This is a genomic window from Pandoraea sp., from assembly GCF_041919235.1.
Lineage (GTDB): Bacteria > Pseudomonadota > Gammaproteobacteria > Burkholderiales > Burkholderiaceae > Pandoraea.
This window is the reverse complement of the sequence record NZ_JAYRUC010000012.1, coordinates 1-115,007: the sequence shown is the minus strand read 5'-3', so window position 1 is coordinate 115,007 and position 115,007 is coordinate 1. Positions and strand designations below refer to the sequence as shown.

The 115,007-nt window shown below is 62.9% G+C and carries 99 protein-coding genes, 3 tRNA genes and 1 other RNA gene (1 of these 103 running past the window's edge); 74 read left to right on the top strand and 29 right to left on the bottom strand.

Annotation, left to right across the window (positions count from 1 at the left end; genetic code table 11):
* On the top strand, positions 1–768 hold the 3' portion of the coding sequence (gene hisC / locus ACE3UG_RS11840; RefSeq protein WP_374623980.1) for a histidinol-phosphate transaminase. It extends 303 nt beyond the left edge of the window; the window shows 768 of its 1,071 coding nt (coding positions 304–1,071); the start codon falls outside the window, past its left edge; the stop codon is at positions 766–768.
* A 217-nt stretch (positions 769–985) separates the two neighbouring features.
* Complete coding sequence (locus tag ACE3UG_RS11835; RefSeq protein WP_374623977.1) at positions 986–2,419, top strand: NAD-dependent succinate-semialdehyde dehydrogenase; 1,434 nt, start codon at positions 986–988, stop codon at positions 2,417–2,419.
* A gap of 130 nt (positions 2,420–2,549) precedes the next feature.
* On the opposite strand, the gene ACE3UG_RS11830 is transcribed toward ACE3UG_RS11835, so the two are convergent.
* Both ACE3UG_RS11830 and ACE3UG_RS11825 read right to left on the bottom strand, forming a co-directional pair.
* A complete protein-coding gene (locus ACE3UG_RS11830; RefSeq protein WP_374623975.1) occupies positions 2,550–4,160 on the bottom strand; it encodes a phosphoethanolamine transferase in 1,611 nt (536 codons plus the stop codon).
* Between the two features lie 398 nt (positions 4,161–4,558).
* Positions 4,559–5,335: a helix-turn-helix domain-containing protein gene (locus ACE3UG_RS11825; protein WP_374623971.1), complete on the bottom strand. Its 777-nt coding sequence runs from the start codon at positions 5,333–5,335 to the stop codon at positions 4,559–4,561.
* Between the two features lie 266 nt (positions 5,336–5,601).
* Between ACE3UG_RS11825 and gltX the strand changes: the two genes are divergently transcribed.
* Positions 5,602–6,993 carry a glutamate--tRNA ligase gene (gene gltX, locus ACE3UG_RS11820; protein ID WP_374623968.1) on the top strand — a complete coding sequence of 464 codons (1,392 nt, stop codon included), beginning with the start codon at positions 5,602–5,604 and terminating at the stop codon, positions 6,991–6,993.
* Between the two features lie 154 nt (positions 6,994–7,147).
* Here gltX and ACE3UG_RS11815 read toward each other — a convergent pair whose 3' ends face one another.
* A complete protein-coding gene (locus tag ACE3UG_RS11815) occupies positions 7,148–8,011 on the bottom strand; it encodes an inositol monophosphatase family protein (RefSeq protein WP_374623965.1) in 864 nt (287 codons plus the stop codon).
* A gap of 368 nt (positions 8,012–8,379) precedes the next feature.
* Between ACE3UG_RS11815 and ACE3UG_RS11810 the strand changes: the two genes are divergently transcribed.
* Both ACE3UG_RS11810 and cysE read left to right on the top strand, forming a co-directional pair.
* Positions 8,380–9,210: an RNA methyltransferase gene (locus ACE3UG_RS11810; protein WP_374623962.1), complete on the top strand. Its 831-nt coding sequence runs from the start codon at positions 8,380–8,382 to the stop codon at positions 9,208–9,210.
* Between the two features lie 110 nt (positions 9,211–9,320).
* A complete protein-coding gene (gene cysE / locus ACE3UG_RS11805) occupies positions 9,321–10,100 on the top strand; it encodes a serine O-acetyltransferase (RefSeq protein WP_374623959.1) in 780 nt (259 codons plus the stop codon).
* A 134-nt stretch (positions 10,101–10,234) separates the two neighbouring features.
* Here the strand turns inward: cysE and ACE3UG_RS11800 are convergent, their stop codons facing one another.
* From ACE3UG_RS11800 to ACE3UG_RS11785, 4 genes are all read right to left on the bottom strand, one after another.
* Positions 10,235–11,089, bottom strand: coding sequence for a UDP-2,3-diacylglucosamine diphosphatase (locus tag ACE3UG_RS11800; RefSeq protein WP_374623955.1), 855 nt, complete (start codon positions 11,087–11,089; stop codon positions 10,235–10,237).
* A 28-nt stretch (positions 11,090–11,117) separates the two neighbouring features.
* Positions 11,118–11,612 carry a peptidylprolyl isomerase gene (locus ACE3UG_RS11795; RefSeq protein WP_374623952.1) on the bottom strand — a complete coding sequence of 165 codons (495 nt, stop codon included), beginning with the start codon at positions 11,610–11,612 and terminating at the stop codon, positions 11,118–11,120.
* A gap of 44 nt (positions 11,613–11,656) precedes the next feature.
* A complete protein-coding gene (locus ACE3UG_RS11790) occupies positions 11,657–12,235 on the bottom strand; it encodes a peptidylprolyl isomerase (RefSeq protein ID WP_374624092.1) in 579 nt (192 codons plus the stop codon).
* Between the two features lie 79 nt (positions 12,236–12,314).
* Positions 12,315–13,010: a tetratricopeptide repeat protein gene (locus ACE3UG_RS11785; protein ID WP_374623949.1), complete on the bottom strand. Its 696-nt coding sequence runs from the start codon at positions 13,008–13,010 to the stop codon at positions 12,315–12,317.
* A 270-nt stretch (positions 13,011–13,280) separates the two neighbouring features.
* Between ACE3UG_RS11785 and cysS the strand changes: the two genes are divergently transcribed.
* The 8 genes from cysS (at position 13,281) to ACE3UG_RS11745 (ending at position 22,320) form a co-directional block, all read left to right on the top strand.
* On the top strand, positions 13,281–14,684 hold the full coding sequence (gene cysS / locus ACE3UG_RS11780; protein WP_374623946.1) for a cysteine--tRNA ligase: 1,404 nt from the start codon (positions 13,281–13,283) through the stop codon (positions 14,682–14,684).
* 23 nt (positions 14,685–14,707) lie between these two features.
* Positions 14,708–15,874 carry a hypothetical protein gene (locus tag ACE3UG_RS11775; protein ID WP_374623943.1) on the top strand — a complete coding sequence of 389 codons (1,167 nt, stop codon included), beginning with the start codon at positions 14,708–14,710 and terminating at the stop codon, positions 15,872–15,874.
* 153 nt (positions 15,875–16,027) lie between these two features.
* Positions 16,028–16,996, top strand: a complete 969-nt coding sequence (locus ACE3UG_RS11770; protein WP_374623940.1) for an acetyl-CoA carboxylase carboxyltransferase subunit alpha — start codon at positions 16,028–16,030, stop codon at positions 16,994–16,996.
* Between the two features lie 124 nt (positions 16,997–17,120).
* A complete protein-coding gene (tilS, locus tag ACE3UG_RS11765) occupies positions 17,121–18,536 on the top strand; it encodes a tRNA lysidine(34) synthetase TilS (RefSeq protein ID WP_374623937.1) in 1,416 nt (471 codons plus the stop codon).
* 380 nt (positions 18,537–18,916) lie between these two features.
* Positions 18,917–20,167: an aspartate kinase gene (locus ACE3UG_RS11760; RefSeq protein ID WP_374623934.1), complete on the top strand. Its 1,251-nt coding sequence runs from the start codon at positions 18,917–18,919 to the stop codon at positions 20,165–20,167.
* Positions 20,168–20,398: 231 nt separating this feature from the next.
* Positions 20,399–20,492: transfer RNA gene (locus ACE3UG_RS11755), tRNA-Ser, on the top strand.
* A 121-nt stretch (positions 20,493–20,613) separates the two neighbouring features.
* Positions 20,614–20,955 (top strand): FKBP-type peptidyl-prolyl cis-trans isomerase, encoded by a 342-nt coding sequence (locus ACE3UG_RS11750; protein ID WP_150589653.1) that lies wholly within the window; start codon positions 20,614–20,616, stop codon positions 20,953–20,955.
* A gap of 153 nt (positions 20,956–21,108) precedes the next feature.
* On the top strand, positions 21,109–22,320 hold the full coding sequence (locus ACE3UG_RS11745; protein WP_374623931.1) for an MFS transporter: 1,212 nt from the start codon (positions 21,109–21,111) through the stop codon (positions 22,318–22,320).
* Positions 22,321–22,422: 102 nt separating this feature from the next.
* On the opposite strand, the gene ACE3UG_RS11740 is transcribed toward ACE3UG_RS11745, so the two are convergent.
* Positions 22,423–23,313 (bottom strand): aspartyl/asparaginyl beta-hydroxylase domain-containing protein, encoded by an 891-nt coding sequence (locus tag ACE3UG_RS11740; RefSeq protein WP_374623928.1) that lies wholly within the window; start codon positions 23,311–23,313, stop codon positions 22,423–22,425.
* Between the two features lie 328 nt (positions 23,314–23,641).
* Here ACE3UG_RS11740 and ACE3UG_RS11735 point away from each other — a divergent pair, with 328 nt between their 5' ends.
* From ACE3UG_RS11735 to ACE3UG_RS11715, 5 genes are all read left to right on the top strand, one after another.
* A complete protein-coding gene (locus tag ACE3UG_RS11735; RefSeq protein WP_374624089.1) occupies positions 23,642–25,660 on the top strand; it encodes an extracellular solute-binding protein in 2,019 nt (672 codons plus the stop codon).
* A gap of 49 nt (positions 25,661–25,709) precedes the next feature.
* Positions 25,710–26,765 carry a microcin C ABC transporter permease YejB gene (locus ACE3UG_RS11730; RefSeq protein ID WP_374623925.1) on the top strand — a complete coding sequence of 352 codons (1,056 nt, stop codon included), beginning with the start codon at positions 25,710–25,712 and terminating at the stop codon, positions 26,763–26,765.
* 70 nt (positions 26,766–26,835) lie between these two features.
* Positions 26,836–27,891 (top strand): ABC transporter permease, encoded by a 1,056-nt coding sequence (locus ACE3UG_RS11725; protein ID WP_374623922.1) that lies wholly within the window; start codon positions 26,836–26,838, stop codon positions 27,889–27,891.
* Complete coding sequence (locus ACE3UG_RS11720) at positions 27,888–29,486, top strand: ABC transporter ATP-binding protein (RefSeq protein WP_374623919.1); 1,599 nt, start codon at positions 27,888–27,890, stop codon at positions 29,484–29,486. The genes ACE3UG_RS11725 and ACE3UG_RS11720 overlap by 4 nt, the downstream gene beginning before the upstream one ends.
* Positions 29,487–29,804: 318 nt before the next feature.
* Positions 29,805–30,542 carry a C40 family peptidase gene (locus ACE3UG_RS11715; RefSeq protein ID WP_374623917.1) on the top strand — a complete coding sequence of 246 codons (738 nt, stop codon included), beginning with the start codon at positions 29,805–29,807 and terminating at the stop codon, positions 30,540–30,542.
* A gap of 129 nt (positions 30,543–30,671) precedes the next feature.
* Here the strand turns inward: ACE3UG_RS11715 and ACE3UG_RS11710 are convergent, their stop codons facing one another.
* The gene (locus ACE3UG_RS11710; protein WP_374624086.1) at positions 30,672–31,772 is read right to left on the bottom strand and encodes a patatin-like phospholipase family protein; all 1,101 of its coding nucleotides are present in this window, start codon (positions 31,770–31,772) and stop codon (positions 30,672–30,674) included.
* A gap of 919 nt (positions 31,773–32,691) precedes the next feature.
* Here ACE3UG_RS11710 and ACE3UG_RS11705 point away from each other — a divergent pair.
* Positions 32,692–33,747 carry an extracellular solute-binding protein gene (locus tag ACE3UG_RS11705; protein ID WP_374623914.1) on the top strand — a complete coding sequence of 352 codons (1,056 nt, stop codon included), beginning with the start codon at positions 32,692–32,694 and terminating at the stop codon, positions 33,745–33,747.
* 260 nt (positions 33,748–34,007) lie between these two features.
* On the opposite strand, the gene ACE3UG_RS11700 is transcribed toward ACE3UG_RS11705, so the two are convergent.
* From ACE3UG_RS11700 to trxA, 3 genes are all read right to left on the bottom strand, one after another.
* Positions 34,008–35,015, bottom strand: a complete 1,008-nt coding sequence (locus ACE3UG_RS11700) for a tetratricopeptide repeat protein (protein WP_374623911.1) — start codon at positions 35,013–35,015, stop codon at positions 34,008–34,010.
* Between the two features lie 220 nt (positions 35,016–35,235).
* Complete coding sequence (rho, locus tag ACE3UG_RS11695) at positions 35,236–36,498, bottom strand: transcription termination factor Rho (protein WP_374623908.1); 1,263 nt, start codon at positions 36,496–36,498, stop codon at positions 35,236–35,238.
* 193 nt (positions 36,499–36,691) lie between these two features.
* A complete protein-coding gene (gene trxA, locus ACE3UG_RS11690; RefSeq protein WP_374623905.1) occupies positions 36,692–37,018 on the bottom strand; it encodes a thioredoxin TrxA in 327 nt (108 codons plus the stop codon).
* A gap of 291 nt (positions 37,019–37,309) precedes the next feature.
* Here trxA and ffs point away from each other — a divergent pair.
* From ffs to ACE3UG_RS11630, 12 genes are all read left to right on the top strand, one after another.
* Positions 37,310–37,408: signal recognition particle sRNA small type (gene ffs / locus ACE3UG_RS11685), an RNA gene on the top strand.
* 332 nt (positions 37,409–37,740) lie between these two features.
* A complete protein-coding gene (gene dnaX, locus ACE3UG_RS11680; protein WP_374623902.1) occupies positions 37,741–39,690 on the top strand; it encodes a DNA polymerase III subunit gamma/tau in 1,950 nt (649 codons plus the stop codon).
* 102 nt (positions 39,691–39,792) lie between these two features.
* Positions 39,793–40,119: a YbaB/EbfC family nucleoid-associated protein gene (locus ACE3UG_RS11675; protein ID WP_010807314.1), complete on the top strand. Its 327-nt coding sequence runs from the start codon at positions 39,793–39,795 to the stop codon at positions 40,117–40,119.
* A 34-nt stretch (positions 40,120–40,153) separates the two neighbouring features.
* Complete coding sequence (gene recR, locus ACE3UG_RS11670; protein WP_374623898.1) at positions 40,154–40,750, top strand: recombination mediator RecR; 597 nt, start codon at positions 40,154–40,156, stop codon at positions 40,748–40,750.
* A gap of 248 nt (positions 40,751–40,998) precedes the next feature.
* Positions 40,999–42,357 (top strand): sigma 54-interacting transcriptional regulator, encoded by a 1,359-nt coding sequence (locus tag ACE3UG_RS11665; protein WP_374623895.1) that lies wholly within the window; start codon positions 40,999–41,001, stop codon positions 42,355–42,357.
* 797 nt (positions 42,358–43,154) lie between these two features.
* Entirely contained in the window at positions 43,155–43,727 is a 573-nt protein-coding gene (locus tag ACE3UG_RS11660; RefSeq protein ID WP_374623891.1) for a hypothetical protein, read from the top strand.
* 5 nt (positions 43,728–43,732) lie between these two features.
* A complete protein-coding gene (locus ACE3UG_RS11655; RefSeq protein WP_374623888.1) occupies positions 43,733–44,245 on the top strand; it encodes a hypothetical protein in 513 nt (170 codons plus the stop codon).
* Complete coding sequence (locus tag ACE3UG_RS11650) at positions 44,242–44,871, top strand: hypothetical protein (protein ID WP_374623885.1); 630 nt, start codon at positions 44,242–44,244, stop codon at positions 44,869–44,871. Before ACE3UG_RS11655 ends, ACE3UG_RS11650 begins: the two co-directional genes overlap by 4 nt.
* A 30-nt stretch (positions 44,872–44,901) precedes the next feature.
* On the top strand, positions 44,902–46,281 hold the full coding sequence (locus ACE3UG_RS11645) for a hypothetical protein (protein ID WP_374623882.1): 1,380 nt from the start codon (positions 44,902–44,904) through the stop codon (positions 46,279–46,281).
* Between the two features lie 52 nt (positions 46,282–46,333).
* Complete coding sequence (locus ACE3UG_RS11640) at positions 46,334–47,044, top strand: C39 family peptidase (protein WP_374623879.1); 711 nt, start codon at positions 46,334–46,336, stop codon at positions 47,042–47,044.
* Between the two features lie 12 nt (positions 47,045–47,056).
* A complete protein-coding gene (locus ACE3UG_RS11635) occupies positions 47,057–47,818 on the top strand; it encodes a hypothetical protein (RefSeq protein ID WP_374623877.1) in 762 nt (253 codons plus the stop codon).
* A gap of 307 nt (positions 47,819–48,125) precedes the next feature.
* Positions 48,126–49,457 (top strand): hypothetical protein, encoded by a 1,332-nt coding sequence (locus ACE3UG_RS11630; protein ID WP_374623874.1) that lies wholly within the window; start codon positions 48,126–48,128, stop codon positions 49,455–49,457.
* 144 nt (positions 49,458–49,601) lie between these two features.
* Here the strand turns inward: ACE3UG_RS11630 and ACE3UG_RS11625 are convergent, their stop codons facing one another.
* Positions 49,602–50,039 (bottom strand): hypothetical protein, encoded by a 438-nt coding sequence (locus ACE3UG_RS11625; RefSeq protein ID WP_374623871.1) that lies wholly within the window; start codon positions 50,037–50,039, stop codon positions 49,602–49,604.
* Between the two features lie 381 nt (positions 50,040–50,420).
* Here ACE3UG_RS11625 and ACE3UG_RS11620 point away from each other — a divergent pair, with 381 nt between their 5' ends.
* The 12 genes from ACE3UG_RS11620 to rlmD all read left to right on the top strand — a co-directional run bounded on the left by ACE3UG_RS11620 (position 50,421) and on the right by rlmD (position 62,358).
* Positions 50,421–51,161, top strand: coding sequence for a response regulator transcription factor (locus tag ACE3UG_RS11620; protein ID WP_374623868.1), 741 nt, complete (start codon positions 50,421–50,423; stop codon positions 51,159–51,161).
* Between the two features lie 336 nt (positions 51,162–51,497).
* The gene (locus tag ACE3UG_RS11615; RefSeq protein ID WP_374624083.1) at positions 51,498–52,700 is read left to right on the top strand and encodes a CaiB/BaiF CoA transferase family protein; all 1,203 of its coding nucleotides are present in this window, start codon (positions 51,498–51,500) and stop codon (positions 52,698–52,700) included.
* Positions 52,701–52,805: 105 nt separating this feature from the next.
* Positions 52,806–53,837 (top strand): ABC transporter substrate-binding protein, encoded by a 1,032-nt coding sequence (locus ACE3UG_RS11610; RefSeq protein ID WP_374623865.1) that lies wholly within the window; start codon positions 52,806–52,808, stop codon positions 53,835–53,837.
* Positions 53,837–54,649 (top strand): ABC transporter ATP-binding protein, encoded by an 813-nt coding sequence (locus ACE3UG_RS11605; protein ID WP_374624080.1) that lies wholly within the window; start codon positions 53,837–53,839, stop codon positions 54,647–54,649. The genes ACE3UG_RS11610 and ACE3UG_RS11605 overlap by 1 nt, the downstream gene beginning before the upstream one ends.
* 6 nt (positions 54,650–54,655) lie before the next feature.
* Positions 54,656–54,832 (top strand): hypothetical protein, encoded by a 177-nt coding sequence (locus ACE3UG_RS11600; RefSeq protein ID WP_374623862.1) that lies wholly within the window; start codon positions 54,656–54,658, stop codon positions 54,830–54,832.
* Between the two features lie 33 nt (positions 54,833–54,865).
* On the top strand, positions 54,866–55,684 hold the full coding sequence (locus tag ACE3UG_RS11595; protein ID WP_374623859.1) for an ABC transporter permease: 819 nt from the start codon (positions 54,866–54,868) through the stop codon (positions 55,682–55,684).
* 175 nt (positions 55,685–55,859) lie between these two features.
* Positions 55,860–56,621, top strand: a complete 762-nt coding sequence (surE, locus tag ACE3UG_RS11590) for a 5'/3'-nucleotidase SurE (RefSeq protein WP_374623856.1) — start codon at positions 55,860–55,862, stop codon at positions 56,619–56,621.
* Positions 56,618–57,823 (top strand): protein-L-isoaspartate(D-aspartate) O-methyltransferase, encoded by a 1,206-nt coding sequence (locus ACE3UG_RS11585; RefSeq protein WP_374623853.1) that lies wholly within the window; start codon positions 56,618–56,620, stop codon positions 57,821–57,823. Before surE ends, ACE3UG_RS11585 begins: the two co-directional genes overlap by 4 nt.
* 85 nt (positions 57,824–57,908) lie before the next feature.
* Positions 57,909–58,691 (top strand): peptidoglycan DD-metalloendopeptidase family protein, encoded by a 783-nt coding sequence (locus ACE3UG_RS11580; protein ID WP_374624077.1) that lies wholly within the window; start codon positions 57,909–57,911, stop codon positions 58,689–58,691.
* A 15-nt stretch (positions 58,692–58,706) separates the two neighbouring features.
* Positions 58,707–59,795, top strand: coding sequence for an RNA polymerase sigma factor RpoS (gene rpoS, locus ACE3UG_RS11575; protein ID WP_374623850.1), 1,089 nt, complete (start codon positions 58,707–58,709; stop codon positions 59,793–59,795).
* 118 nt (positions 59,796–59,913) lie between these two features.
* Complete coding sequence (locus ACE3UG_RS11570) at positions 59,914–60,690, top strand: 3'-5' exonuclease (RefSeq protein ID WP_374623847.1); 777 nt, start codon at positions 59,914–59,916, stop codon at positions 60,688–60,690.
* A gap of 111 nt (positions 60,691–60,801) precedes the next feature.
* A complete protein-coding gene (gene rlmD / locus ACE3UG_RS11565) occupies positions 60,802–62,358 on the top strand; it encodes a 23S rRNA (uracil(1939)-C(5))-methyltransferase RlmD (RefSeq protein ID WP_374623844.1) in 1,557 nt (518 codons plus the stop codon).
* A 220-nt stretch (positions 62,359–62,578) separates the two neighbouring features.
* On the opposite strand, the gene ACE3UG_RS11560 is transcribed toward rlmD, so the two are convergent.
* Positions 62,579–63,244, bottom strand: a complete 666-nt coding sequence (locus ACE3UG_RS11560) for a Bax inhibitor-1/YccA family protein (RefSeq protein WP_374624074.1) — start codon at positions 63,242–63,244, stop codon at positions 62,579–62,581.
* Positions 63,245–63,689: 445 nt separating this feature from the next.
* Between ACE3UG_RS11560 and ndk the strand changes: the two genes are divergently transcribed.
* The 16 genes from ndk to ACE3UG_RS11480 all read left to right on the top strand — a co-directional run bounded on the left by ndk (position 63,690) and on the right by ACE3UG_RS11480 (position 80,277).
* Entirely contained in the window at positions 63,690–64,115 is a 426-nt protein-coding gene (gene ndk / locus ACE3UG_RS11555) for a nucleoside-diphosphate kinase (RefSeq protein WP_374623841.1), read from the top strand.
* Between the two features lie 58 nt (positions 64,116–64,173).
* Positions 64,174–65,295: a 23S rRNA (adenine(2503)-C(2))-methyltransferase RlmN gene (gene rlmN, locus ACE3UG_RS11550; protein WP_374623838.1), complete on the top strand. Its 1,122-nt coding sequence runs from the start codon at positions 64,174–64,176 to the stop codon at positions 65,293–65,295.
* 261 nt (positions 65,296–65,556) lie between these two features.
* Positions 65,557–66,645: a helix-turn-helix domain-containing protein gene (locus ACE3UG_RS11545; protein ID WP_374623835.1), complete on the top strand. Its 1,089-nt coding sequence runs from the start codon at positions 65,557–65,559 to the stop codon at positions 66,643–66,645.
* Between the two features lie 18 nt (positions 66,646–66,663).
* Positions 66,664–67,944: a flavodoxin-dependent (E)-4-hydroxy-3-methylbut-2-enyl-diphosphate synthase gene (gene ispG, locus ACE3UG_RS11540; RefSeq protein WP_374623832.1), complete on the top strand. Its 1,281-nt coding sequence runs from the start codon at positions 66,664–66,666 to the stop codon at positions 67,942–67,944.
* A gap of 21 nt (positions 67,945–67,965) precedes the next feature.
* Entirely contained in the window at positions 67,966–69,342 is a 1,377-nt protein-coding gene (hisS, locus tag ACE3UG_RS11535) for a histidine--tRNA ligase (protein WP_374623829.1), read from the top strand.
* Between the two features lie 32 nt (positions 69,343–69,374).
* On the top strand, positions 69,375–70,004 hold the full coding sequence (locus ACE3UG_RS11530) for a YfgM family protein (RefSeq protein WP_374623826.1): 630 nt from the start codon (positions 69,375–69,377) through the stop codon (positions 70,002–70,004).
* Between the two features lie 105 nt (positions 70,005–70,109).
* A complete protein-coding gene (gene bamB / locus ACE3UG_RS11525; RefSeq protein ID WP_374623823.1) occupies positions 70,110–71,288 on the top strand; it encodes an outer membrane protein assembly factor BamB in 1,179 nt (392 codons plus the stop codon).
* A gap of 78 nt (positions 71,289–71,366) precedes the next feature.
* Positions 71,367–72,704, top strand: coding sequence for a ribosome biogenesis GTPase Der (der, locus tag ACE3UG_RS11520; protein WP_374623820.1), 1,338 nt, complete (start codon positions 71,367–71,369; stop codon positions 72,702–72,704).
* 126 nt (positions 72,705–72,830) lie between these two features.
* Positions 72,831–73,067 carry an RNA chaperone Hfq gene (gene hfq / locus ACE3UG_RS11515; protein WP_010807283.1) on the top strand — a complete coding sequence of 79 codons (237 nt, stop codon included), beginning with the start codon at positions 72,831–72,833 and terminating at the stop codon, positions 73,065–73,067.
* 99 nt (positions 73,068–73,166) lie between these two features.
* Positions 73,167–74,333, top strand: coding sequence for a GTPase HflX (gene hflX / locus ACE3UG_RS11510; protein ID WP_374623815.1), 1,167 nt, complete (start codon positions 73,167–73,169; stop codon positions 74,331–74,333).
* A gap of 223 nt (positions 74,334–74,556) precedes the next feature.
* Entirely contained in the window at positions 74,557–75,918 is a 1,362-nt protein-coding gene (gene hflK / locus ACE3UG_RS11505; RefSeq protein WP_374623812.1) for an FtsH protease activity modulator HflK, read from the top strand.
* A 12-nt stretch (positions 75,919–75,930) separates the two neighbouring features.
* Positions 75,931–76,830, top strand: a complete 900-nt coding sequence (gene hflC / locus ACE3UG_RS11500; RefSeq protein ID WP_374623809.1) for a protease modulator HflC — start codon at positions 75,931–75,933, stop codon at positions 76,828–76,830.
* A gap of 73 nt (positions 76,831–76,903) precedes the next feature.
* Positions 76,904–77,095, top strand: coding sequence for a DUF2065 domain-containing protein (locus ACE3UG_RS11495; RefSeq protein ID WP_374623806.1), 192 nt, complete (start codon positions 76,904–76,906; stop codon positions 77,093–77,095).
* 38 nt (positions 77,096–77,133) lie between these two features.
* Entirely contained in the window at positions 77,134–78,297 is a 1,164-nt protein-coding gene (locus tag ACE3UG_RS11490; protein WP_374623803.1) for an ATP phosphoribosyltransferase regulatory subunit, read from the top strand.
* A gap of 74 nt (positions 78,298–78,371) precedes the next feature.
* Entirely contained in the window at positions 78,372–79,712 is a 1,341-nt protein-coding gene (locus tag ACE3UG_RS11485) for an adenylosuccinate synthase (RefSeq protein ID WP_374623800.1), read from the top strand.
* Positions 79,713–79,740: 28 nt separating this feature from the next.
* On the top strand, positions 79,741–80,277 hold the full coding sequence (locus tag ACE3UG_RS11480; protein WP_374623797.1) for a phosphoribosyltransferase: 537 nt from the start codon (positions 79,741–79,743) through the stop codon (positions 80,275–80,277).
* 311 nt (positions 80,278–80,588) lie between these two features.
* Here ACE3UG_RS11480 and ACE3UG_RS11475 read toward each other — a convergent pair whose 3' ends face one another.
* The 4 genes from ACE3UG_RS11475 to ACE3UG_RS11460 all read right to left on the bottom strand — a co-directional run bounded on the left by ACE3UG_RS11475 (position 80,589) and on the right by ACE3UG_RS11460 (position 87,426).
* Positions 80,589–82,667 (bottom strand): M3 family metallopeptidase, encoded by a 2,079-nt coding sequence (locus tag ACE3UG_RS11475; protein WP_374623794.1) that lies wholly within the window; start codon positions 82,665–82,667, stop codon positions 80,589–80,591.
* 404 nt (positions 82,668–83,071) lie between these two features.
* Positions 83,072–83,926 (bottom strand): bifunctional methylenetetrahydrofolate dehydrogenase/methenyltetrahydrofolate cyclohydrolase FolD, encoded by an 855-nt coding sequence (gene folD, locus ACE3UG_RS11470; RefSeq protein WP_374623791.1) that lies wholly within the window; start codon positions 83,924–83,926, stop codon positions 83,072–83,074.
* A gap of 375 nt (positions 83,927–84,301) precedes the next feature.
* Complete coding sequence (locus ACE3UG_RS11465) at positions 84,302–84,946, bottom strand: response regulator transcription factor (RefSeq protein WP_374624071.1); 645 nt, start codon at positions 84,944–84,946, stop codon at positions 84,302–84,304.
* Positions 84,943–87,426, bottom strand: a complete 2,484-nt coding sequence (locus tag ACE3UG_RS11460) for a PAS domain S-box protein (RefSeq protein ID WP_374623788.1) — start codon at positions 87,424–87,426, stop codon at positions 84,943–84,945. Before ACE3UG_RS11460 ends, ACE3UG_RS11465 begins: the two co-directional genes overlap by 4 nt.
* A gap of 341 nt (positions 87,427–87,767) precedes the next feature.
* On the opposite strand from ACE3UG_RS11460, the gene aceE reads away from it, so the two are divergent.
* The 4 genes from aceE (at position 87,768) to lpdA (ending at position 94,712) form a co-directional block, all read left to right on the top strand.
* The gene (gene aceE, locus ACE3UG_RS11455) at positions 87,768–90,455 is read left to right on the top strand and encodes a pyruvate dehydrogenase (acetyl-transferring), homodimeric type (protein WP_374623785.1); all 2,688 of its coding nucleotides are present in this window, start codon (positions 87,768–87,770) and stop codon (positions 90,453–90,455) included.
* 100 nt (positions 90,456–90,555) lie between these two features.
* Positions 90,556–92,253, top strand: a complete 1,698-nt coding sequence (aceF, locus tag ACE3UG_RS11450) for a dihydrolipoyllysine-residue acetyltransferase (RefSeq protein ID WP_374623782.1) — start codon at positions 90,556–90,558, stop codon at positions 92,251–92,253.
* A gap of 81 nt (positions 92,254–92,334) precedes the next feature.
* Complete coding sequence (locus ACE3UG_RS11445) at positions 92,335–92,916, top strand: MFS transporter (RefSeq protein WP_374623779.1); 582 nt, start codon at positions 92,335–92,337, stop codon at positions 92,914–92,916.
* A 20-nt stretch (positions 92,917–92,936) separates the two neighbouring features.
* Entirely contained in the window at positions 92,937–94,712 is a 1,776-nt protein-coding gene (gene lpdA / locus ACE3UG_RS11440; protein WP_374623776.1) for a dihydrolipoyl dehydrogenase, read from the top strand.
* Positions 94,713–95,012: 300 nt separating this feature from the next.
* Here lpdA and ACE3UG_RS11435 read toward each other — a convergent pair whose 3' ends face one another.
* Positions 95,013–95,573, bottom strand: a complete 561-nt coding sequence (locus ACE3UG_RS11435) for a phasin family protein (RefSeq protein WP_374623773.1) — start codon at positions 95,571–95,573, stop codon at positions 95,013–95,015.
* A 199-nt stretch (positions 95,574–95,772) separates the two neighbouring features.
* Complete coding sequence (locus ACE3UG_RS11430; RefSeq protein ID WP_374623770.1) at positions 95,773–96,078, bottom strand: hypothetical protein; 306 nt, start codon at positions 96,076–96,078, stop codon at positions 95,773–95,775.
* Here ACE3UG_RS11430 and ACE3UG_RS11425 point away from each other — a divergent pair.
* From ACE3UG_RS11425 to pbpG, 4 genes are all read left to right on the top strand, one after another.
* The gene (locus ACE3UG_RS11425; protein WP_374623767.1) at positions 96,055–96,996 is read left to right on the top strand and encodes a histone deacetylase; all 942 of its coding nucleotides are present in this window, start codon (positions 96,055–96,057) and stop codon (positions 96,994–96,996) included. The two genes, ACE3UG_RS11430 and ACE3UG_RS11425, sit on opposite strands and share 24 nt — an antisense overlap.
* A gap of 71 nt (positions 96,997–97,067) precedes the next feature.
* Positions 97,068–97,994 carry a DMT family transporter gene (locus tag ACE3UG_RS11420; protein WP_374624068.1) on the top strand — a complete coding sequence of 309 codons (927 nt, stop codon included), beginning with the start codon at positions 97,068–97,070 and terminating at the stop codon, positions 97,992–97,994.
* Between the two features lie 49 nt (positions 97,995–98,043).
* Complete coding sequence (locus ACE3UG_RS11415; RefSeq protein ID WP_374623764.1) at positions 98,044–98,856, top strand: nitroreductase; 813 nt, start codon at positions 98,044–98,046, stop codon at positions 98,854–98,856.
* Between the two features lie 187 nt (positions 98,857–99,043).
* Complete coding sequence (pbpG, locus tag ACE3UG_RS11410) at positions 99,044–100,312, top strand: D-alanyl-D-alanine endopeptidase (protein ID WP_374623761.1); 1,269 nt, start codon at positions 99,044–99,046, stop codon at positions 100,310–100,312.
* Positions 100,313–100,529: 217 nt separating this feature from the next.
* On the opposite strand, the gene ACE3UG_RS11405 is transcribed toward pbpG, so the two are convergent.
* Positions 100,530–101,357: an IclR family transcriptional regulator gene (locus ACE3UG_RS11405; protein ID WP_374623758.1), complete on the bottom strand. Its 828-nt coding sequence runs from the start codon at positions 101,355–101,357 to the stop codon at positions 100,530–100,532.
* A gap of 304 nt (positions 101,358–101,661) precedes the next feature.
* Here ACE3UG_RS11405 and ACE3UG_RS11400 point away from each other — a divergent pair, with 304 nt between their 5' ends.
* From ACE3UG_RS11400 to ACE3UG_RS11390, 3 genes are all read left to right on the top strand, one after another.
* Entirely contained in the window at positions 101,662–102,993 is a 1,332-nt protein-coding gene (locus ACE3UG_RS11400) for a hypothetical protein (protein ID WP_374623755.1), read from the top strand.
* A 110-nt stretch (positions 102,994–103,103) separates the two neighbouring features.
* Positions 103,104–103,829 (top strand): (Fe-S)-binding protein, encoded by a 726-nt coding sequence (locus ACE3UG_RS11395; protein WP_374623752.1) that lies wholly within the window; start codon positions 103,104–103,106, stop codon positions 103,827–103,829.
* A gap of 79 nt (positions 103,830–103,908) precedes the next feature.
* Entirely contained in the window at positions 103,909–105,318 is a 1,410-nt protein-coding gene (locus tag ACE3UG_RS11390) for a lactate utilization protein B (RefSeq protein WP_374623749.1), read from the top strand.
* Positions 105,319–105,453: 135 nt separating this feature from the next.
* On the opposite strand, the gene ACE3UG_RS11385 is transcribed toward ACE3UG_RS11390, so the two are convergent.
* The 6 genes from ACE3UG_RS11385 to ACE3UG_RS11360 all read right to left on the bottom strand — a co-directional run bounded on the left by ACE3UG_RS11385 (position 105,454) and on the right by ACE3UG_RS11360 (position 110,454).
* On the bottom strand, positions 105,454–106,113 hold the full coding sequence (locus tag ACE3UG_RS11385; protein ID WP_374623746.1) for an amino acid ABC transporter permease: 660 nt from the start codon (positions 106,111–106,113) through the stop codon (positions 105,454–105,456).
* A 113-nt stretch (positions 106,114–106,226) separates the two neighbouring features.
* Complete coding sequence (locus ACE3UG_RS11380) at positions 106,227–107,024, bottom strand: transporter substrate-binding domain-containing protein (protein ID WP_374623743.1); 798 nt, start codon at positions 107,022–107,024, stop codon at positions 106,227–106,229.
* Positions 107,025–107,073: 49 nt separating this feature from the next.
* Positions 107,074–108,102, bottom strand: coding sequence for a quinone-dependent dihydroorotate dehydrogenase (locus tag ACE3UG_RS11375; protein ID WP_374623740.1), 1,029 nt, complete (start codon positions 108,100–108,102; stop codon positions 107,074–107,076).
* A 137-nt stretch (positions 108,103–108,239) separates the two neighbouring features.
* Positions 108,240–109,016: an arginyltransferase gene (locus ACE3UG_RS11370; RefSeq protein ID WP_374623737.1), complete on the bottom strand. Its 777-nt coding sequence runs from the start codon at positions 109,014–109,016 to the stop codon at positions 108,240–108,242.
* Positions 109,013–109,777 (bottom strand): leucyl/phenylalanyl-tRNA--protein transferase, encoded by a 765-nt coding sequence (gene aat, locus ACE3UG_RS11365; protein WP_374623733.1) that lies wholly within the window; start codon positions 109,775–109,777, stop codon positions 109,013–109,015. Before aat ends, ACE3UG_RS11370 begins: the two co-directional genes overlap by 4 nt.
* A gap of 59 nt (positions 109,778–109,836) precedes the next feature.
* Complete coding sequence (locus ACE3UG_RS11360) at positions 109,837–110,454, bottom strand: NUDIX hydrolase (RefSeq protein ID WP_374624065.1); 618 nt, start codon at positions 110,452–110,454, stop codon at positions 109,837–109,839.
* Between the two features lie 200 nt (positions 110,455–110,654).
* Between ACE3UG_RS11360 and ACE3UG_RS11355 the strand changes: the two genes are divergently transcribed.
* Together ACE3UG_RS11355 and ACE3UG_RS11350 are read left to right on the top strand one after the other, a co-directional pair.
* A tRNA-Met gene (locus ACE3UG_RS11355) sits at positions 110,655–110,731 on the top strand.
* A gap of 176 nt (positions 110,732–110,907) precedes the next feature.
* Positions 110,908–111,330 carry a GNAT family N-acetyltransferase gene (locus ACE3UG_RS11350; protein ID WP_374623730.1) on the top strand — a complete coding sequence of 141 codons (423 nt, stop codon included), beginning with the start codon at positions 110,908–110,910 and terminating at the stop codon, positions 111,328–111,330.
* On the opposite strand, the gene ACE3UG_RS11345 is transcribed toward ACE3UG_RS11350, so the two are convergent.
* On the bottom strand, positions 111,299–112,183 hold the full coding sequence (locus tag ACE3UG_RS11345; RefSeq protein ID WP_374623727.1) for an EamA family transporter: 885 nt from the start codon (positions 112,181–112,183) through the stop codon (positions 111,299–111,301). The two genes, ACE3UG_RS11350 and ACE3UG_RS11345, sit on opposite strands and share 32 nt — an antisense overlap.
* 318 nt (positions 112,184–112,501) lie before the next feature.
* On the opposite strand from ACE3UG_RS11345, the gene dusA reads away from it, so the two are divergent.
* The gene (gene dusA / locus ACE3UG_RS11340) at positions 112,502–113,515 is read left to right on the top strand and encodes a tRNA dihydrouridine(20/20a) synthase DusA (protein ID WP_374623724.1); all 1,014 of its coding nucleotides are present in this window, start codon (positions 112,502–112,504) and stop codon (positions 113,513–113,515) included.
* Between the two features lie 188 nt (positions 113,516–113,703).
* A tRNA-His gene (locus ACE3UG_RS11335) sits at positions 113,704–113,779 on the top strand.
* Positions 113,780–114,383: 604 nt separating this feature from the next.
* Here ACE3UG_RS11335 and ACE3UG_RS11330 read toward each other — a convergent pair.
* On the bottom strand, positions 114,384–114,674 hold the full coding sequence (locus ACE3UG_RS11330) for a hypothetical protein (protein WP_374623721.1): 291 nt from the start codon (positions 114,672–114,674) through the stop codon (positions 114,384–114,386).
* Positions 114,675–115,007: the final 333 nt, after the last annotated feature.

Here is a 115,007-nt window from a genome sequence, read left to right as displayed (position 1 = left end):
AAGCACGACAAGCCGATTCTGTTTCCGGACATCACCTACAGCTTTTACCCGGTGTATTGCGGGCTGTACGGCGTGGCGTTCGAGAACGTGCCGCTCACGGACACCTTCGAGATTCGCGTCGACGACTACCTTAAGCCGAACGGCGGCATCATCTTCCCGAATCCCAACGCGCCGACGGGGCGTGTGCTGGCGTCCGGCGAGATCGAGCGTCTGCTGGCGGGGAACCCGGATTCGGTGGTCGTGCTCGACGAGGCCTATATCGACTTTGGCGGTCAGAGCGCCGCAGGACTGATCGCGACGTACCCGAATCTGCTCGTGGTGCAGACGCTGTCCAAATCGCGCTCGCTGGCCGGGCTGCGTCTGGGCTTTGCCATGGGGCATCCGGATCTGATCGAAGCGCTCGAGCGCGTGAAGAACAGCTTCAACTCGTATCCGCTCGACCGGCTGGCGCAGGCGGCGGGCGTGGCGGCCATCGAGGACGAGGCGTATTTCGACGCGACACGTCAGGCGGTGATCGCGAGCCGTGAAGCGCTGGCGTCGCGTCTGACGGCGCTTGGCTTCGAGGTGTTGCCATCGACAGCGAATTTCGTGTTCGCTCGCCATGCGCGGCACGACGCGGCGCAATTGGCTGCCGCGCTGCGCGAACGCGCGATCGTCGTGCGTCACTTCAAGCACGCGCGCGTGGCGCAGTTCCTGCGCATCACCGTGGGCACCGAGGCCGAGTGCGCCGCCTTCACGGACGCATTGAAGGAAATTCTGTCGGGTTGACGCGTCTTTGCGGCGTTGCGTCGCGCGGGCGCGGCCGTCGGGGCCGCCGGGGCCGGATGACCGCTCGCAATGGGGCCGAGCGCATGGAGGGCGTGAAACGTTCTCCAGGCGACCGGCCCTTTTGATTTCACGTGACGAGAGGGCGCTGGTGGGGCGGCAACAGGAATCTGCTGCCTGCGTTATGCTGTCGGGCGTGTTGCCAACCGGAGACTTCAGCATGTCGCACAACGTAGAGCTTTTCATCAATGGGCAGTGGAAGGGAGGCGCAGAAGGCCTCACGCTGCCGATTGAAAATCCGGCCACGGGCGAGACCATCGGCACGGTGGCGCGCGCTACCCAGCCGGATCTGGACGCCGCCCTGGCCGCCGCCGAAGCCGGCTTTGCCAAGTGGCGCGAAATTGCCCCGTTCGAGCGCGCCAAGCTCATGCGCAAGGCTGCCGGCCTGCTGCGCGAGCGCGTCGGCGATATCGCGCGTCAGATGACGATGGAACAGGGCAAGCCTATCGGCGAGGCCAAGGGCGAACTGCTCTCGGCGGCCGACATCATCGAGTTCTTCGCGGAAGAGGGCAAGCGCGCCGATGGCCGCCTGGTGCCGGCCCGCGTGCCGAACGTCTACCAGATGGTGATCCCGACGCCGGTCGGTCCGGTCGCGGCGTTCACGCCGTGGAATTTCCCGGTCAATCAAGTGGTGCGCAAGGTGTCGGCGGCGCTGGCGGCCGGTTGCTCGGTGATCGTCAAGGCGCCGGAAGAGACGCCGGCATCGCCGGCAGGTCTGATTCGCGCCTTCGCCGACGCCGGGCTGCCCGATGGCGTCGTCAATCTCGTGTATGGCGTGCCTGCCGAGATTTCGTCGTATCTGATTCCGCATCCGACGATCCGCAAGGTGTCGTTCACGGGCTCCACGCCGGTAGGCAAGCAACTGGCTGCGATGGCCGGTCTGCACATGAAGCGTGTGACCATGGAACTCGGCGGGCATGCGCCGGTACTGATATTCAACGACGCCGACATTGCGGCGGCCGTGCGAAACCTTGCCGCCGGCAAGTTCCGCAATGCCGGTCAGGTGTGCATCGCACCGACGCGTTTTCTCGTGCAGCGCGGTGTGTACGATCAGTTCGTCGACGCCTTCGTGAAGGCCGCCGAAGCGGTGCGCGTGGGCAACGGGCTGGATCCGGAAACGACGATGGGGCCGTTGGTCAACGGCAAACGCTTCGAGGCGATCAGCGCCCTTGTCGCGGACGCCGTGGCCAATGGCGCTCAGCTCAGGACCGGCGGTAAGCGCGCCGCCGAGGGAGGCTACTTCTACGCGCCGACGGTGCTGTGCAACGTACCGATGAGCGCCAAGATCATGCACGAAGAGCCGTTCGGCCCGGTGGCGATCGTCAATCCGTTCGATACCGAAGAGGAAGCCATCGCCGAGGCGAACCGTCTGCCGTATGGCCTGGCGGCCTACGCGTACACGACGTCGCAAGGCACGGCGCATCGTTTGGCCGCACGCGTCGAGAGCGGCATGCTGACGATCAACCATTCGGGTCTGGCGCTGCCAGAAGTGCCGTTCGGTGGCGTGAAGGACAGTGGCTACGGTTCGGAGGGTGGCCCGGAAGCCCTCGAAGCCTATCTGCAGCCGAAGTTCGTGACGCGTCTGGACGTCTGACGCTTTCAGGCGCTTTCAGGCGCTTTCCGGGCTTTCCGGGGCTTTCCGACCCGGGCAGGCAGCCGATGCGAGCAATCGCATCGGCTTTTTTGTTGCCCGGCCGGCGGGCGCCGCGGGCGTGGCGCTCGAATCAGTAGGCGCGACCGTTGATGCTGCGCGGCGCCGGTGCAAACGCGGTGCTCAGCACGTCGTGCGACGCGTTGTAGTACGTCGTGTCGATGTCGAGCAGGCCAAGCATCGTGTGTTCGAGCCAGTCGGTCTGATAGGGCCGCGATTCCAGCGCCGTGCGCGTGTGCGGATCGATCGCGTTTCGCGTCCAGACGAGCATCGGTATCTCATAGCCCGAAGCATCGGCGACGGACTGCCCCGTGTGATTGCGCGTGTGGCCGACTTCCTGCGCGTGGTCGGAAGTGAACAGCAGGCTGGCGTCGGATTGCGCGGTGGCCGACATCGTCTTGCGGATCACATTTGCAACGACGTAATCGTTGTACGCGATGGCATTGTCGTACTCGTTGCGCAACTGGCGTACCCACAGCGAGCGCCCTTGCTGCGCGAGCCCGGCCATGACTGCGTCGTCGGCGTCATCGAAGCGCGCGAATGCCTCCGGGTAGCGCATATCGTAGGTCGGATGCGCCCCCAGCAGATGGACAACGATGAGCTTGCGGGGGGCGTCGCTCGCGAGTGCGGCTTCGACGTCCGGCAAGAGATTGCCGTCGACATTGTTCTCGCCGCGCCCGAATCCCTTGTTGATGAAGACCCGCTCATCGGCGCGATTCGCGACGAGCCCCAGCCAGCCGTCGTTGGGTACCTGATTCGAAATCCAGTACGTGCGATATCCGGCTTCCTTGGCGAGCATGAGGAGATCGGGTTGGCGCGTCCAGGCGTCGGGGTCGGCGAGGCTCGCGGGGGTGAGCATCTTGATGAGCGAGGCCATCGTCGCGGGCTCGGAGGACACCACGTCGCGGAAAACGATGAGATCCTTGCGCAGTGCGTTGAGCATCGGCGTGGTGTTGCGTGCGTAGCCGTAGAGCGACATGTTGGTGCGGTTCAGGCTCTCGCCGATCACCCATACGACGGTCTTGCGCGCGGGCCCGCGATACTGCACACGCCACTCGCTGCGCTGCGCCATGTTGCGCTCGAGTTCGCGTTGGAGCTTGTCGATGTGCGCGAGCTGTCCCTGGTAGTCGAGATAGCGGATCGGCCAGTAGAGCAGTGGGTTTTCCTTGGCCATCGTCGGATTCAGATGCAGCGCGAGAAAGCCTGTGAGCAGGGTGAGCACGGCGATCTTGCTGCTGCGGCGCATCGGTGGCAGCGCGTGCGCGGCTTCGGTGCGCGACAGGCGGCGCTCCAGCACGGCAACCGCGATCATCAGCACTGCAAAGAAAGTGCTCGCCTGAGCGACGTCGCGCCAGTTGTGGCGGAAGAATTCACTTGCCTCGGAAGGGTTGGTGTTGAACACCGCCTGGAACACCAGCAGATGATTCGGGCGCAGGCCGAAGTAATCGCGCAGAAACCCTTTGGTTGCAGCGTCGAGAAAGAAGACGGCGATGATGCCGAGCGTGGTTGCGCTGAGCCAGACGGGCCGCGCGCGCAGCAACAGGCACAGCCCGACAAGGCCGGGCAGCGCGGTCGTCATGAGCGCCGCGCTCTTGCCGAATTCGTTGGCACTGATCATGCCGAACGCCCAGAACAGGGCTAGTCCGCCGAGTCCGAGAGACAAGCGGTAGAGCAGTGATTTCAAGATGGTCGTCCCCTGATGCTTCGCGCACGTCGATGCGTGCCTGTCGATGATGGGTGGGCCGCTGGGCCGCTGAGCCGCTGAGCCGCTGAGCCGCTGAGCCGCTGAGCCGCTGAGCCGGTACCGGGCAGATCTCGCATTGAAGACCGCTTAGCCCATGGTGCCGGCCAGCGATGCAATTGGACCAGAATTTGGGAGATTGGTGTCGTGGGTACGGCATTTTTAAGACGAACGATATTCGGTATTTGAAATTATCGGACGTTTCATCTGGGTTCATCTGGGGGCGGCGATCTTCCGAGCCAGGGATCAGCGCACGCGCGTGTCGCCGGCGAGGGGTTTGTTCGCATCGGTGGGCGCGCGCGAAATCGGGCAAAGGGACACTGCGTCAGTGCTTCAGTGCTTCAGTGCGTGGCGCTGCCGAGGGTGCGCTCGCGCCGCCACGCGGCGGGAGGCTTGCCGTAGTGTCGGCGGAACGCGTGCGTCAGCGCGCTTTGGTCATTGAAGCCGACCTCGAGTGCGATGTCCGCGAGCGTCGCGTCGTTCGTGCTCAGCAACGCGGCGGCGCGCGCTAGGCGAAGGCGCATCAGATACTGGTGCGGCGTCTCGCCGGTCATGGCTATAAAGCAGTCGTGAAAATGCCGCACACTCATGCCGGCTTCACGCGCCAGCGTGGCCGTATCCGGCGGTGTTGCGAGATCTGCCTGCAACCGCACGTCGACGTGCGCCAGATTCAATCGGACGGTGCGCAGTGCAGGCCGGGTCGGTGCGAGCCGGGCCGTGAGGGTCGCGAGCCACTCGCGCATGACAGGATCGTCTGCCCGCAGGGGGTGTCCGGCATCCACACGCGCGCCCACACGTCGGGCCAGCGCTTGCAGCGTCGCATCGAGCGCGAAAAAGGCCTCGTGCGCGAACGTGCGCGCCGTGCCCGTCGTCGCGGCAAGGTGCGACGGCACATCGAGTACGACCTGCTGGTTGGGGCCGTCGCCGCGATAGTCGTGCCGCACACCCGCCGGGATCACGACCCCATTGCGCGCGCCCACGCGGCCGTAACGCGTCGCGTCGCCTTCGAGCGAAATCGACATGCGTCCCGAGAGTCCGATCACGACCTGATGAAAGTCGTGCGTGTCGGTGCTGTCGGTCGGACGGTACTCGCGCAGTTCGAGAATCGGGGCGGACATGGGGGACGAAGAGAAACGGCGAATGCTCGGGAATCAGACGTTAGCACCATTCTGAGGCACGTGGGGTGAACGCGGCGAACGGTGTGCGCGGAGGGCGGCGGGGAGGTGAGCGATGGGAAATTCCGATCCCGGCTTCGGACTGCGCCGCGAATGCACGCGCTCGGCTGATATAATGGCGGCTTCCGAATGTTGGCGACCCGCCTGCGCGAGACCCTCCGCTGCGGGCGTTTTTGTTTGTTGCCGACGCGATGCACCGAAGCCAAAACATGACCACTGTCCGCACCCGCTTTGCGCCTAGCCCGACCGGATTCATCCACCTGGGCAATATCCGTTCCGCTCTCTATCCGTGGGCGTTCGCGCGTCACAATCACGGCGCGTTCGTGCTGCGCATCGAGGATACCGATCTCGAGCGTTCGACCCCGGAAGCCGTGCAGGTCATTCTCGAAGGCATGGAATGGCTCGGCCTCGATTACGACGAAGGTCCGTTCTATCAAATGCAGCGCATGGATCGCTACCGTGAAGTGCTCGAGCAACTGAAGCGCGACGGTCATGTCTATCCGTGCTACATGAGCGTGGAAGCGCTCGACGAGTTGCGCGAGCAGCAGCGCGCGCGCGGCGAAAAGCCACGTTACGACGGGCGCTGGCGCCCGGAGCCGGGCAAGGTGCTGCCCGCGCCGCCGGCGGGCGTGCAACCTGTGCTGCGCTTCAAGAATCCGCTTGCCGGCAGCGTGGTGTGGGACGATGCCGTCAAGGGCCGCATCGAGATCTCGAACGAAGAGCTCGACGATCTCGTGATTGCGCGCCCGGACGGCACGCCGACGTACAACTTCTGCGTGGTCGTCGACGACATCGACATGGACATCACGCACGTGATTCGTGGCGACGACCATGTGAACAACACGCCGCGTCAGATCAACATCTTCGCAGCGCTCGGCAAGCAACCGCCGATCTACGCCCATCTGCCCACGGTGCTCAACGACCAGGGCGAGAAGATGTCCAAGCGCAACGGCGCCATGAGTGTGGTCCAGTACCGCGAAGAGGGTTTTCTGCCCGAGGCAGTGGTGAACTACCTCGCGCGTCTGGGCTGGGCGCATGGCGACGCCGAAGTGTTCACGCGCGAGCAATTCGTCGCGTGGTTCGATCTCGATCACCTCGGCAAGTCACCGGCTCAGCACAACCCCGAAAAGCTGCTGTGGTTGAATAACCAGTATCTGAAGCAGGCGGACAACGAACGTCTGGCCGGTCTGACGGAACCGTTCCTGCAGAAGGCGGGGGTGTCGATCGAAGGCGGGGCCGCGCTCGCCGGCGTGGTCGCGCTGTTCAAGGACCGGGCGAACACGATCAAGGACATCGCGGCAAGCGCCGAAATGTTCTACCGCAAGCCGTCGCCGCCGCAAGCCGATCTGGCTCAGCACATGACGGACGCCGCGCGTGCGGCGGTGAAGGACCTCGCCACGGCGCTCGCGGCGTTGCCGGCGTGGACAAAGGAGGCAATCTCGCCCGCGTTCAAGGCGACGCTCGCCCAGCATGGCATGAAGATGCCGCAACTGGCGATGCCGGTGCGTCTGCTGGTGGTGGGCACAACGCATACGCCGTCCATCGACGCCGTGCTCGAATTGCTCGGCCGCGATGCCGTGCTGACGCGTCTGGGTGCGTGAGCACCCGGGCACGCGAGTACGTGAGCAAGTAAGGGCCGAGGTTTTCCGAGACTGTCCGGGACGGTGCTGGAAACAAAAAACCCCGGGGAAGCGCAGGCGTCGCCGGGGTTGATGACGAGGGACGCAACGTCCCTGCGTGCGCTTACGACTGCGCTTACGACTGCGCGTTGCCTTGCGTGGCGACGGCGCTGGCGCTGGCCCTGGCCGGTGACGCCGGGCGCTTGGCGCGCGAATAGCCTTCGAGCAGCTTGACCATTTGTGCGTAGATCTTCGGGTTGCCCGCGAGAACTTCGCCTTCGAACAGAAAGTCCGACTCGCCGGTGTAGTTGCCGACCAAGCCGCCGGCCTCGGTAATCAGCAGGCTGCCAGCCGCCATATCCCAGGCATTCAAACCCTGCTCGAAGAAGCCGTCCATGCGGCCGGCCGCGACGTTGGCCAGATCGAGCGCCGCAGCCCCCGGACGGCGGATGCCGGCACAATGCTCGGTCATCGTGCCGAACATCTTGAGGTAGTTCTCAACGCCTTGCAGATCGCGGAACGGGAAGCCGGTGCCGATCAGGCCGTCGGCCAGGCGATCGCGGCGCGACACGCGGATGCGCTTGCCGTCGAGGAAGGCGCCACGGCCACGCGACGCGGTGAAGAGCTCGTTGCGGGTCGGATCGTAGATCACGGCTTGCGACACGATGCCCTTGTGGGCGAGCGCCACCGACGTGCAATAGTAGGGCAGGCCGTGAATGAAGTTGGTGGTGCCGTCGAGCGGATCGATGATCCACTGGTAGTCCGAACCCGACTTGCCGTGCGCTTCGCCCGATTCTTCGGCGAGGATGGCGTGGTCCGGATAGGCTTGAAGCAGGGTGTCGATGATCGCTTGCTCAGCCGCTTTGTCTACTTCCGTCACGAAGTCGTTGTGCTGCTTCTTGGTGACCTTGACGGTGTCGATGTCGAGAGAGGCGCGGCTGATGATGTTGCCGGCGCGGCGCGCGGCCTTCACCGCGATATTGAGCATGGGATGCTGCATGACAGATTCCTGTTAAGGCCATCGCCGACGCGATGCACGACCCTCTCCGGGCCGGCTGGCAGGCATGGCAGACAAAGCGAACAAATTGAGCAAGAGCGACGCCCGGCAAGCGCCGCACACAGGGTGGCGGCTCGTTTGCGGAGGCGAAAACGCGTATTTTAGCAAAAACGCGGCCTTTGCGCCTCGATGTCTTTATCTTCCGACCCTTTTTCGGCCGGGGGATGTGGCGTCGCACGTTGGCATGACAGCCCGCAGCGTCGGCGATTCAGGGCAAAATAGCGACGTTTGCCGTTGGGCCGTCGTCGGGCCTGAGTTTCGTGCGGCGCCATTTCCGTTCATTTCGCTTCGTCTCTCATCTTCGCCGTCACATGTCCCAGTCTGCTGCTGCCCTCCCTGCGTTGCCGTTGTTCGATCAAGTGCGTTTCGTGCTCAACGAGACGAGCCACCCCGGGAACGTGGGCTCGGCCGCGCGCGCGATCAAGACGATGGGCTTTGGCCGGTTGGTGCTGGCCGCACCGCGTGCGGGCGCCGACGTGCTGCGTGATCCGGAGGCCGTGGCGCTGGCGAGCGGCGCCGACGATGTGCTCGCGAGTGCACGCGTTGTGCCCGATCTCGACGCGGCATTGCAGGGCGTGAGCTGGGCCGTTGCGCTCTCGGCCCGATCGCGCGAGTATGGGCCGCCGAATGCGGAGCCACGCGAAAGCGCAGCGATCGCCGTGCAACATGCAGGGCAGGGCGAGGCGGTGGCGTTCGTTTTCGGGAGCGAGCGCACCGGTTTGTCCAACGGCGATGTGGAGCGTTGCAATGCGCTGGTGCACATTCCGGCCAACCCCGTGTACAGTTCGCTCAATCTCTCGCAGGCGGTGCAGTTGATTGCCTATGAAGTGCGTCTGGCGTGCCTGACGCGCGAGCGGGGCGAGGTTCCCAATGGCGCGGCGGCAGCGGCGTTGCCCTTGGGGATCGCCTCGGGGATCGAGGCCGCTGCTCGCGAGGCGCTCGCGACACGCGATGACGTCGAAGGCATGCTCGTGCATCTGGAGCGCGCGCTTGTCGACCTCGATTATCTCGATCCCGAAAATCCGAAAAAGCTCATGACACGCCTGCGCAGGCTCTTCGCGAAGAGCCATCTGGAGCGTGAGGAGGTCAACATTCTTCGTGGTATCGCGAAGCATATTCTGGCGCGCAAGATCCGGCGGTGACGCCACACCATCTGCAACGCCCGCCGGCTGCGGCCGGCCCGCTCTCAGGCAACTACGCGACGATCGGTCCAGGACGGCCGGACGCGCCCTACAGGATCGACTTCAGACGCATGTTCACCCGCCTTCGTGAAGATATCGCCGCCATTCGGCAAAAGGACCCCGCTGCGCGCAGCAACTGGGAAGTCTTTACGTGCTATCCCGGCCTGCATGCCGTGATGCTGCATCGGGTCGCCCACGGCTGCTGGGCGTCCGGCTTCAAATGGCTTGGCCGCTTCGTGTCGCAATATGCGCGCTTTCTCACCGGCATCGAAATCCATCCGGGCGCGACGCTTGGCCGCCGCGTCTTCATCGATCATGGCATGGGCGTGGTGATCGGCGAGACGGCGGTGATTGGCGACGACTGCACGATTTATCAGGGCGTGACACTCGGCGGCACATCGCTTGCACGCGGCGCGAAGCGCCACCCGACGTTGGCGCCGGGCGTGATTGTCGGTGCCGGTGCGAAGGTGCTCGGTGGCTTTACGGTGGGCGAGGGGGCGAAGATCGGCTCGAACGCCGTGGTGGTGAAAGCGGTACCCGCCGGCGCCACGGCCGTGGGCAATCCGGCGCGCGTCATTCGTGCCGACACGCCGCGCGAAGGCGCGCAGGCCAAACCTGATGCGCCGGCGCGCAAGCCGGAATTTTCCGCCTACGGCATTGCGCCGAACGCCGACGACCCCGTCTCGCTCGCGATTCACGGCCTGATCGAGAACGCGACCGATCAGGCGCACAAGATCGATGTGATGGTGGCGGCGCTCAATCAGCTTGGCGCGCATCTTGAAGCGCTCGGCGCGAGCAAGATCGATACCGCCGAACTGCGCAAGCTGGGCAGGGAAATTCAGGACATGTGACGTGTGAAGTCGCGAGTTCACCCGGAGGCGTGCGGCCCGTCGTCCTGACGGGCCTCCCGACGGCTGGCATCGTGTCCGACGTCAACCGGGACCGTTCATTCCGCCGGGCCGATTTACCGGGCGGCGACGACGATTTACGCGTTCTCCGGCGCGGATTGCACGAGATCGACGGCGCGCAAGCCGTGGCTGTCCCATTGCAGATAGCCGCCGCGCGGCGAAGCGATATCGAATTCCCAGTCGGGCAACACCCAGCGTACCCGCCGTCCGTGCGCATGCCGTGCCGGACGATGCGTGTGTCCATGCACGAGCGTGCGCTCGCCGGCGGCGTCGAGCAGGGCGGCGATGGCGTTGGGGTTGGCGTCGGCGTAGGCCATACGGAGTTCACCCTTCGCGGCGCTCCCCTGCCGGATCCGATTCGCGATGGCCATGCGCCAGCGCAACGGCAGTCTCAGGAAAAGCGCCTTGCCCAGCGACGAATGTGCAACGCGGCGAAAGCGCTGATAGGCCACGTCGTCGGTGCACAACCGGTCGCCGTGGCTGAGCACCAGCGCCTGGCCGAGAAACGAGAAGACGCATGGGTCGTCGAGCATGCGCGCGCCGGCCTCGCGCGCGAAACGCTCGCCGAGCAGGAAGTCGCGATTGCCGCGCATCACGGCGATCGGTACCCCACTCGCGGACAGTTCCGCCATTGCCGCCGTCATGCGACGCGCAAACGCGCCCAAGGGTTCGGTGCCGGGCGATGTCGATTCGTCGCGTGCGCGTGTGCTCGGTTCGATATCGAGCATGTCGTCGCCGATCCAGTATTCGAACAGATCGCCGAGAATGAAAAGGATGGACGCTTCACGCGCGGGGCCGCGCAGGAAGTCCTCGAAGACTTGCACCGTGCGCGGCAGCGCCGGCGAGAGGTGAAGGTCGGAAATGAAAAGCGCGGGCCCGTCGCCCCGGGGTGTCACGGGGCATTGCGGGCACCGCGCAGTCGATACTGGCATCGATCGTCGCAGTCGGCTATGAACGCGCTTAGGCGACGATCACGGCCTTCTCGATGATGACGTCGTCAACCGGCACGTCCTGGTGGAAGCCCTTCGAGCCGGTCTTCACGCCCTTGATCTGGTCGACGATTTCCTGGCCTTCGATGACCTTGCCGAACACGGCGTAGCCCCAGCCTTGCGGCGTGGGCGCGCTGTGGTTCAGGAAGTCGTTGTCGCTCACGTTGATGAAGAACTGTGCCGTGGCCGAATGCGGGTCGTTCGTGCGCGCCATGGCCAGGGTGTACTTGTCGTTCTTCAGGCCGTTGTTGGCCTCGTTCTCGATCGGGGCCTCGGTGGGCTTTTGCTTCATGCCGGGCTCGAAGCCGCCGCCCTGAATCATGAAGCCATTGATCACGCGGTGGAACACGGTGTTGTCGTAGAAGCCGTTCTTGACGTAGTTCAGGAAGTTCTCGACCGACTTCGGTGCCTTGGCTGCGTCGAGTTCGATGCGAATGACGCCGTGATTGGTGTGCAGTTCAACCATGATGCTTTCCTTCTGATGAAATGGTCCCGTTGGGCCGGAGGATTTCAGCGCTTGACGACGCTGGCCGATTCGATCACGACCGGCGTGGCCGGCACGTCTTGATACACGCCCTTGCGGGTCGTGGCAACACCCTTGATCTTCTCGACGGTATCCATGCCGGATACCACTTTGCCGAATACCGTATAGCCGTAGCCATCCGGGTTGGGGTAATCCAGTGACGCATTATCCTTCACATTGATGAAGAATTGCGCGGTCGCGGAGTTCGGATTCGACGTCCGGGCCATGGCGATGGCACCCGTGACGTTCTTCAGGCCGTTCTGCGATTCGCTGGGAATTGGCGCCCGCGTGGTCTTTTCGTTCATCTCGGGCGTGAAGCCGCCCCCCTGAATCATGAAATTGTTGATCACGCGGTGGAAGATCGTGCCGTTGTAGAAGCCGCTGTTGACGTACTGGAGGAAGTTCTCGACGGTTTTCGGGGCCGCTTTCGGGTTGAGTTCGACCACGAAGTTGCCGGCCGACGTCTTGAACTGCACTTGCGGCTGCAGGGTTTGTGCGAATGCACACACGCTCGTGCCCGCCAGGGCGGCCGTAGCGATTACGCTGCCGAGCAGTGCGCGACGCAGGCGATTCGGAAAGGTCATGCGTGTCTCCGTAGACAGTGTAGGTTCGATTCGATGGGAAACGCGGGTGTCGAGCGATGTCTTAATTTCCCGACTTGCCGACGCTCTTGAGCGCGGCGGCGTCGCTGGCCTTGGCCGGTGACGGGGTCTGGCTCACGGGGGCGGCGCGCTGCGGGGCCAGCATATCGGACAGGATTTTTTCGCGGTTCGACACGCGGGCCGTCGGCGCGATCTTCAGTGCTTTCTGATAGGCCTGCTGCGCGAGCTTGGCGTAGACGTCGCCAAGGTTCGAGTAGGCCACGGCGAAACTCGGGTTGTTGCGAATCGCGCTCTCGAGCGCGGCGCGCGCGCGGTCGTACTCGCCAGCCTGCGCATAAAGCGCTGCGAGATTGTTGAACGGCTCGGGCAATTCAGGGAAGTCCTGCGTGAGCGCGGTGAAAGCGTCGATGGCTTCGGCGTTGCGCCCCATCTCCATGAGCACGCGGCCGCGCGTGAAGCGCACTTGCGCATCGCGCGGATACTGCTTGAGATGTTCGTCGCTCTTGGCGAGCGCGTCGTTGAGTTTGCCGGCGGCGACCAGCTTGTCGATGGCCGACTCGCTCGCTTGCTGCGGCGTTTGCAGCGGCGCGGGCGGTGGCGGATCGGTGATGACCTGCGCACTTGCAGGGAGCGCGAACAGCGTGCCCGCGAGGCCGAGGGCGGCGCCCGCAAGCGTCAGCGCACGGGCGCTGCCAGCGGCCGGACGGAGGCGGGAGAGAAGGCGCGTTGCAGAGGGCAAAAGTGACCGGCTTCGTTGCGTCATAGTGGGTGCTTGGGATACCTGAGAGGTGCACAAGAGATGCTATACTCGGCCGCATTCTAACAAAACACCTGCGCTCGGCCCCCGCCATTTCTTGTTGTGACGGCGGATGCGGTTCGCAGGTTCGTTTTTTCTACCGCACGGCGCGCAGCCCGCCTCGCGATGTCGCTCCCCTCACATAGTGTGTGATGTGGCCGAGGACATCGTCGCAGCGTCCGGCGCTGTTGCCGCCCGGTCAAGCGCTTATCTATGGATTCACTGCGTGTCTACAACTCGCTCGCGCGAGACAAACAGCCGTTCGTACCGCTCGTGCCCGGCGAAGTCCGCATGTACGTCTGCGGAATGACGGTCTACGACTACTGTCACGTTGGTCATGCGCGCGTGATGGTGGTGTTCGACATGGTGCAGCGTTGGCTGCGCACGCTTGGGTACCGCGTGACTTATGTGCGCAACATTACCGATATCGACGACAAGATCATCAAGCGCGCCGTCGAGAATGGCGAGACGATGCGTGAGCTGACGACGCGTTTCATTGCCGCCATGCACGAAGATGCCGACGCGCTCGGCGTCCAGCGTCCCGATCACGAGCCGCGTGCGACCGATTTCATCGGGCAGATGGTCGACATGATCGGCACGCTGCAACGTAACGGCTATGCCTATCAAGCCGACGACGGCGACGTGAACTATGCCGTGCGCAAATTCGCCGGTTACGGTCGGCTCTCGGGCAAGTCCATCGAAGATCTGCGCGCGGGCGAGCGCGTTGCCGCCAATGCCGCGAAGCAGGACCCGCTCGATTTCGTGCTCTGGAAGCGCGCCAAGGAGACGGAGCCTGAGGAATCGAAGTGGGCGTCGCCATGGGGCGCGGGCCGTCCGGGGTGGCACATCGAATGCTCGGCAATGAGTTGCCAACTGCTCGGCAATCACTTCGATATTCACGGTGGCGGGGCCGATCTGCAATTCCCTCATCACGAGAACGAGATCGCCCAGAGCGAAGGCGCCACGGGCGAGACGTTCGTGAACTATTGGATGCACAACGGCTTCGTGCGCGTGGACAACGAAAAGATGTCCAAGTCGCTCGGCAACTTCTTCACGATTCGCGAAGTGCTCGCGAAGTTCGACGCGGAAGTCGTGCGCTTTTTCATTTTGCGTGCGCATTACCGCAGCCCGCTCAATTACAGCGACGCGCATCTGGACGACGCGCGCGGCGGCCTGACGCGCCTGTACACCGCGATCAAGGACGCCACCGGTGACGGTGCGCCGCTCGACTGGAACGAATCGTTCGCGCAGCGCTTCTCGGCGGCGATGAGCGACGACTTCAACACGCCCGTGGCGCTCTCCGTGCTGTTCGAACTCGCGGGTGAAATCAACAAGCAGCGCGATCCCGCGCTCGTGCGGCAATTGCAGGGACTGGCCGGCACGCTCGGCCTGCTCGGCCGCGACCCGCAATCGTTCCTGCAAGGGGCGACGGGCGGTGACGCGGCGAATGACGGCGACGCATTGCGTGCGAGCGTCGAGGCGCGTATCGAGGCGCGTGCCCAGGCCAAGCGCGAACGTAATTTTGCGGAGGCCGATCGCATTCGTGCCGAATTGCTGGCCGAGGGGATCGTGCTGGAAGACCGTCCCGGAGGCGCCACCGAATGGCGTCGTGCCTGAGCGCGGCGCATCGAGAAAATCTCATGGTGACTCGTAAATCCGTGGCCGCGAAGGTCGCGACCAAGACTGCCGCAGCGAAGCCGACGACGAAGACCGCCAAAGCGGCGACGCCCGCCGACGCGAGCGTACGCCGCGCGCCTGCCAAGGGGGCCGCGGCCAAGTCCGGTCGCACGACTGCGTCAGGTAAAACGGCAGCGACGGCGACGAAAGCCGGCATCGCTCGCAAGGGCGCGCAGCCGGCGGCGGAAAAGGTTGCCCGAAAGGTTGCCCAAAAAGCCGCACAAAAGACCGCACAAAATACCGCACCAAAGGCCACACCAAAGATCCCAAAGCAGGTCGCCCAAAAGGTCGCCCAAAAGGCCGCGTCCAGGGCCGGAACGAAGGTTGCGCGCAAGACACCGGAAAAGTCCACGCCGTCGACCGTCGCGAACGCCGCCCCGAGCGCGCGCCGCGTCATCGCCAAGCGCGATGGCGAGACGCGCATCGTGACGCCCGAGATCGAACGCATCGAGCACGAACTCGTCGATCAGATCGTGAGCGGCGCGGTGCCGTTGCCGGTGGCGGCGGGGGCGACGCGCCCTGTCTTCTGGGATCAGGCCTGTAACGATCTGATGAAGCGCGACCGCATCCTCAAGAAGTTGATTCCCCAATTCGGTCCGGCGCATCTGACCGGGCGCGGCGAGCCGTTCGTCACGCTCGCGCGTTCGATCGTCGGCCAGCAGATCTCGGTGAAGGCTGCGCAGGCAGTGTGGGACCGCGTTCAGGCGACCTGTCCGAAACTCACGCCCGCCCAGTTCATCAAGGCAGGACACGATGCGCTTGCCGGGTGCGGGCTGTCGCGTCGCAAGGCCGAGTACATCCTCGACCTGGCAACGCACTTCAAATCGGGCGCACTGCATGTCGATGCCTGGGCGAGCATGGACGACGAGACCGTCGTCGCCGAGCTGACCGGCATTCGCGGCATCGGCCGCTGGACGGCCGAGATGTTCCTGATGTTCAATCTGCTGCGCCCCGACGTTCTGCCGCTCGACGATGTGGGGCTGATCAACGCAATCAGCGTCAACTATTTCAGCGGTGAGCCCGTTACACGCAGCGAAGCGCGGGACGTGGCTGCCAATTGGGAGCCGTGGCGCTCGGTCGCGACCTGGTATATGTGGCGAAGCCTCGAACCGGTGCCGGTCGAATACTGATTGCTTGGCCAAGGACGTATAATCCGCGTCCATCCGTCTCATCGAGTCATTATTGACGTCTATTGTGGATCGAATGGTAATGAAAGTTGCCTATCTCGGCCGGGTAGACGTTGCCGGCGGTACAATACGCTGCCGCATTTCCGGGGAAACCTGATGAAGAACACCTTTTTGGATTTTGAACAGCCGATCGCCGAGCTCGAAGCGAAGATTGAAGAGCTGCGCTTCGTGCAAGACGATTCAGCCGTCGACATTTCCGAAGAGATCGAGCGCCTCTCGAAAAAGAGCCAGCAGCTCACCAAGGACATCTACACGAACCTGTCCCCGTGGCAGGTTTCGCAAATTTCGCGTCATCCGCAGCGTCCTTACACGCTCGATTACGTGCGCGACATCTTTACCGACTTCCACGAGCTGCACGGCGATCGCAATTTCTCGGACGATCTCGCCATCGTGGGCGGCATGGCCCGCTTCAACGGCCAGGCCTGCATGGTGATCGGTCACCAGAAGGGCCGCGACACGAAGGAGCGTGCGCTGCGCAACTTCGGCATGCCGCGTCCCGAGGGCTATCGCAAGGCCATGCGCCTTATGCGGCTGGCCGAGAAATTCGGCCTGCCGATCTTCACGTTTGTCGATACGCCGGGCGCTTACCCAGGGATCGACGCCGAAGAGCGTGGTCAGTCCGAAGCCATCGGCCGCAATCTTTATGTGATGGCCGAGCTCAAGACGCCGATCATCACCACGATCATCGGTGAAGGGGGCTCGGGCGGCGCGCTGGCCGTGGCGGTCGCCGACACGGTCATGATGCTGCAGTTCTCGACGTACTCGGTGATTTCGCCGGAGGGTTGCGCGTCGATTCTGTGGAAGAGTGCGGCCAAGGCGCCCGAGGCGGCCGAAGCGCTGGGTCTGACGGCGCACCGCCTGAAGGCGCTGGGCCTGATCGACAAGATCATCAACGAGCCGCTGGGCGGCGCGCATCGCGACCCGCTCGGCATGGCCGGCATGCTCAAGCGGGCGCTGGCCGACTCGCTGCGCCAGTTCCAGGGCATGAGCCACAAGGAACTGCTCGAGCGCCGCTTCGAGCGCCTGATGAGCTATGGCAAGTTCAAGGAAGCCGGCGCGAAGTAAGGCGTTCGCCGTCGCGTCGTCGCCCATCGTGGCAATGACGCCGAATCCCATGCCTCATCATGACCTTTCTGCCGCGTCCGCATCGGCCCGATGCGACGCGGCAGTTGTCCATGTGGATGTCGCTTTGCGTGTCGCATTGGCGATGCATGTCACACCGCATGGCACGCCTGCCCGCCTTGCCCTTGCGCTGAGCGGCGGTCTCGACTCGATGGTGCTGCTCGATGCGCTCGCCCATTGGATTCAGGGGCGTCGCGAAGCGGGGGAGGCGATCGCACAACCGGTGGCGATCCACATTCATCACGGGCTTTCCGAACACGCAGACGACTGGCTTGCCGTGTGCGAGCGCGAGGCGCGTTTGCGCGGCTTTGCGTTCGAAGCGCGCCGTGTGAGCGTGCCGCGCGACGCCCGGCAGGGTGTCGAAGGTGCGGCGCGTGCGGCGCGCTATCACGCCCTTTCGGCGGTATGCAGTGCGCACGGCGTGGATTGGCTGTTGACCGCCCATCATGCGAACGATCAGGCCGAGACGGTGCTGTTGCAGATGCTGCGCGGCGCGGGCCTGCCTGGCGTGGCCGCGATGGCCGTGGAGGGCGTGATGCCGGACGCAGCAAGCGCGCCTGACACCGCGCGCTTGCTGCGTCCGCTGCTCGACGTCTCGCGCGAGACGATGCGCGCTTATGCGAGTGCGCGTTCGCTGTCATGGGTCGAGGATCCGTCCAACGACGATCGTCACTATCTTCGCAATGCGTTGCGTCACGATGTTCTTCCCGCCATTGCGGCACACGTACCCGCGTACCGGGAGACGTTGGCACGATTTGCGCGTCACGCGGCACAAGCGCAATCGCTGCTCGATCAACTCGCGCGAACGGATTTCGACGGCGCGTGTTCGCAGGAGGCGAATGGCGGTGAGCGCTTGCAACGTAGCCGTCTTCAGGCGCTTGACGCGCCACGGCTCGCGAACCTGTTGCGGTATTGGGTGGCGCGCCGCGGATTGACCCTGCCGCCGGAGGCGCGGCTGGACGAATGGGTGCGTCAGATTCAGGGTGCGCGCGCTGGCGCATCGCTTGCGCTGCCGCATGACGGTGCGGTCTTGCGTTTATATCGCGACGAACTGCAATGGACGGCGGTCTACGATTCTGCCGGCCCGGACGATCCTGCGCCGGACGTTGTGATGCGATGGTCGGGCGAGCGGGAATGGCATTTGCCGCAATGGCAGGGAAGCGTTGTGTTTGTGCCGGTCGCCGAGGGCGAGCCGGTCGAGGGCACCATCGACGAGCGCGTGCTGCGCGCGCAGCCGCTGGTGGCCAGGCAGCGCGTGGGCGCGGAGCGCTGGCGCGAGCGGCCGGACGGACATTCGCGCTCGCTCAAGCACTGGTACCAGAGCCGCGGCGTGGCGGCGTGGTTGCGGCATGTGCCGATCGTCTGGCAGGCGAACGAGATTGTTTTCGTGCCGCGATTGGGCATCGACGGCGCGGCACAGAAAGGTGGGCAAGGTGAGCGCGGAGGGGCGCGCTGGCGCATGATGTGGCGCGACGAGGCGTAAGGCCGGCATCGGTTGGACGCATGGTGGGCGAATGGCGCCAATAAATGAGAGGAAGCGAGTGGAATCGGCGTAAGCGACCATCAGAAACCCTCCGCGTCGACGTTCGGAATCGCCTTCGAAATCCCCTTCGGAATCCCCTTCGGAAATCCCCTCGGAAATCCCCTCGGAAATCCCCTCGGAAATCCCCTCGGAATCAGCACAATCTGCTGCCGAATGCGGCAAGTCGTCCTCGGCACAGTGCAATCTGCGCCAGACTGGCTCGGGCGCGGTACATTCGTGCGATAATCAAAAGTTCCGCGAATCGAAACGTTACCGACAGCCCTCGGCGGGTACCCGTGCGCGATTCATAAACGGTTTCAAATCAATGTGTTAGCAATGTTATGGCTCTGATCGTACACAAATACGGCGGCACGTCGATGGGCTCGGTGGAGCGCATCAAGAATGTCGCCAAGCGCGTGGCCAAGTGGCACAAGGCCGGTCACAAGATGGTCGTGGTGCCGTCGGCGATGTCCGGCGAGACCAATCGTCTGCTGGGTCTGGCCAAGGAAATTTCGGCCCAACCCGATCCGCGCGAACTGGACGCCATTGCCGCGACGGGCGAGCAAGTGAGCGTCGGCCTGCTGGCGATGGCCCTCAAGGAAGCGGGTGTCGACGCCGTGAGCTATGCCGGCTGGCAAGTGCCGATCAAGACGGACAGTGCTTTCACCAAAGCGCGTATTTCGGAAATCGACGACAGCCGCGTGATGGCCGATCTGGATGCCGGCCGCGTGGTCGTCATCACCGGTTTCCAGGGCATCGATCCGAACGGCAACGTGACCACGCTGGGGCGTGGCGGCTCGGACACGTCGGCCGTGGCGGTGGCCGCCGCCCTTCAGGCCGATGAGTGCCTGATCTACACCGACGTCGACGGTGTGTACACGACCGACCCGCGCGTGGTCGACGAAGCGCGCCGGCTCGACAAGGTCACTTTCGAAGAGATGCTGGAAATGGCCAGTCTCGGCTCGAAGGTGCTGCAAATCCGTTCGGTGGAATTCGCTGGCAAGTACCAGGTCAAGACTCGTGTGCTCTCGAGCCTGACCGATCCGATGATCGCGCTCGACGAAGAAGCGCGCTCGGGCACGCTGATTACTTTTGAGGAAGACGAACAAATGGAAAAGGCCATCATCTCGGGTATCGCATTCCAGCGCGACGAGGCCAAGATCACCGTGCGCGGCGTGCCCGATCGCCCGGGCATCGCGTATCAGATTCTCGGCCCGATTGCCGACGCGAACATCGATGTCGACATGATCATCCAGAACCAGAGCGTCGACGGCAAGACCGACTTCACGTTTACCGTGCCGCGCGGCGAATTCCAGCGTGCCATGACGCTGCTGCAAAACGAAGTGCAAGGTCACATCGGCGCCGCAGAAGTCTCGGGCGATCCGAAGGTCTCGAAGGTGTCGATCGTCGGCGTGGGCATGCGCTCGCACGTGGGTATCGCCAGCAAGGCATTCCGCACGCTGTCGGAAGAGGGCATCAATATCCAGATGATCTCCACGTCGGAAATCAAGATCTCTGTGCTGATCGACGAGAAGTACATGGAACTCGCGGTGCGCGCGCTGCACAAGGCGTTCGAGCTCGATCAGGCCTGACGCATCCGTATCGGGCGGTGCGCAATCGCGTGCCGCCTGCACGCGGAGTGCATGCGGTGCGATGCACGATTTTCGGGCCGCGATGCGGGGAAAAATCCCCGAACGTGTCGTACGCATGACACCTGCGCAAAAAATGTTGGATTTTGATGCCCATAATGTTTGACGGCATTGCGAACAGTAGGTAATATCACGCCTTCGTTACATCACCTCCCTGATGTGACGACAAGTTTGGGAGACGTGGCCGAGAGGTCGAAGGCACTCCCCTGCTAAGGGAGCATCTGGGCCAAAACCTGGATCGAGGGTTCGAATCCCTCCGTCTCCGCCAAGTCGCCTTGGCGGAACACCCCCGGCGCTTCGCGGAGCGCCGGGGGTTTTTTCTTTCCCGCGTTCGCGCGTTGGCGATATCTCGCGCGTCGATATCATCTCTTCTTCGAGCGAGGACAACCATGTCGATCATCACCACCGATTCCGGCCTGCAATACGACGATCTGCAAGTGGGCGATGGCGCTGAAGCCACGCCGGGCAAAACCGTCACGGTGCACTACACTGGCTGGCTGACGGACGGCAAGAAATTCGATTCCAGCAAAGACCGCAACGATCCGTTCGCCTTCGTACTCGGCGGCGGCATGGTCATTCGGGGATGGGACGAAGGCGTTGCCGGCATGAAGGTCGGCGGCAAGCGCAAGCTGGTGATTCCGCCCGAACTGGGCTACGGCGCACGCGGCGCCGGCGGCGTGATTCCGCCGAACGCGACGCTGGTCTTCGAGGTCGAACTGTTGGACGTCTGAACCGTCTGAAGCCGCTACCCAGCGGCAAAGCCGATGCAACAGACACCCCCGGTGCCTCGCAGGTACCGGGGGTGTTGTCTTTTACGTGGGCCATCGTTACGCGCGCTGGTCTTATCAAGGAGCCTTCAAGAGGTGTCTCACTCAGCAACGCCAGTGTCCAGATTCTGGTTTCCGTTCGCACTCGTGCTCTTCGAGTTTGCCGTCTACATCTCGAACGACATGATCATGCCCGGCATGCCGATGGTGACGCGCGAGTTCGGCGCGTCGGCGGACATGACCACACTGGCCCTCACCGCTGCCATGCTTGGTAACGCCAGCCTGCAATGGTTGCTCGGACCGCTCGCCGATCGCTTCGGGCGCCGTCGCGTGCTGCTCTCCGGTCTCGTGATGTTCATCGTGGCCTGTCTGGCGATGCACTTCGTGCAGTCGATGCCGCAATTCATCCTGCTGCGTTTCCTTCAGGGCATGGGGTGCTGTTTTGTGCTGACCGTGGGGTATCCGACGGTGCATGAAGCGTTCGAAGAGAAGACCGCCGTGCGGGTGATGGCGCTCATGGCGAACGTTTCGTTGCTCTCGCCGCTGTTCGGCCCGCTCGCGGGCGCTGCCGTGGTGTCGTTCTGGCCGTGGCGCAGCATCTTCTGGCTCATCGCCATCGTCGCTGCGGTCTCGTTCGTTGGGCTGTATCGCACCATGCCGGAACTGTCGCGCCATGACCGCACTGCACTGAACGCGAAGCAACTCTGGGCGGGTTACAAGCTGCCGCTCTCGAGCGCGCGGTTCTGGCGCGGCGCCGTGCTGACGGGGGTAGCCGTGGCGCCGCTGCTCACCTGGATCGCACTCGGTCCGGTGTTCCTGATCGAGCGCGCCGGGCTGTCGCAGATGCACTATGCGATGCTGCAAGTGCCGGTGTTCGCGGCGCTGATTCTCGGCAATGTGCTGCTCGCGCGTCAGGTGGGCCGCTGGTCCAATGGCCGTTTGCTGGCCACGGGCGTCACCGCCATGCTGATCGGTGCGGCGGTGTCGCTCGTCGGCACGGCGATTCTTGCGCCGGGTTATCCGGCGTTGCTCGTCGGCACGTCGTTGCACGCGTTCGGGATGGGCATGTGTTACGGCGTGGTGTATCGCCAGTCGTTATTTGCCGTTGACAGCCCCAATCGCGCGACGATTGCCGGCATGCTCAGCATGATCACCATCGTCGTGGCGGTGGCCGCGATCGAGGCGATGAAGATGGCTTATCTGCACTTCGGCGATGCGGCGCTCGGCATCGGTGCGATGACGGCGGCAGCACTCGTCGCGGTGCTCGCGGCGAACTTCGTCCCGCCGCCCGTGCAGGACGCGCTTGCGCAGCCCCCGCGGCAGTCGTAGGCCGAGCCTGCAACGAAGAACCCCGCAAGACGAAGACGTTTGAACTGCCCCCAACGCGTTGGACATAGCGCCAACCCTTGGGGGCTTTTCATGCGCGGCACGTCAGCCGTGTGCGCGTTCGTCGGCTGCGGGTTCCGAGTGATGCGTGTCGGTACGGGCCATCGGCGGTGCCGATCCGGTGGCCGAGGCGTCGGCTCCCGCCGTGACGGCGGTATCGGGCGCTGCCGGTGCAGGCGTGGCGTAGTAATCGCGCTCCCACTTCTCGTGATTCGTCTTGGCTTGCTGCAACTCTGGCGTGAGCGGCGCGAAGGCGAGCAGCAACTTGTTGAGCCACGACACCGGGGCTTTGCACGGGCGCTCGAAATCGACGAACAGCACCACGCGCGTCTCGTCGGTATCGTTATGGACTTCGTGCGCATAGGCGTCGTCGAAGATCACCGCGCGATGGGTCTCCCAAACGTAACGCTGGCCGCTGACTTCGATCCAGCACTTCTCACGCTCTCTCGGCACCTTCAAGGCAAGATGCAGACGCAGGACCCCGTTGTAGGGGCCGCGATGCAACGGGATCCGTTTGCCTGGCGAGAGAATGGAGAAGAAGGCGGTGCGCAACCCGGGAATTCCGTCGAGAGCGGTGGCCGTGGCCGGACAACGCGCGAGATTGCGCTCGGCACGCATGCCGTAGCCAAGAAACACGAAGGTCTGCCATTGATGGTCTTGCGTGATGGTGGCGACGTCGGGCGAGATTTCGTGAAACGCGGGCAAGCGTCCGGGCGTGGCGAGAACGGCGTCGAGTTCCCTGGCGATGGCCGGTGCCTGCGCTTCGATCGCGCTCACCCACGGGAACTGGGCATTGTCGAAGATGGGTTTGTCGCCAACGAGTGAGCCGCGAGCGATGCGACGTTGCGCCGCTTCGACACATTGAAAGAAAAAACTCGCGAGCCAGCGGGGCAGGGTACGGTTGGGGTTCTGCGCGGGCGATCGTGAAGCACTCAACGTCGGCCTCCAGGGCGGAAACTAAGGAACCGGCCAGCGGGCATGTGTCTTTCAGTGCGGTCACCGCCGGGCTTTTCGGTACAATTGTCGCGCGGTCCGGCCGTGTCGCCAAGCGTCATGCGGGAAATGTGCGTGACGGCGCGGTTGTGCAACGTGACGGAAGGCGACGAGACGTCGCGGCGGGCTGAAGGGCGAGGGCCGGATGCGACCGGGCCCGGGCAGGCCGGTGGCCGCCGACCAATACAGGAGATGCATGAACGCGCGCACAACACGGCAACCACACATGACGCGGGCCACGTTCGGTCGCTTCGCGTCTTCTATGGCTTTCATGGCGCTCCAGGCGCCTCGCGCTTGTCTCACCGCCGCCGCCGCCCGTTCCGCTCCGTTCCGTGATTTCCTCGCCAGGGCCCGCACACTGTCCCGCGCGCTGATGATCGTGTCGACTCTCTCGGCAGCCCTGCTACTGGCGCCGTCGGCGCATGCCAAGTACGCCATTGCGCAGTACGGCGAGCCGAAGTATCCGCAAGGGTTCACGCACTTCGATTACGTCAATCCCGATGCACCCCGTGGTGGCACGCTGACGCTGGCGAACCCCGATCGTCGCACCAGCTTCGACAAGTTCAACCCGTTCACACTGCGCGGCACGGCGCCGCCGGGCGTGCTCGGGCTGATGTTCGAGACGCTCGGTATCGGAAGCGCCGACGAACCCGCCACCGTCTATGGGCTGCTCGCCGACGACATCGCGGTCGCCCCGGACGGCGCTTCGGTCACGTTTCATCTCAACCCGGCCGCGCATTTCAACAATGGCGAACCGGTGATGGCGCGAGACGTCAAGTATTCGTTCGATACGCTGATGAGCCCGCAGGCGGCGCCGGGTTTCAAGGTCTTGCTCGCCGACGTAAAGAGGGTGACGGTGCTCGACCCCCGCCGCGTGCGCTTCGACTTCCGTCGTGTGAGTCCCGACCTGCCCCTGCTCGTGGCGTCGGTGCCGGTGTTCTCCTCCCAATGGGGTGTCGGCGCGGATGGAAAGCGCAAGGCGTTCGACGCGCTGACGTTCGAGACACCCATCGCCAGCGGCCCCTATCTGATCGAGTCGTACGACGGCGGCCGACGCATCACCTTCCGGCGCGACCCCAAGTATTGGGGCAACGACTTGCCGGTTCGGCGCGGCACATATAACTTCGAGCGCATCGTCTACAAGCTTTATTCCGACGACATCGTGCGGCTCGAAGGCTTCAAGGCGGGCGAGTTCGACGCCATCACCGAATACCGTGCCCGGAGCTGGGTGCGCAGCTATGTGGGCAAGCACTTTCGCGATGGCGAACTGATCAAGCGCGAGTTCGTCCATCACAACGCGGCGGGCATGCAGGGCTTCATTCTGAACCTGCGGCGCGGCCTGTTCCGCGATGTGCGCGTGCGGCAGGCCCTGGACCTTGCGCTCGACTTCCAGTGGCTCAATCGGCAACTGTTCTACAACCAATACCAGCGCATCTACAGCTACTTCACCAATAGCGATCTCGCCGCACGCGGCATGCCGAGCGCGGCGGAACTCAAGTTGCTCGAACCGCTGCGCAAGTCGCTCGATCCGGCGGTGTTCGGCCCCATGGTCGTGCAGCCGACGACCACGCCGCCTGCGAGTCTGCGCGAGAACCTGCGCAAGGCGCGCGAGCTGCTGGCGCAGGCGGGCTGGACGTACCGCGACGGGGCGTTGCGCAACGCCAAGGGCGAGCCGTTCGAGTTCGAATTTCTCGACGATGGCGGTGCCATGGGGCCGGTTGCCTCGGCGTATGCACGCAATCTCGCAAAGCTCGGCATTACGCTGAACTTCCGGACAAGCGATTACGCGTTGTATCAGAAGCGTCTGGAGGCGTTCGACTTCGACATGATCTCGCTGCGCTACCCCGATTCGCAGATACCCGGTACCGAATTGCTCGACCGCTTCGGCAGCCATTCGGCTGACGTGGAGGGCTCGGATAACGTCATCGGCCTGAAGGATCCGGCCGTCGATGCGCTCATGGCTGCGCTCGTGCGTGCGCAAACCTATGGCGATCTCGTGGCCGCCGCGCGTGCACTGGACCGGGTGTTGATGCACGGCTATTACATCGTGCCGCACTGGTTCTCGTCGACGCATCGCATGGCCTTCAAGCAATTTCTGCGTTTCCCGGCCACATTGCCTCAGTACTACACCGCAGACGGCTGGCTCGTGTCGACGTGGTGGGACTCGCGTGTGGGGCAGGGCAAGGGGGCGACGCGGGATCCGGCGGCGTCCTCGGCGGTGTCTGTGGTGTCTGCGGCGTCCGGGTCTGCCGTGTCTGCTGTGTCTGCCGTGTCTGCCGCACCCCGATAGATTCGTCCCGCGCCCGAGCGTCAGGTACCGACAGGAGCTGCCCCCAATCATGTGGTCCTACATCATCAAACGACTGCTGATCATGATCCCGACACTGCTCGGCGTGATCACACTGACCTTCGTGGTCGTTCAATTCGTGCCGGGCGGCCCGGTCGAGCAGATCATGCTCGAACTCAAGGGGCGCGGCGGCGGCGGGGAGGCGAGCGGCGGCGGTGGGGGGAGCGACTATCGCGGACGGCGTGGCATCGACGCGCAGCAACTCGCCCAGATCAAAGCCTTGTATGGCTTCGACAAGACACCGGCGCAGCGCTACTGGCTCATGCTCAAGCGTTTCGCGAGATTCGATCTCGGTCAGAGTTACTTTCATCATCAAAGCGTGTGGTCGCTGATCGTCTCGAAGTTGCCGGTGTCGATTTCTCTCGGACTCTGGACGTTTTTCCTCACTTATCTGATATCGGTGCCGTTGGGTATCGCCAAGGCGGTGCGCAACGGCTCCCGGTTCGACACACTCACGAGTCTGGTCGTGCTCGTTGGCTACGCGATCCCAGGCTTCGTGCTCGGGGTGCTGCTGCTGGTGCTGTTTGGCGGGGGCACGTTCTGGCAATTGTTCCCGCTGCGTGAGCTTGTCTCCGACAACTGGAGCGACCTGTCATGGCCGGCGAAGATCGTCGACTATCTGTGGCACATCACGCTGCCGGTGACGGCGTCTGTCGTTGGCAGTTTTGCGGTCGTCACCATGCTCACGAAGAACGCGTTCCTCGACGAGATTCGCCGTCAGTACGTGCTAACCGCGCGCGCCAAAGGTCTCTCGGAGCGCAAGGTGCTGTTCAAACACGTATTTCGCAACGCACTGATTCCGCTCATCACCGGTTTTCCGGCGGCTTTCATCGGTGCTTTTTTCGCGGGAAGTCTGCTGATCGAGACGCTGTTCTCGCTCGACGGACTCGGCCGCCTCTCCTACGAGTCGGTGCAGCGCCGCGATTATCCGGTCGTGCTCGGCTCGTTGTATCTGTTCACGCTCATCGGCTTGCTGACCAAGCTCATCTCCGACCTGTGCTACGTCCTGGTCGATCCGCGTATCCAATTCGATCGACTGGAGCACTGACGTGACCCGATCCGCCACGCCATCGCCACGCCCGCCGTCGCCCATGTCGCCAGCGTCGCCCATGTCGCCCATGTCGCCTTCGCGTTCGCCGCGCACACGGGTCTGGCGGCGCTTTCGCGGCCAGCGACTGGGTTATTGGAGTCTCGTCGCGTTCCTCGTGCTGTTCGGCATCAGCCTCTTCGCCGAGGTGATTGCCAACGACAGGCCGTGGGTCGTTCGCTACGAGGGGCACTGGTATTTCCCGCTCGTGAAGACATACCCGGAGTCGACCTTCGGCGGCGATTTTCCGACACCGACCGATTACCTCGATCCGTTCATCGAAGACCGCATCCGTGCCGGCGACAACTTCGCAATCTATCCGCCGGTGCACTACAGCTACGACACCATCAACTATTTTTCGACGGCGCCCAATCCTGCGCCGCCGTCGTCCGAGAACTGGCTGGGCACCGACGATCGTGGTCGCGATGTCTTCGCGCGGCTGCTGTACGGGTTCCGGCTGTCGGTGATCTTTGCGCTGGCCCTGACCGTCTCGGGCACGCTGCTCGGCGTGCTCGCCGGTGCCGTACAAGGCTTCTACGGTGGACGCATCGACCTGACGCTGCAACGCCTGATCGAGATCTGGGGGTCGTTGCCCGAGTTGTATCTGCTCATCATTTTCGCGTCGATCTTCGAGCCGCATCTCTGGCTGCTTTTCGTGCTGCTCTCGCTGTTCGGCTGGATCGGATTGTCCGACTACGTGCGCGCCGAGTTTCTGCGCAATCGTCAACTCGATTACGTCCGCGCGGCGCGGGCGATGGGCCTGTCGAACTGGCAGATCATCCGGCGTCACGTGTTGCCCAACAGCATGACGCCTGTCATCACGTTCCTGCCGTTTCGCATGAGCGGCGCGATTCTCGCGCTCACGAGTCTCGACTTCCTTGGACTGGGCGTGCCGCCGCCGACGCCCAGCCTCGGCGAGCTGCTCAATCAAGGCAAGGCGAACCTCGACGCATGGTGGATCTCGCTCGCCACGTTCACGGTGCTCGTGCTCACGCTGCTGCTGCTCACCTTCATGGGCGACGCCTTGCGCAACGCGCTCGACACGCGTGTCGCGGACAAGCAGGCGGCGGCCGGGGGGGCCATGTGAGCGCGCCGCTCCTGAGTATCGAAAACCTGTCGGTGCGCTTCGGCGACACCGACGCCGTGAGGGACGTGACGCTCGCCGTCGGACGCGGCGAGCGGGTCGCGCTGGTGGGGGAGTCGGGCTCCGGCAAGAGCGTGACGGCGCTGGCCATTCTGCGCCTGTTGCAGGACGCGCAGGTGCAGGGGCGCATCCTGCTCGACGGCGTTGACCTGGCCTCTTTGAGCGAACGTGAAATGCGTGGGATGCGCGGCAACGACATCGCCATGATTTTCCAGGAGCCGATGACCGCGCTCAACCCGCTCTATTCGATCGGCGAGCAGATTGCCGAGGCGCTTGAGTTGCATGAAGGGCTCAGCGCCAAGGACGCGAAGGCACGCGCCATCGAGCTGCTGCGCCGCACGGGCATTCCCGAGCCGGAGCGCCGGGTCTCGCATTTTCCGCATGAGTTGTCGGGCGGACAACGTCAGCGTGCCATGATTGCGATGGCGCTCGCGTGCCGCCCCAAGCTGCTGCTGGCCGACGAGCCGACCACGGCCCTCGACGTGACCATTCGTGCGCAGATCATCGAACTGCTGCTGGCGCTGCAACGCGACGAGGCCGAAAAGCGGGGCATGGCAGTGTTGCTCATCACGCACGATCTGAATCTGGTGCGGCGTTTCGCGCAGCGTGTCGCGGTCATGGAAAAGGGCGTGCTCGTGGAATGTGCCGACACCGAGACGCTTTTCACGAATCCGCAACATCCGTACACGCGAAAGCTCATCGACAGCCGTCCGCAGCGCGAAATTCACCCCGTTTTGCCGATTGCGCCGGTGTTGCTGGAAGCGCGCGGCGTTGCGGTCGACTATGCGACGTCGCAGCCCGGTATGCGTGGCTGGTTCCGGCGGGGGCGGTTCCGCGCGGTGTATCCGGTCGACCTGACGTTGCGGCAGGGGGAGACATTGGGCGTCGTAGGCGAGTCGGGCTCCGGCAAGTCGACGCTCGCGATGGCATTGCTCGGGCTTCAGCACGCGAGTGCGGGGCAGATCGAGTTTCAGGGCGCGCCGCTCTCCGATTATCGCGGCAAGGCACAGCAGCGCACGCTGCGCTCACGCATGCAGATCGTGTTTCAGGACCCCTACGGCTCGCTGTCGCCGCGCATGACGATCGAGGAGATCGTCGGCGAGGGGCTTGCGCTGCATCGTCCGCAATTGACGGAAGCCGAGCGGCGAGCTCGCGTGGCGGAAGCCTTGCGCGAGGTGGGGATCGATGCGCGTGTGATGTCGCGCTATCCGCATGAGTTTTCAGGCGGGCAACGGCAACGGATTGCGATTGCGCGCGCACTCGTGGTCGACCCGCAGGTGCTGGTGCTCGACGAACCGACCAGTGCGCTCGACGTATCCATCCAGCAGCAGGTGCTCCATCTGCTCGCCCAATTGCAGATCAAGCGCAACTTGAGTTACCTCTTCATCAGTCACGACTTGGCCGTGATGCGGGCAATGGCACACCGTGTACTGGTCTTCAAGGACGGGCATCTGGTGGAGCAGGGAGATACGGAATCGGTATTTCTCGATCCACAAAACGCTTACACGCGAGAGCTGATCGCGGCGACCCTGGGGTAGGCACAGGCGTTTGGCATTTCGGTGAAAACATCATGGAACGTCTTGGAACGTCGGCTAATTTTCCGAAGTGTGATTGCGGATTAAAATTTTTCCGATTGTGTTGATTGTTTTTTTCTATTACCTTTTGACATCATGTGACGTTCACATTACTATCGCGTACCAATTAAGTTGAATATTCAACGAGTTAATCGTCGCTTCCGGCGGCAAGTCCGGCGGTGAATCCGCCGGGCGTGACTCGAACGTGTTCGACACGGCAGCATCCTGTTGCAATTGACGAGCGACTCATCGGCCCATCCGAAACACTCAACCCGGCGACTAATGCAGACGATCCCTCCGCGCATCCGCAAGACTCTCCTTCTCGCGTTCACTGCCGCTGGCCTCGTTACCGCCTCGTTATCGGCGACGGCTGACGAATACAACAACGGTCCGACCGCCGCCGCACGAGCCGCTGCCGCCGCCGCTCAGGCCGGCAACGCCTCCAACCCCTCCACCCCCTCCAACCCCACCCAGACTGCCGCCGCGACGAATGCCGCGACGGCGGGCGCGTCCGATGCGCCGCAGCCGGTTGTCGAAGAGTCGCGGGTGCAGCGGGCCCAGAAGCTGCTCTCGAACGTGACCGACAAGGCGTCGGACGTGGTGCTTGGCGCGTTGAACTACATCGGCGTGCGCTACAAGTACGGCGGCAATACGCCGGACAGCGGTCTGGATTGCAGCGGCTTCGTGCGTTACGTCTTCCAGGACACGCTCAACTTCATGCTGCCGCGCCGCGCGGAAGAAATGAGCCGGGTGGGTGAGCGTATTGCCAAGACCGATCTGAAGCCGGGCGATCTGGTGTTCTTCAACACCATGCGCCGCAGCTTCTCGCACGTCGGTATCTATATTGGTGGCGACAAGTTCGTGCATGCGCCGGCCACGGGCGGCAAGATCCGCGTGGAAGACCTGCGCGAGTCGTATTGGTCGGCCCGTTACAATGGCGCCCGCCGTGTCGAAACGCTCAATGCCAGCGCTGAACTGACGCGCGTCGAGCAGCTCTTCAAGAACGACCATCCGATGTGAGGCATCGGTGTCCGCTGGGTTGGCGGATAGCGTTGCAAATGGAAATGCCGCCCAAATGGGCGGCATTTTCTTTTTCGGGAGGGGCGGGGTGCGCCGGGCCGCGCGGTTGGCGGGGCTTGGCGTCATGCCTCAGCGCGAGGCTTGAGGCATGCCGCGCGTGGCTTCGGTCTGGGCTTCGGCCAGCTTGCGTTGGATTTGCGGCCACATCTTCGCAACGGCCTCTTCGCCCGCCAGAATTGCCCGATTGCGGCCCTGGAAGTCCGATGCCCCCATCTTTGCAAGCGACGGGCGAATCACGACGTCCGCGTTCTTTTCCAACTCGTACTGCTTGATCGACTGGCCCATGATCGTAAACGTCTGCATGAGGATGTCGAACTGGCCCTGCGTTGCCTGCGCGGTCGGGTTGGCCGAAATGTCGACGGCAATCACGAAGTCGGCGCCCATCTGGCGAGCGTACTCGGCAGGTACCGGCGCGACCAGCCCGCCGTCGACGTAATCGCGCGTGCCGATATGCACGGGTTCGAACACGCCTGGCACGCTGCTCGACGCTCTGACGGCCTGTCCGGTATTGCCGCGACGGAACAGGATCGGCTCGCCGCTCTGCAAATCGGTGGCCACAATGCCCAACTGGCGGGGCATCTGCTCGATCGGACGGTCCTTGAGAATCTTGTTGATGTACGACTGTAGTGCTTCGCCGCGCAGCACCCCGCGTGAGCGCAATGGCATCGTCCAGTCGCTGATCGACGCTTCATCCATCGTCGAGGCGAGGCGATTGAGCTGGAAGCCGTTCAAGCCGGACGCGTACAGGGCGCCGACCACGCTGCCTGCGCTGGTGCCGACCACGATATCGGGGTGAATGCCGCGGGCTTCGAGGGCCTTGATCACGCCCACATGGGCGAAGCCACGGGCCGCGCCGCCGCCGAGTGCCAGGCCGATCTTGAGCGGCCGGACCACCTTGGGCGGCGCGATCGGGGTGGCGGGTGCCGACGGCGCTTGTGTGGCCGACGACGGGGTGGTGGTGGAGGTGTCCGGCGCGCCGCGCTGCGCGTCGATCGGCGGGGCGCTTGCGCACCCGGCCAGCACGGCAGCCACGGCAAGCGCGCTCAAGGCGGTGCGGGGTGATCCTGCGCGCCTGGTACGTTTTGCGCCAGGCGCGGGGGTGAGGGGACGCGCGGCGCGCGGCATGACGGGGGCGCGGTCGGCCGTCGGTGTGACAGCGCGGCGCAGCATTCGAATCAACGACAACAAGGGGGAAGCTCCGGCAGGGCAGGACAAACGTTCGCGGCGCCATCGCTCGTTGGAATGGGCGGCGATCGGCGTGCATCGATGCGCAATTTTACGGCGGTTGGAGCGGTGCGGGCACAAATCGGTTCACTTTTCGAGCGCATCATCGGCGTATGCGTATCGGCCAGGAACCTTCGATACGAAGGCTCGTCTTATTGGCCGCAACGCCGCAACGCCGCAACGCCGCAACGCCGCAACGCCGCAACGCCGCAACGCCGCAACGCCGCAACGCCGCAACGCCGCAACGCCGCAACGCCGCAACGCCGCAACGCCGCAACGCCGCAACGCCGCAACAGCGGCTGTGCTTTCCGGCTTTCCCTGTGCGTTGCGTTTCGAATGGCATGCCGTCGCCGCTTGCCGACGTTGTGCCTCGTGCTTCGGTGCCTCGTTAGTTGGGTAGTTGGGTGGAGCTGAGTCGCTCTATAGCTTCGTAGCGCCCCGGCTCCCGGCTCCCGGCTCCCGGCTCCCGGCTCCCGGCTCCCGGCTCCCGGCTCCCGGCTCCCGGCTCCCGGCTCCCGGCTCCCGGCTCCCGGCTCCCGGCTCCCGGCTCCCGGCTCCTGGCTCCCGGCTCCCGGCTCCTGGCTCCCGGCTCCCGGCTCCCGGCTCCTGGCTCCCGGCTCCCGGCTCCCGGCTCCCGGCTCCCGGCTCCCGGCTCCCGGCTCCCCGGCTCCCCGGCTCCCCGGCCCCCCGGCCCCCCCGGCCCCCCCGGCCCCCCCGGCCCCTTAGTTGCGCCGTCGCAGATTCCGTCTTCTGCGTTGTGGATCGTGAATATCTAAATTAATGCAAATAGCAATCATTTGCGTTAATAATGGATTTTCTTTATCCTGTTCCTCTCTACGAAACTACGACAGCGGGGCAATGGGTCATGACGGTGAACACAGTAGGCAAACTGGCGCGACTGGCGGTGCTCGGCACCACGATGGCTGCGGCCCTCGGCGCGCACGCGGACACCAACGGCGTGCTCAATCTCTATTCGGCGCGGCATTATCAAACCGACGAGCAGCTTTTCGGTGCCTTCACCCAACGGACTGGCATCAAGATCAACCGGATCGAAGCAGACGACGCCGCGCTGCTCGAACGTCTGAAAGGTGAGGGCGCGAAGAGCCCGGCTGACGTCATTCTGATGGTCGACGCCGCTCGTCTGGCCAAGGCCGACGAAGCCGGGCTGTTCCAACCGACCCGGTCGGCAACGCTCGATGTACGCATTCCGGCCAAGCTGCACGCGGCGAGCACGAAAGCGGGCACGGACTGGTACGGCTTTTCGACGCGGGCGCGTGTCATCGTCTACAACAAGGACAAAGTCGACCCGAAGACGGTGCAAACATACACCTCGCTCGCCGATCCGTCGCACAAGGGGCAAGTCTGCACGCGCTCGGGCTCGCACCCGTACATGCTCTCGCTGGTCGGCGCGCTGATTGCACGTGAAGGTGTGACGGCAACGCAGAAGTGGGCCGAAGGCATGGTGGCGAACTTCGCACGCGCGCCGCGCGGTGGCGACACCGACCAGATCAAGGCTGTGGCGACGGGGGAGTGCAGCGTGGCGCTTGCGAACTCGTACTACTACGTGCGCATGGCGCGCTCGGAGAAGCCGGAAGACAAGGCCCTGATGGCTAAGGTGGGCTTGATTTGGCCGGATCAGGCGGGTAAGGGCACGCATGTGAACGTCGCGGGTGCAGGCGTTGCGAAGCATGCGCCGAATCGCGCCAATGCCGTCAAGTTCCTGGAGTATCTGGCGAGCGACGATGCACAGCGATACTTCGCAAACGGCAACAACGAGTGGCCGGCCGTGCCGACAACCCAGGTCGACAACCCGGCGCTCGCGGCGCTCGGCGACTTCAAGGCGGAAGATGTGCCGATTGGCACCATCGCGAAGCATCTGCCCGAGGCACAGCGCATTCTTGATCGCGCTGGTTACAAGTAAAGCGGTGTGCGATCGCAGGGGCACGGAGTCCCCCTGATCGGTCGCGATGGCGCCGCGCTTTGAGCGAGGGCACCGGAGGGTTCCGGTGCCCTTTGGCGTTTACTGTGGCTCACGCGTTGCCTACGGCAACTATCGCGTTATCGCCGCTCGCCACCCCCCCCCCCCCCCCCCGCCACCCGCCACCCGCCGCCCGCCAACCGCCAACCGCCAACCGCCAACCGCCGCCGATCGGCTGGATCGGCTCAAACGGCTCTACAGGCTCAATCGATGTCGTCGCCGGGCTGATACATGTGGTAATCGCCCGTGGCGTAGACGCCCTTGTACGGGGTGGGTGATTCGTCTTCGTGATCGACCGGATGTGTCTCGACGACGCGCAGCGAGTCGCGTACCTGCGGTGGCTCGCATTCTGCGATCAGGCGCAGTGCTTCCGCCTCGTCCTCGGCTACCACATCGTAGGTGGTGACGAACTCGGGGGGCGGGCCATCGGGATCTTCGTCTTCCAGCGGCTCGTACCACTGACCTTCCACGATCAGATGCATCGTGCGCGCCGTGTCCGATTGGGCATCGCGTGCCGCACGCAGTGCCCACAGGGCGGCGTCGCTCCACTTATAGCGCTGCACGGCCTCCAGTGCCGACGCGAGCGCCTGGTCGTTGTTGCCCGATTGCTTGTGAGCGAGCGATAGCTCGGCAAGCACATCGGCCATCGACACGTTGCTGCCTTCGTCGTCGCGCTCGTGTTCGTGTTTGTGCAGCGCCTCGTAGGTGGCGATGGCGGCCTGCGGTTCGCCCTGTGCGTTGAACAGGTGCATGCGCAGTGCGATGGCGTTCTCCACGAAGGCGCGGCCGGCCTGGGCCAGGTGCGGGCTTTCCAGCACGCGATCGAGGCGCGTTTGCGCAGACGAGAAGTCGCCGTGGCGGGCGAGGGCGTTCGCATGATTGAAGTCGACGATCACCAGATCTTCGTCCGGCGCGCAGTTGCCTGCGGCCTCGTACGCCTCGATGGCGGCGGGGAAGCGTCCGAGATCGGAGCGGTAGTTGCCGAGCAGTTGCCACAACAGCCAGACGCCTGGCGCATGGGCCACTCCGGCTTCGAGTACGGCCACGGCCTGCTCGACTTCGTCCATGTCGGCGTAGGCCATGGCCTGCACCTCGTAGGCGCCCGAGTACTGCATCGACTCGAGTCGTTTGCCGATCTCCAGTGCCGACTCGGGGTCGCCGGCTTCGAGGTGGGCAAAGGCTTCCGCCATCAAATCGTCTTGCTCGGACATCGCAAATTCTCCTTCGGGAACAACTTTGGGGGAAGGCATGCCGGCGGCCAGCGCTCGGCACCGCCCCATCATATAACAGACATCGTGACAGTCCCGCGCCGCGGCAGCACGGCCCGGCGACGAGGCGACAAGCACGGGGAAAGGGGCGCAGCAGGGCGCCGCAATGAAAAAGCCGCGACACGGATGTCGCGGCTTTTTCGTGTGATGCGCGGGGGCGGAATCAGCCGCCGCGGCGCATCAGGTCGAAGAACTCGGCGTTGTTCTTCGTCTGCTTGATCTTGCCCAGCAGGAATTCCATTGCTTCGGCCTCGTCCATGTCGTAGATGAGCTTGCGCAGCACCCAGATCTTTTGCAGGATTTCCGGTTTGATGAGCAGCTCTTCGCGGCGTGTGCCCGACTTGTTCAGGTTGATCGCCGGGTAGACGCGCTTTTCCGCGAGGCGGCGCTCAAGGTGCACTTCCATGTTGCCGGTGCCCTTGAATTCTTCGTAGATCACGTCGTCCATGCGGCTGCCGGTTTCGATCAGCGCGGTGGCGATGATCGTAAGCGAGCCGCCTTCCTCGACGTTACGTGCGGCGCCGAAGAAACGCTTCGGGCGCTGCAGCGCGTTGGCATCCACACCGCCGGTGAGCACCTTGCCCGATGCCGGAATCACGGTATTGTAGGCGCGGGCCAGACGTGTGATCGAGTCCAGCAGAATGATCACGTCTTCTTTCATTTCGATCAGGCGCTTGGCCTTCTCGATCACCATTTCGGCGACTTGCACGTGGCGCGTGGCCGGTTCGTCGAACGTCGACGCGATCACTTCGCCGCGCACCGAGCGCTGCATTTCGGTCACTTCCTCGGGGCGCTCGTCGATGAGCAGCACGAAGAGTTTGGCTTCCGGATGGTTGGCCGTGATCGCGTGGGCGATGTGCTGCAACATCACGGTCTTGCCGGACTTCGGCGAGGCGACCAGCAGCCCGCGCTGGCCCTTGCCGATCGGGGCGATCATGTCGATGATGCGGCCCGTGACGTTTTCTTCGCCGCGAATGTCGCGCTCGAGCAGCAGCGGCTTGTTCGGATGCAGCGGCGTGAGGTTCTCGAACAGGATCTTGTGTTTCGAGGCCTCGGGCGGATGGCCGTTGACCTTGTCGACCTTGACCAACGCGAAATAACGCTCGCCATCCTTTGGCGTACGCACTTCCCCTTCGATCGTGTCGCCGGTATGCAGGTTGAAGCGGCGAATCTGCGACGGGCTGATATAGATATCGTCCGTGCTGGCCAGATACGACGTCTCCGGGGAGCGCAGGAAACCGAAGCCGTCCGGCAGCACCTCGAGCGTACCGTCGCCATAGATCGTTTCGCCGGTCTTTGCGCGCTTCTTCAGAATGGCGAACATCAGCTCCTGCTTGCGAAGGCGGTTGGCGTTCTCGATATCGAGACCGTTCGCCATTTCAAGCAGTTCGGAGACGTGCTGGGACTTTAGTTCGGATAAATGCATACGGAGGTGCCGTCCAAGGGACGACAAGTGAAGGATCAGGGAAAAGTGAGCGAACGCTCGAAGAACTTTGAGAAGCTTGTTGCCGGATTATATAGCAAGCAGCGTCGGGCGCAAGCTCTGCGCCGCTTGCCCGGTGCCGGGCTGTCGCACTGTGGCGACAAAGGCCCCGGCACCCGCCGTTATCGGCGTGGGATTACAGGTGCTGGTCGAGAAACGCGGTGAGCTGACCTTTCGCCAGTGCGCCGACCTTCTGGCCAGCGACGGCGCCGTTCTTGAACAGAATCAGCGTCGGGATGCCGCGAATGCCGAACTTGGCCGGCGTGGCCTGATTGTCGTCCACGTTGATCTTGGCGACCTGCACCTTGTCGCCATATTCTTTGGCCACGTCTTCCAGGATCGGGGCGATCATCTTGCACGGACCGCACCACTCCGCCCAGAAGTCGAGAAGCACCGGCTTGTCGGAATTCAAAACATCCGCCTCGAAGGTGGCGTCGGAGATGTGCTTGATATGTTCGCTCATGAGTATTGTTGCCTCGTCTGACTATTCGGAAACGTCCGGTGAAAACAGCGCGCTTTCATCGACGCCGGAGATGTCACCCAGCTTTCCCGGGCGTGCATTCTCCATATGGAGGCTGCACTTGCGGGCTTCAATAGCGTTCGCCAATGCAGTTTGTGCTCATCTTAGCGGAAATCGCAAACGCATGCGCGCGCCGCCTCCCCATGCGGCGACCCGCCCGCCGACGCACCGGCGCCCCACAAACTTGCACGGCGGGCTTCTGTTGACGCGTCGACTCTGGTAGAATCTATTCCTGACGGGCCTCCTCGCATGGTGGCGCGGCCAATCTGGTCAGGTCGGGAACGAAGCAGCCACAACCGTTTTCTGCCAGTGCCGAGGGTCAGGCTCGTCACCTACCTCTTTGTATTCTCGATGTTCTCCGCGCGTTCTGCGCATATTCCACTGCCGTCCGAACCTGCCTCGCGTCGTTCCCGTTATGGGTGCACAAGGTGCCGCTGACCTCGTTTGTCGCTGCCCATTCGCTTTGGACGCGACCGCCGTTTTGCTGCGTATCGCCGCGTTTCGCCGCGTTTCGCCGCGTATCGCGTGGGTCGGACGGGCTTGGTAGAATCGCCCAGCAATTTTTTCTATCGCACCGATAGCGCGCCGGATTTCGCTGGCGCAAGACGTCCGATCGGGTGTGGACTTCGGTGCGGGAGCGCACCGCCGAACTGTTACAATTTGGCATGACCTATCAAGTACTCGCGCGCAAATGGCGCCCCAAAGGCTTCTCGACCCTGGTGGGCCAGGAGCATGTCGTGCGTGCATTGACCCACGCGCTCGAGCAACAGCGTCTGCATCACGCCTACTTGTTTACCGGTACGCGGGGCGTCGGCAAGACAACGCTCTCGCGCATTCTGGCCAAAGCACTCAATTGCGAGACGGGGATTACCGCCGAGCCATGTGGCGTGTGCCGGGCCTGCCGGGCCATCGACGAAGGGCGCTTCGTCGATTACGTCGAAATGGATGCGGCGTCGAATCGCGGCGTCGACGAAATGACGTCGCTGCTCGAAAAGGCGGTCTACGCGCCGGCGGACGCCCGCTTCAAGGTCTACATGATCGACGAAGTGCATATGCTCACGGGCCACGCGTTCAACGCGATGCTCAAGACGCTGGAAGAGCCGCCCGCGCACGTCAAATTCATTCTGGCGACGACCGATCCACAGAAGATCCCGGTCACCGTGCTCTCGCGCTGCCTGCAATTCAATCTCAAGCAGATGCCGGCGGGACACATCGTGTCGCACCTCACGAATATTCTCGGCGAGGAAGGGATCGAGAACGAGCCGCAGGCGTTGCGCCTGCTCGCGAAAGCGGCGAGCGGCAGCATGCGCGACGCGTTGTCGCTCACCGATCAGGCCATTGCCTATGCTGCGGGCCCGCTGACCGAGACCGCCGTGCGCGGCATGCTCGGCGCGATCGATCAGAGCGTGCTCGTGCGGCTGCTGGATGCGCTCAAGGACGAATCGCGCATCGATCTGCTGGCCGTTGCCGACGAAATGGCCGAGCGCAGCTTCTCGTTCGCGGCAGGATTGCAGGATCTCGGCAGCTTGCTGCACAAGATCGCATTGGCGCAATACGCGCCCCAAGCGGTTTCCGACGAGTGGCCGGAAGCGGCGGACGTGCGGCGTCTGGCCGAAGCGTTGTCGCCCGAAGCCGTCCAGCTCTATTACCAGATCGCCACGCGTGCGCGCGGCGAACTCGGCCTGGCTCCTGACGAATACACCGGTTTTTCGATGGCATTGCTGCGTATGGCGGCGTTTACGCCATTGCTCGCGGGCGGCACGCTCGCCGAGCCGCCAACGCCGCAAGCGGCCACTGCGCGTGCTGCGACGCCCGCGGCTGCGTCGTTGCGCGCACCGTCGATGGAACCGGTTCGTGCGTCGTCGTCGGCGTCGGCGGTGGCCCCGTCGTCGACGCCGACGCCGAAGAGTTCGCCGTCTGCCGCGTCTGCCGCGTCTGCGGCGCAGCCCGAGGGGCGTCGCGCGCCGGCGGCCCGTAACAGCGCGTCGACCGACGGCTCACCGGGCGCACCAGTTTCGCCTGCCCGAGCGGCGCTCGCCGCGCTCAATGCGGGGCGCAAGGGCACCGCAGGGCGTGCCGGCGCGGGCGGAGCCAGCGCCAGTCGCGGCAGCACGTCGCGTGCATCGGAAGATACACCGGCTGGCGCCGATCCGGAGCCCGAGCCTGCGGCGTCTGCGGCGGCGGCCCCGGCAGCCCCGGCGCGCGCCTGCGTCTATCGCGACGCCGAGGGTACTGCGCCGGTCTTTACCGGCGAATGGCCGGCGCTGGCCGCATCACTCCCGGCACGCGGCCTCGCTCAACAACTGGCGTTTCAGAGCGAACTGACCGAAGTGGCCGGCCGCGCGCTGCATCTGCGGGTGCCGTTGCGTCAATTGGCCGATGCGGCCACGGTCGACAAGCTGCGTCAGACGCTGAGCGAGCAGTTCGGCACCGAGGTGCAATTGCAGGTCGAGCTAGGGCCGGTGGGCACGACGGCCGCGTCGCTCGCCGCTGAAGCCTCGGCGGCGCGGCAGCGCGCCGCGGAGCAGGCGATTGCCGGCGATCCGCTGGTGCGCGAACTGATCGACGAATTCGATGCCCAGATCCTGCCCGGCAGCATTCGCCCGGTACAATAAGCGCGTTCGCAGTCGCGATTCGGTGCCGGGTTTTCGATAAACTTCCCCAAACACGCGTTTCACACGCTGCACGCACCTCATACGATCTACTTAGGAGTCAAGATGCTGAAAGGAAACATCGCGGGTCTGATGAAACAGGCTCAGCAAATGCAGGAAAACATGAAGAAGGCGCAGGAGCAGCTTGCCCAGATCGAAGTCGAGGGGCAGTCGGGTGCCGGTCTGGTGAAGGTTGTAATGACGTGCAAGAACGACGTGCGTCGCGTCACCATCGATCCGAGCCTGCTGGCAGACGACAAGGACATGCTCGAAGATCTCGTGGCGGCCGCTTTCAACGACGCAGTGCGCAAGGCCGAAGCCACCGCGCAGGAAAAGATGGGCGGCCTCACCGCCGGTCTGCCGTTGCCGCCGGGCTTCAAGATGCCGTTCTGAGCATCGTTCGCCCGCTTCAAGAGAAAGACGACGCATGCCCCAGCTCTCGAGTCTGCAGGAACTTGTCGATGCCCTGCGCGCGTTGCCGGGCGTCGGTCCGAAGTCCGCGCAACGCATCGCTTACCACCTGCTGCAACGTGACCGTAAGGGCGCCGTGCGGCTGGGGGAAGCGCTGGTGCATGCGTCCGAGCAAATTCGCCACTGCGCGCGCTGCAACACATTTTCCGAAGTCGACATCTGCGAAACGTGTCTCGATTCCGAGCGCGACACAAGCCTGCTGTGCGTGGTGGAGACGCCTGCCGATCAGAACATGCTCGAGCAGACGATGACCTTCAAAGGGCTGTATTTCGTGCTCATGGGGCATCTCTCGCCGCTCGACGGCGTGGGCCCCGGCGAGATTCACTTCGAGCAGTTGATCCACCGCGCCACCGACGGCGTGGTCAAGGAAGTGGTGCTCGCCACCAACTTCACCAACGAAGGCGAAGCCACCGCGCACTATCTGGGGCAGATGCTCAAGGCGCGCGGTTTGCGTGTGAGCCGGCTGGCGCGAGGCGTGCCCGTCGGGGGCGAGCTCGAGTATGTAGACGCCGGCACCATCGCTCGTGCCGTGCTCGACCGTCATACGCTCTGAGCATGACGCGCCTGTGACGCGCTCCGCGTTTGCGCTTAGGTACTGCTCCTCTCATCCAATCGGATTAGCTGTTATTCGGTATTTGTACCCCCACCCCGGTCTTCTAGACTGAATCTGCCGAATCGAGGACCCAACAGCACGGGGAACACAACCACTCTCAAGCGGCGCGGGGCCGTATACCTGTCGTGTCGATCCGGTCAAAGACCAAAAAACGGCGCACAGGCACTGCTTAGGCAGGGAGTTAAGGTATGGCTAACGATACCGGGCGCACCCTGATTTATGCTTCCCGAAAGCACAACGACGGTTTGCTGTCGTTTCTCGGAGAGCAAGGCTGGCAAGTTGCGCCGGCCAAGAGCGCCAGCGACGTCAGTCGCATTTTGAATCCGGGGACCACCAGCGCAGCGCTCATCGATCTGGCAAGCGGTTACAGCGATCGCGAGATGGGCGCTTTCCAAGCCTGCATGCAGCCCGCCACGGTCGGCTGGGTTGCAGCGACGAATCCCGAGCAGCTCACGGCAACGTCGATCCGGCGGCTGATTCGCGACTACTGCTTCGATTACGTCAACGTTCCCTGCACCAACGATCAGCTCGCCCACACCATCGGTCATGCCTGGGGCATGGCGTCGCTCTCGGAAGTGCCGATCTTCACGCCGCAAGTCGGCGGCGATCAGGAGATGGTCGGGACGTGCGAGGCCATGCAGCAACTCTTTCGCACCATCCGCAAGGTAGCGGCGACCGATGCCCCCGTGTTCATCTTCGGTGAGTCGGGCACGGGCAAGGAATTGAGCGCGGTCGCCATTCACGAGCGCTCCATGTGCGCCAAGGGACCGTTCGTCGCAATCAATTGCGGGGCGATTCCGCCGCATCTCATGCAGTCCGAATTATTCGGCTACGAGCGTGGCGCCTTTACTGGCGCCAATGCGCGCAAGATCGGCCGGGTCGAGTCTGCCAATGGCGGCACGCTGTTTCTCGATGAAATCGGCGATCTGCCGATCGAGAGCCAGGCGAGCCTGTTGCGCTTCTTGCAGCAGGGCGCGATCGAGCGTCTGGGCGGTCACGAAGTCATTCCGGTCAACGTGCGCATCATTTCCGCGACGCACGTCGACCTGGAGACGGCCGTCAAGGAAGGGCGCTTCCGCATGGATCTGTTCCACCGCCTGTGCGTGCTGCGTGTCGACGAGCCGCCGCTGCGTGCGCGCGGGCAGGACATCGAGATTCTCGCGCATCACGTTCTGCAACGCTTCAAGGGCGACAACCATCGCAAGATCCGCGGTTTCACGCAGTGCGCGGTGCAGGCGATGTATGAATATCATTGGCCGGGCAACGTGCGGGAGCTGATCAACCGCGTGCGCCGCGCCATTGTCATGGCCGACAGTCGCATGATTTCGGCCAAGGATCTCGACCTGCTGCCGTGGGTGCCGACGCTGGTACGCACGCTTGAGGAAATTCGTGCCGAGGCCGAACGAACGGCCATCGAGCAGGCATTGCTGCGCCACTGTCACCGTCTGACCGACGTGGCCGCAGAGCTGGGCATTTCACGCATTACCCTGTATCGGCTCATGTGCCGATACGGAATGCGTGGTGACGAATCGGGCGTGCCGGCCTGATATCTTCTGGCGAAGAGAGGGCGGCCGTCCTGCGATGAGCAGGGCGGTCGTTTCTTTTTGGGCTCCTGAAGATCGTCACGTCGCTGCGTCCGGAAGGGCTGCAAGACCTTGATTTCTTCCCTGTCCTCGCGATCTGCGACTTCTGCCGTCGCTAATGACGACGAGCGATTCCGGCGATCCTCTCCGCTCTTGCCTTGACCGTTTGTCGTACGCATTGCGTTGCCCCGCCGATCGGCCGATCACGCTCTGCGCTGCCATTCAGGTCCGGATGTCAGGTCCCGATGTCAGGTCTGGATGCAATGCGTCGATACGCGCCTCGTGCCTCGCACATCACACGCCACGACGCCGCCTCGAAGCGAATCGCACGAGACGATGCCGTGCGCGTCGCCGCGAGCGGAAACGGGTGCCGAGGGTTGTCCCGCAGACACATCAAAGATGAAACATCCGAAGCCACGGACGGCGTCGTGCGAAGCGTGGGTACACGTGATGTCGCTGCGCCGTTCTGGCGAAACATGGCAAATCTGCCGCAATGCTGTCGCGCGAAACCCGCGTCGGCCGGGCCTCTTCGGCACGCGTCGCTGACCACGCCGATATCGTTCGCAGTTCGGAATGTTTGTCGAATACGTCGGTGCAGTGACACAGGCGTCTTTGCGGGGACCACGTATCAATGCTGAAACGTTTTCGCACACATGGTCGCGGAGGCCTGGGTGCTGGAATTATTTGCGTCAACGTTTTCAATGACTTAAGTGGGGTGGCACGGAAGTCGCTTTATTGTCCCGGGCAAGGAGGGCAAAGCGATGCGAATTCTCACCACCGAACTGAACTACCGCGTACGACAAAGTGCAGGCGCTCTGGGCGCCGCCATCGCCGTGACGCTGGGTCTGTGCGCCGCACCGGCGCAAGCCCAAGATTTCTCCCGCTCGCCGCTCCTGCATGTGGCGATGCTCACGGGCTCGATGGTGCCGGCATCGTTTGCAACGGCCTTGCCACCGACGCGGGTCTCGGACGCCGACGCCGCGATGGTAGTGCCGGTGGCGGATGTGACGTCGCTCGCGATTCAAGCGACGCTGGACGAAGCACCGGCCGTCGCCAGCCGTGATGTGACGGACAACGCCGCTGGACACAACGACTCCGTCGCGTCGGGAATGCCAATTGCGGCGGCCCGCATCGATGACGAACAACTCGGGAGCCAGCGCGGCCGCAATTTGCAGGGCGGCGCAATGGTCCGGTCACCCGGAATGGTGCTCGCCAACGGCGTTACGTTGTGGGACGAACTGCCTGGCGCCGTGGCGCCGACACCGCGTCCGCAACAACTGTCGAATGGCATGAACAACGTTCAGGTGATGCGTGTGACCTACACGACGCGGTGAACGACATGACCCAACACACCATCACGCACACCGCCAGCGCCTTCGTCACGATGATCGTGGCGCTGACCCCGGTGATGCTCCCCGGCCGCGCGCACGCAGAACCTGCGACGCCGGGTGACCTGGTGGTCGAGCGCAACATTGGCCCGCAAATCGCTTATCGCGGCCTGCCGCGCGAGCAGAACCCGATTGCCATCGCGGTGCCGACCTTCCCGACGGGGCCGTTCGATGCCGCCATGGGGGCGGTGAATCAGGTCACAGATAGCGAACTGACGGGCCGTGGCTCGGTCGGTCTCGTGACCGGCGCCGTGCAATCGGGCATCAACCCGGTAATGGGGGTGCTCGTGGGCAATGCCCGCGGCGGCAACGCGCTGAATACCTCCAACGGCGTGGGCGGCGGCTTTGGCGCCGGTGCAGGCGGAGGCGGCGGAATCGGCGGTATCGGCACGCTGGTGCCGTCGGTGATCAATTCGGCACTCGCGCCGCTCACGAGCATCGGTGCGGCAGGAGCGGCCAAATGAGCGCACATCGCGCCCTCCCTCTGGCGCTAGCGGCCGTGCTGAGCGCGCTCGCCGGGGTGTCGTCGGCACAAGACGTGTGGATCGTGAACGGCGAACTCGCCGGCACGCACGCCACCATCGAGAACGGTGTGGCAGTGGGCGTGACGGGTGCGCTGGGCGTGAATCAGGCCGCTGGTGTGAACAATGCCCAAGCCAACAGCGCGGTCATCGCGAACGGCGGCGGGCTCACGGCCGGCGCGTCGAGCACGAACCAACAAGCACTCGTCACTACGACGACCGGCGCGGCCAGCGCCGCAATTCAAGGCAACGCATTTTCAGGCACCTCGGGGCTGACGCAAGTCAACCAGGCGAGCGGTGCCGGCAATCTTCAACGCAACGCGACCGTCATTGTGACTGGCGATGCGTCTGGAGTGGCGAGCGTATCGGATACGGCACTGTCCGCTGCGATCTCCAAGGGTGGCCCGGCTGGGCGCGACAACCTCAACGATCAATTCCGCACGGCGTCGATTTCCGGTGACGCCTTCCGCGGGGCGAGCGGGGTGGTCCAAGTGAACCAGTCGGCTGGGATAGGCAATGTAACCGCAAATGTTTTTGTGCTCCGTCCCCCGGCGGGCACATCTTTTTAACTGGGTAACTCTCTCGTCAAGGAGATGGTCATGAAAACGAAAGCAATTGCAGCGGCCGCACTGCTGGTAGCAACGGGTAGCGCCATGGCGTCACCCGATCACCAGCAGTACAGCTTCTCGTTCATCGGCAACGAGACCAACGTTCTGAATCTGGTGGGCATTTTCGGTCTGATCGGCATTCGCGGTTGCGTCACGGTGGACAACACCGGCAACGCCGTCGTGCAAAGCAACCAGAGCGTCGATGTACACAATGTGAACCTCACGGGTCCGCTGCTTGGCAACTACACCACCGGTCATGTGACCTACGGCGTCGATTCGAAGACCACCACGGTCTCGAATCAGGGTAGCGCCTATCTGATCGGCGGCACGACCACGACCTCGTTCGACAACACGACATCGTGGGTGAATGCTTCGGCCAACGGTCACCTGAACACCAGCCAGGCCTTTCAGGCGGGTGCCGGGTATGTGGCCGGTCAGTCGAGCTCTGGCTCGGGCGGTTTCGTCGCTGGCGGCGGGTATCAGTACTCGAACATCGCGGGTGGCGGCGGCATCATCGGTGGCGGCGTGATTCCGCTGCCGGGCGGCCTCGCGCTGTATGGCGGCTACCTTGTCGGCAACTTCGGTGCGGGTCAGGGTTCGGCCTGGGGTGGCTATGCCTACGGCCAGCAGTCGCAGCAGGCAGCAGGCTTCCTCGCGTCTGGCTTCCTGAACACGCAGAAGAGCTTCGATGCGGCGTTCCACGGCGTGTTCAACGAAGGTCAGGCGTCGGTGTCGAGCGAGTCGATCGCCTCGGGAGCAATGTGGGGCTTCTCCGACACGTTCATGAAGTCGAGCACTTGGGTCAAGGGTGCGATGACGGTTCACTTCAACACAGCGCAATACCAGACGATGGGTGCAACGCTGGGCAACGGTGCGCTGGCTAACGCCAACGGCAACATCGGTGTGAACGTGGCTGCAGGCGCCGACAACGCCCAGGCCAACAACGTTGCGATCGCTTCGCTCAACGCTCAGCCGGTGTATGCCTCGGCGCAGGTGTTCGCGAACCAGTCGTCGAAGGGCTCGGCCAGCATCTCGCAGTTCTATGTGAACTCCAGCGTGGGTGACAACGCCCTCGCCGGTGCGACCGGCAACGTCGGCGTGAACGTGGCTGCGGGTGTGGGCAACGTGCAGCAAAACGGCCTGGCCGCTGCGGTTTCGCAAGGCGGGAACGGCTGGCACACGGGCGGTGCGGCTAACGCGACGGCACAAACCGACCAGAAGGCCAGGATGCACGCTTCGGGCGACTTCATCGCCACCGCTTCGCTGGGCAACGGCGCACTCGCCTGGGCTAGCGGCAACGTCGGCGTGAACGTGGCTTCGGGTATCGGCAACGTGCAGGCCAACAGCCTCGCCATCTCGGCAATCAAGTGATGTACCTAACCGGTCCGGGCAATCCCGGACCGGTTTTTTTGTGAGGTGTGTCATGAACGATGTGCGTCGTGCCGCAGTGAGGATCGCTACTGTTTGCGCTCTGGCGTGCGCAAGCGTGGCTGGGCACGCGCAGTATGCATCGGTGAACCTCGAGTCTTCGACCGGCGTACCGGCGGTCAAGAAGATTCGCTCGTTCAAGGCGATGCACTACGTGAATCTGGTCCAGCAGGAATACGACTTCAGTTGTGGATCCGCAGCCCTCGCAACGCTGCTGCGCTATGGCTACGGGATCAACATTCCCGAGCCCGAACTGATTCAGCGAATGATGGCGTTCTCCAACCCGGAAACGGTCATCAGGAATGGCTTCTCGATGCTCGACATGAAGAAATTCGTGGAGACGCTTGGGCTCGAGGGGCGAGGTTTCAAAGTCGACATCAACGCACTGTATGACCTGAAGATCCCGGTCATCGCGCTGATCGACGTCAACGGCTATCAGCACTTTGTGGTCATCAAGGCAGCGAAGGACGGACGCGTGTTCCTGTCCGATCCGGCGCTAGGCAATCGCATTATCGAGCAAGCCGATTTTGCCAAGCAGTGGAACGGCTTGGTGCTGGCGGTCATCGGCAAGCCGTTTCTGGAGGATTCACCGCTGCTCAAAGGAAACGAGTCCCTGGCGGTCAAGTTGCGCGACAGCGCCTTGGCGACCGGGACATCACCGACCCCGATGGTGGACTTTGGCCTCATCCGGGCGGATCTGTTTTGAGACCAGACCATCATGAACCGATATGTCCCGATGCTGGCTATCCCGCTGATTGCAAGTGCCGTGCCGGCCTTTGCATCGAGCGTGGTACCCGAGAGCTGGACGCCCGTGAGCGACGAAGTGCTCTCGCACGCGACCGGCAAGTACGCGCAACAGAACATGATCACGGGCTTCCAGCTCGTGATGCAGTCGCAATGGCAAATGCCGACCGGTGCGAGCCTGATGGCCACCGGTGTGCTGGGCGTGAATCAAAGCGGCGGTGGCTATCACGTACAGACCGGCGCCGCGACCGGCATCATCCCCGGTCTTGTGCCCGCAACGGCGCCCATCACGCAGGCAGTCGCGGGCGCGGCGAGCGTGCTCGTGAATGGTGTCGCACAGATTACGCAAGTTGCGGGAAACGCGAACAACGCACTGAATAAAGCCATCATTCAGTTTGCGCCTGGGGTAACGATCGCCACGTTGGTGCCGCTCAACGGGCAGGGCGCGAACGGATCGCATACCACGGTGGGCAATCTGAGCGCCAGCGTGGCCATCACGTCGGCGGGCATGCAGATCTCGCTCAACACGCCGAACGGCAACCTTGGCCAGAGCGTGGGCGGTGGCGCCGGCGCGGCGATGAACCAGATCATGCAGGTCGTGCAGGTCGCGGGTAACGCCCAGCAAGTCATGAACACGATGCAACTGAATCTGCAGACGAGCCCGCTCACCTCGGGTGCGCTACGTCAGGCCGGCATTCAGAACGCCATGGCGAACATGGTCGCCATTCGCCGATGAACTGAAGTGCAAGTGAAGTGACGGCGTCGCGCATCCGTGCATGGACAGGGCGACGCCGGCAGCAGTGCCTGGCAGGTCAAAGCGTCGCCGGACACCAAGACAATGAGAAGTGGGGCACCGCCGCAGAGCGATCGCGGCTTACAAGAAGGTGATGTCGGCAGAGCCCGGGCATTGCACGTCAATACGCATCGCAACGGGTTTCGTACGCATCGCCCCGCAGTCGAGCAGCAAGGACAGCCGTTGTTGGACATACGTGTTTGTTGGATTGCGCGCGGACGCCCGTCCGCATATTTACCCGGGGGGGATCATGAACACTCACCGCTTTTTTCCCGTTGCCGCTATTCCGTTGGGGGTACTGCTTTTCACGCTATCGGCCCAGGCTCAGGAGCATACGAACCCATCGCCGGACGACCGTCTACAAATGTTGATGGACATGGTCGACCGGCAGCAGCGGGAAATTTCTTCTCTGAAACAGCGCCTCACCGACATTGAGATGGCGCAACGCGGTCGCGGTTTGACCGCATGGGACACTGCGCAGATCGCGCAGGTCTCGCCCGGTGACGGCTCTGCCGCCGGCTCGGCCGGCGCGCCTGGCGGCGGCGCTGCCGGTGCGTCGGGGCCTTCCTCGGCCACGCCGATCGGCGAGACGCAGCAGATGCAAAAGAGCACGAGCGACGCGCAGCGCACCCCGGCCGAAGAGGCCGTCGTGCAGGCGCAACACGCGCCGCTGTTCGACCGAAAGCTCACCATCGACGCCGGCATCAGCTACAGCTACTACGACCGCCGTCAACTTGTGTTGAGCGGCTTTCTCGCGCTCGATGCCATCTTTCTCGGGCAGTTGAACCTCGGTCAAACGAAGGCCAATGTCTGGACGTTCGACGTCAACACGCGATACGGGATCAACGACCGGTTGAGTGTGGCGTTCGACGTGCCTTATCTCTATCGCAATTCGGACTTCATCTCGGGCGGGGTCGGCGGCGCGGCATCGTCGATCAGCGACATCAGCAAGAACTCGGCGAATATCGGCGACGTGAATGCGTCGCTGTACTACCAACTCGTCAAGGAAAATGCGAACTGGCCCGATATCGTGGCGTCGTTTCGCGTGACCGCGCCGACGGGTACGTCGCCATTCGGCATCAAGCTCGGCACGCCCGATCCGACCAACAACAACCTGACCACACCCGCGCGTCTGCCTACAGGTAACGGCATCTGGGCGTTCACTGCGGGCCTGTCGTTCCTGCGCACTTACGATCCGATCGTGCTGTTCGCGAACGTCGCGTACACGTACAACGTCGCTCGCACGTTCGACGACATCTCGACGATTGAGGGAACGACGCAAGCTGCGAAGGTCAAGCTCGGCGACATCATCCAGGTGGGGGCGGGGATGGCGCTCGCGCTCAACGATAAGACGGCGCTGTCGATCTCGTACTCAACGGCGATCTCGCGCGCGACGAAGACCGCTACGCCGGGGACCGCCTACACCACGGTGGCCGGCAGCTCAACGAACGCGGCGTCGCTCAACTTCGGCATCAACTACGCGATCAACAGGCACTGGACCGTGAATGGTTATGTCAACGCGGGCATGTCGCCGGATGCCCCGAACTACGTGATCGGCGTTCGCTTCCCGTACACGTTCTGACGACGCGCGGGTGGCAGGGCCGGGCATGGCGGCGGGCGTCCATCGGACTGCGCGTCGCCGATGTCGGAGACGCGCAGTGGCGCGGCGCGGCGTGTGAAGCGAATGAGGACGTTGATGGCAGGCGGCGCGTTAATGGCGCATCGGTCAGCGCGCCGCGCCGAAGGACATACGACCGAGGTTGACGTTGAACTTCAAACTCGTCTCCCGCATTCCCGAGGCCAGAACGGGGGGTGAAAAGTGCGACGCGGTGGCCGTCATGGGCAACGGGCCCGGTAACGACATCGACGCCTGAGTGGGCTTGGGCGACGGCGCGGGCGGGACGACTTCATCCCACAGGCGGACGTTGTTGGCTGCCGTCGTCGTTGCGTTGACCGGTGCGATGGCGGCAGGCGCCGCGCCGGGGATGTGGGCGACGATGTCGCGTGGCAGGTTTGCAGCGCGGGTGCTGGCGAGCAGGGCGTCGCTCACAGCGATAGGCATGGCGCCGACGCCGATCGTCTCGGCCCGAGCGGTGATGGCGAAACATGCCGCTGCCAAACAGCATAGGGCGCGGCGCGTCGTCTTGACGGAGATTCGATCCATGGCTTGCCCCCCGGCCTCAATCTGCTGTCGTCTAAGTAGTGCTTGTATTTTATGGCGCGATTCGAGAAAAGAAAGGGAAATAAGTAATAGCGGAATTTCTTGAAATTGAGTAAATAGATTACGCAGATTACGTTCTGTTGTGCAGAGGCAACGAGGGCGGGCGTTTCCGATGGGTGCGGTGCCCGGACGCGTACGCGGTGCGTAAACTGGACTGAAAGTGAGGTGACGCCTGATACCTCGATCCTGATGAAGGCTGGAGGACCGCTTCCGTTTTTGTCCTCGCCACGACATGTGTCGAACATGTAACGGGTGGGCAAACGACGAACGGGTCGGGCGTGAGAAAAAGCAGGGCGGCGGCTTGGGGGCGGGGAGCCGACCGGAATGACAGGGGAAACCATGCGCGTGCTGGTCGTGGGTGAGGCTGCCACCTGGCTGAGCGGCCTGCAGGTCGCGTTGCAAACCGAGGCGAACGCGGCACCGTCGGTTTTGCGTCACGTCGCGGATGTGACGACGCAAGACTGGGTCTGGTTGCGCGAGTTGCCGTCGCGGCGCGCGCTTGTGCTCGATGAAGCGGTCGCCCGCACGCCGGCCGTGGACAGGCTATGCGCGGTCGCCGCCGAATGTGTGCCGCCGGTGCCCGTGATCGTGATTGGGGATGCGGGTTTTCCCGATGAGATCATTCGCTGGCTGCAAGCCGGCGTCGCGGCGTGCCTGCCTTGGCCGAACTCGGTCGCGCGAACTCGCTCGGTCTTCGATCTGGCGTTCTCGGGCGGACGATTTGTGCCAGAGGAAGCCCTTTCGGCGTTGCTTGTGCTCTGGCGGCAGGAGGCAATGGGCGAAGCGCTGCCGCTCTCACGCATGCCGGTGTTCCCGCTGGGCGGCGACAAGGCAACGCAACTGGCCGAGTCGGCGCTGCTCGGCATCTCGCAGCGGCAGTATGAAATTCTCTCACTGCTCTCGCGCGGTTTATCCATCAAAACGATCTGCCAGCAACTGGTGATTTCCGAGGGAACCGCCAAGACGCATGTGTCTGCGTTATACCGGCGGCTCGGCGCACGCAACCGTGGCGAGGCGATCTACATCGCGGCGCAACGCGGCGCACGACACCTGTTCGAGACCTGAGGCATCGCTCGCGGGGCCGCCCGCTCGGACTCTGCGACCATTTGGCTCGGAACCTTCCGGGATTCGTCGCCGGAGGGTTGGCCGATCTCGGGCTGTCGAATTACTATACGAACTTCATTGGTTACCCATTTGCACAGGCGCCGCCTGCGGCAGCGTCTCGACGTCGACGGCGACACTTGTCGACGAGGCACAGGAGTCTACGCGTTGTCCAAGCCGTTCAAGCCGTCCAAGCCGTCCGAATCTGCATCGCCGCAAGATTGCGTTGCGCCCCCTACGGCACCTGCTGCCGGTACGTCCTCAGAAGCTTTCGTCCCGCACGCGGGCGGCGCGGCCGGTCTGCCGGCGCGCGGTGCGCTCGCGGGCGTGAAGGTACTCGAACTGGGCACCCTTATCGCCGGTCCGTTTGCCGCCCGCATGCTGGGCGAATTCGGTGCCGAAGTCATCAAGATCGAGGACCCACAGCACGGCGATCCGTTGCGCAAGTGGCGCAAGTTGCACCCCGATGCAGGAGGCACATCGCTCTGGTGGGCCGTACAGGCGCGCAACAAGAAATCGGTGACGATCAACCTCAAGTCGGTCGAAGGGCAGGCGATTGTACGCAAGCTCGCTGCACAGGCCGACATCGTGGTCGAGAATTTCCGACCGGGGCTGCTCGAGCGGTTCGGGTTGGGGTATGAGCAACTGTCGGCCGACAATCCGGGGCTGGTGATGGTGCGTCTGTCGGGGTACGGGCAGACGGGACCCTATCGCGACCGGCCCGGCTTCGGCGCGATTGCCGAGTCGATGGGGGGGCTGCGGCATATCACGGGGTATCCGGATCGGCCGCCGCCGCGCATCGGCATTTCGATTGGCGATTCCATCGCTGCGCTGCACGGTGTGATCGGCGCGATGATGGCGCTGCATCATCGCAACGTGAACGGTGGACGGGGGCAGGTGGTCGACGTCGCGCTGTATGAGGCTGTCTTCAATCTGATGGAGAGCGTCGTGCCGGAGTACAGCGTGGCCGGCATGGTGCGCGAGCGCACTGGCGCGTCGCTGCCCGGCATTGTGCCGTCGAACACTTATCCCTGCGCCGACGGCATGATCGTCGTCGGCGGCAACAGCGATCCGATCTTCAGGCGGCTGATGTCCGCCATCGGGCGCGCCGATCTGGCGGACGATCCCGCGCTCGCCCACAATGACGGGCGCGTGCCGCGCACACAGGAAATTGACGACGCGATCGGCCATTGGACGCGCGAGCGTTCCATCGACGAGGCCCTTGCGGTATTGCAGGGCGCCGATGTGCCGGCGAGCCGCATCTATACCGTTGCCGACATGTTCAAGGACCCGCAGTTCATCGCGCGCCAGATGATCCAGCGTCACACGTTTCCGGACGGCACCCCCATCGATCTGCCGAACGTGACCCCCAAGCTTTCCGAGACGCCTGGGCAGACGCAGTGGCTCGGCCCGGAACTGGGTGCACACACCGACGAGGTGCTCGGGCAACTGGGTTATGATGCCGGTCAAATCAAGGCATTGCGCGAGAACGGCGTCATTTGAGTTGACCCGATCTCGCACACGACAGCGGGTCGCGGCACCGGCTGCGGCGCGTGAAAAAAGCACGTCACACTAAGAAAAAACGTTGCAACCAAGGAGACACACCTCATGCAAAGACGTCAGTTCGTTACGGCCCTGGCCGCCACCGGCTTGATCGGCGCAGGCATCCGCCCCGGCTTCGCGCAGGGCAAACTCGAGAAAACCAAGGTCGCAATCGCCGTCGGCGGCAAGAACCTGTTTTACTACCTGCCGCTCACGATTGCCGAACGTCTGAATTACTTCAAGGACGAAGGTCTCGACGTCGAAATCTCGGATTTCGCTGGCGGCTCGAAGGCGCTGCAAGCGCTCGTGGGCGGTAGCGCAGACGTGGTCTCGGGCGCCTACGAACACACGATCCTGCTGCAGGCGAAAAATCAGTACATTCGCGCGTTCGTTCTGCAAGGCCGCGCGCCGCAGATCGTCTTCGGGGTGTCGAACAAGACGATGCCGAACTACAAGTCGCTGGCCGACTTGCGTGGCAAGAAGATCGGCGTGACGGCGCCGGGGTCGTCGACGAACATCATGGCGAACTTCGTCCTTGCCAAGGGCGGCGTCAAACCCAATGAGGTGGCATTCGTCGGTGTCGGCGCGTCGTCCGGCGCGCTTGCCGCGATTCGTTCCGGCAACATCGACGCCATCGTCAACCTCGATCCGGTCATCACGATGCTCGAACGCGACAAGGAGATTCGCGTGATCTCCGACACGCGCACGCTCAAGGAAACGATGTCGGTGTTCGGCGGCAATATGCCGGCAGGGTGCCTCTACACGAACGAATCGTTCATTCAGAAGAATCCGAATACGACGCAGGCGCTCACCAATGCCATGGTCCGTGCGCTGCGCTGGCTTCAGACGGCAGGGCCGGCAGACATCATCAAGACGGTGCCCGATGCCTACCTGCTGGGGGATCGCGCGCTGTACCTCGATGCGTGGAGCCGCGTGAAGGAGGCCATTTCGCCGGATGGTCTGATTCCTGCCGACGGCCCGGCCACCGCGCTGCGCACGTTGCAGGCGTTCGACGAGAGTGTCAAGGGCAAACCGATCGATCTCTCGAAGACGTTCACGAATGCGTTCACGAAGAAGGCCGACGCCAAGTACAAATGATGACTGCACCGGCGCTTAGTTTCGACAGCATTACGTGTACGTTCGTCGCGCGAGACGACCGTTCGAGGCGTTATACGGCCGTGGCCGATACGTCGCTCGACATTGCGCCGGGCGAGTTCGTGTCGGTCGTCGGCCCGACCGGTTGCGGCAAGTCGACATTGCTCAACGTCGCCGCCGGGCTGCTGGCGCCATCGTCCGGCACCGTCAAGGTGTTCGGCGAGGCGCTCAATGGCATCAACGCGCGCGCCGGCTACATGTTTCAGGCCGAAGCGTTGATGCCCTGGCGCAATGCCATCGACAACGTGACGGCGGGCCTCGAGTTTCGTGGCGTGCCACCCGAGGAAGCGAAGGCGCGCGGACACGAATGGCTCAAGCGCGTGGGGTTGGGCGGGTTCGGCGATCGCTACCCGCACCAGCTCTCTGGCGGCATGCGCAAGCGTGTCGCCATGGCGCAGACGCTGATTCTCGATCCGGACATCATTCTGATGGACGAGCCGTTCTCGGCGCTCGATATCCAGACGCGACAACTCATGGAAAACGAGTTGCTCGAGTTATGGGCTGCCAAGCGTCGGGCGGTGCTGTTCATTACGCACGATCTGGACGAGGCGATTGCACTGTCCGACCGTGTCGTGGTGCTTGCCGCAGGGCCGGGCACGCACCCGATCGGGGAATTCCGGATCGATCTGCCGCGTCCGCGCGACGTGGCGGAAATCCGCAGCCATTCGCGCTTCACCGAACTGCACGCCCAGATCTGGGACGTGCTGCGCGAGGAGGTGCTCAAGGGCTACGCTCAACAGTTAAAAGCCGTCTGAGCCGACATGTGGCAAATCGCAGCCCTTCTGGCGCTCGGGTGCGGCCGGGTGAATTGGCCGGACCGATCGGACTGGCCGGACTGGCCGGATTGGCCGGATTGGCCGGATTGGCTGGACTGGCTGGATTGGCTCGATGGGTTCGATCTGCCGGATGGCTTTGGCTTGTTCGATTGGCTTGTCTGATCGGTCGTCTGATATTTCCGGAATTCGTTCGTTATGCGTAATCGTTCGATCATGCGGCACTTGCGTTTATGGCAATGGCTGTTGCTGGTGGTGGCTTTTCTCGTCTGGTACGTCCTCACGAGCCCGACGCTGCTGCCGGCGTTTTATTTCGACAGCCCCGACAAGGCGGCTTTCTTCTTCGGTGAGCCGCAGAAGGTGCTGCTCCAGATCTGGCAGTGGTTCGCCGGTGGGGAGATCTATGTTCATCTCGGCGTCACACTGATCGAGACGGTGCTCGCTTTTGCCATTGGCACGGTGTTCGGGCTGGCCGTGGGGCTGTGGCTCGCGCTGTCGCCGAGCGCCGGGGCGCTGCTCGATCCGTACATCAAGGCAGCCAACTCGATGCCTCGCGTGATCCTCGCGCCGATCTTCGGAGTGTGGTTCGGCCTCGGTATCTGGTCGAAGGTCGCGCTGGGCGTGACGCTGGTGTTCTTCATCGTGTTCTTCAACGTCTATCAGGGCGTGAAGGAAGTGAGCCCGGTCGTGCTGGCCAATGCTCGCATGCTGGGGGCGAATCAGCGCCAGTTGCTGCGTCGCGTGTATCTGCCGAGCGCTACCAGTTGGGTGTTCTCCAGCCTGCACAACTCTGTGGGGCTTGCGTTCGTCGGGGCGGTGGTCGGAGAGTATTTGGGGTCGGCGCGCGGTGTCGGCTATCTGATCCTGCAGGCCGAAGGCACGTTCGATATCAACGCGGTCATTGCCGGTGTGCTGATCCTCACCGCATTTGCGCTCGTACTCGATGGGCTGGTCGGTGTGGTCGAGCGGCGTTTGCTTGTCTGGCAGCCGCAAGCGGGGGAGACCGAGAAGTTGTGATGGGGCGCGCGCCGGCAACCAATGGTTGGCGGCGCGTGTGACCGGACGATGGCGGCTTCGTGTCGGATCCGTAGCGGATCCGTGGCAACGTCGCCGCCGTCGAGCCGATGCAAAGACCGCGCCGATGCCGAGATGGCGTCATATCCGAGCACCTTTCCTCGGTTACAATTGGCCCATGCGAATCCTGCTCAGCAACGACGATGGGTATCAGGCGCCAGGCCTGGCCGCGCTCTACGAAGCGTTGGCACCGCTTGGCGACATTACCGTGGTGGCGCCCGAACAGAACTGTAGCGGTGCGTCCAATTCCCTGACGCTGCAACGGCCGCTTTCGGTATTCAAGGCGGGCAATGGTTTCAGATTCATCAACGGCACGCCGACCGATTGCGTGCACGTGGCGCTGACCGGGCTGCTCGAAGCGCGGCCCGATATCGTGGTCTCCGGAATCAACAACGGTCAGAACATGGGCGAAGACACGCTGTACTCCGGTACCGTAGCGGCGGCCACCGAGGGTTTTCTCTTCGGAATTCCTTCGTTCGCGTTCTCGCAAGTCAACAAAGGCTGGGATCACCTCGATAGCGCGGCGCGCGTGGCGCGCGAGATTGTCGAGCGGCATATGGAGCGCCCGTTGGGTGCGCCCTTCCTGTTGAACGTCAATATTCCCAATTCGCCTTACGAACACCTGAAGGGCGCGCTTGCGACGCGTCTTGGGAAACGACACCAATCGCAGCCGGTGATCCGTCAGGAAAGCCCGCGCGGCGAAACGATTTACTGGATCGGTCCGGCTGGCGACGCGCGCGACAGCAGCGAAGGCACCGATTTCCATGCCGTGGCGCACGATTACGTCTCGGTCACCCCCTTGCAACTGGATCTCACGCATACCGCACGGCTTGGCGTCGTGCATGACTGGCTGACCAGCGCAGGGGTGACCCAACGATGACGACACCGCCAAAGCGTTTTCCCCTCCCGTTGGCCGACGTGATGGCCCGCCGGCAGCGTAAGGCACCGGCGCTCGACAAGGCGTCGCGGGCCAGTCCCGCCGGTGCGCCGCCCGCCGCGATGACGCGTGCTACGGCGCCAGCGAATCGGGTGAACGGGAAGACGCCGACGACGGGCGGCAACGCGGCGTCTGCCTCGCACACTAGTAGCCTGAGGGCCGCATCTACGCCGATGGCGGGCGCCTCAGCCCGCCCGGGCGGTGCCCACGCGCCGCACGCCGTGGTGCCCAAAGGGCTTGCACGGCCGGCCGCCGCACCGCACGCGCAGCCAGCGCCGCATGCCGTGAAGCACCCGTCGCGGCCCGTTGCCAAAGCGATGGGTACGGGGCATGCGCCGAAAGGGGCGAACGTCGGAGGTATTGGCGGGGGCGCGGCGAATGGTGTTGCTGGCGTTGCTGGCGGTGCCAGGGGGGTGTCGCGCGGGGCTGCCTCGTCTTCGAAGGTTTCGGCTGTCGGCACGGTGCGCGCGATGGTGTTGCCGGCCGGAAATTCGTCCGACGGCATCGGGCTCACGTCCGAGCGCGTGCGCGCGCGAATGGCTGAACGCGTGGCCACGTCGGGCGTCAAACACCCGGGCGTGCTGGCGGCGCTGGCGGCGGTGCCGCGTCACGGATTTGTCGACGCGGCGCTCGCCAATCAGGCGTATGAAGACGCTGCGTTGCCGATCGGACATGGGCAGACCATTTCCAAGCCGTCGGTGGTCGGGCGCATGATCGAATTGCTGCTGGCCGGCGGGCGTCCGCTCGAAAAGGTGCTGGAAATCGGCACCGGCTGCGGTTATCAGGCGGCTGTGTTGTCATGCGTGGCACGCGACGTCTATTCGATTGAGCGCGTTCGTCCGCTGCATGAGCGAGCCAAGGCCAACTTGCGGCCCTTGCGGGTGCCCAATATTCGTCTGCATTACGGTGACGGGCGCCTGGGGCTGCCTGCCGTCGCGCCTTTCGACGGCATCGTGATCGCCGCCGCCGGGCTGGAGATTCCGGATGCGCTGATCGATCAGCTTGCGGTCGGTGCACGACTCGTCGCCCCGGTGGGCGGTGAGCAACAGATTCTGACCCTCATCGAGCGCATCGGTGCGCGCCAATGGCGCGAGACGCAGCTTGATAGGGTGTTATTCGTCCCCTTAAAATCGGGCATCATCTGAGCCCGAAGGGCCTATTCTGCGGAGGATTTGAGTGAATTTGCGAGCGGGTATCCAACAGCGCGTCGCCAGTGTCTTGTTGCTGAGCATGCTGGCCGCGTGCGCATCGCGGCAAGTGGGCGCGCCGGTCGTCGACCGTACCGTAGGCGGTACGACGACCGATAGCAGTGTGTCGGGCGCTGCGCCCGTGATCGACAATACGCCGGTGCCGCCAGGGTTTTATCGCGTCAAGCCGGGTGATCGCCTCTATCGCATCGCGTTGGAGAACGGTCAGAACTATCGCGACATTGCTCGCTGGAACAACATCCAGAACCCGGACCAGATTGAAGTCGGTCAGGTGCTGCGTGTGAAGCCGCCAGCAGGGGATACCGGCACGCCGTTGCCGGCCCCGGTCGCGAGCGGTTCGTCGTTCGCCAGCAACAATCCGGCGTCGGTGCCGCCGGCGACGGCGACGCCACCGGCCAACGCATCTGCGGCGGCGGCGCCGTCTGCCGTCTCAAGCGGTGAGCTGCGGCTCTCGTGGCCGGCCAAGGGCAATATCATCGGTCGCTTCGACGATTCGAAGAACAAGGGGCTGAACATCGGTGGTAACGCGGGCGACCCTGTCTACGCCGCCGGTGCGGGCAAGGTGGTGTACTCGGGGGCGGGCCTGCGCGGCTATGGCAATCTCGTCATCATCAAACACGACGCGACCTTCTTGACGGCGTATGCCCACAACCGCACACTGTTGGTCAAGGAAGGCGACTCCGTGACGCGGGGTCAGAAAATTGCCGAAATGGGCAACTCGGATGCAGATCGTGTCATGCTGCATTTCGAGGTGCGCCGCGACGGCAAACCTGTGGATCCGATGAAGTATTTGCCGCCTCAATAATCTAGGCAGGGTCGAATGCTCAAGAGAAAGCGTCGCACTTCGCAAGAGGAAGACCCCGCTGCCCGGGAGCCCGATCAGGACATCGACGATCGACAATCCCGGCAGGACGAGGACGTGGACGACGCTTTCGACGAGCGCGAGGCGGAGGAGGACAACGCCTCGTCGTCCGACGCCGCCGAAGATGGCGGCGCCACCGGGCGCAAGCACAAGTCCGCTGCCGCCGAAGACTTCGGCACCGTGCTGCAGGCCGAACTCACGGCCGACACCGTTCAGCACTATCTCAATCGCATCAGTATCAAGCCGCTGCTCACGCCTGCTGAGGAACTCGATTACTCCACGCGTGCGCAGGCCGGCGAGTTCGCCGCCCGTCAGGTCATGATCGAGCGCAATTTGCGTCTGGTCGTGAGTATTGCCAAGGGCTACCTCAACCGCGGCGTGCCGCTGCTCGATTTGATCGAAGAGGGCAACCTCGGCCTGATGCATGCGATCGAAAAATTCGATCCGGGGCGCGGTTTCCGCTTCTCGACGTATGCCACGTGGTGGATTCGCCAGAGTATCGAGCGCGCCATCATGAATCAGGCGCGCACGGTGCGTTTGCCGGTGCATGTGATTCGCGAACTCAATCAGGTGTTGCGCGCGAAACGCCACCTCGAGAAAAGTGCTGCGTACGTCGATGCGGGCGAGCAACGCGATGCCAGAATTGAAGACATTGCCGACTTGACCGGCAAGACGCCCGAAGAGATCACTGACATTCTCGCGCTCAACGAGCACGTCGCGTCGCTCGATGCGCCGCTCGACATCGATCCCGGCAGCAGTCTGCTCGACCTGCTCTCCGACGATCACGGCGTGGCCCCTGAGCAGGAGGTCCAGCATCGAGAGCTGGAAGACCTGATGCGTCTGTGGCTCTCACGGCTTTCCACCAAGCATCGTTACGTCATCGAGCGCCGCTTCGGACTCAATCGCGTGGAACCTGCCACGCTCGAAGAGCTGGCCGACGAAATGGGGCTCACGCGCGAGCGCGTGCGCCAGATCCAGCAAGAGGCACTCGTCAAGCTCAAGCGCTATTTCGCGTCGAATGGGGTGCGCAAGGACGCTGTGCTCTGATCGGTGTACGGGGCGGTAGTCGTTGCCATCCGACACCTCGGTCGCTGTGCGGCGTGCACGGCGCTTGCGTTTGTGTCGACCGGCGGCCGCCCTTTGATTTTCTCTTCCGATTTTAATCATGCCATCTCCCGTACTCGTCTTCGACATTGAAACGATTCCCGACGTCGACGGCTTGCGCAAGCTCGAGCCAGCGTATGCCGGGCTGTCCGACGACGCCGTCGCCGAAGCCGCCTTTGCCGCACGCCGCGAAAAGGTGGGGCACGACTTCTTGCCGCTGCACTTGCACCGCGTTGCGGCCATTTCGTGCGTGTTCCGCGATCGCGACGGCTTTCGCGTGAAATCGCTCGGCTCTCTCGACGATGGTGAGGCGGCGCTTGTCTCCGGCTTCTATCGCACCATCGAGAAGTACGCGCCGCAACTCGTGTCATGGAATGGCGGCGGATTCGATCTGCCTGTGCTGCATTACCGCGCGATGATTCACGGCATTGCCGCGCCACGCTACTGGGATATGGGCGAGGACGATCGGGAGTTCAAGTGGAACAACTACATCAGCCGGTATCACCACCGGCACCTGGACTTGATGGATCTGCTCGCGATGTATCAGGCGCGAGCGAATGCGCCGCTTGACGACTTGGCCAAGCTTTGCGGCTTTCCCGGCAAGCTCGGTATGGATGGCAGCAAGGTTTGGGAGGCCTACCGCGACGGCAAGCTCGAAGCGATTCGCAACTATTGCGAGACGGACGTGGTGAATACCTATCTCGTCTACTGCCGCTATCAGTTGATGCGAGGAGGGCTGCGTCAGGCGGAATACGAGCAGGAAATCGAGTTCGTGAGGCGGTCGCTCGAACAGGAAGCGGCACCGCACTGGAAGGAGTATCTCGCCGCCTGGGCATGATCGCTTGGGGTATGGCGGGCGAGCCGGGCCGCCCGCCTGTGTGCGCAATGCGTCACGTGCGGGTGAATCGATTAGAATGCCGGGTTTGCTGTCGCATATGAGAACAAAGACGTGACCCGTTCCTCCCGAAACTCCTCGCGTGGCCGGCCTGGTGCCGAGCCCGGCATCATCGATATCGAATCGCTCGACATGGAGGCGCGCGGCGTAGGCCGCACTGCACCTGAGGGCGAACCGGGCACGCCAGACTATAAGCCCGGCAAGGTGATCTTCGTCGAAGGCGCGCTACCGGGCGAACGGGTCACGTATCTGAGCTACCGCCGCAAGCCCAAGTTCGAGCAGGCCGAAGCCATCAGTGTGCTGCGTGCAAGTGCAATGCGAGCCAAGCCTCAATGCCCGCATTTCGGCAAGTGCGGCGGGTGCTCGATGCAGCATCTCGAACCGCGTGCACAAATCGCCATCAAGCAGCGCGTACTCGAAGACAATCTGGCACGTCTGGGCAAAGTCAAGGCCGAAGCCATGCTTCGGCCGATTCAGGGGCCGGACTGGGGATATCGGTTCCGTGCCCGGTTGACGGTGCGCTACGTGCCGAAAAAGGGCGGCGTACTCATCGGATTTCACGAGCGCAAGAGCAGCTACGTGGCCGATATGGACTCGTGCGAAGTGCTGCCGCGTCACGTCTCGGACATGCTGATGCCGCTGCGGCGTCTGGTCGAATCGCTATCGATTCGCGAACGTCTGCCGCAGATCGAGCTGGCCATCGGCGCCGACGTGACGGCGCTCGTGCTGCGCATTCTTGACCCGCTCACGCCGGCGGACGAAGACTGCCTGCGTGCGTTTGCCGATGCCAACGGCGTGCAGTTCTGGGTTCAGCCGAAGGGCCCGGACACCGCCGTGCCGTTCTACCCGCTTGAGCCGGAATTGCATTACACGCTGCCGGAATATCAGATCCGGATGCCATTCAAGCCGACGGATTTCACGCAGGTCAATCACCAGATCAATCGTGTGCTTGTGCATCGCGCGTTGCGGTTGCTGGCGCCGGCGTCGCATGAGCGGGTACTCGATCTCTTTTGCGGTCTGGGTAACTTCACGTTGCCGCTGGCGCGTCGTGCCAGGACCGTCGTGGGGATTGAGGGAAGCACCGCCCTGACCGAGCGCGCGCTCGCCAATGCCCAGCGTAACGGTGTGGCCGAGCGCACCGAATTCGCGTGCCGGAACCTGTTCGACATCACGCCGGACGACATTCGTGCCCTGGGGGCGTTCGAGCGGTATCTGATCGATCCGCCGCGCGAAGGTGCGCTGGCCGTGTCGAAGGCGCTGGCCGAATTGGCGCAACAGGGCTACGAAGGTTTGCCCAAGCGCATCGTCTACGTTTCCTGCAGCCCTGCAACGCTCGCTCGCGACGCTGGACTGCTCGTGCACGAAGCGGGGTATCGCCTGACGCTGGCCGGGGTGGTGAACATGTTCCCCCACACGTCGCACGTCGAGTCGATGGCCGTATTCGAGCATGACAGCGTTGGCCAGCCCTGGGTGCCGCGCGTGCGGGTCTCGGAATTCTCTGAATCGGGTGACGTCGTGGATCAAGCCGACGAAGGCGTCGAAGCCATTGCCGGCGCTACGGGCGCTACCCGTGGTGATGGCGGTGATGGCGTGATTCACGAAAACGCTTGATTGCACGCCGCGTGTGGGGTTGCCGCACCTGACTGACTGACTGCTGACTGCGGCGGCCGACCGGCTGCGGCACACGGAGCGTGTAGCGCGGCGCATGCGACGCGCGCACGCAGGTATTCACGCAAGCGTCGTCGCACTAAAAAAAGCCAATCCCAAGGGATTGGCTTTCTCACGTCTGGGAGGGGCGCGGGGATGCCCGCGCGACCGGGGCCAGTCGTTGTTAGTTGCGATTGCCGCCCAGCACGCCGAGGATGGCGAGCAGGTTGGTGAAGATGTTGTACAGGTCGAGATAAATCGCGAGTGTCGCGGTGACGTAGTTCGTCTCGCCGCCATTCACAACGCGCTGCACGTCGAACAGGATGTATGCCGAGAAGATGGCGATGGCGAGCACCGAGACCGTCAGCATCAGCGCCGGCAGTTGCAGCCAGATGTTGGCGACCGAGGCCAGCAGGATCACGATCACGCCCATGAACAGCCACTTGCTCAGCCCGCTGAAGTCGCGTTTGCTAATCGTGGCGACCGTCGCCATTGCGCCGAAGATCACGGCGGTGCCACCGAACGCCATCATGATGAGCGATGCGCCGTTCGAGAACCCCAGCACGAAGCTCAGCAGGCGCGTGAGCATCAGGCCCATGAAGAACGTGAAGCCCAGCAGCAATGCCACGCCGACGCCACTGTTCTTGAAGCGCTCGATCGCGAACATGAAGCCGAACGCAATCGCGAGGAATGCGATCACGCTGACCATCGGGCTGCCCGCAAACAGCGAGAACCCATAGTTCACGCCCAGCCAGGCCCCCGCAATCGTCGGCAGCATCGACAGTGCGAGCAGCCAGTACGTATTGCGCAGCACCTTGTTGCGCATCTGTACGGTCGTGACGTCGCGCATCCCGCCGTAGCCGAAACGTTGGAAATCCTGGTTCATATATTGTGTTCTCCGTGGTCATTGTGCCCGCCGGCGGGGCCCGGCAAGCGCCGCTTGACGCTTACGACGACCGGCGACTCGCCGGTCAACCCCCCCGCAGCCCGTCAGTTCGACTCGTCGTCGAAGTCGAAGCATACCGAAAGATACCCGGGAAAGCGTTCGGCCGATGCTCGAAATATATGGGCGAATGCCCGAATTTCAATCCACCGCTACGCCATCCAACCTTCCCATTCCGGGAGGGTGTCGGAATTCGCCGGTTGCGTCAACGTCGCGAAAAGCCGGATCGTCCCGGCCGTCTTGCGTTTGAGCGGTACGCGTGCTGTAGGTTCCATCCCCATCATAACAGCCTTCGTGCTACAATCACGGGTTCATGTTGGTTGTATAACTGCTTAATTTTTTGGAGTTTTTCATGGCAGTCGAACGCACTTTGTCGATTATCAAGCCCGATGCCGTTGCCAAGAACGTGATCGGCCAGATCTATAGCCGCTTCGAAAACGCGGGCCTGAAGATCGCTGCTGCCAAGCTGGTGCATCTGTCGCGCGCCGAAGCGGAGCAATTCTACGCCGTGCACAAGGAGCGTCCGTTCTTCAAGGATCTGGTCGATTTCATGGTCTCGGGTCCGGTCATGATCCAAGTGTTGGAAGGTGAGAACGCCGTCGCGAAGAATCGTGAGCTGATGGGCGCCACCGATCCGAAGAAGGCCGACAAGGGCACGATCCGCGCCGACTTCGCCGACAGCATCGACGCCAACGCCGTGCACGGCTCGGACGCCGCTGAAACGGCTGCCGTTGAAGTGTCGTTCTTCTTCCCCGGCATGAACGTCTACGCGCGCTGAGCTGCGCTAGCCGCTCAATTGCAGGAAGCTACCGAAGGGATGTTGACGGATCAGGGCCATGACCAACCTTACGAATCTGCTTGATTACGATCCGGACGGTCTGGCCGCCTATTGCGGCGCGCTCGGCGAGAAGCCGTTCCGCGCCCGCCAGCTCCAGCGTTGGATTCACCAGATGGGGGCTGCCGATTTCGACGGCATGACCGATCTGGCCAAATCGCTGCGCGAGAAGTTGCATACGCGCGCGATGATCGCCGCGCCCGATGTCATCACCGACCACCTGTCGGCCGACGGCACGCGCAAATGGCTGCTCGACGTGGGCAATGGCAATGCCGTCGAGACCGTCTACATTCCCGAGGAAACGCGTGGCACGCTCTGCGTCTCGTCGCAGGCGGGCTGCGCCGTCAACTGCCGGTTCTGTTCGACCGGCAAGCAAGGTTTCTCGCGCAATCTGTCGCTTGGCGAAATCATCGGTCAATTGTGGATGGCCGAGTTTGCTTTGCGCCGCGATCTGGGGCGTGAGGGCAAGAACGAGCGTGTCATCACCAACGTGGTGATGATGGGCATGGGCGAGCCGTTGCTCAACTTCGACAATGTCGTGGGTGCAATGCGCCTGATGCTCGACGACAACGCCTATGGGCTGTCGCGTCGCCGTGTCACGTTGTCGACGTCGGGCGTCGTGCCGATGATGGACCGCCTGGGCCAGGAACTGCCCGTGGCGTTGGCCGTGTCGCTGCATGCGCCGAACGACGCGCTGCGCGACGTACTCGTGCCCCTCAACAAAAAATATCCGTTACGCGAACTGATGGGAGCATGCGAGCGTTACCTGGCGGTGGCGCCGCGCGACTTCATCACCTTCGAGTACTGCATGCTCGACGGTGTGAACGATACCGAAGCGCATGCGCGCGAGCTTGTCGCCTTGACGCGCGACGTGCCGTGCAAATTCAATCTGATCCCGTTCAATCCGTTTCCCGAGTCCGGTCTGCTGCGCTCGAAAGATCCGCAGATCAAGCGCTTCGCGCAGATTCTGCTCGACGCGGGTCTCGTGACGACCGTGCGAAAGACGCGTGGCGACGACATCGATGCCGCCTGCGGGCAACTGGCCGGTGAGGTTCAGGATCGCACACGGCTTGCACAGCGTGGCAAATTCGGGAAAATCGCGGTCGAGGTGCGTACCGTATGAGGTTACGCATGGGGGGACGCGGACCGTGGCGAGGGCCGTCGGCCCCGCGCGTGCCATGCCGCCCGTCGGATCAGTCTCGCACTACAGCATTCCTTGCGTGGGACGCGTATCGTGTCCTGCGCAATTCCGTCAGTTCCTCGCAGAATCCTTCGATGCGCCGCGCAGATCCTCACGCCGCGCGCACGGTGGACGACGTAGTGGAACTGTCGTCAGCATATCCTCAGCCGCTGCGGGCGGCTGTCTACGAACGGGGGCGTATCGATGGATAACCAGAATCAGGCGGATGCAGGCGGGCAAGCCGCGGCTCAGGGCCAGGACTCGTTGCAGGGAGGCGCCGCCGGATGGGCTGAGCTTGGTGCGCAAGTAGGGGCGCAACTGGCTGCATTGCGCGAAAAGCGTGGCATGTCGATCGAAGACGTGTCGGCCCGTCTGAAAATCTCGGTGCAGAAGCTCAAACGTCTCGAAAACGGCGACTGGGACGCCTTGCCGGAAATGCCCTTCGTTCAGGGTGTCGTGCGCAGTTATGCACGCATGCTTGGGGCCGATCCGGAGCCGATGATCGAGCCGTTGCGCCGTTTCGGCCGCGCCGCTGCCATCGATATTCCGCAACCCCAGGTGGGTCAGCCGAGCATTCCGAAGAGTCCGGTGCGTTTTCGCTCCCCGGTCGCTGCCTCGCAGGCCAAATGGCCGTGGGCGCTGGTCGCCCTGATCGTGATCGCAGGCGCCGCATGGTACTTCGGCAACGCGCATAAGTCGGGCCGTGGTTCGACCGAACCGGCAGTGCTGGCTAGTGCCGCGTCGGCATCGGATACGGCGGAAGCCGCCGAGCCGGCCAGCCAGCCGGTCGTGGCCGACGCCAACGGTACGCCGCCGGGGGCGGACGGTACGAATGGCGTCAACAATGGCAATACGGAAAGCACGGTCAATAATGCATCGGCCAGCGCAGCGGCTGCGGGCCCCGGTCTGATCGCCGCCGCCGACCCGTCGCACATGGTTGCGGGGCTGGCGGGCGCAAGCGCGCCTGCCGCGTCGACAGCGTCGACGGCGTCGGTTGCATCGACGCCGATGGCTGCGGCCGATGGCAAGGCGTCTGTGGCTGGGGCCGTGGGTAATAGCAAGATTGCGCTGCGCCTGAAGGCCGATAGCTGGGTCGAAGTGCGTTCGAAGGACGGCAAGGTGCTGTTCTCCCAGTTGATGCGCGCAGGAGCTGAGCAGGAAATTACAGGTGATGCGCCGCTCAAGATCGTGGTGGGTAACGTCGCGGGTGTCGAGTCGCTGGAGTTCAACGGTCAACCGGTCGAGATCAAATCCCGCAACGCGGGTAACGTGGCGCGTCTGACGCTTCAGTAAGACCGAAAGAGGGTAATCATGGCTTCTGTAGAATGCATGCCGATCATCGGCGGTCCAGCGCCGCGTCGCCAGTCGCGCAAGGTCGAAATTCGCTGGGGCGGTCAACTCGTGACGGTCGGCGGGGACTCGCCGATTCGCGTGCAGTCGATGACCAACACCGACACGGCAGACGTGATCGGCACGGCCATTCAGGTCAAGGAGCTAGCGCAGGCGGGCTCCGAATTGGTGCGCATCACGGTGAATACGCCGGAAGCGGCCGCTGCCGTGCCGGCGATTCGCGAGCAACTCGATCGCATGGGCGTGGCGGTCCCGCTTGTGGGCGACTTCCATTACAACGGCCACAAGCTGCTCGCTGACTATCCGGCGTGCGCCGAGACGCTGTCGAAGTACCGCATCAACCCGGGGAACGTCGGGCAGGGCGCCAAGCGAGATACGCAGTTCGCGCAAATGATCGAAATGGCGATCAAATACGACAAGCCGGTGCGCATCGGCGTGAACTGGGGCAGTCTTGATCAGTCGTTGCTCGCGCGCATCATGGATGAGAACGCGGCGCGCACGACCCCCTGGGGTGCCCAGAGTGTGATGTACGAAGCGCTCATCACGTCGGCGCTCGAATCGGCAGACCTGGCGCAGCGCGTGGGGTTGTCGGCCAACAAGATTCTGCTCTCGTGCAAGGTGAGCGCGGTGCAGGACCTGATCGCCGTGTATCGCGAACTGGCCAAGCGTTGCGATTACGCCCTGCACCTGGGACTGACCGAAGCGGGGATGGGCTCGAAGGGTATCGTGGCGTCGACTGCGGCGCTGTCGGTGCTGCTGCAGGAGGGCATCGGCGACACGATTCGCATCTCGCTCACCCCGGAACCGGGTGGCGCGCGGACCGCCGAAGTTGTCGTGGCGCAGGAGATCCTGCAGACGATGGGCCTGCGCGCGTTCGCGCCGATGGTCATTGCCTGCCCCGGTTGCGGGCGCACGACGAGCACGGTGTTCCAGGAGCTGGCCTCGAGTATTCAGAAATATCTGCGTGAACAAATGCCGGTATGGAAGGCTCAATATCCGGGCGTCGAGAATATGCATGTCGCAGTCATGGGCTGCATCGTGAACGGCCCGGGAGAATCCAAGCACGCGAACATCGGCATCAGCTTGCCAGGTTCTGGGGAGTCGCCGGCCGCACCGGTCTTCGTCGATGGCGAAAAGGTGCGTACACTGCGTGGCGATCATATCGCCGAAGAGTTCCAGCAAATCGTCGATGAGTACGTGAAGACCCGCTACGGCCAGACCGAAGGAGCGGTCGCCGCGTAAGGCGGCACGACACAAGAGAATATGACTGAAGCAAAGAAGAATCGCCCCGCCAAACTGGCCGGGGTCAAAGGCATGAACGACATCCTTCCGCAGGACGAAGCCCTGTGGGAGTTCTTCGAGGAATCGGTGCGCGCCATGCTGCGCGCCTACGGCTATCAGCAGATCCGTACGCCGATTCTCGAGCACACGCAATTGTTCACGCGCGGCATCGGCGAAGTCACCGATATCGTCGAGAAGGAGATGTACAGTTTCACCGATTCGCTCAATGGCGAGCAGCTCACCATGCGCCCGGAAGGCACGGCCGCTGCCGTTCGTGCGACGCTCGAGCACAATCTCCTGTACGGCGGTCCGAAGCGCCTTTGGTACTTCGGCCCCATGTTCCGTCACGAGAAGCCGCAGCGCGGCCGCTATCGCCAGTTCCATCAGGTGGGCGTCGAAGCGCTTGGCCTTGCCGGCCCCGATGCGGACGTCGAAATCATTCTGATGTGCCAGCGTCTGTGGGACGATCTCGGTTTGACCGGCATCCATCTGCAACTGAACTCGCTGGGGCAGGGAGAAGAGCGCGCGCGCCATCGTGCCGATCTGATCGCCTATCTCGAGAATCACGTCGACCTGCTCGATGAGGACGGCAAGCGGCGTCTGTATACGAACCCGCTGCGCGTGCTCGATACGAAGAACCCGGCCATGCAGGCGATGGTCGAAGGAGCACCGAAACTCATCGATTACCTCGGCGAGGCGTCGATCAAGCACTTCGAAGGGGTACAGTCGCTGCTCAAGGCGAACAACATTCCGTTCACGATCAATCCGCGCCTGGTGCGCGGGCTGGATTACTACAACCTGACCGTGTTCGAATGGGTGACCGACAAGCTGGGTGCGCAAGGCACGGTCGCCGGTGGTGGCCGTTACGATCCGCTGGTCGAGCAACTGGGCGGCGATGCCACGCCGGCATGCGGTTGGGCGATGGGCGTCGAGCGCATTCTCGAATTGCTGCGCGAAGACGATCTCGTGCCGCAGGCCGAAGGTGCCGACGTCTATGTCGTGCACCAGGGCGAGGCTGCCGTCGCGCCCGCGTTGATCGCGGCTGAACGCATGCGCGACGCAGGTTTGAACGTCGTGTTCCATTGCAGTCCGGACGGTAAGGGCAGCAGCTTCAAGTCGCAGATGAAGCGTGCGGACGCGAGCGGCGCGAACTTCGCGGTGATCGTCGGTGAAAATGAAGTGGCTTCGGGGACGGTCGTGGTCAAGCATCTTCGCGCCGCCGATCCGTCGAACAACCAGACGAGCGTGGCGTTCGACGCCCTTGCGGAGCACCTGATCGATGCGATTGTTGCCAGCGCCGATGAAAGCGTGAATGAAAGCCTGGCCGGTGACGGCGCGGGTAACGCAACCCTCCATTAACCCAAGACGCCAGACACGGAGAACCCCGGCGAATGAGCAGCTATCACGAGGAACAGGAACAGATCGAGAACGTAAAGGCCTGGTGGAAGCAGTATGGCAACTACGTTATCTGGATGCTGGTCGCCATCATGCTGGCCTACGGTGGCTGGAACCTGTGGCGCTATTACGACCGCAAGCAGGCGGTCGAGGCCAGTGTGCTGTACGGCGAACTGGAGAGCGCCATCGACGCCAAGGACAAGGCGAAGGTGACGCGTATCGCGTCGGACATGGAAAGCAAGTTCAGCGGTACGCCCTATGCGCAGATGACGGCGCTGCTCGCGGCCAAGTCGCTCGCGGACGCAGGTGACGTGGCGGGGGCAAAGGCGCAACTGCAATGGGCGGTGTCGAACGCGAAGGACGACGAGTACAAGCAACTCGCCAGGCTGCGCCTGGCGGGCGTGTTGCTTGACGAGAAGGCGTACGACGAGGCGCTCAAGCTGCTCGACAATCCGCCGGCGGCATACGCCGGGCTGTTTGCCGATCGTCGTGGCGACGTGCTCGTCGCGCAGAGCAAGGTGGCCGATGCGCGGACCGCGTACAAGTTGGCGCTCGACAAGCTCGACAAGCAGGATTCGGGCATGCGTCAGTTCGTTCAGTTCAAGCTCGACGCGCTGGGGGCCTGACGCGTGTTTGGCTTTCCATTGGCAAGTATTACCCTCCCATAACGCATAACCGGGTACATGATGATCCTTAACCACTTCCGTCGATCGATGCCGCAAACGATGGCCATGTCACAGTCCGTGCGGTCCGCTCAGACGCGCCGTGGCATTTTCAAGCGCGCGGGCAGCGCCGTAGTGACGCTGGCGGTGCTGAGCACCCTGGGTGGTTGCGGACTCTTCGGCAGCAAGCCGGCGCACGAACCGACGCCGCTCACGGAGATCAAGCAGGCGTTGACCGTCAAGCAGATCTGGACGGCGAGCGTTGGCAAGGCGGGGGCCTACAGCTTCGCGCCGGTCGCCGTAGGTAACGCCGTGTTTGCGGCGGGTGCCAACGGCAGCATCGTGCGCGTGGACGCCGATACGGGCGCGACGACATGGTCGACCAAGGCCGAGTCGAACATCACGGCCGGTCCGGGCAGCGATGGCGAGACGACCGTCGTCGCGACGCACAAGGGCGATGTGATCGCGTTCGATCACGACGGCAAGCTGGCCTGGAAGGCCAACGCCGGTAGCGAAGTGCTCACCGCGCCGCTGGTCGGGCGCGGGCTGGTGGTGGTGCGTGCGATCAACAACCGCGTGACCGCATTCGACTCGGGCACCGGTTCGGTGCGTTGGTCGTATTCTCAGCCGACGTCGACGCTCACGCTGCGTACCGGCACCGGCATGACGTTCGTGGGCGACCGCGAGATCATCACGGGCTTCCCGGGTGGCAAGCTGGTGGCGCTGGACGCGAACACAGGCAATCCGCTGTGGGTGACCCCCTTGTCGTATCCCAAGGGTGTGACCGAAGTGGAGCGAGTGAACGACGTGACGGGGTCGCCGGTGGTATTCGGGCGTCAGGTGTGCGGCGCGACGTTCCAGGGCCGCGTTGGCTGTGCGGACGTGCAGACGGGTAACGGCCTGTGGGCTCGCGAGTTCTCGTCGGCGAACGGTGTGACGCAGGACGAGCGCGTGGTGGCGGCGGTGAACACCGACGGTGCCGTCTACGCCTTCAACGCTGCCGATGGCAGTACACTGTGGCAAAACGACAAGCTCAAGTACCGCGACTTGTCGGCGCCACTGTCGCTTGGCCGCGTGGTGGTCGTGGGCGACAAGCAAGGCTATCTGCATTTCCTGTCGCGTGACAATGGCGAGTTTCTCGCGCGCGTCAAGCTGAGCGGGGCCGTCAGTGCACAGCCGATACTCGCCGGTCAGACGCTGGTCGTGCAAACGCGCGACGGCAATATCTACGGCTTCCGTCCGGAGTAACCGGTCAACGGCAGCACCCGGGCATTTTCCGGGAACGGCCGGCAGCGCGCCGGCCGTCTTCGTTTTTAGGGCTTATTCATGAAACCCGTGATCGCGCTCGTAGGGCGCCCCAACGTCGGTAAATCGACGCTATTCAACCGTTTGACCCGCTCGCGCGACGCGCTCGTCGCCGACATGCCCGGGCTCACGCGCGACCGTCACTACGGCGAGGGGCGCGTGGGCGAGCATCCCTATCTGGTGATCGACACCGGTGGCTTCGAACCCGTTGCCAAGGACGGCATTTTCCACGAAATGGCCAAGCAGACGCGTCAGGCCGTGGTCGAGGCCGACGTGGTGATCTATATCGTGGACGGTCGTCAGGGCCTTACGCCGCAAGACCAGATCATTGCCGACTACCTGCGCAAGACGGGACGCAAGATCATGCTCGTGGTCAACAAGGCCGAGGGCATGAAGTACTCTGCCGTCGCGAACGACTTCTACGAACTCGGTCTGGGCGACCCGCTGGCGATCTCGGCGGCGCACGGCGATGGCGTAAAGGAAGTCATCGACGAAGCCATCGCGCCGTTCTATGCCGACCAGGACGAGAACGAAGACGCGAGGCAGAACGACGGGCGCGTGAGAATCGCGATCGTCGGGCGTCCGAACGTTGGGAAGTCGACGCTGGTCAACACGCTGCTCGGCGAAGAGCGCGTGATCGCATTCGATATGCCGGGCACCACGCGCGACTCGATTCACATCGATTTCGAGCGTCAGGGCCGCAACTATACGTTGATCGACACGGCGGGTCTGCGTCGCCGAGGAAAGGTTTTTGAGGCGGTCGAGAAGTTTTCGGTTGTGAAAACACTGCAATCGATTGCCGACGCGAATGTCGTGATTCTCATGCTCGATGCCCGACAGGACATCTCCGATCAGGACGCGCACATCGCAGGCTTCATCGTCGAGTCGGGGCGCGCGGTGGTGGTGGGCGTGAACAAGTGGGACGGGCTGGACGAGTACACCCGCGATCAGACCAAGCAGGAGCTGGAGCGAAAGCTCAAATTCCTCGGGTTTGCCAACTTTCACTTCATTTCGGCGACGAAGGCCACGGGCATCGGTCCGCTGATGCGCTCGGTCGATGAAGCCTACGCTGCAGCGATGAGCAAGCTGCCGACCCCGAAGCTCACGCGCGCCCTGAACGAGGCGGTGGAGCACCAGCAGCCGCGGCGTTCCGGGTTCTCGCGTCCGAAGCTGCGCTACGCTCACCAAGGGGGCTCGAATCCGCCGATCATCGTCGTGCACGGGAATAGTCTCGATGGCGTGACCGACAGCTATCGTCGCTACCTGGAGAACCGTTTCCGCGAAACTTTTAAGTTGAAGGGCACTCCATTACGTATAGAGTTCCGAAACAGCGCGAACCCTTACGCCAAGGGCGAGTGAAAGCCTGTCCCGGGCGGCGTTTTGCTGGCGACGCTTGCAAAATCAGCTATAGTGTGGAGGTCAGGGCGGGAAGCGCGCACACGCCTTGGCTTACGGTCATTTGCTAAAAATACAATGGAGTAATTTATGAGCAACAAAGGGCAACTTTTACAAGACCCGTTTCTGAACGCCTTGCGTAAGGAGCATGTTCCCGTCTCGATCTATCTGGTCAACGGTATCAAGCTGCAGGGAAACATCGAGTCGTTCGACCAGTATGTCGTCCTGCTGCGCAACACGGTCACCCAAATGGTGTACAAGCATGCCATTTCGACGGTCGTGCCTGCGCGTCCGGTGAATTTCCATCCGGAAGCCGAGCAGTCCTGATTCAGGCTCGCCCGACCGGGAGTATCTCCGGCCGGGCGAATATCTCTTCCCCATCGCCCACTCTTGTCCAACAGTCCAAACACCCATTCTCTGCGTAGCTTGACCATCAACGCCGCGCTCGTCGGCATCGATTTCGGCAAACTCGATTTCGAAGCCAGTCTCCAAGAACTCGACCTTTTGACGCAATCTGCGGGTGCTACACCCGTCGTGACCGTGACCGGCCGTCGCCATAGCCCGGACGCGAAGCTGTTCATCGGTAGTGGCAAAGCGGAAGAACTGCGTGTCGCGATCGACGAGTACGACGTCGAACTCGTGATTTTCAATCACGCACTGACACCAGGTCAGCAGCGTAACCTCGAACATCTGCTGCAGTGCCGGGTGGTCGATCGGACCAGCCTGATCCTCGATATCTTCGCCCAACGCGCCAAGAGTCATGAGGGCAAGCTGCAGGTCGAACTTGCGCAGTTGCAGTATTTGTCCACGCGCCTGGTGCGTGCCTGGACTCACTTGGAACGTCAGAAAGGCGGTATCGGTCTGCGCGGACCGGGTGAGACGCAGTTGGAGACCGACCGTCGACTCCTCGGCGAGCGCGTGAAGTCGCTCACGGCACGGCTCGAGCGGCTCAAGCGTCAGCACGACACGCAACGACGTGCACGTCAACGCAGCGGCACGATGTCGGTCTCGCTCGTGGGCTATACGAACGCAGGCAAGTCCACGCTGTTCAATGCAATGACGAAGGCCAACGCCTACGCCGCAGATCAGTTGTTTGCGACGCTCGATACCACGTCGCGTCGCCTATATCTTGGCGATGTCGGGAACATCGTGCTATCCGATACTGTCGGATTCATCCGAGAGTTGCCGCACCAGTTGGTTGCGGCATTCCGGGCGACGCTTGAGGAGACGGTACACGCCGACATGCTGCTGCATGTGGTGGATGCGTCGAGTCAGGTGCGTCAGGAGCAGATGGCCGAGGTCAACGCCGTTTTGGCGGAGATCGATGCGGCGAACATCCCGCAGATTCTCGTCTGGAACAAGATCGACGCGGTGCCGGAACTGGCCGCCCAAGGGCCGAGAATCGAACGGGACGAAGCCGGTCGCGTTACGCGCGTCTTTTTGAGCGCGCGCACCGGCCAGGGCCTCGACCTGCTGCGCGAGGCCATCAGCGAGGCGGTTGTGGCCGGCACTGCTGGGTTACAATCGCAGCACGAAGCGCCCGATGTCCGGCTCATCGACCGTTCTCACGATGCGCCGCGCGCAGAAGATTGATAACACGAGACGTCGCACCGTGAAGGGCGAGTTGCCACGGGGAATGCCGGCAACACGGCCCGTCGCGGGCGACGAACTGGCAAAAGACTAGACGAAGGCCGGTCAAGGCCGCCGATCGGCACATCAGATTCGGGAATCACGCGCGAACCGGCAGCAAGCGCGCTCCGAAGCGCGGCGCGCCGGTCGCAACACCAAGACCCCTTCAGTCACCACGCTTCTAACTATGCTTCCGAGAGCTTTGATGCGACGAGTTGGCTTGATTTTCTCCCTGAACGACCCGCGCTGGGGGCGGGACGGCGGCGGCGATACGCCGTCCGGCAATCAGGAGCCGAACCGCCCCGATCGTGCGAACAATCCCAATCCGCAGGATCCTAACGATCCGAAAGAGCCGCCGCGCGGACCGCAAGGCCCGCAGCAGGACGGCCCGCCCGATCTCGACGAACTCTGGCGCGACTTCAACCGGCGTCTTAACCGCATATTCGGCCGCAAGGGTGGCGGAGGCGGCAATGGCGGCTCGGGCAATTTCTCCGGGAGCTCGCGTGGCTCAGGTATCGGCGCCGGCGTTGTCGTCGCGCTGGCGTTCCTGATCTGGCTGGCCACAGGGGTCTTCATCGTCCAGGAAGGGCAGGTCGGTGTGGTCACCCAATTCGGCAAGTACAAGTACACGACGACCTCAGGTATTCAATGGCGTCTGCCGTATCCGTTCCAGTCGGTCGAGATCGTCAATATGGCGCAGATCCGGTCGGTCGAAATCGGCCGTTCGAACACGATTCGCGATACCGATCTGAAGGACTCGTCGATGCTCACGGGCGATGAAAACATCATCGACGTGCGATTCGCGGTGCAGTACCGCATCAAGGACGCGACCGAGTTCCTGTTCAATAACGTGGATGCCGAAGCGTCGGTGAATCTGGCGGCGCAAACGGCCGTGCGCGAGATTGTCGGCAAGAGCAAGATGGACTTTGTGCTCTACGCTGGCCGCGAAGAGATCGCCAACGAACTGGTCAGCTCGATTCAGCGCATTCTCGACAGCTACAAGACCGGTATTCTGGTCACAAGTGTGACGATGCAAAGCGTGCAACCGCCCGAGCAGGTGCAAGCCGCTTTCGATGACGCCGTAAAGGCCGGTCAGGATCTGGAGCGTGTGAAAAACGAGGCGCAGGCCTACGCAAATGACGTGATCCCGCGTGCCAAGGGTACGGCGTCGCGTCTCACGGAAGAGGCGGCCGGCTACAAGGCTCGTGTCGTGTCTCAGGCGCAGGGCGATGCCGATCGCTTCAAGTCGGTCCAGGAAGCCTATGCCAAGGCGCCGGCGGTGACGCGCGAGCGGATGTATCTCGACACGATGCAACAGATCTATTCGCGCACCACCAAAATCATGGTGGATTCGAAGAACAACAGTTTGTTGTATTTGCCGTTGGACAAGATCATGGAGCGTTCGCGTGGCGACGCGTCGACCCCGGCGCCGGCCTCCGGCGCAGGCGCGGGGAAGGCGGCGGGTACGCCTGGGGCCGATGACAACAACGATGTCGACCATGATCGATCGCGAGCGGCACTGCGCAACCGCGACCGCGATTCACGCTAAGGGGATAAGCGCATGAACCGTATTGGAACCATTATTGTCGCGCTGATCGTCTTGTTGATCGTGCTTGCCTCGACCATGTTCGTGGTGGATCAGCGCCGTTATGCCGTGGTGTTCTCGCTGGGCGAGATCAAGGATGTCTACAGCCAGCCCGGCTTGAAATTCAAGTTGCCGCCGCCGCTCCAGACCGTGTTGTATCTGGACAAGCGCATCATGACCATCGATAACCCGGAGCCGGAACGCTTCATCACGGCCGAGAAGAAGAACCTCATCGTCGATTCGTATGTGAAGTGGCGTATCGTTGATCCGCGCAAGTTCTACGTGAGCTTCAAGGGCGATAGCCGCCTCGCGCAGGATCGGTTGACGCAGCAGATCCGCTCGGCATTGCAGGAAGCCTTCACCAAACGCACCGTGACCGAAGTCGTGTCGACGCAACGCGATCAGGTGATGCAATGGGTCAAGCAGAAGGTTGGCGAAGACGCAGCGCAAGTCGGCATCGAAATCGTCGACGTGCGGATGCGCCGTGTCGATCTGGCGGCGGGCATCAGCGATTCGGTCTATAGCCGCATGGCCGCCGAACGCAAGCGCGTGGCGAACGAGTTGCGTTCGACCGGTGCCGCCGAGGCCGAGCAGATTCGAGCCGATGCCGATCGACAACGCGACGTGGTGGTGGCGCAAGCCTACGCCAAGGCCCAGCAGGTCAAGGGCGAGGGCGATGCCACCGCGGCCGCCATCTACGCGCAAGCGTTCGGGCGTGATCCGCAGTTCGCCCAGTTCTATCAGAGCCTCGAAGCGTACAAGGCCACCTTCCGCGACAAGCGCGATGTGATCATTGCCGATCCGAACAGCGATTTCTTCCGATTCATGCGCGGGTCGGGCGGTGCTGGCGCGCCGGCCGGAAAAGCGGGAAAATAGCGCCCTTGACATCCGAGTAGCTGCCACCGCCCGCGTCAACCGCGGGCGGTGGCATTTTGGCCGAGTCCCCCCTGTGACCAGCAGCACGATAATTCTCGCTTTGGCCCTCATGCTGATCGTGGAGGGCATGTTTCCGTTTGTCGCACCGGACCGGTGGCGGCAAAGTTTTCGTAAAATAACGGAAATGCCGTCCGGCCAGATTCGCTTCTTCGGCCTGGCCGCCGTCTCGCTGGGGCTGATCCTCATGCTGCTGGCTGACCACTAAAAGGCGCTTTTGCGCGCCGTCTGATGACCGAAATACCCATGCCTAACTGGCTACTCCCCGAAAATATTGCCGACGTGCTGCCGTCCGAGGCGCGCAAGATCGAAGATCTTCGCCGCCTCATGCTCGATCGTTTCCGCACTTACGGCTATGAACTCGTCATGCCGCCGATGCTCGAGTATGTCGAGTCGCTGCTGACGGGCACCGGCCATGACCTCGATTTGCGTACGTTCAAGCTCGTCGATCAGCTCTCGGGGCGCACGATGGGCTTGCGCGCGGACATCACCCCGCAGATCGCCCGTATCGACGCGCATTTGCTCAATCGCAAAGGCGTGACGCGGCTGTGCTACGCGGGCAGCGTACTGTTTACGCGTCCGCGCAATCTGCTGGCAACGCGTGAGCCGTTTCAGATCGGTGCGGAAATCTTCGGGCACAGCGGGCTGGAAGCGGACCTCGAGATTCAGGAGTTGTTGCTCTATTGCCTTGAACTCGCCGGTCTGAAGCAGATTCGTATCGATTTATGCCATGCAGGTGTTCTGGAGGCCTTGATCGGCGGCGTGCCGGCCGCAGAGGCCGTCGAGAGTCAGTTGTTTGGGGCGCTCGCCACCAAGGACGTACCGCAGCTCGAAGCACTGACCGGCGACCTTCCGGCGCCGTTGCGCGACGCGTTGCTGGCGTTGACCACGTTGTATGGCGAGCCGGCAGACACACTTGCGCGTGCCCGTCAGGCGCTGCCGGACCTGCCTGGTGTGAAGGCCGCGCTCGACGATCTGGCCTATCTGGCGGCGTCGTCGCAGAGCAAGGACGGACCGGCCGTGCTGTCGATCGATCTGGCCGATCTGCGCGGCTATCAGTACCACAGCGGTGTGATGTTCGCGGCATATGTCGACGGCATCCCGAACGCGATTGCTCGCGGCGGGCGCTACGACAAGGTCGGGCAGGCGTTCGGACGAGATCGGCCGGCAACGGGTTTTTCGCTGGATTTGCGTGAGTTGGCGGCAATTTCTCCAGTGGAAGCGCGGAGTAATGCGATTTTGGCACCTGCCGACGACGTGCCTGGACTGCGCGCCAAGATCGACAGCTTGCGCGACGCGGGTGAGGTCGTCATTCGCATGCTGCCGGGCCACGATCAGGATTTCGAGGAGTTCACGGGAGACCGTGTGTTGGTCGAAGAAGACGGCCAATGGGTGGTGACACCCCGATGAACGCCGCTGAAAAAAGCGGCACTAGCGTACGCCAACACGGGTAGAATACGTTTTTAACCAAACCAACTATTGTTATGTCCGGCAATGCTTTGAATCAGGGACGCAACGTCGTCGTTATCGGAACCCAATGGGGCGACGAAGGCAAGGGTAAGGTCGTCGACTGGCTGACCGATCACGCGCAAGGCGTGGTGCGTTTCCAAGGGGGCCACAATGCCGGACATACACTCATCATCGGTGGCAAGAAGACGATTCTGCGCCTGATCCCGTCGGGCATCATGCACAAGGACGTCACGTGCTACATCGGCAACGGTGTGGTCCTCTCGCCCGAAGCGCTGTTCAAGGAAATCGAAGAGTTGGAGAGCGCCGGCCTGAATGTATGCGGCCGCTTGCGCATTTCCGAGGCCTGTACGTTGATTCTCCCGTACCACGTCGCCATCGATCAGGCGCGCGAAGCGCGCCGTGGTGCCGGCAAGATCGGCACGACCGGTCGCGGCATCGGCCCGGCGTACGAAGACAAGGTCGGCCGCCGTGCGCTGCGTGTTCAGGATCTCTTCGATCCGGAGGCATTTGCCGAGCGTTTGCGCGAAACCCTCGATTATCACAACTTTGTCCTTACTCAGTATCTGGGTGCGAAGGCCGTCGATTTCCAGGAAACGCTGAATTCGATGCTGAGCTACGCGTCGCGCCTGCAGCCGATGATTGCCGACGTGTCGCAGATGCTCTACGCGGCCAATCGTGAAGGTCAGAATCTGTTGTTCGAAGGCGCGCAAGGTACGCTGCTCGACATCGATCACGGTACCTATCCGTTCGTGACCAGCAGCAATTGCGTTGCAGGTGCCGCGTCGGCCGGTGCCGGCGTTGGTCCGCAGCAATTGCATTACGTGCTGGGCATCACCAAGGCATATTGCACGCGTGTTGGCGCGGGGCCGTTCCCCAGCGAGCTTTACGACGCGGACAACCCCGCCCGCCAGGAAGCGATCGGCCTGCGACTGGCGACGGTCGGCAAGGAGTTCGGTTCGGTGACGGGGCGTCCGCGCCGCACGGGCTGGATGGATGCCGCAGCACTCAAGCGTTCGATTCAGATCAACGGCGTAACGGGCCTGTGCATGACGAAGCTCGACGTGCTCGACGGTCTCGACACTGTGCGCCTGTGCGTCGGCTACCGGATCGACGGCAAGACGATCGATATTCTGCCCCGTGGCGCAGTGGACGTCGCCCGATGCGAACCTGTATATGAAGACTTCCCCGGCTGGTCGCAGAGCACGGTGGGCGTGACGTCGTGGGACGAACTGCCGGTTCAGGCGCAACGCTATTTGAAGCGCATTGAAGAGGTGAGCGGTATTCCGATCGATATGGTATCGACCGGCCCGGACCGTGACGAAACCATCCTGTTGCGTCATCCCTTCAAGCACTGAAAGTCCCGTAGCATCGGCAATGCACATCATGAACCTGCCCCAAAACGACGACAAGAATCTCTGGGTCTCGTGGGACGACTATCATCGACTGATCGAGCGTCTGGCGCTCAAGGTCTATGAGTCCAATTGGAAGTTCGACAAGATCCTGTGTCTGGCCCGTGGTGGTTTGCGTGTGGGCGATCAACTCGCACGCATCTACGACGTTCCGCTCGCGATTCTGGCGACCAGCTCGTATCGTGAAGCCGAGGGCACCGTTCGCGGTGATCTCGACATCGCGCAGTACATCACCATCACCCGCGGCGAGTTGGAAGGCCGTGTGCTGCTGGTCGACGATTTGGTCGATTCGGGCGTGACGCTCGAGCGCGTTGGCAAGCACCTCAAGGAACGTTTCCAAAAGGTCACCGACGTGCGCTCAGCGGTGCTATGGCACAAGGCGTGTTCGAAGGTGGCCCCGGATTACGCGGTCGATTTTCTGCCGACGAATCCGTGGATTCATCAGCCTTTCGAAGAGTACGATACGCTTCGCCCGCACAATTTGTCCGCGTGGATCAAGCGCGGCACCTGAGCGATTTCGGGATAGCTGGGCGTGGCGCGAGGCAACGTGAGGTCGTCCCACAAGCGGCACAGACACACAGGCGGTGACATCGTAAGATGCATCGCCTGTTTTGTTTTGGTGCGCTGGCGCGACGCCTTGCTGCCGATTCTTTGCGGGGTGCCGTGGTCGCGCCATAACGCGGGCAATTTCCCCTTTGCTCGCGGCTTCGTCCGCACGGCGATGTGATCAGGATGCCTTCGTCGTTTGTCGGCGCGCATCGCCTGACGCTCGACAACGGGCGCGCAGCGTCGCCCGTTGTCCGTGGCGCCTGTTCGCTGACGTTAGTTTGCCGACATGCCGCTATGTCGCAGCAAAGCGTCGACTTGCGGTGCGCGACCGCGGAACGCGATAAACGAAGCCATCGCTTCCCGGCTGCCGCCAACCGCGAGAATTTCATCGCGGTAGCGCGCACCGGTGGCCTTGTCGAGTACTGAACCGCTGACCTTCGCGGCTTCTTCGAATGCCGCGTAGACATCGGCAGACAGCACCTCCGCCCACTTGTAGCTGTAATAGCCTGCGGCGTAGCCGCCCGCAAAGATGTGGCTGAACGTATTCGGCCATCGCGAAAATTCCGCCTGGGGCGTGACGTGCAACCGGTCGTTGATCCGTTTCGAAACCGCCAGCACCGACTCGTTGCCGCGAGGGTCGAAATCGTAATGCAGATGCATGTCGAAGTCGGAGAAAACCAACTGACGCAGCATCATCAAACCGCTTTGGAAGTTGCGGGCGGCGACCATCTTGTCGAACAGCGCGCGCGGCAGCGGGGCGCCCGTGTCCACGTGAGCCGTCATGTGCTCGAGCACATCCCATTCCCAGCAGAAGTTCTCCATGAACTGGGACGGCAACTCGACCGCATCCCACTCGACACCATTGATGCCGGCTACGCCGGCATCTTCCACCTGCGTCAGCATATGATGCAGGCCGTGACCGAATTCATGGAACAGCGTGATGACGTCGTCGTGCGGCAGCAAGGCCGGCTTTTCGCCAACGGGGGCCGGGAAGTTGCACACGAGGTACGCAACCGGCGTCTGCAGCGCCCCATTGGGCAGGCGTTTGCGGGTGCGGGCACTGTCCATCCACGCGCCGCCGCGCTTTCCCTCGCGAGCGAAGAGATCCATGTAGAACTGTGCCACCAGTTCTCCATCGCGTTCAATGCGGAAGAAGCGCACGTCCGGATGCCACGTTTCGGCGTCTTGTGGGCGAATGGTCACGCCGAACAACGTACCGGCGACACGGAACAAACCGTCGAGCACCTTGGGCAAAGGGAAATACTGGCGAACTTCCGTTTCAGAGAAGGCATAGCGTTGCTGGCGCAGCTTCTCCGACGCGTAAGCCGTGTCCCACGGTTCGAGCTTGTCGATGCCCAGCGACTTGGCGGCGAACGCTTGCAGCGCTTCCCAGTCCTGCTCGGCGTACGGACGCGCGCGGCGTGCGAGGTCTTCGAGGAATTCGAGAACTTGCGCAGGGGACTCGGCCATCTTCGGCTCGAGCGACACCTCCGCATAGTTGTTGAAGCCGAGCATTTGCGCTTCCTCGCGGCGCAGGGCGAGTTGCTCCACGACGATTTCGGTGTTGTCCCAGTCCGCTTCTCCCTCACCGAATTGCGGGCCAAGTTCCGACGCGCGGGTGACGTTGGCGCGATACAGTTTCTCGCGAAGCGCGCGGTTGTCTGCGTATTGCAGCACCGGGAAGTAGGACGGAAAATGCAGCGAGAATTTCCAGCCCTCGAGGCCGTCGCGCTCTGCGGCGGCGCGGGCGGCCGCCTTGTCGTCATCGGGCAGGCCAGCGAGTTCCTGCTCGTCGGTCACGACCAGCGAGAACTTGTTGGTGGCATCGAGCACGTGATCCGAAAAGTCCTTGGCCAGACGCGCTTGCGCTTCCTGAATTTCGGCGAATCGCGGTTTTTGATCCTCGGGGAGTTCGGCTCCCCCCAAACGGAACCCGCGCATCTCATTATCGAGAATTTTCTTTCGGGCCGGGGACAGCCCCGCAAATTCCGGGCCGGCCGCAATGGCCTTGTACTTTTCGAACAGCGCCAGATTTTGACCGACGCTCGCGGAGAATTCGGTAACGCGCGGCAGGTTTTCGCTGTAGGCCGCACGAAGCGCCGGGGTATCGGCGACCGCGTTCAGATGTCCAATGATTTCCCAGGCGCGGCCCAGGCCTTCGGTGCCGTCTTCCACCGCGTCGAGAATGTCGGCCCAGGTCGCAGGCGTGGATGGGTCCGCTGCCCGATCGACAGCCGCACGCGCCTGCGCCAGGAGCACGTCGACGGCGGGCGTCACATGTTCGGGGCGGATCTCGGCAAAACGGGGGAGTCCTTCGATATCGAGCAGAGGATTGGTTTGCGGCGTATTCATGCGTTCGTTGTCCACTTGAAGGGGCTTACGAAGAGTGTGGGGGCATACCGTGCAATTTTCCAGTCGTTTTTTTCAACCGGCACGATTGGCATGACCATGCGCGAAGGCCGTGAACCGCCGTATCAGGCTTGCATTCAGGGGGCTTCAAGCGCAACGAAGGTGAGGGTGACGCTCGGTCGTGTCACCCGGATACGGACCGGATTTTCAGGATAATCCGAGTTTGGATTTCTTGAATCCACCGGATTTTTCCGGCGCAGGCCCGAAGACGACGCAGGCGCCGGCGACCACCCGGTCGCGGGCGGCCCCCTGCGCCCTTGCGCGAACAGCGTTGCTGGAACGCGCACAAGGCGCCGTAAGGTGCTTAAAGGTGCAAGGAGGGTGCTGGAAGGCGCTGTGGGGGTGGTTCAGGCGCCCAGAGCGCGCTCGGCCGCCTCGATGGTGTTGACGAGGAGCATGGTGATCGTCATTGGGCCAACGCCGCCGGGTACCGGCGTGATAAAGCCGGCTACGTCCTTCACGCCGTTGAAGTCGACGTCACCGCACAGTTTGCCTTCATCGTCACGGTTCATGCCGACGTCGATCACTGCTGCGCCGGGTTTGACCATGTCGGCCGTAACGATATTGCGCTTGCCCACGGCCGCGACGATCACGTCCGCGTTGCGGGTGTGGGCGGCCAGATCGCGTGTCTTGCTATTGCAGATCGTGACCGTGGCGCCCGCCTGGAGCAGCATCATCGCCATCGGCTTGCCGACAATGTTCGACGCACCGATCACCACGGCCACCGCGCCGCGCAGCGGAAAGTCCACGGATTCGAGCATCTTCATGCAGCCGTACGGCGTGCATGGACGGAACAGGGGGGCGCCTGTCATCAGGGCGCCGGCATTCGACACGTGGAAGCCGTCAACGTCCTTTTCCGGCGCAATCGCTTCGAGCACTTTATGGCTGTCGATGTGCTTCGGCAGGGGCAGTTGCACAAGAATGCCGTTGATTTTCGGATCGCGGTTGAGTTCGTCGATGCGGGCGAGCAGGGTGCTCTGCGCCAGATCTGCCGGATAGCGGTCGAGCGATGAATGGAGGCCGTTGTCCTCGCACGCCTTGACCTTGTTGCGCACATAGACCTGGCTGGCCGGGTCCTCGCCGACCAGAATCACGGCAAGCCCGGGCCGATGGCCGCGAGCGGTGAGGGCGGCAGCGCGGGTGGCAACTTCGGCGCGAATACGTTTGGCGAGGGCGTTGCCGTCGATGAGGGTGGCGGTCATGATGCGTGGATATCGTGTGAAGGAAGGGGCACGGCCGAAAGGCCAGATACGGCAGCGTCGGTCAGGCGGGTGAGCGACGCAAAGACCGTATTATAACGGCGCGCCGGAACGTGCGGGCGCGAGAACCCTGCCCGGAACGGGCATCGCGACGTCGCGCCGCCGGCCGCGCCCCGAGGCACTCATGAACCGTCGCGCTTCGCAGGGCTGCCTTCGATCGCTTAACGCGCTTAGTGAGCTTGACGCGCCTGGTGCGCCTGGTGCGCTCAGCGAGCAACGTCACACCGACGCGACCGGACGCTGAGCCACCGGCCGGTGGACTGGCCCCGCGCCCGTCGCCCGGCGCGATGCCATGCATTGGGCCCGTCAGCGACCCGATCAGGGGCGAGGCGGTGCGCTGGAGCGCTTGGAGAGCGCGAGGCGGAGCAAATCAGCGACCGTGTTGACGTTGAGCTTCTCCATGATATTGGCGCGGTGCGCCTCGACCGTCTTGATGCTGATGCCCAGATCGTCGGCAATTTGTTTGTTCAGGCGACCGGCGATGATGCGCTCGAGTACCTGATGCTCGCGACTCGTGAGTTTGGAGAGCAGGTCTTCCGCGGCTTGCTGCTCGCGTTGACTACTGGCGTCCTGTCGGGCCTTCGACAACATCCGTTCGACCTGGCTGCGGAGTTCCGCTTCGTCGAAAGGCTTTTCGATGAAGTCCATCGCCCCTTTCTTCATCGTATCGACCGCCATCGGCACGTCGCCATGGCCCGTCACGAAGATGATCGGGATGTTGAATTTGTTTTCGACCAATTTCTCCTGAAGCTCCAAACCGCTCATGCCGGGCATGCGCACGTCGAGAATCAGGCAGCCAAGCTGATGCCCGTTGTAATGCGAAAGAAATTCCTCGGCGCTGGCGAAGCCACGCACATGGTAACCATTGGCCTCGAGAAGCCAGCGAAGCGAGTCGCGGACCGCCTCGTCGTCATCAACGACGAAGACGGTTTCTTGTTCGATGTTGGTGTTGGGTGTTGTCATAGTCCTCCCCCGGATCCGGATGTCGTATCGCCTTCTAACCGTAACAGAATACAAAAAGTACAACCATTCCGCACGCCGTTGATGTCATTGTTTTCCACCCACAGGCGGCCGTGATGCGATTCGATGATCGAGCGGCAGATATTCAGGCCCATGCCCATGCCGTCCGACTTAGTGCTAAAGAAAGGTTCAAACAACCGTTCGATGGTGGCTTCGTCGACGCCAGGTCCATGATCGGACACCTGGAATTCGACCGATTTGTCTCGGCGCTCCACATGCAGACGCACCGTGGCGTCGCGTCGCTGGCCGGGAGGCGGCGTGTAGCCGTGCATGGCCTCCGCAGCATTCTTGAGCAGGTTCACGAGCACCTGTTCGATAAGCACCGGATCCACGTTGATCTGCGGCAGTCCTGCGGGCAGCTCGGTCACGATGCGAATGCGGCGTTTGCGCGCTTCGAGTTCGGCGAGGCCCACGGCATCTGCCACGATCTCATAAATCGACGACGATTGGCGTTTCGGTTCGCTGCGCTTCACGAACGCGCGAATCCGTTTGATGATCATGCCGGCACGAACCGCCTGCTGCGATGTTTTTTCGAGCGCGGGCAACAACGTTTCCGGTGATGTGCGTCCAGCACGCACGAGGGCTGCCGTGCCCATGCAATAGTTGTTGATGGCTGCCAGCGGCTGGTTCAGTTCGTGCGCGAGCGACGAAGCCATCTCGCCCATTGTCGTAAGGCGTCCGGTGAATTGCAGGCGTTCCTCCTCCTGCCGCGCCAGCTCTTCAGCGTGACGCCGAGCCGTAATGTCGGTCGCCACCTGCAACTGGGCGAGATGGCCGTCCACCCACTGGATATATTGACGCCGGACTTCAAACCATTTCTGGTGTGTCGGCAGATAGATTTCCTGTGTCTCTGCTGCCGTATCGGTGAGCGACGCGGCGGGCAGCCCCGCAAACGCGTCGACCATATCGATGTGATCGAGCGATGCCGGAGAGAGGTCTCCGCCGCCAGACAACTCCAGATGACCTTCCGGACGCGTACCGAACAACTGGCGGTAATAGCGATTCGCGAACAACAACTCCGCCTTGTCGACGGCCAGGACCGACACAGATGCGTCGAGGCTCTCGAGCACGGTCGTAAACCGCTCGTGTGCTGCGGCGAGTTCCTCGCGCGCCCGCTTCGGCTCGCTGATGTCGGTCAGCGACGACATCCAGCCGGTCTGGCGGCCGTGCGCATCCACGAGTGGCGAAACGAACATGCGCGCGTAGAAGATGGTGCCATCCTTGCGCTGCACGCGAATTTCAAAGCCGTGCGAGGGCGCCTTGCCGCGCAGCGTCATGTCGATGCGACGCTGCATTTCGTGGATGTCGTCCTTCGGCCAGTACGGATAGGGGGGCGCCCGATACATGAGATCGGCCTCTTCCCAGCCTGTCATTCGGCAGAACGCGGGGTTCACATAAGTGATGTGGCCCTGAAGGTCGAGCACGCGCATGCCGATGACGATGGAGTTTTCCATTGCGCGTCTGAACGACGTCTCGTTGAACAGCGCCTGCTGGGCCTCGAACCGCTGGCGCGTATGCCGCCACAGACTCCAGAGGCTCCAGAGAACGAAGCAGGACAACCCGGCAATCAGCCAGACCAGTGTGTTGTTGACGAAGTTGCCGACCGCCGGATATGAATAGATCCGCACGGCCAGACTGTGCCCGGGCGGATCGAGGAGCAACTCATATGAGACGTCGCGCGGTAGCGGCGGGCGTGTCGATGTCGTCGCCAACTCGTTGTTGTGCGTGTCGATGAACGATACCTTGAACTTGTCGCCAAGCTCCTGCGGCAACTCGTGGATCAACAGGCCTTCGACCGAATAGACCGCGCTGATCGTGCCGAGGAATTCGCGCTCGCGCAGCACGGGCACTTGCACGACGATGTAGCTTGCACCCGAGGCGTCGTAAATCAGTGTGGAGTATGCCGATCGGCGAGAGTCGCGAGCGGCGCGAAACGCGACCAGCAGTTCGTCCTCCATCGGATGCTGTGCCGAGCCTTGCAGGCGAGACGCAAACGCGGAGTCGGCCGGCAGTGCCCATTTCGGGCGCTGTGAGGCATCCAGCCAGTTCATGAAGACGATGTCCGCATGATTCTGCATCAGTTCGCTCGCGGTATTCTGGAAGTGCGTAACGTCCTGCGGCTTTGCCGCCGTATCGCGCGCCAGGGAACTGATCTGGTCCTGAATGGCCAGCATGTTGAGGCGAATCTGCTGCTGTGCCCATGCCACATTCCGATACAACGTGTCCTGCTGCTGCTCCGTCTCCCGGCGATTCAGGCTCCACAGGATCAGACTCATCACCACCAGGAAGATCACAATGGAGACGAGCGGGACCAACAAGTAGTAGTGCGACTCCGCGAACCCCTGCAACCAGCGGTTCGAGCGGGCAGACGTAGCGGCGGACCGGGACGGCGGAGCGGAGTTGGCAAGGCGTGGCGAAAGCATGGCGAGATTGTAGCGCAGGCCGGCCGGTTTCCCGCTGCCGCAATGTGGCGCAGATTGCTTTTCGGAAGCGTCCGAACTTTTCGTTAAGAATGCAGCGCAAAGTGCTGTTGAGACCGATCGGTACGCGCCCAGATCGTGGTGTGATAGCACCAGCAACCCATTGATTTTATGTGCACCGCAGCAGAATTCCGTATTATGAAATTTACTATCGTAATCTGAAATTTCGCTTGCGAAGCCAGGAGTAACCTTCGTACAATGCCCCCGTGAAAATGCCGGTGGCCCGTACATGAAGCGGGTATCGACCGTTACGCCAACCCGCTAACGACAGACAAGGAGACACCATGTCCGCCGTACCTGAAGAAGCTCTGAAGATCGTATCCCCTGCGGACGTCGATCCCCAAGAAACGCAAGAATGGCTGGCCTCGCTGGAAGGCGTGCTGGCTGCCGAGGGTCCGGAACGTGCCCACTATCTGCTCGAAAAGCTGATCGAGTTCGCTCGCATCAACGGCGAACATCACCCGTTCTCGGCCAACACGCCCTACATCAATACCATCCCCGTCGATCAGCAAGCACATATTCCGGGCGATCAGGATGTCGAGCACACGATCCGCTCGTACACCCGCTGGAATGCGATCGCGATGGTGTTGCGGGCCGGCAAGGACACGAACGTTGGTGGCCACATTGCGTCGTTTGCCTCGGCGGCAACGCTCTATGACGTCGGCTTCAACCACTTCTGGCATGCGCCTTCCGACAAGCACGGTGGCGACCTGGTCTTTGTGCAGGGCCACTCGTCGCCGGGTGTGTACAGCCGCGCGTTCCTGCTGGGCCGTCTGGAAATGACGCAGCTCGAGAACTTCCGTCAGGAGGTGGACGGCGGTGGCTTGTCGTCGTATCCGCACCCGTGGCTGATGCCTGATTTCTGGCAGTTCCCCACGGTGTCGATGGGCCTGGGTCCGATCATGGCGATCTATCAGGCTCGCTTCATGAAGTACCTCCAGTCGCGCAACATCGTGCAGACCGACGGCCGCAAGGTCTGGGCTTTCCTCGGCGACGGGGAGACGGATGAGCCGGAATCGCTGGGCGCGATCGGCATGGCCGGTCGCGAGCAGCTCGACAATCTCGTGTTCGTGATCAACTGCAACCTGCAGCGCCTGGACGGCCCGGTGCGCGGTAACGGCAAGATCATCCAGGAACTCGAATCGGAATTCCGCGGCGCTGGCTGGAACGTCATCAAGGTGATCTGGGGTAGCCGCTGGGATTCGCTGCTCGCGCGCGACAAGAAGGGCCTGCTCATGAAGCGCATGATGGAGTGCGTGGACGGCGAGTACCAGACGTACAAGTCGAAGGACGGTGCCTACGTTCGCGAGAACTTCTTCAACTCTCCGGAGCTGAAGGCGATGGTCGCCGACTGGTCCGACGAAGACATCTGGGCGCTGAACCGGGGCGGCCACGATCCGCATAAGATCTACGCAGCCTACCAGGCGGCCACCCAGCACAAGGGGCAGCCGAGTGTCATTCTGGCCAAGACCATCAAGGGTTACGGCATGGGTGAAGCCGGACAGGCCATGAACATCACCCACCAGCAGAAGAAGATGCCGGTGGAGTCGCTCAAGAAGTTCCGCGATCAGTTCAAGTTGCCGATCCCGGACGATCAGATCGGCGAGGTGCCGTACCTGCAGTTCGAAGAGGGCTCGAAGGAACTGGAATACATGCGTGCTCGCCGCATGGAACTGGGCGGCTATCTGCCGCAGCGCCGCACCAAGGCGGCTTCGCTGCCGGTGCCCGCGCTGTCCGCGTTCGACGCGCTGCTCAAGGCGACGGCCGAAGGCCGCGAGATTTCCACGACCATGGCGTTCGTGCGTATTCTCAATGTGCTGCTCAAGGATACGACGCTGGGTCAGCGCATCGTTCCGATCGTGCCGGATGAGTCCCGCACCTTCGGCATGGAAGGCCTGTTCCGTCAGATCGGTATCTGGAGCCAGGTCGGCCAGCGTTACATCCCGCAGGATCAGGATCAACTGATGTTCTACAAGGAATCCGAGAACGGTCAGATTCTGCAGGAAGGCATCAACGAAGCCGGCGGTATGTGCGACTGGATCGCTGCCGCGACGTCTTATTCGACGCACGGCGAGACGATGATCCCGTTCTACATCTTCTATTCGATGTTCGGCTTCCAGCGCATCGGCGATCTGGCATGGGCGGCGGGCGACATGCGCGCGCGTGGTTTCCTCGTGGGCGGCACGGCCGGTCGGACGACCCTGAACGGCGAAGGGCTGCAGCACGAAGACGGTCACTCGCTGCTGTGGGCGTCGTCGATCCCGAACTGCCTGCCGTACGATCCGACGTTCGCGTACGAGCTCGCCGTGATCGTTCAGGACGGTCTGCGCCGCATGGTGCAGGACCAGGAAGACGTGTATTACTACCTGACCGTGATGAACGAAAACTACCCGCACCCGGCCATGCCGGAAGGCGTGGAGCAAGACATCCTGAAGGGGATGTACGCGTTCCGTCGAGGTGCGGACACGGGCAAAGCGCCGCGCGTGCAACTGCTGGGTTCGGGCACGATCTTCAATGAAGTGATTGCTGCTGCCGAAATGCTCAAGAACGATTGGGGCGTCGAATCGGATCTGTGGAGCTGCCCGAGCTTCACGGAGCTGGCCCGCGAAGGCAACGACGTAGCGCGCTACAATCTCCTGCATCCGACCGAGACGGCACGTCTGTCGCATGTCGAGAAGTGCCTGAACGACACGCGGGGTCCGGTCATTGCATCGACGGACTACATCCGTACGTATGCCGACCAGATTCGTCCGTTCGTGCGTGGCCGTTACGTGGTGCTCGGCACCGATGGCTATGGCCGCTCGGATACGCGTGAGAAGCTGCGTCACTTCTTCGAGGTGGATCGTAACTGGGTCACGGTGGCTGCGCTCAAGGCACTGGCCGATGAAGGCGCTCTGCCGGCAGGCAAGGTCGCCGAAGCGATTGCCAAGTACAACCTGGATCCGAACAAACCCAACCCGATGACCGTCTAAAGGCCGCTTCGCGCGGTGTGCGCGACCGCCAGCCGCTTCAGCAGCGGCCAGCGGGGGGGCACGCCGCACGTCAAGCGCAGCCTCGAGGAGACTGTGGAAAATGAGTCAAGTGATCGAAGTGAAAGTCCCGGATATCGGTGACTTCAAGGACTTGCCCGTCATCGACGTGCTGGTCAAGGCGGGCGACAAGATCGATGCCGAGCAGGCCCTGATCACGCTGGAATCGGACAAGGCCACGATGGATGTGCCGAGCCCGGCCGCTGGCATCATCAAGTCGCTGAGCCTGAAAGTTGGCGACGAAGTATCGGAGGGTTCCCTCATTCTGACGCTCGAGACCGTGAACGGCTCGGGTGCCCAAGCGAGCGCTGCCGCGGCCCCCGCACCTGCGCCCACGCCGGCCCCGGCCCCGGCCCAGCAAGCGACCTCATCGCGCGCTGCGCCCGCCGCTTCGGCAACTGCCGCGGCGGCCAGCGGCGGCGCAACCCAGATCGACGTGAAGGTGCCGGACATCGGCGGCTACGACGACGTGCCTGTGATCGATGTGCTGGTCAAGGTGGGCGATACCGTTACCGCCGAGCAATCGCTCGTCACGCTGGAGTCCGACAAGGCGTCGATGGACGTGCCGAGTCCGGCCGCAGGGGTGGTCAAGGAACTGAAGGTCAAGGTTGGCGACACCGTGTCGGAAGGCTCGTTGATCATCGTGCTCGAAGGCGCTGCCGCCGCCGTTGCCGCGCCAGCCAAGGCTGCTGCACCGGCGGCCGCCCCCGCCCCGGCCCCAGCCGTGCAAAGCGTGGCACCTGCCGCGCCGTCGCCGGCTGCCGCATCGGCGCCTGCCGCCATTCCCGAAGCCGCGCCGAGTACTCAGCCGATCAGCCATGCCAGTCCTTCCGTGCGCAAGTTCGCTCGCGAGCTGGGTGTGGATGTCACGCGAGTGAAGGGCACCGGTCCGAAGGGGCGTGTGATCGTTGAAGACGTGCGCAATTTCGTCAAGAACGCACTCGCGGGCAATAATAACAATCGCCCGGCCGCTGCGGGCGCCGCGTCGGCGGGCGGTGGCGAACTGAATCTGCTGCCGTGGCCGAAGATCGACTTCTCGAAGTTCGGTCCGGTCGAGCCGAAGGCGCTTTCGCGCATCAAGAAGCTTTCGGGGGCGAACCTGCATCGCAACTGGGTCATGATTCCGCACGTCACGAACAACGACGAAGCGGATATCACCGAACTCGAAGCGTTCCGCGTGCAGTTGAACAAGGAAAACGAAAAGGCCGGCGTCAAGGTGACGATGCTCGCTTTCGTCGTGAAGGCCTGCGTCATGGCCCTGAAGAAGTTCCCGACGTTCAACGCGAGCCTCGACGGCGACAACCTCGTCTTCAAGCAATACTTCCATATCGGTTTCGCGGCCGACACGCCGAACGGGCTCGTGGTGCCGGTCGTTCGCGACGCCGACAAGAAGGGGGTGTTCGAGATCGCGCGCGAGACCTCGGAGTTGGCGAAGCTCGCCCGCGAAGGCAAGCTCAAGCCCGATCAAATGCAGGGCGGGTGCTTCTCGATCTCGTCGCTCGGCGGTATCGGCGGCACAACCTTCACGCCGATCATCAATGCACCGGAAGTGGCGATTCTGGGGCTGTCGCGTTCCTACCAGAAGCCGGTGTGGGACGAACGCAAGCAACAGTTCCTGCCGCAACTGACGCTGCCGCTGTCGCTGTCGTACGATCACCGCGTGATCGATGGCGCCGAGGCCGCACGCTTTAACGCCTACCTGGGACAACTGTTGCAGGACTTCCGCCGCGCAATGCTGTAATGGCAAGCGCCGTCGGCCGCGCGCAAGCGCAAGCCGGCGGCACGCGCGTAAAAGCTTCGGGATCTGGACGGAGAAGGTATCGTGACCACCGTGGTAGTCGTCAAGAAGGCGGGTGAGATTGCCATTGCCGCCGATTCGCTCGTCACGTTCGGCGATACAAGGCTGTCGCAATCGTATGAGGAAAATCGCAAGGTTTTTCTTGTGGGCGATTCCTACGTCGGTCTGGCGGGCACGACCGCGCACTTTCCGGTCATGCGTGCGATTCTTTCCGGCATGGCGGACGAATGCCGTTTGCATTCGCGCGATGAAGTGTTCCGCACTTTCTGCCGCGTTCATCAGAAGCTCAAGGAAGAGTATTTCCTCAACACCAAGGAAGAGGAAGACGATCCGTACGAGTCGTCGCAGATTACTTGTGTGATCGCGAATCCGACAGGCATCTACGGGGTCTATTCCTATCGGGAAGTGTTTGTTTTCGATCGGTTCTGGGGGATCGGTTCGGGGCGCAGTTTTGCGCTCGGCGCCATGTATGCCCTCTACGACCAGGATCTGAGTGCCAGCGCCATTGCCGAAGCGGGCGTAAAGGCCGGTGCGGAGTTCGACAAGAGTTCCGCCGGCCCTTTTCAGGTGCACGCGTTTCCGATCGATACCACCATCAAGTCATAAATGCGACAGGGAGACCCCGCATGAGTCTCATTGAAGTCAAAGTGCCGGATATCGGCGCAGAGGGCGTAGATGTCATCGAAGTGATGATCAAGCCCGGCGACAAGATCGCCAAGGATGCTTCGCTCATTACGCTGGAATCCGACAAGGCGTCCATGGAAGTCCCGTCGGAAGTGTCGGGCACCGTGAAGGAAGTGAAGATCAAGGTCGGCGACAAGGCCAGCCAAGGCACGTTGATTGCGCTCGTCGAAGCCGACGGCGCAGGTGTCGCCAACGCCGCAGCCCCGACAGCGGCTCCCGCTGCTGCGGCACCGGCCGCGCCCACCGCACCGGTCGCTCAGCCCATCGCCTCGGCGCCGGCGCCGGCCAAGCATGATGGCGGCGCGGACACCGAGTGCGACGTGCTCGTATTGGGCGCCGGTCCTGGCGGCTATTCGGCCGCGTTCCGCAGCGCCGACTTGGGGCGCAAGACGGTGCTCGTCGAGCGCTATGCCGCACTGGGCGGCGTGTGCCTGAATGTAGGTTGCATCCCGTCGAAGGCGCTGCTCCATACGGCCGCTGTTCTCGAAGAGGCGCAATCGCTCGGCCATCACGGCGTTTCGTTTGCGAAACCCGAGATCGACCTCGACAAGCTGCGTGCCTACAAGGAAAGCGTAGTTGGCAAGCTCACGGGCGGTCTGGCCGGCATGGCCAAGATGCGCAAGGTCGAAGTGGTTCGCGGGGTGGGTACCTTCCTCGATCCGAACCACATGGAAATCGTCGCCGACGATGGCAGCAAGCGCACGGTGAAATTTGCGCAGGCCATCATCGCTGCGGGATCGCAATCGGTGAAGTTGCCATTTCTGCCAGAAGATCCGCGCATCGTTGATTCGACCGGCGCACTCGAACTGCGTCAACTCCCCAAGAAGATGCTCGTCATTGGTGGCGGCATCATCGGCCTGGAAATGGCAACGGTGTATAGCGCCCTGGGCGCCGAGATCGACGTCGTGGAAATGCTCGATGGCCTGATGCAAGGCGCAGACCGCGATTTGGTCAAGGTCTGGGAAAAGATGAACACGAAGCGCTTCGGCCGCGTCATGCTCAAGACCAAGACCGTGGGTGCCGAGGCCAAGGCCGATGGCATCTACGTGAAGTTCGAGGGCGAGGCGGCTCCGGCGGAGCCGCAGCGTTACGACCTGGTGCTGGTCGCGGTGGGGCGCAGCCCGAATGGCAAGAAGATCGGTGCCGAGAACGCTGGCGTGGCAGTGGGCGATCGCGGTTTCATTTCGGTCGACAAGCAGATGCGCACCAACGTACCGAATATCTTCGCGATCGGCGACATCGTCGGCCAGCCGATGCTGGCCCACAAGGCAGTGCACGAAGCCCACGTAGCCGCCGAGGCTGCAGCGGGCGAGAAGGCCTATTTCGACGCAGTCCAGATTCCGTCAGTGGCCTACACCGATCCGGAGGTGGCTTGGGCCGGCAAGACGGAAGATCAATTGAAAGCCGAAGGCGTCAAGTACGGTCGGGCTGTGTTCCCGTGGGCAGCATCGGGCCGTGCCATCGCGAACGGGCGTGATGAGGGCTTCACCAAGTTGCTGTTCGACGAAGAGACGCATCGCATCGTGGGCGGCGCGATCGTCGGCACGCACGCGGGCGATCTGATCGGCGAAATCTGCTTGGCTGTCGAAATGGGCGCCGATGCCGTCGACATCGGCAAGACGATTCACCCCCATCCGACACTGGCCGAGTCGATTGGCATGGCAGCGGAGATTTACGAAGGAGTTTGCACCGACGTACCGCCGCCTCGCAAGAAGTAACGCGCGTCGGCGTTGGCGCGTGCATCGATGCATGTCGAGTGCACGCGTTGTCGGCCGGTGCAGTTGCGGACTTCCGTCGTTGCACGTTGCGGCCGACGGCGGATGCCGAAACACGAACCGCCATTTCGCTGAGGGATGGCGGTTTTTTATATGCGATCGAAAAAGAAAACCCGGCGCGAGGCCGGGTTTGAGCGGTACCTGCAGTACCAAAGCGACAACGGGTTGCCGTCGCATCACCTTGGGGGAGTGCAGCGGCAAGCGTCCAAAGGGTTCTCGCGAAAGCCTGCAGGACGCTATCGATTACTTCTTGGCGCTGGCGGCACGCGATGCTTGAGCAGCCGCCTTCGACGCGACGTTGGTCGCGGCAGCGAAGTTCGTCTCAGCCATTTCAACGGCCTGCTTCGTGGCCTTCTGGACGCTGTCGAACGCGCTGTTGGCAGCCGACAAGGCCGACTTGGCCAGTGCAACGGCAGACTCCGAACCGGCCGGGGCATTCTTGGCCAGGTTGTCGAACAGCGCTTGCACGTTCTGCGAGCTTTCGGCCAGTTGGGCTTCCGCTACCTTGGTCACCTCGGCTTGCGTCGACGAAGCGATTTCATACAGGTGACGACCATACGCGAGCGCCTTTTCGGCGGCCGGCTGGACGAGGTTGGCTTGCAGCGCGAGCAGCTCTTGCGCATCTTTCACAGCGAAAGCCTTCTGCGCGGTGGAGGCGGACTCGGCCAGCGATGCCTTGACGGCTTGCAGGTTCAGTTCGACGAGCTTTTCCACGCCTTCGAAGGCTTTGTTGGTCAGGCCAAACAGGGTTTCGAAATTGGCTTTGTGGGCAGCAGCGAGTTGTTCAGGGGTCAGAAACGACATGGCGTTCTCCTATGGTGTCATACACAACATATCGACCCACTCCGTGTTCGCTGGTCGGTTCTCACCTTATCTTGGTGAAAACACGGTTGGGGCCTCTCGATTAAGTGCGATCTCTTTTGTGCATCGCACAATTGCAAGTGTAGAGATTTTCGCCTGGCTGTCAAGTCTTTTTTGTGCGCCGCAACAATTCAACAAAAGCTTACAAAATCAAAAGGTTGAGGTGCCGTAGAGAAGGTAGGAAGCCGCGTTGCGGCGAATTATCGGCACCCGCCGGAAAGCCTTGATTGGTGCGGCTCTGCACCTTTTTGGCGCTCGGCGCACCAAGCGTGGCAATGGTACTATCGACGCGTTCCGGCACTTGCGGGACGGCAACGCGCGCGAGTGCCTGACACGTTCCGGAGCAGGCTGGCGCGTTCCATTCGCCAGTGCCGAAGTCGTTCAACGCCTTTTTGCGTGCCGCACCCGCCGGCCATTCGCATCGATGCAAGCGTTTTTCAGCGACCATTTCGTCCTGCCGCTGCCGCCCGGGCATCGGTTTCCCATGGAGAAGTACGCCCGACTTCGCGAGCGCGTCGCTGGCGAATTGCCGCAAGTCGTATTGGCCGAGGCGATGCCCGCAGACGACGTGATGCTCGGCCGCGTTCATACGCTTGAGTACGTGCGCCGAGTGAGCGCAGGCACGCTGGATCCGAAAGAGCAGCGCCATATCGGATTTCCATGGTCGCCGCAGATGGTCGAGCGTTCGCGACGCTCGACGGGGGCGACAGTGGCGGCGTGTCGCGCCGCACTTGTCGATGGCGTGGCCGCGAATCTCGCTGGCGGAACGCACCACGCCTACGCCGATCGTGGCGAAGGATTCTGTGTGTTCAATGATGCTGCCGTGGCGGCCCGCACGATGCAGGCCGAACTCGGTCCCGGTACGCGTGTCGCGATCATTGATCTCGACGTGCATCAGGGCAACGGCACGGCGGCCATCTTCGAGCACGATGCGAGCGTTTTCACGTTGTCGCTGCATGGCGAGCACAATTACCCGTTTCGCAAGGCGAGCAGTGATCTCGACGTGGGACTGCCCGACGGTTGCGGCGACGACGCGTATCTGGTCGCGCTTGGCCACGCGCTGACCGATCTCTTCGCGCAGTTCACGCCGACGCTCGTGATTTATCTCGCGGGTGCCGATCCGCTGGAAAACGACCGGCTTGGCCGACTGGCACTCACTCACGATGGCTTGCTCGCCCGTGACCGTCGTGTGCTGACGGCATGCGCCGAGCGAGGTTTGCCAGTGGCGATTGCCATGGCGGGCGGCTATGGTCGCGACATCGAACAGAGCGTCGCGGCCCATTTCGCGACCATCCGCCTCGCCAGTCAGTTCCAGCGCGCGTGCCGCCGTGCAATCCCTGCGTCGGCAGGCGGTGCCCTCGTATGAGCGAGCACCGGACTGTGCCCCATCCTCCTGCGTCGTCGGACGGTGGCCGCGCGGCCGAGCGTGCCGGGCGCATGGCCGTCTGGCGCGCGACCATGCCATGGTGGTTCGTGCTGATCTGGAGCACGGGCTTTATCGTGGCCAAGTACGGCATGCCGAATGCCGAGCCGCTCACCTTTCTCGCGCTGCGCTTTGGCGGCACGCTGATCGTCATGTTGCCTATCGCCTTGTTGACGCGTACGCCATGGCCGAAGCGCCGCGTCGATGCGCGACAGACGGGGCCCGTCGAGCGCATCGACTGGCGACTCATCGCGCACCTCGCGGTCTCCGGCACGCTGATCCAGGCGGTGTATCTGGGCGGCGTATGGGCGGCGATAAAACAAGGGGCGCCCGCAGGTCTGGCGGCGTTGATCGTCGGCATTCAACCGTTGTTGACGGCACTCTTCGCACGCGTGGTCGGCGAGCCGGTGTCGCGACGTCAATGGCTCGGTTTGCTGTGCGGATTCGCTGGCGTTGGACTGGTGGTGGCCAACAAGGTCGGTGTGCGCGGCATCGGTGTGCACACGGTCGCTTTGTGCGTCCTGAGTCTGGTCGCGATCACCGCCGGCACGCTCTATCAAAAGCGATTTTGCGCACAGTTCGATCTGCGTGTCGGCACGCTCGTGCAGTTCGGCGCGGCCTTTGCCGTGACGCTGCCCGCCGCGTGGGCCCTCGAGACCATGCAGGTGCGCTGGAATGCTGAAATGATCGGCGCGCTCGTGTGGTCGGTGCTGGCGCTTTCGATCGGTGCGATTTCGCTGTTGTTCCTGCTGATTCGGCATGGCGCTGCAACCAAGGTCTCCAGCCTCATGTATCTGACGCCACCGACGACCGCCGTCATGGCCTGGCTGCTGTTCGGCGAGACGCTGTCTCCCCTGAGCGCTGCCGGGATGGTTGTCGCGGCCCTCGGCGTTGCGCTCGTGATCGAGCGTCGGGCGATGCCTGCCGCGTCGGCGTCATGAGCGCGGCGGTAGGTCCATTTCTTTCGTCATTTGCGATGAGCATGCGCTTATGAAACAACACCATCCAAGTGCGCAAGCCGCGCCAACATCGGTGCAGGACAACGCCGCCGCCGGCTTGCGCATCGAAGCCGCGACCGGGGAAGGCCCGGGTCGCCCGGCGGTCATCGATAACCCCGATCTGTGCGTGGGATATGTCGATGAGGCGATTCGCAGCCGGCGCTCGATTCGCGCTTACTTACCCACGCCTGTGCCGCAAGCGAGCGTCGCGGACATTCTCGCGGTGGCGTCGCGTGCGCCATCGGGCAGCAACATTCAGCCGTGGCAGACCTATGTGTTGACCGGCGAGTCGCTGAAGTCGTTGACGTCGCGTCTGCTTGAGGCATTCAACGATCCGGCGCAGCGGTTGATGCATCAGGAGGAGTACGCCTATTACCCGCGCGAGTGGAGTGAGCCCTATCAGGCGCGGCGTCGCAAGGTCGGCTGGGATTTATACGGTCTGCTGGGCATTGGGCGTGCCGACAAGGATCGCATGCAGAGCCAGCATGCGCGTAACTTCACCTTCTTCGATGCGCCGGTGGGTTTGATCTTCACGATCGATCGGCATCTGGAGCAGGGGAGCTGGCTGGACTACGGCATGTTCCTGCAAAGCGTGATGGTTGCGGCACGGGCGCGAGGACTCGACACCTGCCCGCAGGCAGCGTTTGCCACTTTCCACCGCGTGATTGCTGCAGAACTGCGGCTCCCGGAGACTCGAATGGTCGTGTGCGGCATGGCGTTGGGGTATGCGGACCCGAACGCCGTTGAAAACCGGCTTGTTACCGAGCGTGCGCCCCTGAATGACTGGGCGCATTTTCTGTCGTAGCGAGCCTTGGTGACTTGTCATTAATTGGCAATTTGTTGCGAATGTGCGATTTGGCGCGTTGCGCTGCACAAAACTGCCAGATGCCGGTTTAAGTATTTCAGCTAAGTCATTCATATTGCTTATTTTTTGGGAAGTTACTAAACTTCTCCCAAACTCGTTGCCTGCCAACCTTACACGACCCCAATCTATGTTCGCGATCACGACTCTTGCGCGTCTGTGCCGCTCCCGCCTCTGGGGGGCTGCCGTCGTGGCGATCTCGCTCGCCGCCGGTGCCCCGGCAGTCGTTCACGCCGCTGGTAAGACGAGCATTTGCTCGCCCAAGACGGCCAAGACTGCAGCCCAGAAGCGCGCGTGTGCCAATCCCAAGGCGATGAAATCCGTCGCCGCTTCCAAACCCGGTGTCAAACGTGCGGTTGTCACGACTGCATCGCGCGAGACCAAGCACGCAAGGGCCGGCGGCAAGGTGCGAAAGCTTGCTGCCGTCGACTACCGGGAAGCCTCCGCCAAGCGCGTGGCCGTCAAGCGTGTCGTTTTCAAGAACGGCAAACGCCACGTCGTAACCTCGTACCGAACCGTCAACTTCGTGCCGCAGGCACAGGAGCGTCTGTCGACGGGACGCGCGTTCGGTCTGCACGAATCGCCTGACGCCTTGGCGCTGCGCTCTTCGGTCGCCTATGTCGTCGACGAGCGCACGGGCGAATCGCTGTTCGACAAGAATTCCCATGCCGTGCTGCCGATCGCGTCGATCTCGAAATTGATGACGGCAATGGTGTCGCTCGATGCCGGCATTCCGATGACCGACATGATGGAAGTGACGGACGACGATCGCGATTACGAGAAGGGCACGGGGTCGCGCCTGTCGGTGGGGTCGCGCCTGTCGCGCGAAGACATGCTTCACATCGCGCTGATGTCGTCGGAGAATCGTGCGGCCGCTGCGCTCTCGCGTTATTTCCCGGGAGGGCGTCCGGCGTTCCTGGCGGCGATGAACCGCAAGGCGAAGCAACTCGGCATGAACGACACGCACTTCAACGATCCGACCGGGCTCTCGAGCCAGAACGTATCGAGCGCGCGCGACCTGGTCAAGATGGTCAAGGCCGCATATCAGTACCCGATGATTCGCCGCTTCTCGACGGACAGCAATTACGACGTCAATACCGGTCGTCGTGAGCTGCACTATGTCAGCACGAATCACCTGATCGGTCATCCGGGGTGGGAAATCGGTCTGCAGAAGACAGGCTACATCAATGAAGCGGGTCAGTGCCTCGTGATGCAGGCCAACGTCGAAGGCCGTCCGGTGATCATAATTCTGCTGGATTCGACGGGTAAGTATTCGCGCTTTGCCGACGCTGCGCGCGTTCGCAAGTGGCTGCTGGAAGGCGGCGGCGCTGCACCGCAACGCACGGCAGGGACGACCCCGACCGCACAAGTCGCAACCAACAACGAACACGCCCTGTAAGTCGTGCTGCGCTGAGTTGCGCGACGCGCGTCGCGCAAGCGGCCAGGTAAAGGCGCTCCCTCGGGAGCGCCTTTTGTTTTCTCCAGGCCGCCTTCGCAAGGTTCGTCGGATACGTTGTGTCGGCACCGCCCGCCCGTACGCAGGCAATCCTCAATGCCGATGTCCTCCATCGGCCGCAGGGATGTCGCCGATTAGCGGAGCTTGGCGCCGATTCGGATTATTCGGCCGTCGCGACCTGCGACACACCGCCGGCGACATCCGGCTTCGGCGCGTGAAAGCCCAGCGACGCGGAAATCGCGAGCGCCGTCTCGTTCAGATTGGCGAGCCACGCATCCTGCAAGCGGTCGGCCGGCGCAGACAGCGAGAGTCCCGCGACGAGCTTGCCGCTGTCGTCATAGATCCCGGCCGCGATACAGCGAACGCCCAGTTCGAGTTCCTCGTTGTCGCGCGCATAGCCGGACTTGCGCACATGGTTCAGTTCGCGCTCGAGCTTTTGCAGATCGGTGATGCTGTTGCGCGTATGGCCCGACAGGCCGGTGCGCGTGGCGTAGGCGCGTACGCGCGCAGCCTCGTCGGCGGCGAGGAAGAGCTTGCCGACCGAGGTGAGGTGCAAGGGCGCGTGACCGCCGATGGCACGCACCACCTGCATGCCCGAGCGTTCGCTGTACGCGCGTTCGATATAGACGATTTCGTCGCCCTGGCGCACCGACAGGTTGACCGTTTGCCCGGTCATGCGGTGCAGGCCGCGCATGGGCGTGAGCGCCGCATCGCGCACCGACAGTCGCGCTTTGACCAAATTGCCAAGCTCCAGCAGGCGCATGCCCAGACGATACGTGCCCGGATCGCAACGATCGACAAAGCGGCAGGCCACCATGTCGTTCAAGATGCGGTGCGCGGTGGACGGATGAAGTTCGGTGGCGTGCGCCAAATCCTTGAGACTGACGGGATCGGCATGCGCAGCAAGTGCATCGAGCAAACGCATCATGCGCTCGATGACCTGAATTGACGTGCGCGATTCCGTACCTTGACTGCCTTCGTCTTTCATGGGGGAGGACTGAGTTTCGTATAGCGTCGATTCTATATCATATTGTGAAAAATTCGCGGACTTCGCTTAGAGGAGTTATGCGAAAAACGACGCCACGCGTCGATGCGTCGACCGCAGGCGGCCTCGACGGCGGTCCGGCGACCGTTCGCGATCGTCGGTCGATGTATCCAGCGACGCGTGACGGGCGTGTCACAGGAAAGCGTCGCTGCCGCCGTAACGGCTGACAGAAACCGAAAGTGGTCTTTCGCTTGGGCGCTTACCATTGGCTGGCCATTTAATTCGGTATCCGGCCGAATCGGGAGATGTGGTCGATACCCTCAAGGAGGCGCTTGGAATGCATGGGTATGTTTTTGCGCCGGCGGCAGCGACATGGCCGCAGCGAAAGTGCGAGTTGAAGCGGGCGGCAGCCACGGGCGGCAAATCGATTGCCGAGAAGCACGCGGAAATCGTCGAGCAGTTTCAGCAGATCGCCAACACGAAGGCGCAGTTGGGAATGAATTGCGACGCGATTTCTCATCTGGAAAACGCATTCTTGTCGACCTATAAGAAAGCGACCTCGGGCTACTGGGGAGGGGGGCTTTGGGACGGGTTCTACCGATATGCATCCAACTCTAGCCGTCAGGGCTTGTACTTCCTGGTTGGCGAGCAGTTGCATGATCGCAATATCGAGCGTCTCACGCCGTCTGCCCGACGGTTTTCGATGATCCTGGGGCATTTGGCAGATGCACTGCGTCAGGAAGAAGCGATAGTGCGCAAATGCGGCGAGATGGCCGCGCGGTCAACTTCGCTTGCGAATGCAACATTTGAAGACATTGATGCGGAGAGGGAGGCGTACGCAAAGATTGGGGCAGCGTTTATGGATGCCCTGGCCGACATCGAGCAATGCCTGGACGCTGTGCGCGAGACGATCAGGCGCGGGTCCAAGGAAGTGTGGCCGGACAAGAAGCATTTTGGGAAGCGCTTCGCTATTTCGGCGGCGCTTTATTGCGTAGCGGGCGGCATTGCGATTGCGGCACTGATTACGTCGAGTGGCGTTCTGGCCATCGTCGGGCTGGCGTTGACGATGGTGATTCGTGCCGTCAGTCTGGGGAGCATTCGCGGCTTTGACCGTGAACGGGGGTGGAAGTCTATCGAAAGTCTGTTGGCGAGTACAAAGCAACTCATTGAAACGGAGGGGGCAACGATGAGAACGTATTTGGATATAAGCGACCGGCGCGCCGCGCTGGCACGAGAAGACATGGTGTGGGATCTGCTCAAGGACGTGAGGACTCAGGCGCGACACCTCAATGGCCGGGTCAGCAGCATGGCCGAACAAGTCGCGAGCGTCGCTTCGGGTATGGACTCGTTGCAAGATACCGTCGACGCCGTGCAGAGCGACGTCGGGCAGCAATCCCGGGTGCTGAACACGACGCAAGAGACATTGACGACGGGCTTCGGCGCCGTTGAGCGCAAGCTCGACGAGTTCAGAAGGGATCTGCAGCGCCTGTCGAATCTGCAAGAGACCGCGTCAATGCGCGCGGCGCTGGTGGCGCTCTCCAGATTTCCGGCTGCTGAGGTGCCGCGCAGCAACCGGACGATGCCAGAGCGCGCGCATTCCTGGAGTCCATATACGCACGGCGGCGCCCGCAGAGCGTAGCCGGCCGGGAACGTTCGCGCGCATCTGCGCGATATGCGGGAATCCACGCTGGGCCGGACCGGCCCAGCGTCTTATAATGGCGCATTATTCCCGGAACGAGGATTCCTCCAATGCGCGTCGGACTCTTTGTCACGTGTCTGATCGACATGATGCGTCCTGAGATCGGTTTCTCGACGCTCAAGCTGCTTGAGACAGCGGGCTGCGAGGTCGTGATTCCCGCATCGCAGACTTGCTGCGGTCAGCCCGGCTACAACTCTGGCGAGCGCGCCATCGCCCGTGATCTCGCCCAGAAATTCCTCGATGAATTCGAATCGTTCGACTATGTCGTTGTGCCGTCGGGATCGTGCGGCGGGATGGTCAAAGCGCACTACGGCGACCTCTTTGCCGATGACCCCGAACTCATGGGGCGCTACGAGCGGCTGCGTCCGCGCGTGTTCGAGTTGACCGATTTTCTCGTCAACGTGCTCCACATCGAGACTGTGCCCGGCGATTACAACGGCGAAGTGACCTATCACGACGCCTGTTCCGGTCTGCGCGAACTCGGTGTCAAGGCGCAGCCGCGCGCACTGCTCGCGAGAATGCCCGGCGTGAAGCTGACCGAAATGAAGGACTGCCAGGCGTGCTGCGGCTTTGGGGGCACGTTCGCGCTGAAGTACGGCGACATCTCGACAGCCATCGTCGACGAGAAGTGCGCCAACATCGCCGCGAGCGGCGCCCCGGCCGTCGTGCTCGGCGACCTCGGGTGCATGCTCAACATCGAGGGGCGACTGCGCCGCACCGGTGACACGAAGACGCGCGTGCTGCACATTGCCCAGGTGCTCGCCGGCGATGCGTGAGCGTGCCGCAGTCCTTCCGATCTTCACGCTCGCGCGCGCGATGTCGCGCGTCGGCGGCCATCACTTCTCGTGAGTCGCGATGCAAGTTCAATCGATGCAATTCAAGGCGCGCGCCGGGCAGAAGCTCGCCGACCAGCGTCTGCAGGCCAACCTCAAGAAGCTCTCGACCAAGTTCGTGACGGCGCGTGCCGTCGCCATGGAAGAAATCGACTTCGAGGCGACGCGTGAGGCGCTCAAGGAGCGTCGCAACCGTGGGCTTGAAACCCTCGACGTGTGGCTGGAGATCTTCGAGCGCGAGGCCACCCGACGTGGTGCAACCGTGCTGTTCGCGGAATCGACGCAGGACGCAGCGCGCCTGGTTGCGGATATTGCCCGCAGGCACGACGTCAAGAAAGTGATCAAGTCGAAATCGATGGTCACGGAGGAGTTGCAGCTCAACAAGGTGCTCGCCGACATGGGCGTGCAATCGGTCGAGACCGATCTTGGCGAATACATCCTGCAGATCAACGACAACGAACCGCCCTCGCACATCATTGCGCCCGTCGTGCACAAGGACAAGGACGAAGTCGCCGACTTGTTCGCTCGCGTTCACCACAAGCCGCGCCTGACCGATATTCCGGCAATGACGCGGGAGGCCCGCGAGATGCTGCGCCCGCAGTTCCTGTCGGCGGACATGGGGGTGACCGGCGGAAATTTCCTGGTCGCCGAAACCGGTTCGGTGGCCGTGGTGACCAACGAGGGCAACGAGGGCATGTGCACGATCATGCCGCGCGTACATGTGGCCGTCACAGGTATCGAGAAGGTGCTGCCCACACTCGAAGACCTGGCAACGGCAATGCGATTGTTGCCGCGCTCGGCGACCGGACAAGGAACGTCGAACTACTTCTCGCTGCTCACCGGGACACGTGCCGAGGATGAAGTCGACGGTCCCGAACATATGTATTTCGTGCTCGTCGACGGCGGTCGCTCGGGGCTGATTGGCGGGGCGTTTCAGGAGATGCTGCGTTGCATCCGCTGCGGCGCGTGCATGAACCACTGCCCGGTCTATCAAAAGATTGGCGGCCACGCATACGGCTGGGTGTATCCGGGGCCGATGGGTTCGGTGCTTACGCCGAGTTACGTCGGGCTCGAGAAGACGCTCGATCTACCGCAGGCAGCGACCCTGTGCGGTGAGTGCAACCGCGTCTGCCCGGTGGGAATTCCGATTTCGGATCTGCTTCGCAAGCTGCGCGAGCGTCAGGTGGACCGTGGTCTGCGGCCTTGGCAGGAGCGGGCTGCGCTCGCCGCATGGGCGTTCGCTGCGCGTCGTCCGCGGCTTTACGCAACGCTCTCCGGTCTGGGCACGCGGGTGCTGAAATGGATGGGGCGTGAGCGTGGCAGCATCTCGAAGCTGCCGTTTGCTGCGGGGTGGTCCGACACGCGCGAAATGCCGTCGCCGAGCGGCAAGACGTTCCGCGCGATGTATCGCGAACGACGCGCGCCGCGATAGGCCGCGATAGGCGTGCCGTGACGCGCAATCGCCGGCGAACAGCGAACGGCGGGCGCTGGCGTCGAAGCAAGCAGCCGGGCCCCGACTTGCCGAGACAGGCAACAAAGGGCGCCGGCTTTTTTGTGCCTGCGCGCGTCAGCTCCGGGCGGGCAATGCCAGGCGCTTCTCGATGCGCCGTTGTAGCGCCGACAACCCGGTCGACAGTACCCAGTAAATGGCCGCACATGCAAGATAGAGCGGTAGTGGCTGATACGTCGACGCAATCACTTCCTGGGCAGAGCGCAGCAACTCGGTCACGGTGATGACTGAGACCAGCGACGTGTCCTTGATCAGGCTGATGAGGCTGTTGCCAAGGCTCGGCACGGCGATTCGCAGTGCTTGGGGTGCGATGACATAGCGCAGCGTTTGCCAATAGGACAGGCCAAGACTGTACGCCGCCAGCCATTGTCCTCGCGGCATGCCTTCGAGCGCGCCGCGCATGCTCTCCGAGAGATAGGCGCCGACGTTCAGGCTGAGCGTGAGCACGCCGGCGGGCGTCGGGTCGAGAGAGATGCCGATGCCGGGCAGGCCGTAATAGACGACGAAGATCTGCACGAGCAGCGGGGTGCCGCGCATGACGCTGACGTAGGCGCGAGCGATACCGCGCAATACGCGGATCTTGCCGATGCCCATGATCGCCACAAGGGTGCCGATCGCCAGACCGAACACCATCGACATGAATGCGAACTTGATCGTAAGCACGGTGCCCTGCAACAGCACAGGCATGGATTGGGCAGCGAGTTCGAATGGATTCATGGGGGGATTTCTGATGAAGTGCCGTGGGCCGGAATGAGGACGGCCGGCACCCGCGCGGTTTGCGTGGTGCCGGCCGTTACGCGACCGAAGTGCGTCGCCGCGCGGCGTGCGTCTTACTTCGCCGGTTTGGAGACATCCTCACCGAACCACTTCTGCGCGATCTTGCCGAGCGAGCCGTCCTGCTTCATGCTCGAGAGGGCGTCGTCGATGGCCTTCGCGAACTTCGGATTGCCCTTGCGGAACGGGATGCCAACCGACTGGTTCGCGCCTTGCAGCACAGCACCCGGGCGCAGTGGCAGGTTCGAGGTCTTGATCAGATACGCGAGCATCAGGCGATCGTTGAGGGCGGCATCGATGCGACCGGCAGAGAGATCGCGCAGATACTCGGGCGCGCCTGGATAGGTCCGTACGTCGATCCCCGGAACCCCTTTCGCGAGGTTATCGTAGTTGCTGCCGAGACTCACGCCGAGTTTGTGGCCCTTGAGTGCTTCGAGCGAATTGAATTCGCGCTTGTCGTCCTTACGCTGAATGAGCTGTGCGGCCGAGAAGGTGTACGGCTGACTGAAGTCGAGCGACTTCTTGCGTTCGTCGGTGATGGCAACCTGATTGACGATGACGTCGAATTTACCGGCCATGAGTCCGCCGATGATGCCGCTCCATTCCGTGGTCACGAACACAGGCTTTACGCCCAGGCGTTGGGCAACGGCTTTGGCGACGTCGACATCGAAGCCGTCGAGCTGGCCGTCGGCACCGCGATAGTTGAACGGCGGGTAAGTCCCTTCGAGACCGATTTTCAGCACGCCGGCAGATTTCACCGTATCGAGCAGGTCGGCGGCGTGGGCGGGCGCGGTGCCCAGTAGTGCGGCTGCCGTCAGCGGCACGAGGCACAGCGTTTTGAGCCAGGTTTTCATAATGAGGAAGTCTCCCTAAGGCAATTGAAGAGGCGCAACGTTCGGCCGATCAGGTTGTGCGCAGCGCTTGCACGCATTCTCGCACCAGCTCGGGGCCACGGTAAATCAGTCCGCTGTAGACCTGGACCAGACTGGCCCCGGCGTCGAGCTTGGCCCGGGCATCGGCGCCGGACAGGATGCCCCCGACGCCGATGATCGGCAGCGCCCCGCCCAGCTCCGCGGCCAGTGCGCGGATCACGCGATTCGAGGCCTCGAACACCGGCCGCCCCGACAGGCCGCCCGTTTCGTTGGCATATGGCAGACCCGCAACCGCCTCGCGCGAGAGCGTGGTGTTGGTGGCGATCACGCCATCGAACCCATGGCGCGTGAGCGTGCCGGCAATGACCTTGATCTGTTCGTCATCGAGATCCGGGGCAATCTTGAGCGCAATGGGGACATATCTGCCATGGCGATCGGATAGCGCACGTTGCTTGTCCTTGAGCTTGCCGAGCAGGGCGTCGAGTTCATCGCCGCCTTGCAACTGCCGCAGATTCTTGGTGTTGGGCGACGAGATGTTGACCGTTACGTAGGTGGCGTACGGATAAACCTTCTCGAGGCAAATGAGATAGTCGTCGACGGCGCGCTCGATCGGTGTGTCGGCGTTCTTGCCGATGTTCAGGCCCAGCGGTCCCTTGTAGCGCGCCGACTGCACGTTTTGAAGGAATTGCTCGACACCGCCATTGTTGAAGCCCATGCGGTTGATGATCGCTTCGGCTTGCGGCAGGCGGAAAATGCGCGGCTTCGGATTGCCTGGCTGCGGACGCGGCGTGACCGTACCGACTTCCACGAAGCCGAAGCCGAGGGCGGCCAGGCCGTCGATGCAGCTACCGTCCTTGTCAAGGCCTGCGGCCAGGCCCACGGGATTCGGGAAGCGGATGCCCATGACGGTGCGCGGATCTTCGGGCAGCGTCTGACCGATGAGTCCGGCCAGACCGAGCGAGGCAGCCCCGCGCAGCGTGGCGAGCGTCAGATGGTGGGCTTGCTCGGCATCCAGACAGAACAGGGCGCGACGGGCCAGAGGATAGAGGGGCGCAATCACGGTGTCGGGTTCGGCAGAATCGGAAAGTCGCCATTTTACCGGTATCCCGGTCGCAGAGCGCGTCTTTTTCTACGCTCTGCGTACGCTCGATTGACGCGTCGCCCGGGGCGCGATGAGCGCGATGCGCACTACCGGGGTCACTCGCCTGCGGCGTCGAGCATGGCCTCGGGCATGTCATGCCATTGGCCGTCGCGCAGCCCTTGCAGCGGCCGGAAGTTCGCCTTGTAGACCATCTTGCGGCTCGCCTGAATCCAGTAGCCGAGGTAGACGTGCGGGAGTCCGAGGGCGCGCGCCTGTTCGATCTGCCAGAGGATGTTGTAGGTACCGTACGACACACCTTCGACGTCGGGATCGAAGAACGTGTAGACGGACGACAGCCCGTCGCTCAGGATGTCGATCATGCTGATCATGCGCAGTGTGCCTGCACCCTGGCGGCCGGGTGGCTCGCGAAACTCCACCAGTCGGGAGTTCACACGGCTTTGCAGCAGGAACTGCTCGTACTGCTCGCGGCTGTCGTGGTCCATGCCGCCGCCCGCGTGACGCCGTGACTGATAGCGCATGTAGAGTTGGTAATGCTCTTCCGTGTAGTGCAATCCCGAAACGTTGACGGCCAGGCCGGCGTGGCGTCGCCAGATGCGACGTTGGGTGCGGTTCGGGATGAAGCGAGCGATTGGCACGCGCACGGGGACGCAGGCGCGACAGCCGTCGCAGTATGGGCGATACGTGAAGACACCGCTGCGACGAAACCCGGCGCGAACGAGTTCGCTATAGACGTCCGAATTGATCAGATGGCTGGGCGTGGCGACTTGCGAGCGTGCGGTGTGATTGTCGAGATAGCTGCAAGGGTAGGGCGCCGTTGCATAGAACTGAAGGGCGGACAGCGGGGAGAGCGGCAGTTCGTTCGGATGGGTCACTGCAAAACCTCGTGAGCCTTGTCTGCTGCGTTACCGTAGGCCAGTGCGCTGAGCATCTGCTTGTCCAGATGCCAGGCCGGTGCGGGGGCCACGACCGCCTTCTGCACATGCGCCAGAAATGCCTGGCGGGGAATTTCACCGCCGCCGAGCGACGCCAGATGGGCGGTACTCTGCTGGCAGTCTATCACCTCTATTGCGTGCGCGCGTGCGAACGCGACCAGCGCTGCCAGCGCGATTTTCGAGGCGTCGGTGCGATTCGCAAACATCGATTCGCCGTAGAACATGCGTCCCAGGGCGACGCCGTAAAGGCCGCCCACACGTTCGCCATTGTAGAAAGTCTCCACGCTGTGGGCGAGTCCGGCGTCGTGCAGCGCGCGGTAGGCGGCGACAATCGCGGGCGTGATCCAGGTGCCGTCCTGGCCGGGGCGCGGCGCTTGCGCGCAGGCTTGCATGACCGCAGCGAAGCCGGCGTCCAGGCGGATCTCCCACGCGTCGTCGCGCAGCACACGGCGCAGCAGTTTGCGGAAGTTGTGACTGACGACGAAGTTCTCGGGGCGCAGCACCATGCGCGGGTCGGGGCTCCACCAAAGCACTGGCTGGCCCTGCGAGTACCACGGGAAGATGCCTCGCTGGTAGGCGGCGAGCAGGCGTTGCGGTGAGAGATCGAGTCCAGCCGCGAGCAATCCTGGCGCGTCGCTCGACGCATCGAGCGCTTCGTCCACGGGGGGAAAGGGATCGTTTGCTTCGAGCCAGACGACCATGGCGGCGTTAGCGTTCCGGGGTTTCGGGCAACTTCGTGCGATGCGCCGCGGGGGTGCGCTCAGACATGCAGCATCGGCGTGAGGATGTCCTCGGTGTGCGCCGTATTGACCGGCAACGAGGGCACCGGCACACCCGGCACGGCCGCGCCGTCCTGCGAGGCCTCGAGATGCACGCCGAACGTTCCCGCGCGGCGGTCTTCGAAGAAGAAGCGCAGTGTCTTCGCGATGGTCGGGAAGGCGATCTCGTCCCAGGGAATCTCGTCTTCCGAGAACAGGGCCACTTCGAGGCTCTCTTCGCCGGCGGCAAACTGCGGATCGCGCATTTGCGCCAGATAGAAGATATGGACCTGGTGGACGTGCGGCACGTTGAGCAACGAGAACAGCGGGCCGACCTCGACGAGCGCGCCGGCTTCTTCCAGCGTCTCGCGTGCCGCAGCCTGCGCCGTCGTTTCCCCGATTTCCATGAAGCCAGCCGGCAGCGTCCAGTAGCCGAGGCGCGGTTCGATTGCGCGCTTGCAAAGCAGCACCTGATCGCCCCACACAGGCACAGTGCCCAGCACGTTGCGGGGGTTCTGATAATGGATTGTGCCGCAATGGGTGCACACATGCCGCTCGCGGTTGTCGCCGGGCGGAATGCGCAACTCGACCGAATGGCCGCAAGCGGAACAGAATTGGATGGAAGGGCGTCGGATCATGGTTGCTGGGAGTGTATCATCGGCAACGCGCGCTGTGCGGCGGTGCAAACGGTATGCCGGGATATCCCGTGTGGCGGGGCGCGCGGCGAAATCCGGACGGCCCGCCGGGTGTGTGCTGGAAAAATATTCTGCCGTTCATGTTGCACTGCGGTGGCAATTGCCATATACTCTAATTCTTCAGACGCGGGGTGGAGCAGTCTGGCAGCTCGTCGGGCTCATAACCCGAAGGTCACAGGTTCAAATCCTGTCCCCGCAACCAAATTCAAAAGCCTGATTTCCAAAAGAAATCGGGCTTTTTGCATTCTTCCGTCTCCATTTCGTGTGTGTATGACGTTCGTGCACGGTGCGTCAACGGTGCGCAATCGCGGGGGGCAAATGTCAGTGAATTCAGCCGATTCAGTCATCTCCCTGGCGAGCGAATGCGAATTCGACGCTATGACCGAGCTCTGGGAAGCCTCAGTGCGGGCGACGCACGATTTCCTCGGTCACGCCGATATTGCGCGATTGCGTCCGCGAATTCGCAACGAATACCTGGGCGCCGTCACGCTGCGCGTGTTCCGTGACGATATCGGGGGCATCCTTGGTTTCGTGGGCGCGGCGCAGGGCCATGTGGAGATGCTGTTCGTCGCGCCTGATGCGCGTCGGCGGGGTATCGGTGCCGCCTTGCTTGCCTGTGCCGTGCGAGAACTCGATTGCGCAAGCGTCGATGTCAACGAGCAGAATTCGCAAGCGCTGGCATTCTATCGGCGCGAGGGGTTTGAGGTGGTCGGCCGATCGGCGCTCGACGGGCAGGGACTTCCGTTCCCGCTTTTGCACATGCGACTGGTTAGCGGGAAGCCGGTAGCAGGCGCTGTCTGATCTTCGCGCCGAACACGTTCACCACAAGGCCCGACATCACGAGCACGGCCCCCATGATTTGCGGTCCCGAGAGGCGCTCGCCGAGCAGCAGTGCTGCCGACGCGAGACCGATGATTGGTACAAGCAGCGAAAACGGCGCGACCTGACTGGCTGGGTAGCGTGTCATCAAACGGCCCCAGAGCGAGTAGCCCACGAGCGTTGCGATGAAGGCGAGGTAGGCGACGGCGAAGATCGACGTTACGGAGAGGTGGGCGAGCGAGTCGGCGATTTGCTGCGGACCTTCGAACCAATAGGAGAGCAGGGCGAACGGAATTGGCGGAATGAGGCTTGCCCAGACTACGAGGCCGACGAGATCGACGTTGCCGATCTTCTTGGTGACGATGTTGCCTGTCGCCCAGCTCAGCGAGGCGCAGAGTGTTAGCGCGAAGCCGAGGGGCGTCATCGCGCCGCCGCCTTGCATGCCGATGACGGCGAGGCCTGCTGCTGCGATGAGGAGGCCCGCCACATTCTGTGCGCGAAAGCGCTCTCCGAGGCACAGCACAGCGAGTCCGAGCGTGAAAAACGCTTGGGCTTGAAGCACCAGAGACGCAAGACCTGCGGGCATGCCGACGTACATTGCAGTGAACAGGAGCGCGAATTGGCCGAACGAAATCGTCGCGCCGTACGCGATCAGCCAACGCCACGGCACTTGCGGGCGCTTGATGAAGAAGACGGCGGGGAAGGCGGCGAGCAGGAATCGAAGGGCGCCTAGCAGCATGGGGGGCACGCCGTGCAGCCCGACCTTGATGACGACGAAGTTCACGCCCCATGCGAGTATGACGATCAGTGCCCGCAACAGATCCTTAGGTGCCATTCCGGCGTCTCCTTGTGCTGCCTCGGTGGGCGACTGGGAAGGCGAAAGTGTACTCCTCGGGCGTCGACCTGTCGTGTGCGGCCGTCGGTGCGTCGATGGGCGCAGTCATGTGTTTCGCGGGCATAGAGTGGGGCGCGAGCGGGCCGACGCGGATGTCAGGGGAGGTTGTGCAGGTCTTGAGTGGACGTTGAGTGGACGTTGAGGCGGCTCGAGCGCCCCGGCGAGCGGTGGAGGCATGACATATACTTCGTGCTTTGTTTATCACGAGGTGTCGTCTTGTTTTGGCAAGGCGTCGCTTGCTGTCCCAGAGGAATTTGCATGAACCTGCCTGCCCGCCGCGTCAGCGTCGCGCCGATGATGGATTGGACGGATTCGCATTGCCGGGTCTTTCATCGTCAACTCTCGCGTCATGCGTGGCTCTATACCGAGATGGTCACGACTGGCGCGCTGTTGCATGGCGACGTTGCGCGACATCTCGATTTCGATGCCGTCGAGCATCCCGTCGCGTTGCAGCTCGGCGGCAGCGAGCCGCACGATCTGGCGCGTGCGGCGAAGCTTGGCGAACAGTGGGGCTATGACGAGATCAACCTGAATTGCGGGTGTCCGTCGGAGCGGGTGCAGCGCGGCGCGTTCGGTGCCTGTCTGATGGCCGAGCCGGAACTGGTGGCCGATTGCGTGAAGGCGATGCGCGATGCGGTGCACATTCCCGTCACCGTCAAGCATCGTATCGGGATCGACGACGTCGAATCGTTCTCATTCGTCGAGGACTTTGTCGGCAAAATTGCGCAGGCCGGGTGCTCGACGTTCATCGTTCACGCGCGCAACGCGATCCTCAAGGGGCTGAGCCCGAAAGAGAACCGCGAGATCCCGCCGCTCAAGTACGACTATGCCTATCGCCTCAAGCAAGTGTTCCCGCAGCTCGAGATCTTGGTCAATGGCGGCGTGACGACGCTCGATGAAGTCGAGCGACATTTGCAGCACGTCGACGGTGTCATGCTGGGCCGCGAGGCCTATCACAATCCGTACGTGCTCGCGGAAGTCGATGCGCGATTTTACGGCGACACGTCGCCGGTGAAATCGCGCGAGGCCGTGGAAGACGCCTTGATCGAATACGCGGCGGCGCAAGTGGACAAGGGGCAGTATCTCGGTGCGATAACGCGGCATGCGCTGGGCCTGTATCGCGGGGTGCCGGGCGCGCGTGGATGGCGTCGGGTGCTGTCCGATCCCAAGCGTCTCAAGGCAGGTATCGGCGCGTTCGAAGAGGCGCGTGCGCAGTTGCGCGCCGGGACAATCTCGGCGCGAGACGATGTGGGGTCCGTCGCAATCGCTTGATGCCTTGCATCGAGAGGCGACCTCGCGTTGCGAGCGTTCGCCGCGTAAGATGACCCTGTCCTGCATCGTTCGCGCACGTGAGCGCGAATATATTTCAGCGAAGTGAAAAAAGCGCTTGGCAACGCGATAAAAACGTCGCTATAATCTTGTTTCTGTTCGGCGAGCAAGTCATGTTGCCGATCACGGCGGTGGCCGTAGCTCAGTTGGTAGAGTCCTGGATTGTGATTCCAGTCGTCGTGGGTTCGAGTCCCATCGGTCACCCCAAAAATCCTTGCTTTCCCCGGTAGTAATCACTTCGTTTGTCAACGAAATCCCCGATTTGTCAATTTGCTCACTTCGTCGGTGACGCTTTTCTCACGCGTCTGCGATCATAGTGCCGCATCGTCGTGCCCGGGTCTGCGTGTGCGGCAAAGTCGAAAACGTCAGCTTCTCGACGCTCGAGCTTTTCCGTGATCGCGACTGGTCGGCCGTCGTTAAGCGTGAAGTACGCCGAGTGCCCAGAGATCAGATATACCGCTCGCTTCTTCAGGTCATCCCATTGCGCGCGCACTGTTGGGTCGAACGACGCAATCCATGCGAATTGCGCGTCTTGCCAAACGCTTCCCCACCCGCTGCGCGTGTAGGCTTGCCCCATTCGATTGCCAAACAGAGCCATGCCAGGAATCCGGCGGCCTTGTTGCGCGCGTTTGACGACCGTGCTCAGCCGAGGCGACCACGCCCGCAACTTCGTCACCCTTTCCTCGCCGCGTTTCCGCTTGGCGCTTTCAACGATCACGCCGTCGTCCCGAACTCCTGAACGGTGAAACGGGCGAACCTCAGCCGCACGAAATCCGGTGAGATAGGCGAACATGGCCGCGCACCCCATCGTCTAGAAGGAGAGGTCTTGCCGGACGGCCCCCAGGTAAAACCGAGTCACTTGGCTGGCCGTGACGTCGCGCCGAACCACATCCGTCTCGTTCAGCATAAGCCCGACAAAAGGATTCACGTCGATCACTCCGCAGCGAACCGCATAGTTGCAGATTGTCTGCATGGCAGCTATGTCCTTGTTTGCGCTCGCCGGCGCACCAGCGGCGGCACGGGCATCCAGGTATTGATAGCCGTGCAACATCTTGAGCGACGTCGGCGACATACGGCCGAAGAACTTCGTGAGGTTGGGCACTCAAGACGTACAGTCCTACGACCGTCGTGAAGGCCAATGTCCAGAAGCCCGCCATCTGTGCGAAGTCGGGCGATGTTTGAGACGTGTTTGGTGGCGTGGGAGCCACCGCTACGACGGCGAAGTACTGGCCGTTTTCGGGCGGGCACAGTTGACGATCGGTCGGTGTCACCGCCATCGACTGGTGAACGGGTTTGCAGCCCAGCACGCGGGGGTGTCAGAATTTCCGTGTTCAAGGCGGGTTGAGAATTACACGGACGGTCGAACGAATCGATCCGCGTAAAGGATAGCGAATTGGTTCATTGCTGTCTTCCAGTCCTTGGCTGCGCGGCCCCA

What these genes read in the sequence shown, in the direction of transcription:
- ACE3UG_RS11835 (WP_374623977.1), top strand. Translation starts at nt 986, where the DNA reads ATGTCGCACAACGTAGAGCTTTTCATCAATGGGCAGTGGAAGGGAGGC.
- ACE3UG_RS11825 (WP_374623971.1), bottom strand. Translation starts at nt 5,335, where the DNA reads ATGTCCGCCCCGATTCTCGAACTGCGCGAGTACCGTCCGACCGACAGC.
- gltX (WP_374623968.1), top strand. Translation starts at nt 5,602, where the DNA reads ATGACCACTGTCCGCACCCGCTTTGCGCCTAGCCCGACCGGATTCATC.
- ACE3UG_RS11815 (WP_374623965.1), bottom strand. Translation starts at nt 8,011, where the DNA reads ATGCAGCATCCCATGCTCAATATCGCGGTGAAGGCCGCGCGCCGCGCC.
- ACE3UG_RS11810 (WP_374623962.1), top strand. Translation starts at nt 8,380, where the DNA reads ATGTCCCAGTCTGCTGCTGCCCTCCCTGCGTTGCCGTTGTTCGATCAA.
- cysE (WP_374623959.1), top strand. Translation starts at nt 9,321, where the DNA reads ATGTTCACCCGCCTTCGTGAAGATATCGCCGCCATTCGGCAAAAGGAC.
- ACE3UG_RS11800 (WP_374623955.1), bottom strand. Translation starts at nt 11,089, where the DNA reads ATGCCAGTATCGACTGCGCGGTGCCCGCAATGCCCCGTGACACCCCGG.
- ACE3UG_RS11795 (WP_374623952.1), bottom strand. Translation starts at nt 11,612, where the DNA reads ATGGTTGAACTGCACACCAATCACGGCGTCATTCGCATCGAACTCGAC.
- cysS (WP_374623946.1), top strand. Translation starts at nt 13,281, where the DNA reads ATGGATTCACTGCGTGTCTACAACTCGCTCGCGCGAGACAAACAGCCG.
- ACE3UG_RS11775 (WP_374623943.1), top strand. Translation starts at nt 14,708, where the DNA reads ATGGTGACTCGTAAATCCGTGGCCGCGAAGGTCGCGACCAAGACTGCC.
- ACE3UG_RS11770 (WP_374623940.1), top strand. Translation starts at nt 16,028, where the DNA reads ATGAAGAACACCTTTTTGGATTTTGAACAGCCGATCGCCGAGCTCGAA.
- ACE3UG_RS11760 (WP_374623934.1), top strand. Translation starts at nt 18,917, where the DNA reads ATGGCTCTGATCGTACACAAATACGGCGGCACGTCGATGGGCTCGGTG.
- ACE3UG_RS11750 (WP_150589653.1), top strand. Translation starts at nt 20,614, where the DNA reads ATGTCGATCATCACCACCGATTCCGGCCTGCAATACGACGATCTGCAA.
- ACE3UG_RS11735 (WP_374624089.1), top strand. Translation starts at nt 23,642, where the DNA reads ATGGCGCTCCAGGCGCCTCGCGCTTGTCTCACCGCCGCCGCCGCCCGT.
- ACE3UG_RS11730 (WP_374623925.1), top strand. Translation starts at nt 25,710, where the DNA reads ATGTGGTCCTACATCATCAAACGACTGCTGATCATGATCCCGACACTG.
- ACE3UG_RS11725 (WP_374623922.1), top strand. Translation starts at nt 26,836, where the DNA reads ATGTCGCCTTCGCGTTCGCCGCGCACACGGGTCTGGCGGCGCTTTCGC.
- ACE3UG_RS11715 (WP_374623917.1), top strand. Translation starts at nt 29,805, where the DNA reads ATGCAGACGATCCCTCCGCGCATCCGCAAGACTCTCCTTCTCGCGTTC.
- ACE3UG_RS11710 (WP_374624086.1), bottom strand. Translation starts at nt 31,772, where the DNA reads ATGCTGCGCCGCGCTGTCACACCGACGGCCGACCGCGCCCCCGTCATG.
- ACE3UG_RS11705 (WP_374623914.1), top strand. Translation starts at nt 32,692, where the DNA reads ATGACGGTGAACACAGTAGGCAAACTGGCGCGACTGGCGGTGCTCGGC.
- ACE3UG_RS11700 (WP_374623911.1), bottom strand. Translation starts at nt 35,015, where the DNA reads ATGTCCGAGCAAGACGATTTGATGGCGGAAGCCTTTGCCCACCTCGAA.
- rho (WP_374623908.1), bottom strand. Translation starts at nt 36,498, where the DNA reads ATGCATTTATCCGAACTAAAGTCCCAGCACGTCTCCGAACTGCTTGAA.
- trxA (WP_374623905.1), bottom strand. Translation starts at nt 37,018, where the DNA reads ATGAGCGAACATATCAAGCACATCTCCGACGCCACCTTCGAGGCGGAT.
- dnaX (WP_374623902.1), top strand. Translation starts at nt 37,741, where the DNA reads ATGACCTATCAAGTACTCGCGCGCAAATGGCGCCCCAAAGGCTTCTCG.
- ACE3UG_RS11675 (WP_010807314.1), top strand. Translation starts at nt 39,793, where the DNA reads ATGCTGAAAGGAAACATCGCGGGTCTGATGAAACAGGCTCAGCAAATG.
- recR (WP_374623898.1), top strand. Translation starts at nt 40,154, where the DNA reads ATGCCCCAGCTCTCGAGTCTGCAGGAACTTGTCGATGCCCTGCGCGCG.
- ACE3UG_RS11665 (WP_374623895.1), top strand. Translation starts at nt 40,999, where the DNA reads ATGGCTAACGATACCGGGCGCACCCTGATTTATGCTTCCCGAAAGCAC.
- ACE3UG_RS11660 (WP_374623891.1), top strand. Translation starts at nt 43,155, where the DNA reads ATGCGAATTCTCACCACCGAACTGAACTACCGCGTACGACAAAGTGCA.
- ACE3UG_RS11655 (WP_374623888.1), top strand. Translation starts at nt 43,733, where the DNA reads ATGACCCAACACACCATCACGCACACCGCCAGCGCCTTCGTCACGATG.
- ACE3UG_RS11650 (WP_374623885.1), top strand. Translation starts at nt 44,242, where the DNA reads ATGAGCGCACATCGCGCCCTCCCTCTGGCGCTAGCGGCCGTGCTGAGC.
- ACE3UG_RS11645 (WP_374623882.1), top strand. Translation starts at nt 44,902, where the DNA reads ATGAAAACGAAAGCAATTGCAGCGGCCGCACTGCTGGTAGCAACGGGT.
- ACE3UG_RS11640 (WP_374623879.1), top strand. Translation starts at nt 46,334, where the DNA reads ATGAACGATGTGCGTCGTGCCGCAGTGAGGATCGCTACTGTTTGCGCT.
- ACE3UG_RS11635 (WP_374623877.1), top strand. Translation starts at nt 47,057, where the DNA reads ATGAACCGATATGTCCCGATGCTGGCTATCCCGCTGATTGCAAGTGCC.
- ACE3UG_RS11630 (WP_374623874.1), top strand. Translation starts at nt 48,126, where the DNA reads ATGAACACTCACCGCTTTTTTCCCGTTGCCGCTATTCCGTTGGGGGTA.
- ACE3UG_RS11625 (WP_374623871.1), bottom strand. Translation starts at nt 50,039, where the DNA reads ATGGATCGAATCTCCGTCAAGACGACGCGCCGCGCCCTATGCTGTTTG.
- ACE3UG_RS11620 (WP_374623868.1), top strand. Translation starts at nt 50,421, where the DNA reads ATGACAGGGGAAACCATGCGCGTGCTGGTCGTGGGTGAGGCTGCCACC.
- ACE3UG_RS11610 (WP_374623865.1), top strand. Translation starts at nt 52,806, where the DNA reads ATGCAAAGACGTCAGTTCGTTACGGCCCTGGCCGCCACCGGCTTGATC.
- ACE3UG_RS11605 (WP_374624080.1), top strand. Translation starts at nt 53,837, where the DNA reads ATGACTGCACCGGCGCTTAGTTTCGACAGCATTACGTGTACGTTCGTC.
- ACE3UG_RS11600 (WP_374623862.1), top strand. Translation starts at nt 54,656, where the DNA reads ATGTGGCAAATCGCAGCCCTTCTGGCGCTCGGGTGCGGCCGGGTGAAT.
- ACE3UG_RS11595 (WP_374623859.1), top strand. Translation starts at nt 54,866, where the DNA reads ATGCGTAATCGTTCGATCATGCGGCACTTGCGTTTATGGCAATGGCTG.
- surE (WP_374623856.1), top strand. Translation starts at nt 55,860, where the DNA reads ATGCGAATCCTGCTCAGCAACGACGATGGGTATCAGGCGCCAGGCCTG.
- ACE3UG_RS11585 (WP_374623853.1), top strand. Translation starts at nt 56,618, where the DNA reads ATGACGACACCGCCAAAGCGTTTTCCCCTCCCGTTGGCCGACGTGATG.
- ACE3UG_RS11580 (WP_374624077.1), top strand. Translation starts at nt 57,909, where the DNA reads ATGCTGGCCGCGTGCGCATCGCGGCAAGTGGGCGCGCCGGTCGTCGAC.
- rpoS (WP_374623850.1), top strand. Translation starts at nt 58,707, where the DNA reads ATGCTCAAGAGAAAGCGTCGCACTTCGCAAGAGGAAGACCCCGCTGCC.
- ACE3UG_RS11570 (WP_374623847.1), top strand. Translation starts at nt 59,914, where the DNA reads ATGCCATCTCCCGTACTCGTCTTCGACATTGAAACGATTCCCGACGTC.
- ACE3UG_RS11560 (WP_374624074.1), bottom strand. Translation starts at nt 63,244, where the DNA reads ATGCGCGACGTCACGACCGTACAGATGCGCAACAAGGTGCTGCGCAAT.
- ndk (WP_374623841.1), top strand. Translation starts at nt 63,690, where the DNA reads ATGGCAGTCGAACGCACTTTGTCGATTATCAAGCCCGATGCCGTTGCC.
- rlmN (WP_374623838.1), top strand. Translation starts at nt 64,174, where the DNA reads ATGACCAACCTTACGAATCTGCTTGATTACGATCCGGACGGTCTGGCC.
- ACE3UG_RS11545 (WP_374623835.1), top strand. Translation starts at nt 65,557, where the DNA reads ATGGATAACCAGAATCAGGCGGATGCAGGCGGGCAAGCCGCGGCTCAG.
- ispG (WP_374623832.1), top strand. Translation starts at nt 66,664, where the DNA reads ATGGCTTCTGTAGAATGCATGCCGATCATCGGCGGTCCAGCGCCGCGT.
- hisS (WP_374623829.1), top strand. Translation starts at nt 67,966, where the DNA reads ATGACTGAAGCAAAGAAGAATCGCCCCGCCAAACTGGCCGGGGTCAAA.
- ACE3UG_RS11530 (WP_374623826.1), top strand. Translation starts at nt 69,375, where the DNA reads ATGAGCAGCTATCACGAGGAACAGGAACAGATCGAGAACGTAAAGGCC.
- bamB (WP_374623823.1), top strand. Translation starts at nt 70,110, where the DNA reads ATGTCACAGTCCGTGCGGTCCGCTCAGACGCGCCGTGGCATTTTCAAG.
- der (WP_374623820.1), top strand. Translation starts at nt 71,367, where the DNA reads ATGAAACCCGTGATCGCGCTCGTAGGGCGCCCCAACGTCGGTAAATCG.
- hfq (WP_010807283.1), top strand. Translation starts at nt 72,831, where the DNA reads ATGAGCAACAAAGGGCAACTTTTACAAGACCCGTTTCTGAACGCCTTG.
- hflK (WP_374623812.1), top strand. Translation starts at nt 74,557, where the DNA reads ATGCTTCCGAGAGCTTTGATGCGACGAGTTGGCTTGATTTTCTCCCTG.
- hflC (WP_374623809.1), top strand. Translation starts at nt 75,931, where the DNA reads ATGAACCGTATTGGAACCATTATTGTCGCGCTGATCGTCTTGTTGATC.
- ACE3UG_RS11490 (WP_374623803.1), top strand. Translation starts at nt 77,134, where the DNA reads ATGCCTAACTGGCTACTCCCCGAAAATATTGCCGACGTGCTGCCGTCC.
- ACE3UG_RS11485 (WP_374623800.1), top strand. Translation starts at nt 78,372, where the DNA reads ATGTCCGGCAATGCTTTGAATCAGGGACGCAACGTCGTCGTTATCGGA.
- ACE3UG_RS11480 (WP_374623797.1), top strand. Translation starts at nt 79,741, where the DNA reads ATGAACCTGCCCCAAAACGACGACAAGAATCTCTGGGTCTCGTGGGAC.
- ACE3UG_RS11475 (WP_374623794.1), bottom strand. Translation starts at nt 82,667, where the DNA reads ATGAATACGCCGCAAACCAATCCTCTGCTCGATATCGAAGGACTCCCC.
- folD (WP_374623791.1), bottom strand. Translation starts at nt 83,926, where the DNA reads ATGACCGCCACCCTCATCGACGGCAACGCCCTCGCCAAACGTATTCGC.
- ACE3UG_RS11465 (WP_374624071.1), bottom strand. Translation starts at nt 84,946, where the DNA reads ATGACAACACCCAACACCAACATCGAACAAGAAACCGTCTTCGTCGTT.
- ACE3UG_RS11460 (WP_374623788.1), bottom strand. Translation starts at nt 87,426, where the DNA reads ATGCTTTCGCCACGCCTTGCCAACTCCGCTCCGCCGTCCCGGTCCGCC.
- aceE (WP_374623785.1), top strand. Translation starts at nt 87,768, where the DNA reads ATGTCCGCCGTACCTGAAGAAGCTCTGAAGATCGTATCCCCTGCGGAC.
- aceF (WP_374623782.1), top strand. Translation starts at nt 90,556, where the DNA reads ATGAGTCAAGTGATCGAAGTGAAAGTCCCGGATATCGGTGACTTCAAG.
- lpdA (WP_374623776.1), top strand. Translation starts at nt 92,937, where the DNA reads ATGAGTCTCATTGAAGTCAAAGTGCCGGATATCGGCGCAGAGGGCGTA.
- ACE3UG_RS11435 (WP_374623773.1), bottom strand. Translation starts at nt 95,573, where the DNA reads ATGTCGTTTCTGACCCCTGAACAACTCGCTGCTGCCCACAAAGCCAAT.
- ACE3UG_RS11425 (WP_374623767.1), top strand. Translation starts at nt 96,055, where the DNA reads ATGCAAGCGTTTTTCAGCGACCATTTCGTCCTGCCGCTGCCGCCCGGG.
- ACE3UG_RS11430 (WP_374623770.1), bottom strand. Translation starts at nt 96,078, where the DNA reads ATGGTCGCTGAAAAACGCTTGCATCGATGCGAATGGCCGGCGGGTGCG.
- ACE3UG_RS11420 (WP_374624068.1), top strand. Translation starts at nt 97,068, where the DNA reads ATGGCCGTCTGGCGCGCGACCATGCCATGGTGGTTCGTGCTGATCTGG.
- ACE3UG_RS11415 (WP_374623764.1), top strand. Translation starts at nt 98,044, where the DNA reads ATGAAACAACACCATCCAAGTGCGCAAGCCGCGCCAACATCGGTGCAG.
- pbpG (WP_374623761.1), top strand. Translation starts at nt 99,044, where the DNA reads ATGTTCGCGATCACGACTCTTGCGCGTCTGTGCCGCTCCCGCCTCTGG.
- ACE3UG_RS11405 (WP_374623758.1), bottom strand. Translation starts at nt 101,357, where the DNA reads ATGAAAGACGAAGGCAGTCAAGGTACGGAATCGCGCACGTCAATTCAG.
- ACE3UG_RS11395 (WP_374623752.1), top strand. Translation starts at nt 103,104, where the DNA reads ATGCGCGTCGGACTCTTTGTCACGTGTCTGATCGACATGATGCGTCCT.
- ACE3UG_RS11390 (WP_374623749.1), top strand. Translation starts at nt 103,909, where the DNA reads ATGCAAGTTCAATCGATGCAATTCAAGGCGCGCGCCGGGCAGAAGCTC.
- ACE3UG_RS11385 (WP_374623746.1), bottom strand. Translation starts at nt 106,113, where the DNA reads ATGAATCCATTCGAACTCGCTGCCCAATCCATGCCTGTGCTGTTGCAG.
- ACE3UG_RS11380 (WP_374623743.1), bottom strand. Translation starts at nt 107,024, where the DNA reads ATGAAAACCTGGCTCAAAACGCTGTGCCTCGTGCCGCTGACGGCAGCC.
- aat (WP_374623733.1), bottom strand. Translation starts at nt 109,777, where the DNA reads ATGGTCGTCTGGCTCGAAGCAAACGATCCCTTTCCCCCCGTGGACGAA.
- ACE3UG_RS11350 (WP_374623730.1), top strand. Translation starts at nt 110,908, where the DNA reads ATGACCGAGCTCTGGGAAGCCTCAGTGCGGGCGACGCACGATTTCCTC.
- ACE3UG_RS11345 (WP_374623727.1), bottom strand. Translation starts at nt 112,183, where the DNA reads ATGGCACCTAAGGATCTGTTGCGGGCACTGATCGTCATACTCGCATGG.
- dusA (WP_374623724.1), top strand. Translation starts at nt 112,502, where the DNA reads ATGAACCTGCCTGCCCGCCGCGTCAGCGTCGCGCCGATGATGGATTGG.